At 72.2% G+C, this 111,159-nt stretch carries 112 protein-coding genes, 1 pseudogene and 1 riboswitch (2 of these 114 running past the window's edge); of the genes and pseudogenes, 52 read left to right on the forward strand and 61 right to left on the reverse strand.

What is annotated here, in order from left to right; all coding sequences use genetic code 11:
- The 3 genes from ODJ79_RS02485 to ODJ79_RS02495 form a co-directional block, all read left to right on the forward strand.
- Positions 1-87, forward strand: the end of a protein-coding gene (locus ODJ79_RS02485) for a 6-pyruvoyl-tetrahydropterin synthase-related protein (RefSeq protein WP_263021635.1). Its footprint begins 2,808 nt before the window's first position; only the last 87 of its 2,895 coding nucleotides appear in the window; its start codon lies off the left edge, out of view; its stop codon occupies positions 85-87.
- Positions 88-460: 373 nt separating this feature from the next.
- Positions 461-667, forward strand: a complete 207-nt coding sequence (locus ODJ79_RS02490) for a hypothetical protein (RefSeq protein WP_263021636.1) — start codon at positions 461-463, stop codon at positions 665-667.
- 10 nt (positions 668-677) lie between these two features.
- On the forward strand, positions 678-974 hold the full coding sequence (locus ODJ79_RS02495; protein WP_263021637.1) for a hypothetical protein: 297 nt from the start codon (positions 678-680) through the stop codon (positions 972-974).
- 195 nt (positions 975-1,169) lie between these two features.
- Here the strand turns inward: ODJ79_RS02495 and ODJ79_RS02500 are convergent, their stop codons facing one another.
- The 10 genes from ODJ79_RS02500 to ODJ79_RS02545 form a co-directional block, all read right to left on the reverse strand.
- Complete coding sequence (locus ODJ79_RS02500; RefSeq protein WP_020517072.1) at positions 1,170-1,508, reverse strand: RNA polymerase-binding protein RbpA; 339 nt, start codon at positions 1,506-1,508, stop codon at positions 1,170-1,172.
- A 318-nt stretch (positions 1,509-1,826) separates the two neighbouring features.
- Positions 1,827-2,357, reverse strand: coding sequence for an FxsA family protein (locus ODJ79_RS02505; protein ID WP_263021638.1), 531 nt, complete (start codon positions 2,355-2,357; stop codon positions 1,827-1,829).
- A gap of 52 nt (positions 2,358-2,409) precedes the next feature.
- On the reverse strand, positions 2,410-3,198 hold the full coding sequence (locus ODJ79_RS02510) for a polyprenol monophosphomannose synthase (RefSeq protein ID WP_263021639.1): 789 nt from the start codon (positions 3,196-3,198) through the stop codon (positions 2,410-2,412).
- Positions 3,195-4,877, reverse strand: coding sequence for an apolipoprotein N-acyltransferase (lnt, locus tag ODJ79_RS02515; protein WP_263021801.1), 1,683 nt, complete (start codon positions 4,875-4,877; stop codon positions 3,195-3,197). The genes ODJ79_RS02510 and lnt overlap by 4 nt, the downstream gene beginning before the upstream one ends.
- Positions 4,878-5,401: 524 nt before the next feature.
- A complete protein-coding gene (locus ODJ79_RS02520; protein WP_263021640.1) occupies positions 5,402-6,667 on the reverse strand; it encodes a glutamate mutase L in 1,266 nt (421 codons plus the stop codon).
- 85 nt (positions 6,668-6,752) lie between these two features.
- Complete coding sequence (locus tag ODJ79_RS02525; protein WP_263021641.1) at positions 6,753-7,118, reverse strand: hotdog domain-containing protein; 366 nt, start codon at positions 7,116-7,118, stop codon at positions 6,753-6,755.
- Positions 7,115-7,849, reverse strand: coding sequence for an OAM dimerization domain-containing protein (locus tag ODJ79_RS02530; protein ID WP_263021642.1), 735 nt, complete (start codon positions 7,847-7,849; stop codon positions 7,115-7,117). Before ODJ79_RS02530 ends, ODJ79_RS02525 begins: the two co-directional genes overlap by 4 nt.
- The gene (locus ODJ79_RS02535; RefSeq protein ID WP_263021643.1) at positions 7,846-9,402 is read right to left on the reverse strand and encodes a lysine 5,6-aminomutase subunit alpha; all 1,557 of its coding nucleotides are present in this window, start codon (positions 9,400-9,402) and stop codon (positions 7,846-7,848) included. Before ODJ79_RS02535 ends, ODJ79_RS02530 begins: the two co-directional genes overlap by 4 nt.
- 50 nt (positions 9,403-9,452) lie before the next feature.
- Positions 9,453-10,991, reverse strand: a complete 1,539-nt coding sequence (locus tag ODJ79_RS02540; protein WP_263021644.1) for an amidohydrolase — start codon at positions 10,989-10,991, stop codon at positions 9,453-9,455.
- 5 nt (positions 10,992-10,996) lie between these two features.
- The gene (locus ODJ79_RS02545; RefSeq protein WP_263021645.1) at positions 10,997-12,034 is read right to left on the reverse strand and encodes an L-erythro-3,5-diaminohexanoate dehydrogenase; all 1,038 of its coding nucleotides are present in this window, start codon (positions 12,032-12,034) and stop codon (positions 10,997-10,999) included.
- 132 nt (positions 12,035-12,166) lie between these two features.
- Between ODJ79_RS02545 and ODJ79_RS02550 the strand changes: the two genes are divergently transcribed.
- The gene (locus tag ODJ79_RS02550; protein WP_263021646.1) at positions 12,167-13,522 is read left to right on the forward strand and encodes a KamA family radical SAM protein; all 1,356 of its coding nucleotides are present in this window, start codon (positions 12,167-12,169) and stop codon (positions 13,520-13,522) included.
- Positions 13,523-13,593: 71 nt separating this feature from the next.
- Here the strand turns inward: ODJ79_RS02550 and ODJ79_RS02555 are convergent, their stop codons facing one another.
- Positions 13,594-13,785: a CsbD family protein gene (locus tag ODJ79_RS02555; protein WP_263021647.1), complete on the reverse strand. Its 192-nt coding sequence runs from the start codon at positions 13,783-13,785 to the stop codon at positions 13,594-13,596.
- Between the two features lie 79 nt (positions 13,786-13,864).
- Between ODJ79_RS02555 and ODJ79_RS02560 the strand changes: the two genes are divergently transcribed.
- Positions 13,865-14,590: a class I SAM-dependent methyltransferase gene (locus ODJ79_RS02560; protein ID WP_263021648.1), complete on the forward strand. Its 726-nt coding sequence runs from the start codon at positions 13,865-13,867 to the stop codon at positions 14,588-14,590.
- Here ODJ79_RS02560 and ODJ79_RS02565 read toward each other — a convergent pair.
- Both ODJ79_RS02565 and ODJ79_RS02570 read right to left on the reverse strand, forming a co-directional pair.
- A complete protein-coding gene (locus ODJ79_RS02565) occupies positions 14,587-15,315 on the reverse strand; it encodes an SAM-dependent methyltransferase (protein ID WP_263021649.1) in 729 nt (242 codons plus the stop codon). The two genes, ODJ79_RS02560 and ODJ79_RS02565, sit on opposite strands and share 4 nt — an antisense overlap.
- 198 nt (positions 15,316-15,513) lie before the next feature.
- Positions 15,514-15,993, reverse strand: coding sequence for an Lrp/AsnC family transcriptional regulator (locus tag ODJ79_RS02570; protein WP_263021650.1), 480 nt, complete (start codon positions 15,991-15,993; stop codon positions 15,514-15,516).
- 99 nt (positions 15,994-16,092) lie between these two features.
- Here ODJ79_RS02570 and ODJ79_RS02575 point away from each other — a divergent pair, with 99 nt between their 5' ends.
- Complete coding sequence (locus ODJ79_RS02575; RefSeq protein ID WP_263021651.1) at positions 16,093-16,638, forward strand: hypothetical protein; 546 nt, start codon at positions 16,093-16,095, stop codon at positions 16,636-16,638.
- Between the two features lie 78 nt (positions 16,639-16,716).
- Here the strand turns inward: ODJ79_RS02575 and ODJ79_RS02580 are convergent, their stop codons facing one another.
- Positions 16,717-17,262: a TetR/AcrR family transcriptional regulator gene (locus ODJ79_RS02580; protein WP_263021652.1), complete on the reverse strand. Its 546-nt coding sequence runs from the start codon at positions 17,260-17,262 to the stop codon at positions 16,717-16,719.
- Positions 17,263-17,317: 55 nt separating this feature from the next.
- Between ODJ79_RS02580 and ODJ79_RS02585 the strand changes: the two genes are divergently transcribed.
- Both ODJ79_RS02585 and glsA read left to right on the forward strand, forming a co-directional pair.
- On the forward strand, positions 17,318-17,797 hold the full coding sequence (locus ODJ79_RS02585) for a GNAT family N-acetyltransferase (protein ID WP_263021653.1): 480 nt from the start codon (positions 17,318-17,320) through the stop codon (positions 17,795-17,797).
- A 41-nt stretch (positions 17,798-17,838) separates the two neighbouring features.
- Positions 17,839-18,834, forward strand: a complete 996-nt coding sequence (glsA, locus tag ODJ79_RS02590) for a glutaminase A (RefSeq protein WP_263021802.1) — start codon at positions 17,839-17,841, stop codon at positions 18,832-18,834.
- On the opposite strand, the gene ODJ79_RS02595 is transcribed toward glsA, so the two are convergent.
- Entirely contained in the window at positions 18,831-19,784 is a 954-nt protein-coding gene (locus ODJ79_RS02595) for a 5'-3' exonuclease (protein WP_263021654.1), read from the reverse strand. The two genes, glsA and ODJ79_RS02595, sit on opposite strands and share 4 nt — an antisense overlap.
- Here ODJ79_RS02595 and ODJ79_RS02600 point away from each other — a divergent pair.
- From ODJ79_RS02600 to ODJ79_RS02610, 3 genes are all read left to right on the forward strand, one after another.
- Positions 19,783-20,763 (forward strand): zinc-binding alcohol dehydrogenase family protein, encoded by a 981-nt coding sequence (locus ODJ79_RS02600; RefSeq protein ID WP_263021655.1) that lies wholly within the window; start codon positions 19,783-19,785, stop codon positions 20,761-20,763. The genes ODJ79_RS02595 and ODJ79_RS02600 overlap by 2 nt on opposite strands.
- A 20-nt stretch (positions 20,764-20,783) precedes the next feature.
- The gene (locus ODJ79_RS02605) at positions 20,784-21,920 is read left to right on the forward strand and encodes an acyl-CoA dehydrogenase family protein (RefSeq protein WP_263021656.1); all 1,137 of its coding nucleotides are present in this window, start codon (positions 20,784-20,786) and stop codon (positions 21,918-21,920) included.
- Positions 21,921-22,075: 155 nt separating this feature from the next.
- Positions 22,076-23,218 carry an RDD family protein gene (locus tag ODJ79_RS02610; RefSeq protein WP_263021657.1) on the forward strand — a complete coding sequence of 381 codons (1,143 nt, stop codon included), beginning with the start codon at positions 22,076-22,078 and terminating at the stop codon, positions 23,216-23,218.
- 51 nt (positions 23,219-23,269) lie between these two features.
- Here the strand turns inward: ODJ79_RS02610 and ODJ79_RS47090 are convergent.
- Positions 23,270-23,572 (reverse strand): annotated as a pseudogene (locus ODJ79_RS47090) (hypothetical protein); the annotation flags it as partial.
- A riboswitch (cobalamin riboswitch) is annotated at positions 23,567-23,769 on the forward strand. (Overlaps the previous pseudogene by 6 nt.)
- Before the next feature lie 35 nt (positions 23,770-23,804).
- On the opposite strand from ODJ79_RS47090, the gene bluB reads away from it, so the two are divergent.
- Positions 23,805-24,452 (forward strand): 5,6-dimethylbenzimidazole synthase, encoded by a 648-nt coding sequence (bluB, locus tag ODJ79_RS02620; RefSeq protein WP_263021659.1) that lies wholly within the window; start codon positions 23,805-23,807, stop codon positions 24,450-24,452.
- A gap of 453 nt (positions 24,453-24,905) precedes the next feature.
- On the opposite strand, the gene ODJ79_RS02625 is transcribed toward bluB, so the two are convergent.
- Entirely contained in the window at positions 24,906-25,370 is a 465-nt protein-coding gene (locus ODJ79_RS02625) for an alkaline phosphatase family protein (protein WP_263021660.1), read from the reverse strand.
- A gap of 78 nt (positions 25,371-25,448) precedes the next feature.
- Positions 25,449-26,138 carry a YcnI family protein gene (locus ODJ79_RS02630; RefSeq protein WP_263021661.1) on the reverse strand — a complete coding sequence of 230 codons (690 nt, stop codon included), beginning with the start codon at positions 26,136-26,138 and terminating at the stop codon, positions 25,449-25,451.
- A gap of 170 nt (positions 26,139-26,308) precedes the next feature.
- Here ODJ79_RS02630 and ODJ79_RS02635 point away from each other — a divergent pair, with 170 nt between their 5' ends.
- The 3 genes from ODJ79_RS02635 to ODJ79_RS02645 all read left to right on the forward strand — a co-directional run bounded on the left by ODJ79_RS02635 (position 26,309) and on the right by ODJ79_RS02645 (position 30,794).
- Complete coding sequence (locus tag ODJ79_RS02635) at positions 26,309-29,335, forward strand: putative bifunctional diguanylate cyclase/phosphodiesterase (protein WP_263021662.1); 3,027 nt, start codon at positions 26,309-26,311, stop codon at positions 29,333-29,335.
- 33 nt (positions 29,336-29,368) lie between these two features.
- Positions 29,369-30,028: a GNAT family N-acetyltransferase gene (locus ODJ79_RS02640; protein ID WP_263021663.1), complete on the forward strand. Its 660-nt coding sequence runs from the start codon at positions 29,369-29,371 to the stop codon at positions 30,026-30,028.
- A 79-nt stretch (positions 30,029-30,107) separates the two neighbouring features.
- On the forward strand, positions 30,108-30,794 hold the full coding sequence (locus tag ODJ79_RS02645) for a hypothetical protein (RefSeq protein WP_263021664.1): 687 nt from the start codon (positions 30,108-30,110) through the stop codon (positions 30,792-30,794).
- 6 nt (positions 30,795-30,800) lie between these two features.
- Here ODJ79_RS02645 and ODJ79_RS02650 read toward each other — a convergent pair whose 3' ends face one another.
- The gene (locus ODJ79_RS02650) at positions 30,801-32,393 is read right to left on the reverse strand and encodes a purple acid phosphatase family protein (protein WP_263021665.1); all 1,593 of its coding nucleotides are present in this window, start codon (positions 32,391-32,393) and stop codon (positions 30,801-30,803) included.
- Positions 32,394-32,504: 111 nt separating this feature from the next.
- Here ODJ79_RS02650 and ODJ79_RS02655 point away from each other — a divergent pair, with 111 nt between their 5' ends.
- Positions 32,505-33,188, forward strand: coding sequence for a hypothetical protein (locus ODJ79_RS02655; protein ID WP_263021666.1), 684 nt, complete (start codon positions 32,505-32,507; stop codon positions 33,186-33,188).
- Positions 33,189-33,242: 54 nt separating this feature from the next.
- Positions 33,243-33,875 carry a maleylpyruvate isomerase N-terminal domain-containing protein gene (locus ODJ79_RS02660; RefSeq protein WP_263021667.1) on the forward strand — a complete coding sequence of 211 codons (633 nt, stop codon included), beginning with the start codon at positions 33,243-33,245 and terminating at the stop codon, positions 33,873-33,875.
- 116 nt (positions 33,876-33,991) lie between these two features.
- Here ODJ79_RS02660 and ODJ79_RS02665 read toward each other — a convergent pair whose 3' ends face one another.
- From ODJ79_RS02665 to ODJ79_RS02675, 3 genes are all read right to left on the reverse strand, one after another.
- A complete protein-coding gene (locus ODJ79_RS02665) occupies positions 33,992-34,978 on the reverse strand; it encodes a malate dehydrogenase (RefSeq protein ID WP_263021668.1) in 987 nt (328 codons plus the stop codon).
- Between the two features lie 119 nt (positions 34,979-35,097).
- Positions 35,098-35,655, reverse strand: coding sequence for a maleylpyruvate isomerase N-terminal domain-containing protein (locus ODJ79_RS02670; RefSeq protein ID WP_263021669.1), 558 nt, complete (start codon positions 35,653-35,655; stop codon positions 35,098-35,100).
- Positions 35,652-36,092, reverse strand: coding sequence for a nuclear transport factor 2 family protein (locus ODJ79_RS02675; RefSeq protein WP_263021670.1), 441 nt, complete (start codon positions 36,090-36,092; stop codon positions 35,652-35,654). The genes ODJ79_RS02670 and ODJ79_RS02675 overlap by 4 nt, the downstream gene beginning before the upstream one ends.
- A gap of 95 nt (positions 36,093-36,187) precedes the next feature.
- Between ODJ79_RS02675 and ODJ79_RS02680 the strand changes: the two genes are divergently transcribed.
- Complete coding sequence (locus ODJ79_RS02680; protein ID WP_263021671.1) at positions 36,188-37,102, forward strand: GNAT family N-acetyltransferase; 915 nt, start codon at positions 36,188-36,190, stop codon at positions 37,100-37,102.
- A gap of 52 nt (positions 37,103-37,154) precedes the next feature.
- Here the strand turns inward: ODJ79_RS02680 and ODJ79_RS02685 are convergent, their stop codons facing one another.
- Positions 37,155-38,261, reverse strand: a complete 1,107-nt coding sequence (locus ODJ79_RS02685; protein ID WP_263021672.1) for a hypothetical protein — start codon at positions 38,259-38,261, stop codon at positions 37,155-37,157.
- 37 nt (positions 38,262-38,298) lie between these two features.
- Between ODJ79_RS02685 and ODJ79_RS02690 the strand changes: the two genes are divergently transcribed.
- On the forward strand, positions 38,299-38,727 hold the full coding sequence (locus ODJ79_RS02690) for a GNAT family N-acetyltransferase (protein ID WP_411267252.1): 429 nt from the start codon (positions 38,299-38,301) through the stop codon (positions 38,725-38,727).
- Between the two features lie 9 nt (positions 38,728-38,736).
- Here ODJ79_RS02690 and glgX read toward each other — a convergent pair whose 3' ends face one another.
- Positions 38,737-40,845, reverse strand: coding sequence for a glycogen debranching protein GlgX (glgX, locus tag ODJ79_RS02695; RefSeq protein WP_263021803.1), 2,109 nt, complete (start codon positions 40,843-40,845; stop codon positions 38,737-38,739).
- 167 nt (positions 40,846-41,012) lie between these two features.
- On the opposite strand from glgX, the gene ODJ79_RS02700 reads away from it, so the two are divergent.
- The 4 genes from ODJ79_RS02700 (at position 41,013) to ODJ79_RS02715 (ending at position 45,057) form a co-directional block, all read left to right on the forward strand.
- A complete protein-coding gene (locus tag ODJ79_RS02700; protein ID WP_263021674.1) occupies positions 41,013-41,858 on the forward strand; it encodes a CHAP domain-containing protein in 846 nt (281 codons plus the stop codon).
- A 117-nt stretch (positions 41,859-41,975) separates the two neighbouring features.
- On the forward strand, positions 41,976-42,935 hold the full coding sequence (locus tag ODJ79_RS02705; RefSeq protein WP_263021675.1) for a L,D-transpeptidase: 960 nt from the start codon (positions 41,976-41,978) through the stop codon (positions 42,933-42,935).
- A gap of 16 nt (positions 42,936-42,951) precedes the next feature.
- Positions 42,952-43,671 carry a DUF6081 family protein gene (locus tag ODJ79_RS02710; RefSeq protein WP_263021676.1) on the forward strand — a complete coding sequence of 240 codons (720 nt, stop codon included), beginning with the start codon at positions 42,952-42,954 and terminating at the stop codon, positions 43,669-43,671.
- Between the two features lie 111 nt (positions 43,672-43,782).
- Positions 43,783-45,057 (forward strand): sensor histidine kinase, encoded by a 1,275-nt coding sequence (locus ODJ79_RS02715; RefSeq protein ID WP_263021677.1) that lies wholly within the window; start codon positions 43,783-43,785, stop codon positions 45,055-45,057.
- Here the strand turns inward: ODJ79_RS02715 and ODJ79_RS02720 are convergent.
- Positions 45,041-46,678 carry a methyl-accepting chemotaxis protein gene (locus ODJ79_RS02720; RefSeq protein ID WP_263021678.1) on the reverse strand — a complete coding sequence of 546 codons (1,638 nt, stop codon included), beginning with the start codon at positions 46,676-46,678 and terminating at the stop codon, positions 45,041-45,043. The two genes, ODJ79_RS02715 and ODJ79_RS02720, sit on opposite strands and share 17 nt — an antisense overlap.
- Before the next feature lie 108 nt (positions 46,679-46,786).
- On the opposite strand from ODJ79_RS02720, the gene ODJ79_RS02725 reads away from it, so the two are divergent.
- Positions 46,787-47,869, forward strand: a complete 1,083-nt coding sequence (locus ODJ79_RS02725; RefSeq protein ID WP_263021679.1) for a hypothetical protein — start codon at positions 46,787-46,789, stop codon at positions 47,867-47,869.
- Positions 47,853-48,302, forward strand: coding sequence for an AAA family ATPase (locus ODJ79_RS02730; RefSeq protein WP_263021680.1), 450 nt, complete (start codon positions 47,853-47,855; stop codon positions 48,300-48,302). Before ODJ79_RS02725 ends, ODJ79_RS02730 begins: the two co-directional genes overlap by 17 nt.
- On the opposite strand, the gene ODJ79_RS02735 is transcribed toward ODJ79_RS02730, so the two are convergent.
- Together ODJ79_RS02735 and ODJ79_RS02740 are read right to left on the reverse strand one after the other, a co-directional pair.
- On the reverse strand, positions 48,296-49,636 hold the full coding sequence (locus ODJ79_RS02735) for a S1 RNA-binding domain-containing protein (protein ID WP_317620627.1): 1,341 nt from the start codon (positions 49,634-49,636) through the stop codon (positions 48,296-48,298). The genes ODJ79_RS02730 and ODJ79_RS02735 overlap by 7 nt on opposite strands.
- 26 nt (positions 49,637-49,662) lie before the next feature.
- Complete coding sequence (locus ODJ79_RS02740) at positions 49,663-50,319, reverse strand: TetR/AcrR family transcriptional regulator (RefSeq protein WP_263021681.1); 657 nt, start codon at positions 50,317-50,319, stop codon at positions 49,663-49,665.
- A gap of 128 nt (positions 50,320-50,447) precedes the next feature.
- Between ODJ79_RS02740 and ODJ79_RS02745 the strand changes: the two genes are divergently transcribed.
- The 3 genes from ODJ79_RS02745 to ODJ79_RS02755 all read left to right on the forward strand — a co-directional run bounded on the left by ODJ79_RS02745 (position 50,448) and on the right by ODJ79_RS02755 (position 53,715).
- Positions 50,448-52,007: a CocE/NonD family hydrolase gene (locus ODJ79_RS02745; RefSeq protein WP_263021682.1), complete on the forward strand. Its 1,560-nt coding sequence runs from the start codon at positions 50,448-50,450 to the stop codon at positions 52,005-52,007.
- A 117-nt stretch (positions 52,008-52,124) separates the two neighbouring features.
- The gene (locus ODJ79_RS02750; protein WP_263021683.1) at positions 52,125-53,261 is read left to right on the forward strand and encodes a glycoside hydrolase family 5 protein; all 1,137 of its coding nucleotides are present in this window, start codon (positions 52,125-52,127) and stop codon (positions 53,259-53,261) included.
- A gap of 52 nt (positions 53,262-53,313) precedes the next feature.
- Entirely contained in the window at positions 53,314-53,715 is a 402-nt protein-coding gene (locus ODJ79_RS02755; protein WP_263021684.1) for an SRPBCC family protein, read from the forward strand.
- 11 nt (positions 53,716-53,726) lie between these two features.
- On the opposite strand, the gene ODJ79_RS02760 is transcribed toward ODJ79_RS02755, so the two are convergent.
- Both ODJ79_RS02760 and ODJ79_RS02765 read right to left on the reverse strand, forming a co-directional pair.
- Positions 53,727-54,611 carry a DUF1345 domain-containing protein gene (locus ODJ79_RS02760; protein ID WP_263021685.1) on the reverse strand — a complete coding sequence of 295 codons (885 nt, stop codon included), beginning with the start codon at positions 54,609-54,611 and terminating at the stop codon, positions 53,727-53,729.
- 34 nt (positions 54,612-54,645) lie between these two features.
- Positions 54,646-55,896, reverse strand: coding sequence for an erythromycin esterase family protein (locus ODJ79_RS02765; RefSeq protein WP_263021686.1), 1,251 nt, complete (start codon positions 55,894-55,896; stop codon positions 54,646-54,648).
- 103 nt (positions 55,897-55,999) lie between these two features.
- On the opposite strand from ODJ79_RS02765, the gene ODJ79_RS02770 reads away from it, so the two are divergent.
- Positions 56,000-56,491 carry an Arc family DNA-binding protein gene (locus ODJ79_RS02770; RefSeq protein WP_263021687.1) on the forward strand — a complete coding sequence of 164 codons (492 nt, stop codon included), beginning with the start codon at positions 56,000-56,002 and terminating at the stop codon, positions 56,489-56,491.
- Positions 56,492-56,531: 40 nt separating this feature from the next.
- Entirely contained in the window at positions 56,532-57,323 is a 792-nt protein-coding gene (locus tag ODJ79_RS02775; RefSeq protein WP_263021688.1) for a DUF4097 family beta strand repeat-containing protein, read from the forward strand.
- On the opposite strand, the gene ODJ79_RS02780 is transcribed toward ODJ79_RS02775, so the two are convergent.
- Positions 57,304-57,831, reverse strand: a complete 528-nt coding sequence (locus tag ODJ79_RS02780; protein WP_263021689.1) for an AAA family ATPase — start codon at positions 57,829-57,831, stop codon at positions 57,304-57,306. The genes ODJ79_RS02775 and ODJ79_RS02780 overlap by 20 nt on opposite strands.
- A gap of 56 nt (positions 57,832-57,887) precedes the next feature.
- Entirely contained in the window at positions 57,888-58,394 is a 507-nt protein-coding gene (locus ODJ79_RS02785) for a hypothetical protein (RefSeq protein ID WP_263021690.1), read from the reverse strand.
- Between the two features lie 219 nt (positions 58,395-58,613).
- Here ODJ79_RS02785 and ODJ79_RS02790 point away from each other — a divergent pair, with 219 nt between their 5' ends.
- The gene (locus tag ODJ79_RS02790) at positions 58,614-58,817 is read left to right on the forward strand and encodes a hypothetical protein (protein ID WP_263021691.1); all 204 of its coding nucleotides are present in this window, start codon (positions 58,614-58,616) and stop codon (positions 58,815-58,817) included.
- 22 nt (positions 58,818-58,839) lie between these two features.
- Here ODJ79_RS02790 and ODJ79_RS02795 read toward each other — a convergent pair whose 3' ends face one another.
- Both ODJ79_RS02795 and ODJ79_RS02800 read right to left on the reverse strand, forming a co-directional pair.
- On the reverse strand, positions 58,840-59,445 hold the full coding sequence (locus ODJ79_RS02795) for an MOSC domain-containing protein (RefSeq protein ID WP_263021692.1): 606 nt from the start codon (positions 59,443-59,445) through the stop codon (positions 58,840-58,842).
- Between the two features lie 72 nt (positions 59,446-59,517).
- Positions 59,518-60,072: a histidine phosphatase family protein gene (locus ODJ79_RS02800; RefSeq protein ID WP_263021693.1), complete on the reverse strand. Its 555-nt coding sequence runs from the start codon at positions 60,070-60,072 to the stop codon at positions 59,518-59,520.
- A gap of 99 nt (positions 60,073-60,171) precedes the next feature.
- Between ODJ79_RS02800 and ODJ79_RS02805 the strand changes: the two genes are divergently transcribed.
- From ODJ79_RS02805 to ODJ79_RS02815, 3 genes are all read left to right on the forward strand, one after another.
- Complete coding sequence (locus tag ODJ79_RS02805; RefSeq protein WP_263021694.1) at positions 60,172-61,074, forward strand: aminoglycoside phosphotransferase family protein; 903 nt, start codon at positions 60,172-60,174, stop codon at positions 61,072-61,074.
- A gap of 81 nt (positions 61,075-61,155) precedes the next feature.
- Complete coding sequence (locus ODJ79_RS02810) at positions 61,156-62,046, forward strand: NAD-dependent epimerase/dehydratase family protein (RefSeq protein ID WP_263021695.1); 891 nt, start codon at positions 61,156-61,158, stop codon at positions 62,044-62,046.
- Positions 62,047-62,132: 86 nt separating this feature from the next.
- Positions 62,133-62,420 (forward strand): hypothetical protein, encoded by a 288-nt coding sequence (locus tag ODJ79_RS02815; protein WP_263021696.1) that lies wholly within the window; start codon positions 62,133-62,135, stop codon positions 62,418-62,420.
- On the opposite strand, the gene ODJ79_RS47095 is transcribed toward ODJ79_RS02815, so the two are convergent.
- Genes ODJ79_RS47095 through ODJ79_RS02830 form a run of 3 tightly spaced genes read right to left on the reverse strand, consistent with a single transcriptional unit; the run spans position 62,403 to position 64,613 of the window.
- Positions 62,403-62,726, reverse strand: a complete 324-nt coding sequence (locus tag ODJ79_RS47095; protein ID WP_411267250.1) for a cold-shock protein — start codon at positions 62,724-62,726, stop codon at positions 62,403-62,405. The two genes, ODJ79_RS02815 and ODJ79_RS47095, sit on opposite strands and share 18 nt — an antisense overlap.
- Before the next feature lie 32 nt (positions 62,727-62,758).
- Positions 62,759-63,199: a MarR family winged helix-turn-helix transcriptional regulator gene (locus tag ODJ79_RS46970; protein ID WP_317620628.1), complete on the reverse strand. Its 441-nt coding sequence runs from the start codon at positions 63,197-63,199 to the stop codon at positions 62,759-62,761.
- A complete protein-coding gene (locus ODJ79_RS02830) occupies positions 63,171-64,613 on the reverse strand; it encodes an MFS transporter (protein ID WP_263021697.1) in 1,443 nt (480 codons plus the stop codon). The genes ODJ79_RS46970 and ODJ79_RS02830 overlap by 29 nt, the downstream gene beginning before the upstream one ends.
- Positions 64,614-64,783: 170 nt before the next feature.
- On the opposite strand from ODJ79_RS02830, the gene ODJ79_RS02835 reads away from it, so the two are divergent.
- From ODJ79_RS02835 to ODJ79_RS02845, 3 genes are read left to right on the forward strand one after another with little or no spacing between them, the layout of a single operon-like run.
- Positions 64,784-65,209, forward strand: coding sequence for an Rrf2 family transcriptional regulator (locus tag ODJ79_RS02835; protein ID WP_263021698.1), 426 nt, complete (start codon positions 64,784-64,786; stop codon positions 65,207-65,209).
- On the forward strand, positions 65,206-65,790 hold the full coding sequence (locus ODJ79_RS02840) for an NIPSNAP family protein (protein ID WP_263021699.1): 585 nt from the start codon (positions 65,206-65,208) through the stop codon (positions 65,788-65,790). The genes ODJ79_RS02835 and ODJ79_RS02840 overlap by 4 nt, the downstream gene beginning before the upstream one ends.
- Positions 65,787-66,437 carry a uridine kinase gene (locus ODJ79_RS02845; protein ID WP_263021700.1) on the forward strand — a complete coding sequence of 217 codons (651 nt, stop codon included), beginning with the start codon at positions 65,787-65,789 and terminating at the stop codon, positions 66,435-66,437. Before ODJ79_RS02840 ends, ODJ79_RS02845 begins: the two co-directional genes overlap by 4 nt.
- Before the next feature lie 4 nt (positions 66,438-66,441).
- Here ODJ79_RS02845 and ODJ79_RS02850 read toward each other — a convergent pair whose 3' ends face one another.
- Positions 66,442-67,329 (reverse strand): PP2C family protein-serine/threonine phosphatase, encoded by an 888-nt coding sequence (locus tag ODJ79_RS02850; RefSeq protein ID WP_263021701.1) that lies wholly within the window; start codon positions 67,327-67,329, stop codon positions 66,442-66,444.
- A gap of 148 nt (positions 67,330-67,477) precedes the next feature.
- The gene (locus ODJ79_RS02855) at positions 67,478-67,792 is read right to left on the reverse strand and encodes a type II toxin-antitoxin system PemK/MazF family toxin (RefSeq protein WP_263021702.1); all 315 of its coding nucleotides are present in this window, start codon (positions 67,790-67,792) and stop codon (positions 67,478-67,480) included.
- A gap of 175 nt (positions 67,793-67,967) precedes the next feature.
- On the opposite strand from ODJ79_RS02855, the gene gndA reads away from it, so the two are divergent.
- Positions 67,968-69,407 carry an NADP-dependent phosphogluconate dehydrogenase gene (gene gndA, locus ODJ79_RS02860; RefSeq protein WP_263021703.1) on the forward strand — a complete coding sequence of 480 codons (1,440 nt, stop codon included), beginning with the start codon at positions 67,968-67,970 and terminating at the stop codon, positions 69,405-69,407.
- Here the strand turns inward: gndA and ODJ79_RS02865 are convergent.
- Positions 69,404-71,698, reverse strand: coding sequence for a putative bifunctional diguanylate cyclase/phosphodiesterase (locus ODJ79_RS02865; RefSeq protein ID WP_263021704.1), 2,295 nt, complete (start codon positions 71,696-71,698; stop codon positions 69,404-69,406). The genes gndA and ODJ79_RS02865 overlap by 4 nt on opposite strands.
- 87 nt (positions 71,699-71,785) lie before the next feature.
- On the reverse strand, positions 71,786-73,429 hold the full coding sequence (gene pgm, locus ODJ79_RS02870; protein WP_263021705.1) for a phosphoglucomutase (alpha-D-glucose-1,6-bisphosphate-dependent): 1,644 nt from the start codon (positions 73,427-73,429) through the stop codon (positions 71,786-71,788).
- Between the two features lie 140 nt (positions 73,430-73,569).
- On the opposite strand from pgm, the gene ODJ79_RS02875 reads away from it, so the two are divergent.
- Complete coding sequence (locus ODJ79_RS02875) at positions 73,570-75,213, forward strand: copper resistance CopC/CopD family protein (protein WP_263021706.1); 1,644 nt, start codon at positions 73,570-73,572, stop codon at positions 75,211-75,213.
- 91 nt (positions 75,214-75,304) lie between these two features.
- Here ODJ79_RS02875 and ODJ79_RS02880 read toward each other — a convergent pair whose 3' ends face one another.
- A complete protein-coding gene (locus tag ODJ79_RS02880; RefSeq protein WP_263021707.1) occupies positions 75,305-75,940 on the reverse strand; it encodes a hypothetical protein in 636 nt (211 codons plus the stop codon).
- 120 nt (positions 75,941-76,060) lie between these two features.
- On the opposite strand from ODJ79_RS02880, the gene ODJ79_RS02885 reads away from it, so the two are divergent.
- On the forward strand, positions 76,061-76,810 hold the full coding sequence (locus tag ODJ79_RS02885; protein ID WP_263021708.1) for a multiprotein-bridging factor 1 family protein: 750 nt from the start codon (positions 76,061-76,063) through the stop codon (positions 76,808-76,810).
- A 13-nt stretch (positions 76,811-76,823) separates the two neighbouring features.
- Here ODJ79_RS02885 and ODJ79_RS02890 read toward each other — a convergent pair whose 3' ends face one another.
- Complete coding sequence (locus ODJ79_RS02890; protein WP_263021709.1) at positions 76,824-80,075, reverse strand: NACHT domain-containing protein; 3,252 nt, start codon at positions 80,073-80,075, stop codon at positions 76,824-76,826.
- 129 nt (positions 80,076-80,204) lie between these two features.
- Between ODJ79_RS02890 and yaaA the strand changes: the two genes are divergently transcribed.
- Positions 80,205-81,005: a peroxide stress protein YaaA gene (gene yaaA, locus ODJ79_RS02895; RefSeq protein WP_263021710.1), complete on the forward strand. Its 801-nt coding sequence runs from the start codon at positions 80,205-80,207 to the stop codon at positions 81,003-81,005.
- Here the strand turns inward: yaaA and ODJ79_RS02900 are convergent.
- Positions 81,000-81,590, reverse strand: a complete 591-nt coding sequence (locus tag ODJ79_RS02900) for an FKBP-type peptidyl-prolyl cis-trans isomerase (protein ID WP_263021711.1) — start codon at positions 81,588-81,590, stop codon at positions 81,000-81,002. The genes yaaA and ODJ79_RS02900 overlap by 6 nt on opposite strands.
- A 347-nt stretch (positions 81,591-81,937) precedes the next feature.
- Between ODJ79_RS02900 and ODJ79_RS02905 the strand changes: the two genes are divergently transcribed.
- Positions 81,938-82,786 (forward strand): hypothetical protein, encoded by an 849-nt coding sequence (locus tag ODJ79_RS02905; RefSeq protein WP_263021712.1) that lies wholly within the window; start codon positions 81,938-81,940, stop codon positions 82,784-82,786.
- A gap of 28 nt (positions 82,787-82,814) precedes the next feature.
- Positions 82,815-86,798 carry an MMPL family transporter gene (locus tag ODJ79_RS02910; RefSeq protein WP_263021713.1) on the forward strand — a complete coding sequence of 1,328 codons (3,984 nt, stop codon included), beginning with the start codon at positions 82,815-82,817 and terminating at the stop codon, positions 86,796-86,798.
- A 148-nt stretch (positions 86,799-86,946) separates the two neighbouring features.
- On the opposite strand, the gene ODJ79_RS02915 is transcribed toward ODJ79_RS02910, so the two are convergent.
- Positions 86,947-87,684 (reverse strand): SDR family NAD(P)-dependent oxidoreductase, encoded by a 738-nt coding sequence (locus ODJ79_RS02915; RefSeq protein WP_263021714.1) that lies wholly within the window; start codon positions 87,682-87,684, stop codon positions 86,947-86,949.
- A 111-nt stretch (positions 87,685-87,795) separates the two neighbouring features.
- Between ODJ79_RS02915 and ODJ79_RS02920 the strand changes: the two genes are divergently transcribed.
- Complete coding sequence (locus tag ODJ79_RS02920) at positions 87,796-88,389, forward strand: hypothetical protein (protein WP_263021715.1); 594 nt, start codon at positions 87,796-87,798, stop codon at positions 88,387-88,389.
- Complete coding sequence (locus ODJ79_RS02925) at positions 88,365-88,568, forward strand: hypothetical protein (protein ID WP_263021716.1); 204 nt, start codon at positions 88,365-88,367, stop codon at positions 88,566-88,568. The genes ODJ79_RS02920 and ODJ79_RS02925 overlap by 25 nt, the downstream gene beginning before the upstream one ends.
- 69 nt (positions 88,569-88,637) lie before the next feature.
- Here ODJ79_RS02925 and ODJ79_RS02930 read toward each other — a convergent pair whose 3' ends face one another.
- Positions 88,638-89,780, reverse strand: a complete 1,143-nt coding sequence (locus ODJ79_RS02930) for a DegT/DnrJ/EryC1/StrS family aminotransferase (RefSeq protein WP_263021717.1) — start codon at positions 89,778-89,780, stop codon at positions 88,638-88,640.
- A 159-nt stretch (positions 89,781-89,939) separates the two neighbouring features.
- On the opposite strand from ODJ79_RS02930, the gene ODJ79_RS02935 reads away from it, so the two are divergent.
- Both ODJ79_RS02935 and ODJ79_RS02940 read left to right on the forward strand, forming a co-directional pair.
- On the forward strand, positions 89,940-90,551 hold the full coding sequence (locus ODJ79_RS02935; RefSeq protein WP_263021718.1) for a class I SAM-dependent methyltransferase: 612 nt from the start codon (positions 89,940-89,942) through the stop codon (positions 90,549-90,551).
- A 254-nt stretch (positions 90,552-90,805) separates the two neighbouring features.
- A complete protein-coding gene (locus ODJ79_RS02940; protein ID WP_263021719.1) occupies positions 90,806-91,636 on the forward strand; it encodes a DUF1028 domain-containing protein in 831 nt (276 codons plus the stop codon).
- Positions 91,637-91,642: 6 nt separating this feature from the next.
- Here ODJ79_RS02940 and ODJ79_RS02945 read toward each other — a convergent pair whose 3' ends face one another.
- The 11 genes from ODJ79_RS02945 to ODJ79_RS02995 all read right to left on the reverse strand — a co-directional run bounded on the left by ODJ79_RS02945 (position 91,643) and on the right by ODJ79_RS02995 (position 102,685).
- A complete protein-coding gene (locus ODJ79_RS02945; protein ID WP_263021720.1) occupies positions 91,643-93,238 on the reverse strand; it encodes a methyl-accepting chemotaxis protein in 1,596 nt (531 codons plus the stop codon).
- A gap of 249 nt (positions 93,239-93,487) precedes the next feature.
- Positions 93,488-94,252 carry a hypothetical protein gene (locus tag ODJ79_RS02950; protein ID WP_263021721.1) on the reverse strand — a complete coding sequence of 255 codons (765 nt, stop codon included), beginning with the start codon at positions 94,250-94,252 and terminating at the stop codon, positions 93,488-93,490.
- Entirely contained in the window at positions 94,252-94,965 is a 714-nt protein-coding gene (locus ODJ79_RS02955; RefSeq protein WP_263021722.1) for a hypothetical protein, read from the reverse strand. The genes ODJ79_RS02950 and ODJ79_RS02955 overlap by 1 nt, the downstream gene beginning before the upstream one ends.
- 302 nt (positions 94,966-95,267) lie before the next feature.
- Positions 95,268-96,824 carry an AAA family ATPase gene (locus ODJ79_RS02960; protein ID WP_263021723.1) on the reverse strand — a complete coding sequence of 519 codons (1,557 nt, stop codon included), beginning with the start codon at positions 96,822-96,824 and terminating at the stop codon, positions 95,268-95,270.
- Positions 96,821-97,384 carry a hypothetical protein gene (locus tag ODJ79_RS02965; protein WP_263021724.1) on the reverse strand — a complete coding sequence of 188 codons (564 nt, stop codon included), beginning with the start codon at positions 97,382-97,384 and terminating at the stop codon, positions 96,821-96,823. Before ODJ79_RS02965 ends, ODJ79_RS02960 begins: the two co-directional genes overlap by 4 nt.
- Positions 97,385-97,386: 2 nt before the next feature.
- Entirely contained in the window at positions 97,387-97,557 is a 171-nt protein-coding gene (locus ODJ79_RS02970) for a hypothetical protein (protein WP_263021725.1), read from the reverse strand.
- Position 97,558: 1 nt separating this feature from the next.
- A complete protein-coding gene (locus tag ODJ79_RS02975; protein WP_263021726.1) occupies positions 97,559-99,331 on the reverse strand; it encodes a hypothetical protein in 1,773 nt (590 codons plus the stop codon).
- 17 nt (positions 99,332-99,348) lie between these two features.
- Positions 99,349-99,804, reverse strand: a complete 456-nt coding sequence (locus ODJ79_RS02980) for a hypothetical protein (protein WP_263021727.1) — start codon at positions 99,802-99,804, stop codon at positions 99,349-99,351.
- A gap of 679 nt (positions 99,805-100,483) precedes the next feature.
- Positions 100,484-101,158 carry a Crp/Fnr family transcriptional regulator gene (locus ODJ79_RS02985; protein WP_263021728.1) on the reverse strand — a complete coding sequence of 225 codons (675 nt, stop codon included), beginning with the start codon at positions 101,156-101,158 and terminating at the stop codon, positions 100,484-100,486.
- Positions 101,155-102,102 carry a hypothetical protein gene (locus tag ODJ79_RS02990; RefSeq protein ID WP_263021729.1) on the reverse strand — a complete coding sequence of 316 codons (948 nt, stop codon included), beginning with the start codon at positions 102,100-102,102 and terminating at the stop codon, positions 101,155-101,157. Before ODJ79_RS02990 ends, ODJ79_RS02985 begins: the two co-directional genes overlap by 4 nt.
- Positions 102,092-102,685, reverse strand: a complete 594-nt coding sequence (locus ODJ79_RS02995) for a hypothetical protein (RefSeq protein WP_263021730.1) — start codon at positions 102,683-102,685, stop codon at positions 102,092-102,094. Before ODJ79_RS02995 ends, ODJ79_RS02990 begins: the two co-directional genes overlap by 11 nt.
- Before the next feature lie 316 nt (positions 102,686-103,001).
- Here ODJ79_RS02995 and ODJ79_RS03000 point away from each other — a divergent pair, with 316 nt between their 5' ends.
- Positions 103,002-104,201, forward strand: a complete 1,200-nt coding sequence (locus ODJ79_RS03000) for a cytochrome P450 (RefSeq protein ID WP_263021731.1) — start codon at positions 103,002-103,004, stop codon at positions 104,199-104,201.
- A 17-nt stretch (positions 104,202-104,218) separates the two neighbouring features.
- Here the strand turns inward: ODJ79_RS03000 and ODJ79_RS03005 are convergent, their stop codons facing one another.
- Together ODJ79_RS03005 and ODJ79_RS03010 are read right to left on the reverse strand one after the other, a co-directional pair.
- Positions 104,219-104,644, reverse strand: a complete 426-nt coding sequence (locus tag ODJ79_RS03005; protein WP_263021732.1) for a hypothetical protein — start codon at positions 104,642-104,644, stop codon at positions 104,219-104,221.
- 131 nt (positions 104,645-104,775) lie between these two features.
- Positions 104,776-105,693, reverse strand: coding sequence for a LysR family transcriptional regulator (locus ODJ79_RS03010; RefSeq protein WP_263021733.1), 918 nt, complete (start codon positions 105,691-105,693; stop codon positions 104,776-104,778).
- A gap of 70 nt (positions 105,694-105,763) precedes the next feature.
- On the opposite strand from ODJ79_RS03010, the gene ODJ79_RS03015 reads away from it, so the two are divergent.
- Positions 105,764-106,648, forward strand: a complete 885-nt coding sequence (locus tag ODJ79_RS03015; protein WP_263021734.1) for a DMT family transporter — start codon at positions 105,764-105,766, stop codon at positions 106,646-106,648.
- Here ODJ79_RS03015 and ODJ79_RS03020 read toward each other — a convergent pair.
- The gene (locus tag ODJ79_RS03020; protein ID WP_263021735.1) at positions 106,645-107,007 is read right to left on the reverse strand and encodes a VOC family protein; all 363 of its coding nucleotides are present in this window, start codon (positions 107,005-107,007) and stop codon (positions 106,645-106,647) included. The two genes, ODJ79_RS03015 and ODJ79_RS03020, sit on opposite strands and share 4 nt — an antisense overlap.
- Before the next feature lie 58 nt (positions 107,008-107,065).
- On the opposite strand from ODJ79_RS03020, the gene ODJ79_RS03025 reads away from it, so the two are divergent.
- Positions 107,066-107,524, forward strand: coding sequence for a winged helix-turn-helix transcriptional regulator (locus tag ODJ79_RS03025; protein ID WP_263021736.1), 459 nt, complete (start codon positions 107,066-107,068; stop codon positions 107,522-107,524).
- A 6-nt stretch (positions 107,525-107,530) separates the two neighbouring features.
- Here ODJ79_RS03025 and ODJ79_RS03030 read toward each other — a convergent pair whose 3' ends face one another.
- Positions 107,531-107,764, reverse strand: coding sequence for a DivIVA domain-containing protein (locus tag ODJ79_RS03030; protein ID WP_263021737.1), 234 nt, complete (start codon positions 107,762-107,764; stop codon positions 107,531-107,533).
- 24 nt (positions 107,765-107,788) lie between these two features.
- Positions 107,789-109,582 carry a nucleoside-diphosphate sugar epimerase/dehydratase gene (locus ODJ79_RS03035; RefSeq protein ID WP_263021738.1) on the reverse strand — a complete coding sequence of 598 codons (1,794 nt, stop codon included), beginning with the start codon at positions 109,580-109,582 and terminating at the stop codon, positions 107,789-107,791.
- Positions 109,583-109,742: 160 nt separating this feature from the next.
- On the opposite strand from ODJ79_RS03035, the gene ODJ79_RS03040 reads away from it, so the two are divergent.
- Both ODJ79_RS03040 and ODJ79_RS03045 read left to right on the forward strand, forming a co-directional pair.
- Positions 109,743-111,152: a polysaccharide biosynthesis tyrosine autokinase gene (locus tag ODJ79_RS03040; RefSeq protein WP_263021739.1), complete on the forward strand. Its 1,410-nt coding sequence runs from the start codon at positions 109,743-109,745 to the stop codon at positions 111,150-111,152.
- Positions 111,153-111,156: 4 nt separating this feature from the next.
- On the forward strand, positions 111,157-111,159 hold the 5' portion of the coding sequence (locus ODJ79_RS03045) for a lipopolysaccharide biosynthesis protein (RefSeq protein ID WP_263021740.1). The gene runs 1,302 nt beyond the window's last position; the window shows 3 of its 1,305 coding nt (coding positions 1-3); the start codon lies at positions 111,157-111,159; its stop codon lies off the right edge, out of view.

Genomic DNA, 111,159 nt, shown 5'->3' on the forward strand with positions numbered 1-111,159 from the left:
ACGGTGGCACGCGTGCGGTCGACACGGCCGTTCCGGTCACGGTGGCGCTTCCGCCGGCTCCCACCCGGGACGCCACCGACCGGATGACCCCGCCGGTGACACCCGAGCAGGCCAGCAGCGAAACGCTCCGGGCCGCGGTCACTGCGCCGCCGCCAGGGTGCGGACGAGCCGACCGGCCACGGTCGTCGCGGCGCCGCCAGGGTGCGGACGAGCCGACCGGGCACGGTGACCAGGCGGGTGCGACCGCCGCGGGCGGCGACGACCTCGACCTCCGGCAGGGCCTCGCGGACCCCGGCCGCGGATGCGGCGGCGGTCGCCAGCGCCAGAAGATCCGGTCCGCGCGCGCTCGCGGTGAGGGCGGCGGGTACGAGCGCGCGGGCCGCCGCCCACACCTCGGCCGCGGCACCGGCGCGCAGCGCACCGGTGAGGAACTCCGGCGCAGCACGAGAACGCCGGCGTCGTGCAGAGCGACGAGCTGGTGGCCCACCAGAGCGCGCAGATCGGCGCCGGCCAGGTCGTCGCGCGCGGCGGTCATGACCGGCACGCTACCGGCAGGCACCGACAAATCCCCTTTGCCGCCGAGGTGGTCGGCCTCGGCATTCGGCCCACGGGCGGGCGGACTCGCTGCTACGGTGATTTCGTCGTCAACGTCCGTTTTGTCAGGTAGGGAGTAATTGGTGGCTGGGCTCGGAAATGCGCTGCGGCGCGCAACGGCACTGCTGGCAACGTTGACCGTCGTGGCGGCCGGCATGACGACGCCGGCGGCGGCGTGGGCCGGTGCGGGCAGTTCCCACTGCAGCGTCGTCGTGTACGACACCGGCGAGGACGGCTATCTCGCCGTGAACGCCCAGAACGGCCCGCTGGGTTGTCACGTCTACCGGGAGGACGCCGCGGCCGCGAGCACCCGGTGGGACCCCATCCGCAGCGGTGCCATCTATTGGAACCGGGCCGACGACGCAGACTCCAGCTGCTGACCCCGTCCGGGCCGGCCGGCGGCACCGGCTTCCCGGTCCGCTGAACCGGGGACCGGTGCCGACACGTACCTCCGGAGAAGCGGAACCATCACGCCCGGAGGGAGCAGGCACCGTGCGCGCTTCGCGGAACCGCCGTCCGGGCGCGCGAAAATGGCCGTCCCGGGGGCGGGACGGCCATTGCCTGCTGGAACGTGGTCAGCGGCCCCGGCGGGTGCGGACCTCCTGGAGCCGCTCGTTGAGGATGTCCTCCAGCTCCGAGATCGAACGGCGCTCGAGGAGCATGTCCCAGTGGGTGCGCGGCGGCTTCGCCTTCTTCTGCTCCGGCTCGCTGCCGTCGACCAGGCGGGCGACGCTGCCGTCGAACTTGCACTCCCAGGTGGTGGGCACCTCGGCGTCGACGGCGAACGGCACCTCGAACTGGTGGCCCTTGACGCACAGGTACTCTCGGGTCTGCCGGGGAGCCAGCTCGGTGTTGCGGTCGGACTCGTAGCTGACTGCGCCAAGACGGCTGCCGCGCAGCATGCGTTCGCCCATGATCGGCTTTCCCCTCGCTCGTGGTGCTGCTCTCGTTGGTGTAACGAAAGGCGCGGCCGTGGGATTCCACGGTCGCCAAAGGCTCCGGACCGCCGTTGTGACGGCAGTGTTAACGCTACGAGCGTAACCGGACCCCGCATGTTCCCGTCATCGCAGACCCTCGCGGAGATGGACCTTGGTCCACTTTACGCGATTATGGGTGTTCTGCGGGTGGTGCGATGTCGGTCACCCAGTCGGTTACCCGGCAATCGGCCGGAGGGTTTCCCCGGGCCGACGCAAGTTATTCGTCCGGCGGGCGCCGGACTTGAGGTGTCTCCCTCAGCGGAGCACCTCGCCCTCGATGACCTCGCCCTCGATCGCGGCGGCCCGCTCCGGCGCGCGGTCGGCCGGCTCCGGCTCGACCACGACCTCGACCGGGTCGCCACGGCGGACCTTGACCCGGCGCGGGCCGAACAGATCGCCGGCGACCATCGGGTCGATGCGGCGCGCCGCGAAGCTCTCGACGCCGCGGCGGGCGAACCCGCGCAGCGGCGGGACGAGCATCAGCAGGCCGGCGAGCGAGGTGAGGAAACCGGGGAAGGCCAGCAGCAGCGCGCCGCCCAGGCCGACCAGCGAGTTGGTCACCTCGGGACCCGGCGGGCGGCCCTGGTCGGCGGCGGCCCGGAACGCCCGCCAGCCGCGGGCGCCCTCGCGGCGCAGCAGCGCCATGCCGGCCACGGTGAACGCGGCGAGCAGCAGCAGCGCCCAGCCGCCACCGATCGCGTGCGCGACCGCCAGGAACACCGCGACCTCCGCCACGAACAGGGCGGCGAGCGCGAGCGGCAGCACGGCAAATCCTCGACGCTGCATGTGAGCCTCCGGTGTCACGCCTACCGAACCAGCATGACACGCCCCGGCCCGGTCACGGCCAGGTCGACCCCGGCCGGGGCTTGCGGCCGAGCGCCTTCAGCAGGCCGTCCCGGCGCGCCTGCACCCCCCACACGGTGACCCTGAGCAGCTGTTCCTTGAAGATGTTGCCGCTCATCTTGCTGACACCGTGTTCGCGCTCGGTGAACGTGATCGGCACCTCGGTCATCCGGAAGCCGTTCCGGAACGACCGCCAGGCGAGCTCGACCTGGAACGAGTACCCGGTGGAGGCGATCGTCTCCACGTTGATCGCGTCGAAGACCGGCATCCGGTACGCGCGGTAGCCGCCGGTCGCGTCGCGGAACGGCATGCCCAGCGCCATCCGGATGTAGATGTTGCCGCCGCGCGACAGCAGCAGCCGGTGCACCGGCCAGTTGTGCACGCTGCCGCCCGCGATGTAGCGGGTGCCCAGCACCGCGTCGTGGTCCTTGAGCGCGTCGAGCAGCAGCGGCAGTTCCTCGGGGGCGTGCGAGCCGTCCGCGTCCATCTCGACGACCGCGTCGTACCCCTTGTCCTTGGCCCAGGCGAAGCCGGCCTTGTACGCCGCGCCCAGGCCCTCCTTGCCGGCCCGGTGCAGCACGAAGATGTGGTCGTCGGCCAGGGCGAGCTCGTCGGCGATCCCGCCGGTGCCGTCCGGCGAGTTGTCGTCGGCGACGAGAACGTCGACGTCGGGCACCGCGGCCCGGACCCGCCCGGTGATCATCCGGATGTTGTCGGCCTCGTTGTAGGTCGGGATGACCACGAGCACCCGTCCAACTCCCGGGTAGCCCTCCGCCTCGCTCACCGTGCCTCCGCCTTCTCCGCACCGTCACCGGTGATCTCACGACGACCGCGCCGCAGGACGAACGCGGCAGCCAGCGCGGCCACCGCCAGGACAACGGCCGCGATCTCGGGCAACGCACCCAAGCGAGTGGCCAGCGTACGCGACGAGGTCAGATGCACGGCACGCACCTGCACCGCCGCCGTGTTGAACCCGGTCAGCTGGTGGACGCTGCCGTAGCGGTCGACGAACCCGGAAACCCCCACCGTCGAGACCATCATCGAGTCACGGCCGTGCTCGACCGCCCGCAGCCGCACCATCGCCATCTGCTGCCTTGCCTCGGCGGCGTTGAAGGTGGCGTTGTTGGTCTGCACCGCGAGCACCTGGCCGCCGCCGGTGACGGTGTCGCGGACGATGCCGTCATAGGCGACCTCGAAGCAGATCACATCGCCGAGGGTCAGCGGCCCGGTCCGCAGCACCCCCGGTGTGGCGCCGGGAACCATGTTGCGCACCAGGGCGACCTTGTCCGAGACCAGCTTAGCCACCGAGCGCAGCGGCATGTACTCGGCGAACGGAACCGGGTGGCGCTTCACGTACTGCTGGGTCGGGTCGGGGCCGGCGCCGGGCACCCAGAGCAGCCCGGCGTTCTTGATGTTGTTCGGGTTGTTGGTCCGCAGCACGGTGCCGACCAGGATCGGCGCCTTGATCGCATCGGCGGCCGCGGAGATCTCGCCGGCCGCGTCCTGGTTGCGCAGCGGGTCGATGTCGCTGGAGTTCTCCGGCCAGACCACCAGGTCGGGCTGCTTGCGCTTGCCGGCCGCGACGTCGGCGGCCAGCTGCAGGGTGGCCTTGACGTGGTTGTCGAGCACGGCGCGGCGCTGCTCGTTGAACTCCAGGCCGAGCCGGGGGACGTTGCCCTGGACGATCGCGATCGTCTTGACCGGGCCCTGGTCGCCGCCGAGCGGGACGGCGCGCGGCAGGACGACCAGCGCGAAGGCGATCACCGACAGGACGATGACCGGGTCACGCCACGGCCGGCGCCAGTCGAGCCGGGGCCGGGCGAGCCACGGCTTGCGCCGCGTTTCCGCCGGTAAGGCCCGCCAGGCCGGGAAAATCAGGTAATAGAGACCGACGAGGGCGCCCGCGGCGGCGGCCACCCCGAAGGTCACCGCGGGGGCACCGCCGAGCGCGGCGAGCCGCAGCACCGGCGCGTCGGCCTGGCTGAACGCCAGCCGCCCCCACGGGAAGCCGCCGAACGGGGCCCGGTCGCGCACCGCCTCCTGGGTGACCCAGAGCAGGCCGAGCAGCGGCGGCCAGAGCAGCCCCCGCCACCGGTCGAGCAGCGGCCGCAGCCACGCGGTGGCGAGCCCGGTCAGGCCGAAGAAGACCGCCTCGGCGGTGGACAGCAGCGCCCAGGGCAGCCAGCCGGCCGCGAAGCTCGTCCAGTGCAGCAGTGGGTAGAACAGCACCGCCCCGGCGAGCAGGCCGAGCCCGAACCCGGCGCGCAGCCGGCGCCGGTGGGTGGCGATGGCCAGCAGCGCCACCCCCACGATGGCGAGCGGCCAGAGGTCGAACGGCGGAAGCGCGAGCAGCAGGGCGGCACCGGCGGCCACCGCGAGGACCAGGGCCGTCCGGAGGCCGGTCGGCGCGGGGCCCTCGGCAGGCGGGCTGGCCTGCGGCGCGGCCGGGGGCTGCAGCGTCATTTCCACGCGCGGAAGGCTACCGGTCCCGGCTGGGAACGGAACAGGCGCTGCGGAGAACTGAAGAAGCCCGGCCCGGACAGGAAGAGGCGCCGCGGGGAACTGAAGAAGCCCGGCCGGGACGGGAAGAGGCGCGGCCGGGACAGCGGCCGCGCCTCTTGTACTCCTTTGCCTCCCGGGCACGGCCGGTGGGTCAGCGGGACGTCGCGGACGCCTTCGGACCGACGCGCCGCGGACTGGCTGCCCCCGTCGTGCCGTTGTCTACTGGCGCCGTCTCGCACCCCTGCCCCACCGACGGTCTGATCGGTCGACGGCCGCCCCGCCGGCCCCGGCCCACTGGACCTGGCTGAACGCGCGACCCCTGCGAGGACTGCGGCCAGTGGGATGGGGAACGAAGTAGACAACGATCGCTTGCCGTGCTCAGGACCTGAAGACGGTACGTCCGGCCCCCGCCCGCCTGTCAACCGCCACCCCCGCGCTTGGGCGTGTCGCGTTTTTCGGCGTGTCATGTCCCGTACCCGACCACGTCACAGCGTGTTCAACAGCCGGGCCGCGGCGGCACGATGATCGATGGCGAGCAGGCCGGCCGCGGCCAGAACGTACCGCTCGTCGACGACCGTCCGCGCGCCGGCCGGGGCCGCCCAGCCGCCGGCCGTGTCGGCCAGCACCGCTTCCAGCACATACGGCCCGCCGCCGTGCCGCAGCACCCCGCCCGAGCCGACCACGAGGCGGACCTCGCGCAGGTCACGGCCTCCGGTGCGTGGCCGGCCGGGACCCGGAGAGTGACCGCGGGCGTGCCGGCGAAGAGCCACGATCGCGGCCGCGGCGGCCAGATCACGATCACTCTCCGGCGTCGGGGGTTGTCCGGTTTCCGGAAGTGCCAACTTCTCCGCTGTGGCCGCCGCCACAGTGCCGGCCGCGCCGACCGCCACGCCGAGATCGCCCTCGACCGTCCGCGAGCGCCACAGCGTCCCGGCCACGTCGCGGCGGGGCCCGGCGGTCAGCTCGGCGTCCGGCACCAGGGCGGAGTAGACATCGGTGGTCGCGCCGCCGACGTCCACCACCAGCACCCCGGTGCCGGTGAGGTCGGCCAGCAACTCCACCCCGGCGAGCACGGCGTCGGGCGTGGCGGCCCGCACGAGCGAGGCGAACCGCCCGCCGCGGGAGAGCTTCTTGCCGCCGATCACATGCCGGAGGAACACCTCCCGGATGGCGGCGCGGGCCGGCCCCGGATCGAGCACCCCGATCTTCGGCAGCACGTTCGCCGTCGCGGTGACCGATATGCCACGGTTTTTCAGGAGAAGCGCCGCCTCGTCCCGGGCGTCCGCGTTGCCCGCCAGCACGACCGGCACTTTAAGGCGAGAAGTGCCGATTCGTTGGGCGTTATGGAGTAAAACGGACGCGTCCCCGCCATCCGTTCCGCCCACCAGCAGGATCACGTCGGGGCGGGACTCGCGCAGGGCGGCCACCTTGCCGCCGTCGAGGGGTCCCGCGGCCACGTGGACGACCTGGGCACCGGCCGACAGCCCGACCCGGTGCCCGGCCTCGGCGGTGACCAGCGACTCGTAGCCGACCACCGCCAGCCGCAGACCGCCACCGGCCGAGCTGCACACGTACCGCAAATCGCTCTTGGCACCGCGCAGAGCGGCCACCGCGGCATCCAGGCCCTCGAGCACGTCGCTCGCGGCCGTGGTCGGCACCTCGGCCCGCCCGGTCATCTCCCCGGTCGAAAGATCGATGCGACAGGCTTTCGTGTACGTGGACCCGACGTCGACGCAGACCGCGGCGGTCACGCTGAGCCCTTCTCTGGCATGCCCTTCTGGCCCTCGCCTGCGAGGCCGTCCGCCCGTGCAGCTGGGTGCCGCTCGGTGCAGGCGGTCATGCCTTCGGCGGCACGACAACCGTGCCGGTGGCGGTCACCGCGACGATCGGCTCGTCGAGAACGGCGGCCGCCGAGCCCCCGGTCCCCCGGCACACGACCCGCGACTCGAACGCCATCTTCCGGGAGCGGGTGCCCATCTTCACCACCGTCGCGGTGATCTCGAGGACGTCGCCGGCCTGCACCGGCGCCTTGAACTGGACGTCGTCGTACGAGGCGAACAGCCCCTCGTCGCCGTCCAGCCGGATGCAGACCTCGGTGGCGACGTCGCCGAACAGGCCGAGCGAGTACGCCCCGTCCACGAGGTTCCCGGCGTAGTGGGCATGCGAGTAGGGCACGTAGCGGCGGTGGGTCACGGTGATCATTTGGAGCTCCCGGTCAGGGTGTGGACAAGGTAGGAGGCGACCTCCCGCGGCGTGGTGCCCCGGCCGAAGATCCGGTCGACGCCGAGCTCGCCGGCCATCAGCTCGTCGAACCGCGGCCCGCCGACGATCAGCAGCGGGCGCTTGCCCTCGGGCAGCGCCTCCCGGAACGCGGCCGACATCGCCCGGGTGTTCTGAAGGTGTGCGTCCCGCTGGGTGACCACCTGCGACACCAGCACGGCGTCCGCCTTCTGCGCCCGCGCCGTCTCGACCAGGTCGGGCACCGACACCTGGGCGCCCATGTTGGTCACCGCGAGCTCCCGGTAGGACTCCAGGCCCTTCTCCCCCGCGATCCCCTTGAGGTTCAGGATCGCGTCGATCCCGACCGTGTGCGCGTCGGTCCCGATGCACGCACCGACCACGTTGAGCCGCCGCCGCAGCCGGCGCTTGATGACCGCGTTGACCTCCTTGGCGCTCAGCAGCGGGTAGTCCCGCTCGACCACCTGCACCTTCTCGGTGTCGACCAGGTGATGCACCTTCCCGTAGACCACGAAGAAGGTGTACGCGTCGCCCATCTGCTTGGCGTGCACGAGCATCGCCGGGTCCATGCCCATCTTGGCGGCGAGCTGCAGCGCGGCCCCTTCGGCCCGCTTGTCGTGCGGGATCGGCAGCGTGAACGAAAGCTGCACCATCCCGTCCCCGGTCGTGTCCCCATAGGGCCGAATGATGCTCATGACTCCAGGGCCTCCGTCACAGGGTTGTAGTAGTCCTCGTCGTGCTTCGCGACGCCGTCGAGGCCCTTGCCGCGGTTCGCGGGGCGTTTCATGATGCCGAAGGTGCCGTCGGCGATGGCTTCCAGCAGGGTGTCGTCGACGATCCGCTCGAGCAGGTCGACCGCCTCGGCCAGCACCTGGTGGGCCCGCTGCTGGATGAAGCCGCCCGGCGCGGGCACGAAGTCCTCGTGCAGGTTGCCGGCCCCGGTCAGGACGTACCGCACGTTCTGCAGAGCGATGTCGCGGTCGGACAGCCACGGCGTGACCACCGCCTCGGTCATCATGCCGACCAGCAGGATGCCCTGCCCGGTGAGCGCGCCGACCAGGTTGAAGAAGCCGTCGAGCAGGTTGCCGCGGAATACGTCGCCGGTCATGTGCTTGGTCGGCGGCATCCACTTGAGCGGCGCGTCCGGGAACAGCTCGCGGGCCAGCAGCGCGTGCGCGAGCTCCAGCCGGAACGACTCCGGCACCTCCGGGTTGATCTCGAAGGCGTGCCCCAGGCCCAGCTGCCAGTCGGCCAGACCGGCCTCGTGCGCGAAGTACTCGTTGAGCAGCTGGGAGACCGTGACCGTGTGCGCCGCCTCGACCGCGTCGGCCGTGGTCAGGTAGTTGTCCTCGCCGGTGTTGATGATGATGCCGGCGCGGGCGTGCACCTGCCGGGAGAAGCGCTGGTCGACGAAGGTGCGGATCGGGTTGATGTCGCGGAACAGGATGCCGTACATCGAGTCGTTCAGCATCATGTCCAGGCGTTCCAGGCCGGCCAAGGCGGCGATCTCCGGCATGCACAGGCCGGACGCGTAGTTGGTCAGCCGTACGTAGCGGCCAAGCTCCTTCGACGTCTCGTCGAGCGCCGCCCGCATCAGCCGGAAGTTCTCCTGGGTCGCGTACGTGCCGGCGAAGCCCTCCCGGGTCGCACCCTCCGGCACGTAGTCGAGCAGCGACTGGCCGGTCGAGCGGATCACCGCGATCACGTCGGCGCCGGCCCGGGCGGCCGCCTGCGCCTGCGGGATGTCCTCGTGGATGTCCCCGGTCGCCACGATCAGGTAGATCCACGGGCGCTGCGCCGGATCCCCGTACCGCTTGATCAGCCGGTCCCGCTCGGCGCGGCGGCGATCCACGACCTTGAGGCCGTCGTTGGTCGCCCTTCTCGCGGCCCTCCTGGCCGCGAGTGCTTCCGCTTTCTTGGCGGGTACGTCGAATCGCACCGCCCCGGCGGCCGCCTTCTGGGCGAGCACGGTGATGTCGTCGACGCCGCCGGCCCGCATCGCGTGGAAGACCGGAACCGCCACGCCGTGGCCCAGGCCGACGTCCGCGACGACGGCGTCCACCAGGCGGTTCACCCAGGGGATGCCGTCGGAGTCGGCGCCGCGCACGCCGGCCAGGCGCAGCACCGCCCGCTCGACCGACACGGTGGTGTGCGAGCGGGCCAGGTCGACGACCGGCCGGCCCGCCTTCGCGGCGAGCCGGCGGGCGGTGCGGACCACCCGCGGATCGAGGTTGAGCTTCCCGGCCACCGTGTTTCCTCCTGTTTCCTGCCCGGCCGGCGTCGTTGCCGGCCGGGATGTCACCCTTCGAAGATGGTCTCGCCGGCGAGGACCGTGCGGTGGCACACCGGGCGTTCCGGGGTCACGCCGTCCACGTCCGGCAGCAGCGTGGGCAGCCCGCCGGTGGTACCGGCCGGGGTCGCCCACACCGCGAAGGTCGCCTCCTTGCCGGGCGCGAGCACGCCGGCGTCGTCGACCCCGGCCGCCCGCCAGCCGCCCCGGCTGGACGCCGCGAACGCCGAGCGCACGCTCATCCGGTGCACCGGGTTGGTCGGCGCCGCCGCGGCCACCACCACCGACCACGGGTCGAGCGCGGTGACCGGCGAGTCCGAGCCGAACGCGAGCGGGACACCGGTGGCGTGCATGGTGCCGATCGGGTTGCTGGCCAGAGCCCGGGCCCGGCCGAGGCGCTGGGCGTACATCCGGCCGTCGCCGCCCCAGAGCGCGTCGAAGACCGGCTGCACCGAGGCGGTGACGCCGAACTCGACCATCCGGGCGATCATCGGCTTGTCGATCAGCTCGACGTGCTCGATCCGGTGCCCGGCCGCACGCACCTCGTCGACGCCCACGTGCTTGGCGGCCAGCGCGAACCCGTCGAGGACCGCCTCGATCGCGGCGTCGCCGATCGCGTGGAAGCCGCCCTGCACACCGACCGCCATGCACTCCAGGAGATGCTCGGCGGCCTGCTCGGCGGTCACGAACGCCTCGCCGACGCCGTGGTCGCCGTCGTGGTACGGGTGCCGCAGCGACGCGGTGCGCGAGCCGAGCGCGCCGTCCGCGTACAGGTCGCCGCCCGCGCCGACCGCGCCCAGCTCCCGGGCCCGCTCGGCGCCGCCCAGCTCGCCCCAGTAGCCGTACACCCGGGGAAGGCCCTGCCCGGAGAGCGCGAGCACCGACAGCAGGTCGGCCTCGCTGGAGGTGCCCGGGCCGCCGCACTCGTGCACGGCCGCGATGCCCAGCGACGCGGCCCGGGTCAGGGCGGCCCGCTGCGCCGCGGTCCGCTGCGCCGGGGTCAGCTCGTCCAGCGCCACCGCGCGTACGGCATGGTGGGCCTGCTCCCGCACCCAGCCGGAGGGATCGAACCCGGCGCTGCCCTCGGCGGCCGGCAGCAGCGCGGTCGACACCAGGGCGGAGTGCACCGAGGCCTGCGACAGGTAGACCCGCCGGCCGCCGGCCGCCGTCGCCAGCTCCGCCGCGGTGGGCGGGGTCTGGTCGGCCCAGGTCGACTCGTCCCAGCCGTGGCCGTGCACGACCGCGCCGGCCGGCCGGGTCGCGGCGAACTCCGCCACCCGGTCCAGAAGCGCAGCGGCCGACCGTACGCCGGACAGGTCGAGCCCACCGGAGGTGAGCCCGGTGTCGGTGGCGTGCACGTGCGCGTCGACGAACGCCGGGGTGACCAGCAGACCGCCCAGGTCCACCCGCCGGTCGGCGGAGGGAACGTCGGCGGTGTCGCCCAGCCAGACGATCCGGCCGTCGCGGACCAGCATGGCGGTGGCCCGCGGGTCGGCGGCGGAGTAGAAGCGGCCGTTGGTGAATGCAACCGAGGGGTGCTCTGTCATGCGCGTCAGTGTCCCGCGACGCGTGCCTCGAACAGCCGCCGGACCGCCGGTACGCGACGGAGCAGGTCCACCGCGAACTCGGCGTGACCGGGGAGGTACCCGTTGCCGATGAGCATCGTCACATCGGCGGCCAGGCCCTCGGCGCCCAGCGCGGCGGCCGGGAAGCTGGTCGCCATCGAGAAGAAGATCACCGTGCCGCCGGCCGCGGTGGCCAGGATCGCGCCGTGCTCGCAGCCGGGCACGTCCACGCAGACCACGGTCACCGTGGCGGGCGCGCCGAGCGCCTCGGTGACCGCCGCGGAGACGGCGACCGGGTCGCGGGCGTCGGCGATCGCCACCGCATCGGCCAGGCCGGCCTCGCGCAGCACGCCCGCCTCGGCCTCGCTGACCACCACGCCGCAGGTGCGGGCGCCGGCCAGCCGGGCCGCGGCCAGCGACAGCGAGCCGCTCTTGCCGGCGCCGCCGAGCACCGCGACGGTCACCTCGCCCCCGCCGTCGTAGTCGCGGACCACCCGGTCGGTCAGGGCGGGCGCGCCGCACACGTCGTAGACGGCCAGGGCCAGCTCGGGGGCGAGATCGTCGGGCAGGACCGCGGCCACCGAGCGGCCGAACAGGATGGCCGTGCCCTTGGCCGGCACCTGCTCGCCGAGGCCGTCCCAGCGGGCCAGGCCGTCGGTGATGTGCAGCGGGGTCAGCGTCAGCGAGACCAGGGTGGCCACCCGGTCGCCCACCTTGACGGGCAGCGTCGACTCGGAGCCGACCGCCTCGACCACGCCGATCAGCATGCCGCCGGAGCCGGTGACCGGATTGTGCATCTTGCCGCGCGTACGCACGATCTCCAGCACTTCGGCGCGGATCGCGTCGCCCCGGCCCTCGTGTTTCTCGGCCAACTGCCGATAGCTAGCGGCGTCGAGGTTCAACCGCTCGACCGCGATGCGCACCTCGTCGGCCGCGATCTCGGGGCTCGGATCGAGGCGCCAGGCGGCCTGCGGCAGCACACCGGCCGGGTCCAGGACCCTGGAAAGTCCCACAGAAGCAGACATCAACCCCATCCTCACCAAAAATCAAGAAGCTCTGGCAGCTGCTTCACCGTAAATCCTCCGGGCCAGAGGTTTCTAGACGAAAAATTATCCAGTACGTTGGTTCAGATCCTGCACCGACCCAGGGAGGCACCGATGACCGTTGCTGCCGGTCAGCCCTACGACTACCAGCGACGCCCCCTGGCCGAGCCGGATTGGACCCGATTCCCCGGCTGGCGTGATGTCACCGCGGCCCAGTGGGAGTCCGCGCAGTGGCAGCGGGTCAACTGCGTGAAGAACGTCAAGCAGCTGCGCGCCGTCATGGGCGACCTGCTCGACGAGCGGTTCTACGCCGACCTGGAGGCCGACCAGCAGCGCCTGGCCACCATGTCGATGCTGATCCCGCCGCAGATGATGAACACGATGGTGCCGGCCGCGACGCCGGACACCGAGTCGTTCTACGCCGACCCGATCCGCCGCTACATGATCCCGGTGGCCTCCGACCGCGACCCGGTCTGGCCGTCGCACCCGCACGCCACCCGCGACTCGCTGCACGAGCACGACATGTGGGTCGCCGAGGGCCTCACCCACCGCTACCCGACCAAGGTGCTCGCCGAGCTGCTGTCCACCTGCCCGCAGTACTGCGGGCACTGCACCCGGATGGACCTGGTCGGCAACAGCACGCCCACGGTCGACAAGCTGCGCCTCACGCTCAAGCCGGTCGACCGGTACGACGCCCACCTGGCCTACCTGAAGGCGCACCCCGGCGTCCGCGACGTGGTGGTGTCCGGCGGCGACGTGGCCAACGTCCCGTGGAAGCAGCTCGAGACGTACCTGATGGGAATCCTGTCGGTCCCGACCGTCCGCGACATCCGGCTCGCCACCAAGGCGCTGATGGGCCTCCCGCAGCACTGGCTGCAGCCCGACGTGGTCGAGGGCATGCAGCGGGTCGCGATCACCGCCTCCCGGCGCGGGGTCAACCTGGCCGTGCACACCCACGTCAACCACGTGAACTCGCTGACCCCGCTGGTCGCGAAGGCGGCCCAGACGCTGCTCGAGGTCGGCGTGCGCGACGTGCGCAACCAGGGCGTCCTGATGCGCGGCGTGAACGCGACCACCGAGGACCTGCTCGACCTGTGCTTCGGGCTGCAGGGCGAGGCCGGCATCCTGCCGTACTACTTCTACATGTGCGACATGATCCCCAACGCCGAGCACTGGCGGGTCCCGGTCTGGCACGCCCAGCAGCTGCAGCACGACATGATGGGCTACCTGCCCGGCTACGCGACCCCGCGGATCGTCTGCGACGTCCCGTTCGTCGGGAAGCGATGGGTGCACATGCTCACCGAGTACGACCGGGAGCACGGCATCTCGTACTGGACCAAGAACTACCGCACCTCGATCGAGCAGGACGACGCCGAGGTGCTCACCAAGCAGTACGCGTACTACGACCCGATCGACACGCTGCCGCAGTCCGGCCAGGACTGGTGGCGCAAGCAGGAGGCCAACTCCTAGGAGGGGGTGTGAGAGGGCCCCGGCACCACACTGTGCCGGGGCCCTCTCATCCCCTACCGCGGACCGTTGGTCTACCGGAAGGCGTCCTTGACGTCCTTGCCGGCGTCCTTCACGTGCTCGGCAGCCTTGCGGGCCTGCGCCTCGGTCTCCTGCGCCTCACCCTTGGCCACCAGGCTCTCGTTGTCGGTGGCCCGGCCAACGGCCTGCTTGGTCTTGCCGGACAGTTCCTCGGCCTCGTTGCGGACCTTATCGGTGAAGCTCATCGGGCAAACCTCCTTGGTTGTCGTCCAACAATCAGTTGCCCAGGGTCGAGCCGTCTGAAACCGGGTTAATCTCGCCGCCGTGGACGATCACTCTGCGCACGCGAACTCGTTCGGACCGGCCGCCGACATCTACGAGCGCGGCCGGCCCGGCTATCCCGCCGCCGCCCTCGACTGGCTGCTGCCGGCCGGCCGCCCCCGGGTCCTCGACCTGGGCGCCGGCACCGGGAAGCTGACCCGGCAGATCCGCGACCGCGGCCTGCAGGTCACCGCCGTCGACCCGTCCGAGCAGATGCTCGCCCAGCTCACCCGGGCCGTGCCCGGCGTACCGGCGCTGATCGGCACGGCCGAGCGGATCCCGGCACCGGCCGGCTCCGCCGACGCCGTCCTGGTCGCCCAGGCCTGGCACTGGGTCGACCCGGCCCGCGCGGTGCCGGAGATCGCCCGCGTCCTGACCCCCGGCGGCCGGCTCGGCCTGGTCTGGAACCTGCGCGACGAGTCGGAGCCGTGGGTCCGCCGCCTCGGCGAGATCATCGGCAACACGGAGAACGAGCGCGACACCACGGTCGGCGAGCCGTTCGGCCCGGTCGAGATCGCGCACTTCCGCTGGTCGATGACGCTCGGCCCGGACCGGCTGACCGACCTGGTCGCCTCCCGCAGCGCGGTCATCCTGCTCCCGGCCGCCGAGCGCGCCGCGGTGCTCGGCGAGGTGCGCCGGCTGGTCGCCACCCACCCCGACCTGGTCGGCCGCACCGAGTTCCGGATGCCCTACGTCACCGAGTGCGCCCGCGCCACCCTCCGCGCCTAGCGCAGGACATATCCCATGTACGAGTAGTCGCCACCGTGCTGCCGGCGGATCGCGATCTCCTCCCCCACCTGGTCGAGCAGGTCACCCGGCACGCCCTCGGCGCGCAGCTGCTCGATGCGGTCGCCGAGGGGGCCGTAGTACGCGTCCCAGTCCGCGTCGGGCAACAGGTAGGCGGCCTGCACCGTCCAGCCCGCGCGCTGGATGGCCGCCACGTTGCCGGCCGTGTCACGCATGGCCGGGTAGCCCTCGTCCCAGAAGGCCCGCGCGGCCGGCGCCGGCTCGGCGGAGAGCCACTGCGCCTCGGTGAGGACCAGCACGCCGCCGGGGGCGAGCAGCGGCCGCCAGGCGGCGAGGGCGTTGTCGAAGCCCATCAGGTACGCCGAGCCCTCCGCCCACAGCAGGTCGACCGACCCGGCCGCGACGGGCAGATCGTCCATCGAGGCGGCGAGGGTCTCGATCCGGTCGTCGACACCGGCGGCCCGGGCCCGGACGTGCACGGCTTCGAGGAACTGCTCCCGCAGGTCGACGGCGGTGACGTGCCCGCCGGTCAGCTGGGCGAGCAGCACCGAGGCCGGCCCGGTGCCGCAGCCGACGTCGAGAATCCGGGGCCGGTCGGGCAGGGCGCCGGCCAGCCGCAGCAGCAGCCGGGTGGTCTCCGCCGAGCCGGGGGCCTCCCGGGGCAGGCCGGTGTGCGCGAGCCAGAAGGCGTCGGTCAGCTCTGTCATAAGAGCGCAGCATGGCACGCGCCTCACCGGCGAGCACGCGAGTTTCCGATCACCGGCCGACAGCCCGTCGCCGTCGCCGTCGCCGTCGCTTGATCATGCCCGGACCTTGAAGGAGTGGCGTTCGGGGCGGACGGAAACTCAACGCTCTTCGGCGCTCGCTCGCCCTGCCGTGGTGGCCGGCACGTCCGCTACCGCATCCTAGGATGCTAGGTCAGTGGTCTCGGGGCGGGCGGGTACGGCCAGCCGTGGCGGGCGATTCTCGTAGGGCGTGGAGAGGACCACGGTGGTGCGGGTGGTGACGTTGGCGGCGGTCCGGATCTCCTGGAGCAGGCGTTCCAGGTCGGCGGGGCTCGCGACCCGGACCAGGAGCAGGTAGAAGTCCTCGCCCGCCACCGAGTAGCAGGAGTCGATCTCGGAGAGGTGGGCGAGGCGCTCGGGGGCGTCGTCGGGCTGGGACGGGTCGAACGGGCGGATCGCCACGAACGCGGTCAGCGGCAGTTCGAGGGCCTCGTAGGAGACCCGGGCCGTGTAGCCGGAGATGACACCGCGCTGCTCGAGCCGGCGGACCCGCTGGTGCACGGCGGAGACGCTCAGCCCCACCCGCTCGGCGAGGTCGGTGTATGACAGGCGCCCGTCGACGGTGAGGGCGCCCACGATCGCCCGATCGATCTCTTCCACGGCAGAGACACTACTTCCCCCGCCAAGACCATTTTCCCGGGATGAGTTGGCACTTTCGGACCATCGACGGGACCGCATGTCCGAGAGCATGGTGTGGCGATGTCCGCTAGTAGCCCGGAACCGTCCTGGCAACTGCCGCTCCCGCCGGACCCCGGCCCCGTGCAGCGGCGGGTCAAGCCGGTGCACCTGCTGCTCGGCAGCCTGCTCGCGCTGGCGCTGGTGTGCTGCGGCGGCGCGGCCGCCGTGGAGGTGTTCACCGGCGGCAAGGCCGGCAAGACCGGCGCGGCGGCCACGGTCTCGACCGATCCGACGACGCCCGGCGACGACCCGACCACGCCGGCAGCGACGGCGGCGGTGACGACCAGCCCGACGCCCGCTGACACCCCGAAGAAGACCCCGAGGCCGAAGCCGACCACGCCGAAGCCGACCACCGAACCCACGACCGGGCCGCCGACGAGGAGGCCGACCCCCACGCCGACGCCGACCGCGACCACGCCGACGCTGCCGATCGTGCGGGCCGGGGCGTTCTGTGCGCCGGTCGGGGCGTTCGGGATCACCGCCAAGGGCAAGCTGATGCGCTGCACCCGGCAGAGCGAGGACGAGCGGCCGCGCTGGCGGGCCGTCCAGTCGGCAGCCGACCTGTAGCCGGACCCCCGATCAGAGGGAGCCGACCTGTAGCCGCACCCCCGATCAGAGGGAGCCGACCTGTAGCCGCACCCCCGATCAGAGGGAGCCGACCTGTAGCCGCACCGCCGCCGTGGTGCGGGCCGTGTCGCCGGTGGCCAGCAGGTCCAGCAGGGCACCGCGCAGAACGGCCAGCGCCGCCGTCCGCCGGGCCACCGCGTCGGGCGTGTCGCGGGACGCGGCCGGCTGGGCGCCGGCCAGCACCGTGAGCCAGTCGGCCACCGTGCCGGCGGCGAACGCGGACCAGGGGCCGGCCGGGTCGACCAGGCTCCGCGCGTACGCCTCGAGCCACAGCCGCAACAGCGGACGGTGGGCCTCGTCGGAGAGCCACTCCCAGACCGCCGCGGTGGCGGACGGCAGCCCACCCTCCGAGGGCAGGCCGCGCAGCAGGGCGAGCTCGTCGGCCCGTGCCCGGTCGAGCAGCGCCCGCACCAGCCCGTCCTTGCTGCCGAACAGGAACAGCAGCACCCGCGGGCTGGACCCGATCGAGGCGGCGAGGGGCCGCAGCGACAGCTCGGTGATGCCGTGCGAGCGGACGTACGCGTACGCCAGCTCCAGCAACTCCTCTCGCCGCTCCCCCGCCATGGCCGCTATCATCGCACTGAAACGACTGTTTCAGTGGAAGGGCGGGAGGGGAAACGTGATTCGGGAACTGGGCCGGCCCGGGGACCTCGGCTGGGTGGTCAAGGCGCACGGCGAGATGTACGCGGCCGAGTACGGCTGGGACACCGACTTCGAGGCCCTGGTGGCGCGGATCGTGGCGGACTACGCGAACGACCACGACCCGGCCCGGGAGAACGCGTGGATCGCCGAGACGGACGGCAGGAGAATGGGCTGCGTGTTCTGTGTCGACGGCCGGGACGACGGTACGGCCGTGCTGCGCATCCTGCTGGTCGACCCGGCCGCGCGCGGGCACGGCATCGGCAGACAGCTGGTCGACACGTGCCTCGAGTTCGCGCGCAAGGCCGGCTACCACCGGATGCGCCTGTGGACCAACGACCCCCTCCAGGCGGCCCGGCACATCTACCTCTCGCGCGGCTTCCGGCTGACCGGGCAGGAGCCGCACCACAGCTTCGGCGCCGACCTGATCGGACAGACCTATGAGCTGGCCCTGCGGTGAGCGGCACCCGAGCCGGCCATCCGCATAGCGTGGAGACCGTGATGGACGACGACGCCGGCTACGTCTCGACCGGCAGGCTGCCCTCGGCGCGCCGGGTGACGAAAGCCCTGGACGAGGCGTACGAGAAATTCCGCCACGAGGACAGCGGCACGCCCTCCACGCTGTACCCGGCACTGGCTCGCGTCCCCCCGCACCTCTACGGACTGTGCGCCGCCGGGGTCGGCGGCGGCATCTACCCGGCCGGCGACGCGGGGCACGGGTTCGCGCTGATGAGCGTAGCCAAGCCATTCGTGTTCGCGCTGGTCTGCGAGGCGCTCGGCGCCGGGGAGATGCGCCGGCGGCTCGGCGCCAACGCGACCGGGCTGCCGTTCAACTCGGCCACGGCGGTCGAGCGGGCGCCGGACGGGCGCACCAACCCGATGGTCAACGCGGGTGCGATCGGCACGGTCAGCCTGGTCCCCGGCGCCGACGCCGAGGCGAAGTGGAAGTTCGTCCAGGAGGGCCTGTCCCGCTTCGCCGGTCGCGACCTGCCGCTCGACGAGGAGGTCTTCCCGTCGGCCTCGGCCACCAACCATCGCAACCGCGCGCTGGCCAACCTCCTGCAGACGTACGGGTTCCTGGGTTGCACGCCGGCCGAGGCGGTCGACCTGTACACCCGGCAGAGCTGCCTGCGCGTCACGGCCACCGACCTCGCCGTGATGGGCGCCGCCCTGGCGAACGGCGGGGTCAATCCGCGCACCGGCGAGCGCCTGGTCGGGCCGGCAGCCTGCCACCACACCCTGGCCGTGATGGCGACCGCCGGGCTCTACGAGACGTCCGGGGACTGGCTGTACGACGTGGGCGTGCCGGGCAAGAGCGGCATCGGCGGCGGCATCGTCGTGGTGTCCCCCGGCAAGGGCGCGCTCGCCGCGTTCTCCCCGCCGCTCGACGGCTACGGCAACAGCGTCCGGGGGCAGCTGGCCGCCGGCTTCCTCTCCCGGCGGCTGGGCCTGACCCTGTTCGCGTCCAAGCCGGCGCCCGCCGCTAAGCCGACCTAAGCGGGCAGGCCGCTGAGCGCGTCCACCAGCCGCCGCGCCGAGCCGGCCAGGTTCCACCGCTCGGCCAGCACCAGCAGGGCGTCCGGGTTTTTCGGCGCCCGCGGCAGGGCCGGGTCGAACTCCGGGAGCTTCGCGTCGAGGGCCACCTTGCACACCGGCAGCGCCTTGTCCAGGTAATCCCGGGCCGCCGCGAGTTTCACCCGCAACCCCGGCGCGAAGCCCGCGGCCGGATCGTCCAGCGCCGCGAGGATCTCCGGTACGCCGCCGTACCGGCTGACCAGGCGCGCCGCGGTCTTCTCGCCGACGCCCGGCACGCCCGGCAGGCCGTCGCTCGGATCGCCGCGCATCGCCGCGAAGTCCGCGTACCACCGGGCCGGCACCCCGTACTTGGCCTCGACCAGGGCCTCGTCGGCGTCCTCCAGCTTCGCCACGCCGCGGCCGCAGTACAGCAGCCTCGTCCCGCGCGCGTCGTCGACCAGCTGGAACAGATCCCGGTCGCCGGAGACCACCTCGACCGGGCCCGGCTGGGTGGCGGCGAGGGTGCCCAGCACGTCGTCCGCCTCGTACCCGTCGACGCCGAAGGCGGGAATCCCGACCGCGGCCAGGACCTCGAGCAGGATCGGGATCTGCTTCTCCAGGGCCGGCGGCACCTCCTCCACGTCGCCGTGCGCCACCCGGTGCTTCTTGTACGACGGGACCAGCGCCACCCGCCACTGTGGCCGCCAGCTCGCGTCCAGCGCGCACACCAGCCGGTTGGGGCGGCGGGTGCGGACCAGCTGAGCGATCATGTCGAGGAACCCGCGCACCGCGTTCACCGGCTCGCCGGCGGAGGTCTGCGCCGCCTTCTCCGGAATCCCGTGGAAGGCACGGAAGTAGAGGCTGGGCGCGTCGACGGCGAGCAGCGGCTGTGCGGTCACCAGGACACCATAGTCAATGGGGAGGAAAGCCATGCGCGCCGTCGTGCTCGACGCACCCGGACCGCCCGAGGCGCTGCGGATCCACGAGCGGCCCGTACCGCAGCCCGGGCCGGGCTGGGTGCTGATCGAGGTGCGGGCCAGCGGCCTCAACCGCTCCGAGCTGCACACCCGGCTCGGGCTGGCCGACGGCGTGGTCTTCCCGCGGGTGCTGGGCATCGAGGCGACCGGCGTGGTGGCCGCGGCGCCGGGCGGCGAGTTCGAGCCGGGCCAGCAGGTGATGACCATGATGGGCGGGATGGGCCGCACCTTCGACGGCGGCTACGCCGAGTACACCTGCGTGCCGGCCGGGCAGGTCATCCCGTTCCGCTCCGAGCTGCCGTGGGAGGTCCTCGGCGCGGTGCCGGAGATGCTGCAGACCGCGTACGGCAGCCTCACCGTCGGCCTGGACGCGCAGGCCGGCCAGTCCCTGCTGATCCGGGGCGGCACGTCCTCGGTCGGGATGGCCACCGCGGTGCTCGCCAAGCGGCGCGGCCTCACCGTGCTGGCCACCACCCGCGACCCGGCCAAGGCCGGCGCGCTCACCGAGATCGGCGCCGACCACGTGCTGATCGACGACGGTGACGTGGCCACCCAGGCCCGCGAGCTGTTCCCGGACGGCGTCGACCTCGCCCTCGAACTGGTCGGCACGCCGGCGCTGCCGGACACCCTGCGCGCGCTGCGGGTGCACGGCGTCTGCTGTTTCACCGGCATGCTCTCCAACCAGTGGCTGGTCCGCGACTTCTACCCGATCGGATACCTGCCCCGCGGGGTGCGGCTGGCGGCGTACGGCGGCGAGGCCGACGACCTCCCGGCGGCGGTCCTGCAGGAGTTCCTCGACGCCGTCGCGGCCGGCACCGCGACGATCCCGCTCGCCCGGGTCTACCCGCTCGACGAGATCGTCCGGGCGCACGCCGACCTGGAGGCGAACCGGGTCGCCGGCAAGTTGGTCGTGTCGATGACGACGCCTTCCTGAACGTTCGTTAAGATAACGGGGTGACGGTAGATCGAATCCTCCCCACCGACGAGGCGTACGACCTCCTGGACCTGACCCGTGAGCTCGCCGATCGTGAGCTCGCCGGAAAGGCCGACGAGCACGAGCAGCACGGGGTGTTCCCCCGCGAGACCCTCCGGACGCTGGGCCGGTCGGGGCTGCTCGGGCTCCCCTACCCCGAGGCCGACGGCGGGGCCGGCCAGCCGTACGAGGTCTATCTCCAGGTCCTGGAGGTTCTCGCCGGGCGCTGGCTGGCGATCGCCGAGGCGGTCAGCGTGCACACCCTGGCCTGCTATCCGGTCTACGCACACGGGACCGAGCGGCAGCGCAAGATGCTGCCGGACATGCTCGGCGGCGACCTGCTCGGCGCGTACGCGCTCTCCGAACCGCAGGGCGGCTCGGACGCCGCGGCCCTGCAGACCCGCGCGACCCACGACGGCGCGGGGTGGGTGGTGAACGGCACCAAGGCCTGGATCACGCACGCCGGGCACGCCGATTACTACAACATCTTCTGCCGTACGGGTGGGCCCGGCGCGACCGGCATCTCGTGCCTGCTGGTCGACGCCGGCACGCCCGGGCTGGTCCCGCAGAAGCCCGAGCGGACGATGGGCCTGCGCTCCTCCGCCCCGGCCCAGCTGGTCCTGGAGAACATGCACGTCGACGCCGACCGCCTGGTCGGCGTCGAGGGCGGCGGCTTCCGCATCGCGATGGAGGCCCTGGACGCCGGCCGGCTGGGGATCGCGTCGTGCGCGGTTGGGCTGGCCCAGGCGGCGGTCGACTACGCGGTGGCGTACGCGGCGGAGCGCGAGCAGTTCGGCCGGCCGATCGGGACGTTCCAGGGGGTCGGCTTCATGCTCGCCGACATGGCGACCCAGGTGTCGGCGGCTCGGGCGCTCACCCTCGCGGCGGCGCGCCTCAAGGACGCCGGCCGGCCGTTCTCGATCGAGGCGGCCAAGGCGAAGCTGTTCGCGACCGACGTGGCGATGCGGGTGACCACCGACGCGGTGCAGGTGCTCGGCGGGTACGGCTACGTCAGCGACCACCCGGTCGAGCGGTGGTTCCGCGAGGCCAAGGTTCTGCAGATCGTCGAGGGCACCAATCAGATCCAGCGAGTGGTGATCAGTCGCTCGCTGATCTAGCGGCGGTCTTCGCATCCGATACCCGCCCGAGAACACGATCGCGCAACATTGGACGGGACGATCCGATTATCGGAACCGCTTGCGGATGATCGCCGCGGAGGCGTGCGCGCCCGGGGGATCTCCGGGCTCTCGCCGGCGAATATCGTCGCTCGCCTATGAGCGAAGAGTTGATTCCGGAGCCCGCCTCCTTGCGGCGCCGGGCGATGGCCTGGGCGTTCGATTCCGCCGTGGTGGCAGTACCGGCGGCGATGCTGGTCGCCGCCGGGGTAGCGACCACGTGGCAGAGGTTTGAGGCCGACATGGTCGGTCGCACGGGGTTGACCGTCTTCGACTTATTACGAGGTCACGGCCTGAAGTTGGCCGGTGTCCACGATGATCGGTTTTGGGTCGTCCTGCCGCTGGCCGGTGCGCTGCTCGTGGTGCCGCTGATCCAGTTCCTCTACCAGTCGGTGCTGCTGTCCTGGCGGGGCCGCACCCTCGGCTCCGTCCTCGTCGACACCCGGGTCGGGACGGACACCGAGCCGATGAGCCTGCTCAGCCGCCGGGCCCGACGTCGGGCCTTCCTGACCGTCCTGGTCGAGTCGGGCCTGCTGTGTTTCGCCCTGGCCATCGTGGTCATCGGGGGAGCCGGCGCCGGCAGACTGCTCGTCGCGGCGGCCGTGGTCGTCTTCTGGCTCGACCGGCTGCCCCTCGTCGGCCCGCGCCGCCGCTCCCTGGTCGACTACCTGACCGGCACTGTTGTCGTGCGCACCTCCCACTACGCCGACATCGCCGCGAAAACGACCGTCCTCGCCCGGCGCCTGACCGGCAGCCCAGCGCCGCCCGTCGCCGGCGGATCCGAGGCGGAGGTCCGGCCCGCGCTCGCCGCACCCGACGCCCTGTCGTCCGACGTTGTCCTCGCCCCGCCCGATGGTCAGGCAGTTCCGGGTGTTGGGCAGCCGGTTGTCGGGCAACCGGCCCCCACCCAGTCGACCGCCGCGCAGGCCGCGGCCGCGGCGGCACGGCGCACCGCTGATGCCGCCGCCGTCGCCGGTCAGCTCGCCCGGGAGGGCGCCGACTCGATCGCCCGCAGCGCGGCGTTTCAGCAGGCGATCAACTCACGCGCCGCGCAACGGGCCCAGGACCTGGGCTCGCGTGCCTCCGGTTCGGCCCGCCGCCTCGGCGGCCGCGCCCAAGAGATCTGGGCCGAACGTCAGAGCCGCCGCGCCGACCAAGCCGGCGAGCACTCTCCCGGCGTGGATCGGCCCGACGTGGACCGGCCCGGGGCGGACCAGCCCGGCGAGGACCCACAGCGGTAACGCCAAGTGGGCCGCGGCCTGGTCGAATTCGCCGCGCTCCCCGGTCCAGGCGATGACGCCGTCCGGCCGGATCAGGACGGCGTCGAGTCCGAGCTTGTCGTGCGCCGGGCCGGCCGCATAACGGATCCGGCCCGCCCAGCCCTGTGCGGCGTGTTCCAGGTCGCCGCGGAAGTCGGGCAGAACACCGTGTCCGTCCTGAAGCAGGTGGCCCAGGCTGGTGCCGTCCTGAAGGCGGAAGTCCGGGGCGTTCCGGCCGGCAAGCGGGTGCTCGAACGCCGGCGGCAACGGTCGCGGGCGCAGCGGGCCTCGCTGTCGCGCTCGTACGTCGCGCTGGGGTAGCGTGCCGGGCGGCATGAACTGTTGCGAGGTGCCTCACCGGTGGGTGGGGAGAATCGGGAAGCCGGTGTGAGTCCGGCACGGGCCCGCCGCGGTAACCAGGGAGCTGCCGCCCACGCGCGTCCTGCGCGGCCACTGGCCTCACCGGCTGGGAAGGCGGGCGGACCAGTGCTGATCTGGGAGTCCGAAGACCGGCCTCGCGCTACCAGCCGCACCGCAGGTGCGGCGTGAGCGCAGCGGGAGCCTGCCCATGATCAGCGACATCTACGACGTGATCCACCGCCGCCGCGACGTCCGCGGCCAGTTCACCGGTGAACCCCTGCCCCCGGGCGCGCTGGACCGCGTCCTCGGGGCGGCTCACGCGGCTCCGAGCGTGGGGTTGTCTCAGCCGTGGGACTTCATCGTGATCCGCGACCGCGGGTTGCGGGAGTCGTTTCACCGGCACGTCGAGCACGAGCGGGACACGTTCGCGGCAACCCTGGACGCCGAGGCGGCCGACCGGTTCTCCCGCATCAAGATCGATGGTGTGCTGGAGTCGACCTTGTCGATCGTGGTGACCTATGACGCCGACCGGGGTAGCCCCGCGGTCCTGGGCCGACACTCCATCGCCGACGCCGGCCTGTACTCCGTGTGCCTGGCCATCCAGAACCTGTGGCTGGCGGCCACCGCCGAACACCTCGGCGTCGGCTGGGTGTCGTTCTACCGCGAAGCATTCCTGCAACACCTGCTCGGCATCCCGGCCGGTATCCGACCTGTCGCCTGGCTGTGTCTGGGCCCCGTCACCCACCTGCAAGGCGTACCCGACCTCGAAGGCCACGGCTGGCGCCGTCGCCGCCCGTTGCACGCCGCACTCCACGCCGACCGCTGGAATCCCGGCCCCACCACGACCCAGGACTGACCGGGGCGACTGCGGTGCCGGCCCGGGGCGAGGTGGTCGGCACCGCACACCTCCGGCTGTCGGCGTCAGTTCCCGAGGGCGGCGGGTGACTCGGCGTCCGGGATCAGTATCGACGGCTTGCCGGACCCGTCGGCGGCCACCGACCAGACGTCGGCCCGCTTCGGGCCGCGGCGGACGGCGTACATGACCGTGTCGTCGTCGAACCACGCGGCCTGATCGTCGATGCTGCGGGTCTCGGCCAGGTGGGTACGGGCCGTCGACCAGGCCGTAGACGGGCCGGCCCGAGGCCCAGCCCGATCACCAGGTACAGCGGGAGGATCGCGGTGACCATCTCGCTGGACACGTCGGTGACCAGGCTGACCGTGCCGAGGGCCAGCACGTTCGCGGCGACTTTAGCGGCTTTTGTCCGATCGACGACCGCGGGCCGCTCCACCGAGGCGAGGTACATCCGGATCAGCTCCAGACGTCGGTGATCGGCGAGACGCTCGCGGCACTGCCGAGCGCGGCCAGGCCGTACGCGGATTCGATGGTCCGCAGCACCGTGTAGTGGGTGATCTTCTCGGAGTACGTCCCGGCCGACACGCCGGCGCCCACGAACGTGGTGTGGATGTGGTTGAGCGACAGCGAGTTGTCCTCGTCGAAGGTGACGATGAGCAGGGCGATGTAGTTGGGCTGGCTGGGGTGGGTGATCGCGTAGGACTGCGAGAAGCTCGCGCCCTGCGCGGCGAGGGACTGGAAGTAGGGTGCGCTGGAGGCGGTGATCTGCGAGGACGCCTTGTTCTCGAATATCACCAGGACGATGTGGTCGAAACGGGGCACGCTGGTGGCGGCCTGGGCGGTGGTCGGGGCCGCGGCGGTGAGCCCGGCCCCGACGAGTGCGAGGGTCGCCGCAGCGACCGTTACACGCCGTACGGTCATGTAGGGGATCGTCGGCAGGGCCGGACACGCCGCGACGCACGGCACGTGGACGGCAGGTTAAGAATAGACGGCCGTCGATCAGGAGTCGCCGCGCGCCGGGCTCCTCCGGCGAACCACGAGGACGATGCCGCCGCCGATCAGGAGGACGGCGACGACCACCCAGACCCACCAGGCGCCGCCACTGCCGCCCTCGTCGCCGGGAAGGTCGGACACACTTGTCAGACTTGTCAGGTTTATCGGGCTTGTCGCGCTAAGGGTCGGCGACGGGCCGGCGGAGGACGGCGCGGACGACGGGCCCGGCTGCAGGGTGACCAGCGGCGCCGGGTGATCGGGCTCGGGCTGACCGGGCTCCTGGATCTCGATCCAGCGCACGACGGTGCCGTCCCCGTACGTCTCGAGGGTCTTGAAGCTCAGCCGGGTCTCGCCGTCGGGCAACTTCGCGACCTTGACCTTCCAGACCGCGTCGACGCCGATCTTCAGCGGGGCGCCCGCGACCGTGAAGCCGTCGGCCGCCCTGGTGAACGTCCAGCCCGCGGGCGCCTTGACCAAGGTCACACCGGCCGGGTCGAGGCCGGCCGGCAGCACCACCCGCTCCGACTTGATGCCGGCCTTGTCGTTCTCGGCCTCGCCGGTAAAGGTCAGCGTCACGTCCGACGCGCCCGCCGTGTGCTTGTCGGCGGACACCTCCACGTGCGCGAGCGCCGGGCCGGCCAGCCCCAGCACCGCGAGCCCGGCGACCGCCGCCACCGTCGCCATCCGCCTGGTCATCAATGCAGTTCTCCACGTCACGAGACCACAGTCGCGCTTCGGGACCCAAAAGTTCCGGTGAATCCTCCCGTCCCGCACCCGGGAAGGCTCAAGCGCTCGCCGGGTCGCCCGATCAAAGGCCTCGGACGGCAGACCACGCCGTGCATCCGCAGCCAGCAACGGAGAACGACATGACGACGCGAGCCGCACGCGCGTGCTTCGGCGCGTGGATTGCGGTGCTCACCGCCGTCTATTACGCCTTCCCCGGCAGCCACCTGTACACCTGGGCGCTGCTCGGGTACTCGAGCGCGGCGATGATCGTGCTCGGCGTACGCCTGAACCGGCCGTCCCGAAAGCTGCCCTGGTACCTGATCGCGGCGGCGCTGGTCTTCTTCAACAGCGGCGACAACCTGTACAACCTGGTCCTGACCACTGGGCACACCCCGGCCTTCCCGGGTCCCGCCGATGTGCTCTACCTGCTGGTCTACCCGCTGCTGACCGGCGGTTTCGTGCTGTTCGTCCGGTACCGCTCGGGCGGGGTCACCAACCGGGCGGCGCTGCTCGACGCGCTGGTGCCCACGGTCGGCCTCGGCCTGCTCCTGTGGATCTACTGGATCGCGCCGTTCACCCACGCGCACGACCTGACCCTGAAGGAGCGGGTGGTCTCGATCAGCTACCCGCTCGGCGACGTGCTGGTGCTGGCGATGACCCTGCGCATGATCGCCAGCCCGGGCCGGCGGTCGCGGGCGTTCACCGCGGTCGGCATCGCCATGGTCGGCCTGCTGGTCTCCGACATCCTGTACGGCCAGTCCCAGCTCAACAGCAACTGGTCGCTCGGCGGGCCGGTCGACCTCGGCTGGATCGTCTTCTACGCGGCGACGGGCTGGACGGCGCTGATGCCGTCGATGCGCCTGTTCTCCGAGCCGGCCGAGCGCTCCGGCGTCGACGGCCCGCAGCGGATCATCTGGATGGCCTCGGCCGCCCTAATCGCCCCGGCCGTGCTGTACTTCGAGTGGCTGCACGGCGGTGCCGTCGACGCGCCGATCATCGCGGGCGCCGCGGCCGTGATGTTCCTGCTGGTGCTCGGCCGGGTCAACGGGCTCGCGACGGCCCAGCGCCGGGCCCGGGCCCGGGAGCGGGCGCTGCGGAAGGCCGGCGAGGCGCTGTTCGCGGCGGCCACCGTCGAGGAGGCCCTCGTGGCGGCCCGCGAGGCCACCAAGCGGCTGATGCCCCCGGACAGGCCGCACGAGATGACGATGGTCGTGCAGGCGAACCCCACCCCGCAGCGGGCCGGGGTCCGCCGGGCCGCTGCCGGGGAGCTGCCGCCCGGCATGGCCCTGCCCGGGTACGACACGTTCCTGATCGCCAGGCTGCCGCTGGCCGGCAACCCGGCCCGGGAGGCGGTCGGCGTGCTGGGCGCGCCGGGCGAGGTGCTGGTCGAGCTGCTGGACACGTTCGAGGCGCTGTTCGCCCAGGTCGAGGTCGTGATCCAGCGGATACAGCTGACCGGCGAGGTCAACCGCCGGGACAGCGAGGCCTGGTTCCGGACGCTGATCCAGAACGCCTCGGACGTCATCCTGATCGTTACCGAGGACGACGAGATCCGCTACGCCAGCCCCTCGGCGGCGACCGTGCTCGGCCACGACGACCTGGCCGGCACGCCGCTGTCCGCGCTGGTCGTGGTCAGCCACCACCGGGCGATGCGGGACCTGCTGGCCGCCGTACGCCGGGGCCGCGGCACCGGCTCCGCGCCCGACCTGACCGTGCTGTGCGCCGACGGCCGGCTCGTGCAGGTCGAGGTGGACGCCCGCGACCTGCGGGACGACCCGACCGTCGGCGGGCTGGTGCTGACCATCGCGGACGTGACCGAGCGGCGGCGCCTCGAGGGCGAGCTGTCCCACCTGGCGTTCCACGACGGGCTCACCGGGCTGGCCAACCGGGTGCTGTTCCGAACCCGGCTCGAACAGGCCTACGCCGACTGCGCGCGGGACGGCCGTACGCTGTCCGTCCTGTTCGTCGATCTCGATGACTTCAAGGAGGTCAACGACACCCTCGGGCACGCGGTCGGCGACGAGCTGCTGGTGACCGTCGGGCAGCGGATCGCCGCGATCGTCGGCGACGGCAGCACGGCGGCCCGGATGGGCGGCGACGAGTTCGCCATCCTGATCGAGGACGGCCACCCGCACGGCAGCGCCGAGGACGTGGCGGCCGCGATCGTGACGGCCCTCTCGGTCGCGGTCGAGGTGAGCGACGGCCTCGGCGGCACGCACATCGTCAGCGGCGCGGCCAGCGTGGGCGTCGCCGCCAACACCGACGCGGCCGGCGCCACCGAGCTGCTGCGCCACGCCGACCTGGCGCTCTACCAGGCCAAGGGCGGCGACAAGGGCACCTGGCAGCGGTACCAGCCGGAGCTGCACACCGCGATGGTCGAGCGGCTGGCGGTACGCGCCGCGCTGCACGACGCGATCGAGGGCGACCAGTTCCGCCCGATGTACCAACCGATCGTCGACCTGCACACCGGCCTGATCACCGGCGTCGAGGCGCTGGTCCGCTGGAACCACCCGACCCGCGGCCTGCTCGGCCCGTTCCACTTCATCGAGGTGGCCGAGGAGAGCGGCGCGATCGTGGCGATCGGCATGTCGGTGCTGCGCGAGGCGCTCGTGCAGTTCGCCCGGTGGAAGGCGGACGACGCGCAGACAACGCTGAGGTACATCAGCGTCAACGTGTCGGCCCGGCAGTTCCGCACCCCGGGCTTCGTCGACCAGGTGCGCGAGGCCATCGCGGACGCCGGCGCGCGGCCCGAGTGGCTGCTGCTGGAGATCACCGAGAGCCTGGTGCTGCGCGACGCCGACCAGGTGTGGGCGGACCTGCAGGTGCTGCGTGCCATGGGCGTCCGGATCGCGATCGACGACTTCGGCACCGGGTACTCGTCGCTGAGCTACCTGCGCCAGATGCCGGTCGACGTGCTCAAGCTGGACAAGTCGTTCATCGACGACATCCTGAGCAGCGACCAGCAGCACACCATGGTCGACACGATCGTCACCCTGGCCCGCAACCTGGACCTCGCGGTCGTCGCCGAGGGCATCGAGGAGGCCGGCCAGCGCGACGCCCTGGCCGGGATGGGCTGCCCGTACGGGCAGGGCTACCTGTTCTCGAAGCCGGTCTGGCCCGCCGAGATCACCCCGCTCGTCCGAGGGGTTCTGACAGATATTCACTAGTGGCGGAAGCCGGCACACGGCAAGGTGTGAGCTGTGCTAGAGAACCCCGCGTGGGCCGCCCTCTCCGGGCCACAGGCCTGCTTCGCCGAGGCGTCCGGTGACGCCGCCTGCTACTCGTCCGACATCTCCCCCTTCGCCGCGATCGCCGACCCGGCCGACCCGTCCGGCTGGGACGACCTCGCCACGCTCACCGACCTGGCACTGCTCACCGGCCCGGCGGTCCGGCCCGGCCCCGGGTGGGAGATCGCGGTGTCGGTGCCCGGCGTGCAGATGATCGGTCAGAGCATGACCGGTGTGGAGGACAGCGAGGCGGTCGAGCTCACCGAGTCCGACGTGCCGGAGATCCTCGACCTGGTCGAGCGGGCCAAGCCGGGCCCGTTCCGCAAGCGGACCATCGTGCTCGGCCGCTACCTGGGCATCCGGGTCGGCGGACGGCTGGTGGCGATGGCCGGCGAGCGGTTCCGCCTCCCCGGCTGGACGGAGATCAGCGGCGTCGCCACCGACCCCGACTTCCAGGGGCACGGGCTCGGCGCGCGGCTCACCCTCGCGGTGGCGGCCGGCATCCTCGAGCGTGGCGAGTTGCCGTTCCTGCACGCGGCGGCCGACAACGCCCGGGCGATCCGGCTCTACGAGCGGCTCGGCTTCCAGCCCAGCCACGAGGTGGTCTTCGCGTCCTGCCGGCGCGTCCGCTGACCGTCCGGGCCCTCCCGTACCGTCCGGTTTGTCCGGGAGGGCCCCCACGGCCGCGGCGCGCGGGGAGACAATGGCACCTATGTGGAGCAGTCACCGCGGCGAGCCCGGCCGCGACCGGCCGACGCTCGAGGAGATCGCCCGCTGGCGCCGCCGGCACGGCGCGCCCGACAACGAGATCCCGGCCGGGGTCGGCGTGGCGGTGCTGCTCGGCCACACCGAGGAGGCGGCAGTCGGCATCACCCAGCTGGAGGCGTTCTCGGCCGGCTTCCGGTTCACCCTCGCCGTCCGGCTGCGCCGCCCGCGGGCCGGGCTCGCGCCGGGCGGGCTGTACATGCTGATCGGCGCGCACATCCGGCCCGACACCGAGATCCCGCCGGCCGACCGGCTGCTGCTCGGCCTCGAGTACGCCAACGGCGACCGCGCCTCCACCCTGACCGAGATGGACTTTCCCGGCTCGGCGACGGTGGACGACGGACAGCTCATCCTCACCTCGCAGTCCGGCGGCGGGGGCGATCTGACCGTCGACCAGAGCTACTGGGTGAGCCCGCTCCCGCCGGCGGGCCCGGTCACGTTCGTGCTGTCCTGGCCCGGTTTCGGCATGCCCGAGTCGCGTGCCGAGGTCGACGGCGCCCTCATCCGCGAGGCCGCCGCCCGCAGCGTCGAGCTCTGGCCGGAGGAGCCCCTGGCCGAGCCGCCCGAGCCCACGCCGCCGCCGCGACCGGACACCGGCTGGTTCTCCTACGGCCCCGAGCCCGACACACCGTGACCGCGCTCAGGCGCTCTGGTCGTTCAGCCTCGCCCGCGAGCCGCCGGCCGCCTTGCGGGCGATCACCACGCGGTCGATCTCGGCGCCGTCCTCGGTGACCGCCCGCAGCGTGAGCGTGCTGGTGTGGCCCTCGCGGGCGGGCTCGACGTCGACGGCCAGGAAGGAATAGCCGGTGTACCGGACGCGGGACCAGGTGACCCGCTCGGGGATCTGCTCCGGGACCTGCTCGGGGCTGCTGTCGGCCCAGACGTAGGACTCGATCTCGTCGACGGGGTGCCGGCGGCCGGCGTGGGAGTCGGGCGCGCCGAAGGAGTACAGGCTGCGCCCGCCGCCGCCGGCCGTGACGTAGATCGTGCCGTCCCGCCCCGGGTGGACGGTCTCGCCGATCTCGGCCTTCCTGGGTACGCCGAGGCGCAGGGCGTCGGTCCGCTCGTACACGTGGTTGTGGCCGTTGATGACCAGGTCGACCTCGTGCTTGTCGAACAGCGGCACCCAGTGGCGCCGGACCCCGCCGTCGGAGGCGTGCGCGGTGCTGGTCGAGTACGCACAGTGGTGGAAGAAAACCACGAGGAAGTCCACATCGGGCTGTTCGCGCAGGTGGCCGAGCCGCCGGTCGAGCCACGCGGTCTGCGCCCCGCCGGTGTAGCCGCGATTGCCGTCCAGCTCGTGGCAGACGTCGTTGGCGTCGAGCGCGATCACGCCGACGTTGCCGTAGAGGAACGAGTAGACGCCCGCCGCCAGGGCCGGCCCGTTGCCCGGGAAGTCCCAGCGGGCGCGCTGACCGTCGTAGCCGTCGGGCGAGTACAGCGCCTCCATGTCGTGGTTGCCCAGGCAGGCCATCCACGGCACGGCCGCCGCGACCGGCTCGTTCTGGGCGAGGAACTGATCCCACGACCGCGGGTCGTAGAAGTCGGTCATGCGGCCCTTGCCGCTGGTGTCGGCGTAGCAGAGGTCGCCGGCGTGCAGGTGGAAGGCGGGCCGCTGGGCGATCAGCATGCCGTCGTTCGCCAGGGCGTGCGAGCTGACCCCCTGGTCGCCGAACGCGGTGAAGGTGAACGGGCGGGCGACGCCGCGGCGGCTGGGCGCGGTGGTGAACGTGTCGACCCGGCCGTAGTCGGTCAGGTCGGTCGGGTCGTAGCCGGCGTGCCCGACCGCGTAGTAGTAGGTCGTGCCGGGCCGCAGGCCGCCGGCGGTGGCGTGCACGTAGTACTGCTCGGTCGCCGGCCGGATGCCGCCCAGGTCGGTGCGCAGCGGCCGGATCTCCGCGTCGATCCGCGGGCCGAGGGCGTCCGGCGACGCGCCGACCCGCAGGAACGGGCGCTTCACCCGGTGCGGGACCTGCCAGCCGACGCTGACCGTGGTACGCGGGTTGGCGCCCCAGGCCAGATGGCGGCCGAACGGGACGACCATGCGCCCGGGCAGCGTGTCGAGCTGGAGCCAGAACGCGGCGGCCGGGCCGCCGATCACCATCGACGCGGCGACCCGGGCCGCGCCGGTCAGCAGGGTACGGCGACTGACCAGCAGGGCGTGCTGCTCAGCAATGCTCAGCCGCGCGGCGAGTCGGTCCGGCACGCCCATGCGCGGGATGTCGGTCGGCACACTTTCGACCGTATCATCCTGTTTGTCCGGATCAGTAATTCCGCCGGAATAGGCTCCGCCCGGCCCGTTTCCGGCCGACAGTGGGGGTACACCTGAACTCTGGAGCCACCCATGTCCAACGGCGAGTTCTACGCCTTCGTCGGCCTGCTGGTCGCCTGCGGGCTGATGCTGGGTTTGCTCGCCGTCCTCGGCCTCGACCAGCGGCCGGCCACCCGGATCGCCGACGGGGTGGTCGCGGCCGGCTACCTCGGCGGCGCCACCTACCTGCTGGTCACGGAGACCGGCATTCCGATCTACTCGTTCGCGGTCGTGGTGCCGGCGTTGTTGCTCCTGATTCAGCTGTTGCGGGAGCGGGGCCGGGCGCGGCGCCGGCGACTCGCCGCCGGCCTGACCAGTATGTACGTGTCGCCGGCCGCCAGCACGCCGCTGACGCCGTTCCCGGCGCCGCCACCGCCGCTCGAGTCGTCGCGGCGGGACGAGCCCGCCCGGCCGGCCGCTCCCCGCACCTACCGGCCGATGCCGTCGGGTCTCCCGCCCCGGGGCGACGCCGCGCCACCGCCGCCGCCCTGGTCGTCTCCCTCGCCGCCGTCAGCGTCGCCTCCGGCGTCGCCGTCCCCGCCGCCTCCCGCGTCCCCGTCGCTTCCCGCGCATTCCGAACCGACCTGGCCGGGCACGTCTCCGGGGTTGTCGCCGTCTCCGGGGCCGGACAGGAGCGGCCTGCCGCGGCGTCCGGCGTACCCGGACGCGCCGGAAGGCCGGCACGGCGGCGGGCGGCACCAGTCGATGGAGGACTGAGCAGGCCCGCACCCGGGCAATCGTGACCGCCGCGGTCCGTGGCAGGGTGGCGGGATGGACTACCGCCGCAGTTACCGGTCCGCCGCCGTCGCCTACGCCGACCTCGTCGCCCGCCTGCCGACCGAGCGGTGGGACGAACCCGCCGCCCTCGGCGAGTGGACACTGCGCGACCTGGTCGGCCACACCGTCGGCTCGGCGCTGCGCCAGGTGCCCGAGGTTCTGGCCAAACCCGCGACCGAGCTCCAGGTCGCGACGCCGGAGGGCTATTTCGCGTATGGGCGGGGAGTCCCCGCCGACGTCCTGCGCATCGCGGTGGCCGCCTCCTCCGAGGACGCTCACGCCACCGGCGCGGCCCTGGGCGACGACCCGGCGACGATGGTCGGCGAGCTGGCCGGCCGGGCGACCCAGGCGCTGGCCGAGGCCGGCGACGACGACATCGTGACCACCCCGGTCGGCGGCATGCGGGTGCGCGACTGGCTGCCGACCCGCACCTTCGAGCTCGTCGTGCACGGTCTCGACGCGGCGGCCGCGGGCGGCGTACCGCATGGTCTTTCGCTCGAAGCCATCGCCGAGGCGACCACCATGGCCAGTCGCCTCGCGATCGCGCTCGGCGATGGCGAGGCGCTGCTGCGGGCGCTGACCGGCCGGGCCGAGCTGCCGCCGAAGTTCACCGTGCTGACCAGCTGAGCACCCGACCCGGCCGGGCGCTGACGCCGAGCGCGCGACCCTGCCCCGGGCGCTGATGCTGAGCACGCGAGCCGGCCGGGCGCTGACGCTGAGCGCCCGGCCGGTCCGCGCGCTGATCAGATGAGGCCGAGGCGGCGGACCGCGTCGCGCTCCTCGGTCAGCTCGGCCACCGAGGCGTCGATCCGGCTGCGGGAGAACTCGCTCACGTCCAGACCCTGGACGATCTCGAACCGGCCACCCTTCGCGGTGACCGGGAACGACGAGATCAATCCTTCCGGTACGCCGTAGGACCCGTCCGAGACGACCGCGGCCGAGGTCCAGTCGTCCGCCGCGGTGCCGTTCACCCAGTCGTACACGTGGTCGATCGCCGCCGAGGCCGCCGACGCGGCGGACGAGGCGCCCCGCACGTCGATGATCTCGGCGCCGCGCTTGGCGACCCGCGGGATGAACTCGTCGGCCAGCCAGGCCTGGTCGACCAGGTCGGCGATCGGGCGGCCGCCGGCCCGGCCGTGGAACACGTCCGGGTACTGGGTGGCCGAGTGGTTGCCCCAGATGGTGACCCGCTTGAGCTCGGACACCGGCACGCCGAGCTTGCCGGAGAGCTGGGCCAGCGCCCGGTTGTGGTCGAGGCGGGTCATCGCGGTGAACCGGTCGGCCGGGACGTCCGGCGCGTGCGAGCGGGCGATCAGCGCGTTGGTGTTGGCCGGGTTGCCGACCACCAGCACCTTGACGTCGTCGGCGGCGCCCCCGTTGATCGCCTCGCCCTGCGGTTTGAAGATGCCGCCGTTCGCCTCGAGGAGGTCGCCGCGCTCCATGCCCTTGGTGCGTGGGCGGGCGCCGACCAGCAGCGCGACGTTCACCCCGTCGAAGGCCGCCTTGGCGCTGTCGAAGACGTCGACGCCGGCGAGCAGCGGGAACGCACCGTCCTCCAGTTCGAGGGCGGTCCCCTCGGCGGCGCGGACCGCCGCCGGGATCTCCAGCAGCCGCAGCCGCACCGGCCGGTCGGCCCCGAGAAGCTGCCCGGACGCGATCCGGAACAGCAGGGCGTATCCGATCTGTCCCGCCGCGCCGGTTACGGTCACGGTGGCCGGTGCCTGTGTCATGCGTACTCCCTGAGGTCGTGGTCTGTTTCGACCCTATCGTCGCCGGCCCGGCGCCGACGGCGGACCGCCCGGCTTCACCTGGGTGGGGCCCCTGACCTGGGGCGGCGGCCCGCCCGGCTTCACTTGAGCGCGGCGGTCCATCGCCACGGGCCGGCGTCGCCGAGCCGGCCGGTCCGGCGCAGCAGAAGGTCGGCCGGATCGTGCCCCTCGACCGGAGCGTCCGGCATCAGCCGCGCCAGGACCGCGGCACTGAGATCCGCCGGCGGCCGCCAGCTCACCCGCAACCCCTGGCCGATGTCGTACGTGTGGACCAGTATTTCGGCCACACCGAGCGCCGCGAACCCGCCGGCGTCGGACGGCCCGAAGTGCCAGGCGCGCTCCCCGGGGCCGGCCGCCCGCAGCGCCAGGGCGAGCAGCCGGCCGCACGCCGTCGCGATCGTCAGCACCTCGGCCACGGTCCCGCTGTCGCGAACGGTCAGGTCCAGCGGGAGATACGCGTCCGCCGAGCGGCCGGCGAGCTGGGCCGCGTAGGCGAGCAGGTCGTGGGCGATGTGCGCGAGCGTCTCCCGGCACGTCCACTGCAGGGTGCCCGCCGGCACGGACCAGTCCGCGCGGTCCAGTGGTCCGAGGACGTCGCGCATCAGCCCGGCGGCGCGCTCCACGTCGTCCGCGTTCACGCGCCCGCCGTCCCGGAGGAGTCGCGCGCCGGCTCGTCACCGTCCGGTTCGGCGAAGTAGTCGCGCAGCCGGGCGATCCGACCGTCCCGGAGCCGGAAGATCTGCACCAGCGACATCGTCGTCCGCCGCCCGTCGGCCTGGTCGAACGCGACATCGATCTCCACGATGAAGACGTCGGGATCCGGCGTGTCGTGCAGGACGTAGGCGGATTCCTCCGGGTTCATCACGCCCGGCGGCGCCATGTGCTCGTGATAGGCGGCGGTGCCGGCTCGGATCTCGTCGTGGCCGACCAGGTGATGCAGCGGGTGGCCGTCGGGCACCAGCGGCGCTTCGTACACGCCGTCCTCGGTGAACAGAGCGGCGATCGCCGCCGGGTTCCGGGTGATCGCGCCGGCGTACACGTAGCGCTCGTAGATTTTCTTGTGCGTAAGTCCCACTCTCCAGCCTAACCCGCTACGGTGGGCCGGTACCGCGCGGTAGCGGGTCGTCCAGTGGTCTGCGCCTTTCCGGCGCCCTCGTGGAAGGTCCGCCCATGCTGATCCGTCCGTTCGCGCGTGGTGATCGCGAACAGGTCACCGCTCTGGTCAATGCCCACATCGCCGCGGTGGTGCCCGGCGTGTCGGTGTCCGTGCAGGTCCTGCTGAGTCAGCTGGAGCGGGACCCCGGCGAGTTCATCGTGGACCGCTGGGTACGCGACCGGGTCACGCTGGTGGCCGAGCAGCGCGGCCGGGTGGTGGCAGCCGCGCACCTGCTGCGCTACGGCGACGGCGAGGACACCGGGGAGAACTATCGCGGCGCCGGTGAGATCCGGTGGCTGGCCTGCTGGCCGGACGCCCCCTATTGGCCGGACGCGTCGGCGGCCGGGGACGCCCTCGCGGTCGCCTGCCATGCCCAGTTCCAGCGGTGGGGCGTCGGCCGCCGCCTCGCCGACGGGTCGCTGCCGGCTCCCGCGGTGTACGGCGTGCCGGAGCAGTGGCCGCACATCCGGGCCATCTACGAGCGGGTCGGTTTCCGGCACGACGGCACCACCGAGGTCGTTCATCTGGCGACGATCGAGACGCTGGCCCGCCCGGAAGCGCCGATGGCCGGGCTGACCACGCGCCGCACGGTCGGCATCAACGGAACCCGGCTCACCGCGGTCCTCGACGGCGCGGACACCGGCTACATCGAGGTGGACACCAACCTCGACGCCGGCCCGCGGGTGTCCCGCGCGGGCACCTGGGCGGACGTCGGCAACCTGTGGGTCGACCCGGCCCATCGCCGGCGCGGCCTCGGCCGGTGGCTGCTCGGGCAGGCGGCGACCTGGCTGGACCTGGGCGGCACCACCCGACTCCTGGATTACTCCGAGGCCGGCGAGCACGCCTACGCGGCGTTCCTGTCCGCGGCGGGTTTCACCGTGCTGACCCGAACCGCGCGCGGCTTCGTGGCAGCGCAACCCGACCGCTGATCGGCGCGCGCCGATCCGCCGACTCCGCGGCGCTGCACCGTCCGGCCGAGGATCAGACGTAGGTCAGCGGGCAGCCATGCCGGACCGAATGCTCGGCCGCCGACGCGAACAGCGCCACGTAGAAGGTGACCGCGTCCTCGATCGCGGTGGTCAACGCCATCGGGCCGCTCGGCAGGTCGGCGGCCAGGCCGACCTCGGCGGCAATCGGGGCGATCGCAGCGCGCAACCGCTGCGCGCTGAACACCTTCGTCACATCGTCGTACGCACTCTCCACCGGAAGCTCGATCAGGCCGCTGAAATCCACCGGCACGATCAGCGTGGCGTCGAGGAACTCGGCGGCGTCGTGCCGCGCGCAGATTTCGGCGAAGTCGTCCATCCGCAGGCTGAGCTTCTCCTCGAAGTCGGCGGCCCTGGCCGGCGGCCCCGGGTAGGGCGGCAGCCCGCGCGCGGCGAGCGCCTCGTCGAGCAGGGGCGCGCACTCGTCCTGCGCCCAGCTTGGTGCGCTGATGTCGACCAGATAGATGCCCACGCCGGGAACGCTACCGGCCAAGGTCATTCCTCGGCGCTCGAGGATCGGTGACGTCAAGATCGACGAGGAACCGCGGACCTCCCACCGCTGTGCGGGCAGCCGGTCGCGGCTCAGCCGGAAGTACTGCTCAGGACTGAGAAACTGGAGGGTGCCGGGCCCGGCCTGCGGATCAGGCGGCGTCCCGGCGCCGGACCAGTCGTCACGCAGGCGTTCGGGGCCGGCGTCGGGAACGTCCGTGAGGCGCACGTCCCCGGGCCGGCGCGTCCATCCGTCGAGACCTCGGTCGTACCGGTCGTGCACGACCCGGACCCGCCGGACCACACCCGTCGTGACCGGCAACGCCTCGATCAGTCCCAGACCGGCGTCGACGCCCGGACATCCGCCGACCGTGACAACACCGCCGCGATGGTCGCCCTCGCGGACCGCGCGCAGACCACCGGCCTCGACGACCTGCGCCCACGGCCGGCCGTCGGCGTCGAGCAACGGGTGAGCCCGCACAACGACGTCGCGCAGCACCAGATCGTCGGGCAGCTGCGGGTCGTCGAGCCACCTCAACCGGGTCGTGACCCGCTCGCCCACCGACCAGGTGGCATCGCGAGGATGAGTGTCGAGCGCGACCGGCCAGAGCATCACGCCATCGTTCCATCAACCTATCGACGACAGGAATGTGACCTTGACGAGTTTGAGGTTCGACAGCGAGGCGCTGGACGACTGGCGGCGCATCCACAACGAGATCATCCCGACCGCTCCGCTCTCCGCCGCGGAGGTCGAGGAGCGGGCGGGGCGCAATCACCTCGAGGTCGCCTACCTGGGCGCGTTGGCGGTCGGCTGCGCGACCGTGCGCGCGCCCGAGGACGACGCCTGCGTGGTGATCGCGCGGGTGTTGCCGGAACACCGGCGGCGCGGCTTCGGGGAGCTGATCTATCGGCGGGCGCTGGGCCGGGCCCGGGAGTCGGGCGCGCGGCATATCGACACGGTCGTGCTCGCGTCCAATGAGGACGGGCTGCGGTTTGCGCGGAAGCACGGATTTGTCGAGATCGACCGCTATCTCCTGCCGGGTGACGTGATCCCGTTCGTCGACCTGCGGCTGCGATAGCAGCAACGGCTAATACCGGCAGCGCAGCACCAGCAGGCTGTGGCCCGGTGCGTCGACCGTCCCGCCAGCGCGGGCCGTTCGGCGGCGGGTGGCGAGCAGCGGGTCGGCCGTGTTGACCACGACCTCCCACGTCCGGCCGAAGTCCTTCGGCGGGAGCGTGAACGCGACCTGATCGCCGAGCGGGTTGAACAGCAGCAGGAACGAGTCGTCGATGATCTTCTCGCCCAGCGCGTCGCGCTCGGGGAGGCCGTGCCCGTTGAGGAACACCGTCATGGTCATCCCGCTGTGTGCGGTCCAGTCGGCCTCGGTCATCGGCTCGCCGTCGCGGCGCAGCCAGGCGATGTCCGGCACCTTGGTGTCGCCGACCGGGTCGCCGGTGAAGAAGCGGCGCCGGCGGAAGATCGGGTGGTCGGCCCGCAGCCTGGTCAGTCGCCGGACGAAGCCGGTGAGCACGTCCTCGGTGCGGGCGGTTTCCCAGTCGACCCAGCTGATCGGGTTGTCCTGGCAGTAGACGTTGTTGTTGCCCTGCTGGGTGCGGCCGAGCTCGTCGCCGTGGGAGATCATCGGGACGCCCTGGGAGAGCAGCAACGTGGCGAGGAAGTTACGTTTCTGCCGTTCCCGCAGGGCCACGATGCCCGGATCGTCGGTCGGGCCCTCGACGCCGTAGTTCCAGGAGCGGTTGTAGCTCTCGCCGTCGTGATTCTGCTCGCCGTTTGCCTCGTTGTGCTTCTCGTTGTATGAGACCAGGTCCTCGAGGGTGAACCCGTCGTGCGCGGTGACGAAGTTGATCGACGCGACCGGGCGGCGGCCGTCGTGCTCGTAGAGGTCGGAGCTGCCGGTGAAGCGGGAGGCGAACTCGCCGAGGCCGGCCGGCTCGCCGTGCCAGAAGTCGCGTACCGCATCCCGGTACTTGCCGTTCCACTCGGTCCACAGCGGTGGGAAACCGCCGACCTGGTAGCCGCCGTCGCCGACGTCCCACGGCTCGGCGATCAGCTTGACCTGCGACACCACCGGGTCCTGGTTGACCAGGTCGAAGAAGGCGGCCAGCCGGTTCACCTCGTGGAACTCGCGGGCCAGCGCCGCCGCGAGGTCGAAGCGGAACCCGTCCACGTGCATCTCGGTCACCCAGTACCGCAGCGAGTCCATGATCAGCCGCAGCGACTCGTGGTGCCGCACGTTGAAGCTGTTCCCGGTGCCGGTGGTGTCGTAGTAGTACTGCCGGTCCGCGTCGACCAGCCGGTAGTACGCCGGGTTGTCGATGCCGCGGAACGACAGCGTCGGCCCGAGGTGGTTGCCCTCGGCCGTGTGGTTGTAGACCACGTCCAGGATGACCTCGATGCCGGCCTGGTGCAGGGCCTTCACCATGGTCTTGAACTCCTGCACCTGACCGCCGCGCCCGCCGAACGAGGCGTACTCGTTGTGCGGCGCGAAGAAGCCGATCGTGTTGTAGCCCCAGTAGTTGGACAGTCCCCGCTCCACCAGCACCGCGTCGTGCACGAACTGGTGCACCGGCATGAGCTCGACCGCGGTGATCCCGAGCGACCGGAAATGGTTGATCATCGTCGGGTGGGCCAGCCCGGAGTAGGTCCCCCGGACGTCCTCGGGCACCCCGGGATGACGCATGGTGAGGCCTTTCACATGCGTCTCGTAGATCACCGTCTGCCACATCGGTATCCGCAGCGGGCGGTCGTTGCCCCAGTCGAAGAACGGGTTGATCACCACCGACTTCTGCGCGAACGGGCCCGAGTCGTCGTCGTTGCGCGACAGTGGATCATCGAACCGGTACGCGAACAGCGCATCGTTCCAGTCGTTACGGCCGTCGATCGCCTTCGCGTACGGGTCGAGCAGCAGTTTCGCCGGGTTGCAGCGCAGCCCTTGGTGCGGGTCGTACGGGCCGTGCACCCGGTATCCGTACCGCTGACCGGGCACGACCCGCGGCAGGTAACCGTGCCAGACCAGCGCCTCCCGTTCCGGCAGATCGATCCGCGTCTCCGCGCCGGCGTCGTCGAACAGGCACAGCTCGACCCGTTCGGCGACCTCGGAGAAGACCGCGAAGTTCGTACCGCCGCCGTCGTACGTGGCGCCGAGCGGATAAGGGTTCCCCGGCCAGACCGTGATTCCCCGCATGGCCCCCGAGCCTAACCGGACATCGCGGCCCCCGCCCGGCTCGGCCGACGCAACCTGTTCGCACCCTGCGGGCACCGCTTCCCGCAATGCAGCGCGCCGAACCGCTGTGTAGGCCAAGCGGATCGCCCTTGATCCGGCCGATGACAGGAGAACGCTGCATGACGAACTCGCAGACCGCCACGACCGCTACCCCGTCCACCACCCGCCGCCGTCAGCTGACCCGGGTGCTCACCGTCGGAGCCCTCGCCGCGACTGCAGCCGTCAGCATGACCACCCCGGCCCAGGCCGCCGTCACCGGATATCGGGTGGCCGGCACGGCCGGCGCCGGCTCGGCCGTCCTCAGCGCCCCGGGCACCATCGGCGCCACCAAGGTCACCAAGCTCGCCGACGGCACCCGGGTCACCATCGACTGCGGCGTCCGCGGTCGCAGCGTCCACCACAACCCGGTGTGGCACCACATCACGTCGCCGGTCAACGGCTACATCGCGGACTACTACACCAACACCCCGAACTTCCAGGGGCTGCTGCGCGGCGAGCGGGCCTGCACCGTCACGCCGCCGGCGTCCAGCACGCCGAGCACGCCGCCCGCGTCCAGCACGCCGAGCACGCCGCCGGCGCCGCCCGCCGACGGCACCCCGGCCGCCACCCGCGGCGCCACCATCGACTACAACGAGGGCATCGGCGGCTCCTGCGTCTACTACGTGATGGACCGCTTCCACGAGAAGACCGGCGTGTACCCGAAGGCGTTCGGCGACGCCCGCCTCCTGGCCACCGGCGCGAAGGAGAGCGGCTGGACGGTCAGCAGCAAGCCGCGGGTCGACAGCATCGCGATCTTCCAGCCCGGGCAGAACGGCGCGGGCGCCCCGACCGGGCACGCCGCCTGGGTCGAGAAGGTCTCCGGCAACCAGATCACGGTCGCCGAGATGAACGCCCCGAACGCGTGGGAGATCACCCACCGGACGCTGACGCCCGCCTCCGGTGTGGAGTACATCTACGTCCCGTGATTCCCGGTCCACCACACCGCCGCCGGGCGTGCGCATCACGCGCACGCCCGGCGGCGTTTCGGCGTCGGCGGCCGAGACCCCTGGCAGGTGCGCGCGCGTCGTAGCATGGTCGCTGTCATGAAGAATTCTCGTTGGTTGCGGGTAGCGGCGCTCGGCATGGTTCTGGTCCTGCCGGCGGCCTGCGGAGGCGGCAGTGACGGCGGCAAGCCGGACGCGGCCTGGCATTCCGGGCAACCGTCCGCGGCGGGCCCGGCATCGGGATCGCCGGCCGCGGCCTCCCCCTCGGCGCCGGCCGGGAAGCCGGTGCACGTCCGGCTGTTCCAGGGCGACGGCTCGACCTGGGGCGTCGGCATGCCGATCATCGCGTACCTGTCGGCGAAGATCACCGACGGGAAGGACTTCGCGGCGGCGACGGCCGTCACGGTCAACGGCGAGCCGGCCCAGGGCGCCTGGTATTTCCAACGGTCCGCGATCTACAAGGGCTACCCGCTCGAGGCGCACTACCGCACCGAGAAGTACTGGCCCGCGCACGCCAAGATCCGCATGGACATGGCCGTGCAGGGCAAGCCGGCCGGCCCGGGCCTGGTCTTCGACAACAGCCTGACCCTCGACATGAGCACCGGCGCCGCGAACATCAGCCGCGTCGACGGCAAGGCCGAGCGCATGATCGTCACGTCGGACGGCAAGCAGGTCTTCAGCTTCCCGGTGTCGCTGGGCAAGGCGAGCACCCCGACGTTCAGCGGCACGAAGGTCGTCATGGAGAAGGACCGGGTGCAGCGCATGGTCGGCCCCGGCTACGACGTGAAGGTGCCCTGGTCGGTCCGGATCACCAACTCCGGCGAGTTCGTCCACTCGGCCAGCTGGAACGGCGGCAACATCGGCCAGCGCAGCACCTCGCACGGCTGCACCAACCTCCGGGACGCGGACGCCCAGAAGTTCTTCGGGTTCGCCCAGGTCGGCGACGTGACCGTCTACACGCGCACGGGCGGCCCGACGATGCCGAGCTGGGACGGCTACGGCGACTGGAACCTGTCGTGGAGCACCTGGCAGGCGGGCGGCGTGGTGCCCACCACCTGAGGAGGTGCGTGCGCCCATGGTCTACGACGAGTTCGGCGGCGGCGCCCTCGACGAGGCGCTGTGGCAGACGACGCCGCTGCCGCTGCCCGGCGGCGGCCGGCATCTCCCGCGCGACCCGCGCACGCAGGTCAGTGTCGGCGACGGGGAGGCCCGGATCACCATCCCGAGCTTCTCGCTCTCCTCCGGCCGGTTCCAGGCCGCGGACAGCGTCAAGTTCCTGGCGCTCTCCACCCGCGTCTTCGAGCTCGCCCCGGGCGGGGCCGCCACCTTCGCCGCCGACCTGGCCATCACCAGCCTCGGCGGTGACCCGGGCGACTACCGTACCGGGATCGCCTGCTTGCAGGTCGCCGACCTGACGGAGACCCACCGGGTCTTCTCGGTCTGCGGCACCTCCACCCGGGTGCTGGCGATGCACGAGCACCTGGCGCCGGACGACACCGGCGACCCGTTCATTCACGTGGCCGAATCGCCGTACCAGGATTTCGACGACGACTTCACCCGGTACCGGGCGTGCGAGGTGACCCTCGACCCGGGCGCCGGCCTGGTCGCCTGGCGGGTGGACGGGCGCACGATCTACCACGCCGGCGAGCCCCACCTGCCCCGGCGCGTGCGCCTCGGCCTGGGCATCTTCACCATGCTGCCGATCCGGGACGGGCACAGCCGGTCGCTGCACGGGCAGGGCATGAGCGTCCGCTACCGGCGGCCCCGCGTCCACGGGGTGCCGAAAGGGCATTGATGGTCAAGAATTGACTTCGGCGACGGCCGACCGGGCGGCACGCCACTAGAGTTGACGACCTGGCGTCGGCGCCGAGGATCCGGGCCGCCGCCGCGAAGGCGGGTGGTGGCCATGAGTTCTGAGGTGGACGGCCGGGCGACCCGGCGCTGGCCGGCCGTGCTCGGCTCGCTGCGGCGCCGGCTCGCCGGTGAGCAGCGGGCGAAACCCCCGGCCACGACGTGGGCGACCGTGGTGTCCGCCTCGGCCCGGCGGTCGCTCGGCCTGGTCGACCGGCTCATTCTTCGGCTCGACAAGCTCGAGTTCGGCGAGCCGGATCCGGCGCGGCTGGCCGATCTGTTCGAGCTCGACCATCTGATCACCCAGATCCGGCACCACGAGGAGAGCCTGCTGGTGCTGGCCGGCGCGCCGTCGGCCCGGGGGAGCCGGGGCGCGGAGAGCCTCACCGACGTGCTGCGGGCCGCCCAGTCGGAGATCGAGCAGTACACCCGGATCGACCTCGTGGTGACCGATCTCGACCTGTGCGTGGTCCCGGAGGCGGCCAACGATCTCGTGCACCTGGCCGCCGAGCTGCTCGACAACGCCACCAAGCACTCCACGCCGGACACCACCGTCGCGGTCGCGGCGGGCGGCGCGGACGGCGGCGGCGTGCTGATCCGGATCGACGACCGCGGCGACCCCCTCGGCGACGACGAGCTGGCCCGGCTCAACGACCGCCTCCGGCGCACGGGCGGCAGCGTCGGCGGCACGCTCGGCCTCGCCGTGGTCGCCCGCCTGGCCGCCCGGCACGGCATCACGGTCGAGCTGGGCCGGACCGGCGACGGCACGAGCACCGAGATCACCCTCCCGGCCGCGCTGGTCGTCACCGCCGACGACTCCCCCGAGCCGGTGCCGGCCACGCTCCCCCGCCGCCCGGTGCGCGAGCCGCACCCGCCGCTGGCCGACCGGGTGCGCACGGCCCTGGGCCCGCAGGCCGAGGAGACCGACGGCGACTTCCGGCTGCGCGAGGGTTCCGCGGAGATTCTGGTACGGGTGCGGGACAACCCGCCGATGGTCGACGTGCTGTCCCCGATCCGCTCCGGGATCCCGGCCGGCGAGCGGCTCTATGCGCAGTTGTCCGAGCTGACCGCGGGCATGCCGATCGGCCGGCTCTACTGGGCCGACGACACGGTCTGGTGCTCGGTCCCGGTGTTCGGCCACGAATTCCAGGCGTCCCACGTCAAGCTGGCCGTCCAGGTGATGACCGGCCTGGCGAAGGAGCTGGCCGACAAGGATCCCTGGCCGGCGAACACCGAAGCCGGCGACACCGACAAGCCGGAGAAAGCCGACAAGCCGGAGAAAGCCGAAAAGCCGGAGAAAGCTGAAAAGCCGCTTAAATCCGAAAAGTAGCTACGATCCCGCTCAGCTCGGTCGACATCCGGGCCAGCTCGGCGGTGGCCTGCTGCGTCTGGGCCACACCCTCGCTGGTCATCCGCGCCGCGTCGGCCACCCCGGTGATGTTCTGGGCGATCGCCCCGGACCCGGTGGCCGCCTCGGCCACGCTCCGGTTCATCTCCGCCGTCGTGGCGGTCTGCTCCTCGACCGCCGACGCGATCGTCGTCTGGAACTCGCTGATCCGCCCGATCACCGCGGAGATCTCCTCGATCGCCGCGACCGCACCGTTCGTGTCGGCCTGGATCGCCTCGACCCGCCGCGAGATGTCCTCGGTGGCCCGCGCCGTCTCCTGCGCCAGATCCTTGACCTCGGACGCCACCACCGCGAAGCCCTTCCCCGCGTCGCCCGCCCGGGCCGCCTCGATCGTCGCGTTCAGCGCCAGCAGGTTGGTCTGCTCGGCGATCGCCGTGATCGTCTTGATGACATTCCCGATCTCGGCCGACGAGTCGCCGAGCTTGCCCATGGTCGACGACGTGGCCGCCGTGACGCTCACCGCCTCGGCCGCGACCCGCGCCGCCTCGGCCGCGTTCTGCGAGATCTCCCGGATCGACGCGCCCATCTGCTCGCTGCCCGCCGACACCGTCTCCACGCTGCGGGAGACCTCCTCGGCCGCCGCGGAGACGGCCTGCGCCTGGACCGACGCCTGCTCGGCGGACGCGGCGATCTGGGTGGCCGTGCCGGTCATCTGCTCGGACGCGCCGGCCAGCGACGTCGCCGACCCCTCGATGGTGGCGATCGTGCGCCGCAGCCGCTCCATCGCCGCGTCGAGCGCGCGGCCCATCCGGCCGGGCTCGTCCCGGGTGTCCAGGCCGGTGCTGCGGGTGAGGTCGCCGTCGGCGAGACCGTCGCAGACGTACGTGACCTTGGTGAGCGACCGCACGATCCGCCGGCCGGTCCACACGCCGAGGGCCAGGGCCAGAGCGATCCCGAGAACCAGCGTGATGATCGCCGTGTTCCGGCTGGACTGGTAGCTGTCCTCGGCGGCCCGGGCGTTCTTGGCCGCGTCCGCGACCTCCAGGTCGTTCATGCTCTTCATCGTCGCGGTCAGTTGCCCGAGGAGCGGGATGACCTGCTGGTCGCGGGCCACCGACCACTGGTCGAGCTCGTTCTTCGCGCCGAGCGGGAGCAGCGTGTTGGTGCCCAGCTCGGTGTACTTGTCCCACTGGCCCTGCAGGGTGTCGATCATCGAGGCGGGCGCCGCCGGGCCGCTGGCCCGGTACGCCGCCATCGCCTTGTCGAAGTTCTCCAGGGCCTGCTTGTAGGCGGTCGTGAAGGTGGCGGTCGATGCGTCGGTGGTGGACAGCGCCTGGTTCGACAGGGCGACGTTGGCCTGCGCCACCACGTACCTGATGTCCCCGAGCGTCTTGATGCTGGCGACGTTGCTCGAATAGATCAGGTTCGCGGAGTCGGACGCCCGGCTCAGCGAGACCAGCCCCATGACGCCCACCACCAGCGCCACCAGCGCGGCCACCACCGCCGAGGCGAGGATCCAGACCCGGACGCTGAGGTCGGACACCGAACGCCCGCGTGTCCGTTCCGCCCCGCCGGACGGGACGCTCGGCGTCGTCGCGCTCATCAGCCCACTATGCGTTCTTTCGGGTCCGGTGGGTGCCGCATTCGCAAAGGTCAGATCGTGGGCGACCCGCGCCGCGACGGGCTCCTGGGAGGGCGGCAAAATGGCTCCGTGAAGTTCAAGCGCGTCGTTGCGGCCGCGGCGACCGTCGTGGTCCTTCTCCTCGGCGGGTACGCCGGGTTCCTGGGCCACCGATCGCGGCACGCGGTGTCGGTCGCGCCCGCCGGCCCGTACCCGGTCGGCCGCGGCGAGCAGGAGATCGTCGACCGGTCCCGGACCGACGAACTGGCGCCGCGCGGCGGCAACCCGCGGGTGCTGTCGGTCTGGTTGTGGTATCCGGCGGCGTCCACCGGGCGGCCGGCCGGCTACGCGCCCGGCGCCTGGGCGGGACTGCGAAAGTTCTGGTGGGGGCAGACCGCGCTCGACCGGGTGCGCACCGGCGCGTACGCGAACGTGCCCTTTGCCGCCGGGTCCTTCCCGCTGGTCGTGCTGATGCCGGGGCTGGGGTTCTCGGCACCGCAGTACCAGGCGATCGCGGCCGGGCTCGCCGGCCACGGCTACGTCGTCGCGGGCGTGACGCCGACCTACAGCGCCAACCTGTCGGTGCTCGGCGGCCACGCGGTGCCGGCGACCGCGGCCGGCGACCCGTCCGACCTGGCCGGTCCGCGCGGCAGCGGGCTCGCCGCGGTGTGGGCGGCCGACGCGCGGTTCGCGGCCTACCAGGTCGGGGTGCTGCTCGGGGCGCACGTCGACCGGCGGAAGGTGGCGTACGTCGGGCACTCGTTCGGCGGGGCGGCGGCGCTGGAGGCCTGCCGGCAGGACCCGGCCTGCACCGGCGCGGTGGATCTCGACGGGACGCCGTACGGTCCGGTGGTCACCGAGGGGCTGCGGCGGCCGCTGCTGATCCTGAGCTCGGGCCGGAACGGGGCCGACCGGGACGCGTCGACGCGGTCGCTGCTGGCGGCGAGCGGGACGGCGGCGTGGTCGTACACGATCGACGGTGCGGAGCATTTCGACTTCACCGACTACGCGGCGTACTGGCTGGCGGCGCCGGTGCGGGCGGTGCTGCCGCTGGGCAACCCGGACACGCTCGCCATCACCGGCTCGTTCCTGGCGGCGTTCCTGGCCGGCGGGGCGGCGTTCCGGGCGCCGGAGGTCGCCGGGGTACGGGCCAGCGATGCTGATCATCGTTAGCGGGGCGCCCGGGACCGGCAAGAGCACCCTCGCGCACGCCCTCCGCGGCGCCCTCGGCTGCCCGGTGGTCAGCCGGGACGAGATCCGCGAGGGTCTGGTGCTGGCCGGCACGCCCGACGACCGGTTCGCCCTGACCTATCGCCTGTTTCTCGACACGGTCACCGCCCTGACGGCGGCCGGCGTCACGCTGATCGCGGAAGCGGCGTTCCAGGACCACAACTGGCGGCCGCTGCTGGGCCTGGGCCCGACCCGGATCCTGCGCTGCGTGAGCACCCGGCAGCGGGTGGTACGCCGGGCCGCCCACCCCGGCAAGCCGATCAGCATCGCCGATTGGGTGCCGATCGACTCACCCGCGCCCACCCTGATCGTGGACACGACCGAGGGCTACTCCCCCGGCCTCGACCGGATCACCGCGTTCGCCGGCGGTCACTGACCGGCGGACCGGCTGGCCAGGACCTGCCTGCCGTGCGCCTCCCACCGGTCGTGCGCCTCGGCGTACTCCCGTTCCCAGGTCTCCCGCTGCGCCTCGAAGCCCTCCAGCCACTCGCCGGTCTCCGGGTCGAAGCCCTCCGGGTAGATGTAGTTGCCCTCGGCGTCGTAGGTGGCGCTCATCCCGTACAGCGTGGGGTCGAAGTGCTCCTCGCCCTCGACGAAGATCTCGTTGGCCTGCTTGAGGGACAGCGAGATGCGCCGCCGCTCGAGGTCGATGTCGGTGAGCTTGGCCAGCACCTCGTCGCCGACGCCGACGATCTGCTCGGGCCGCTCGACGTGCCCCTCGGCCAGCTCGCTGATGTGCACGAGCCCCTCGATGCCGTCGGCGACCCGGACGAACGCGCCGAACGGGACCAGCTTGGTGACGACGCCGGGGACGATCTGGTTGATCACGTGGGTGCGGGCGAACTGCCGCCACGGGTCCTCCTGCGTCGCCTTCAGCGACAGCGAGACCCGCTTCTTGGCGATGTCGACGTCGAGCACCTCGACCTCGACCTCCTGCCCGACCTGCACCACGTCGGACGGGTGGTCGATGTGCCGCCAGGACAGCTCGGAGACGTGCACCAGGCCGTCCACGCCGCCGAGGTCGACGAACGCGCCGAAGTTCACCACGCTGGAGACGATGCCCTTGCGGACCTGCCCCTTCTGCAGCCGGGCGAGCAGGTCGCCGCGGATCGCGGTGCGGTTCTGCTCGAGGTACGCGCGGCGGGACAACACCACGTTGTTGCGGTTCTTGTCCAGCTCGATGATTTTCGCCTCGAGCTCGCGGCCCACGTACGGCGCGAGGTCGCGCACCCGGCGCATCTCGACCAGCGAGGCGGGCAGGAAGCCGCGCACGCCGATGTCGAGGATCAGGCCGCCCTTGACGACCTCGGTGACCGGGCCCTTGACGAACCCGTCCTCCTGCTTGATCGCCTCGATCCGCTGCCACGCCTCCTCGCGCCGCGCCTGCGCAGGATCGACCGCCGGTGCGGCGTCGACCACCGGTGCGGCGTCGACCACCGGCTCGGCGTCGGCCGGCTCGGGCACGCCGTCGACCACCGGCTCGGCGTCGGCCGGCTCGGGCACGCCGCCGACCACCGGCTCGGCGTCGACCACCGGCTCGGGCGCGGCATCGACCAGCGGCTCCGCGACGGCCGGCTCGGCCACGACCTCGGCCACCGGCTCCTCGGTCGGAGCCGGATCGGGCGGCGCGGGAACGGCCGGGGCCGGATCAGGCGGTGCGGGAACAACGGTGGGCTCAGAGGAGGGGACAGCGGCTTCGGGCGAGCTCATCGACATTCCACCTTATTCTGCGAACATCAGAGCTTACCAATCGGCAGGCCCGCCTCGGAAGAAGCCGAAACCGGTCGGAAAACGCCGCCCAGGGCCAGATCGATTGACCGGCCGGCCGCGACGACCGCCTGGTCCGCGTCGGCGGCGCTCTCCACCACCCCCTCGACCATGCCGAACAGCAGCATGAGATCACCCGGAACCAGGTCGGCGCGCACCCACCCGGCCTCCTGCGCGAACCGCAGCGGGTCGGCCAGCAGCGCGGTCACCCGGCGCCGGAAGCGCCGGCGGGTCGCCGCGTCGAACCGCCGGGCCAGTTGCACCAGCGGGCGCATCGTCACCTGGATCCGCAGGATCTCGTGCAACGCCGTGCCGAAGGTGGCCGGCTGCTCCCGCCCGGCCGCCACGCACCGCTCGAGCTGGTCGATCAGATACCCCATCACGCCGGCGGCGAGCGCCGACCGGTCCGGGAAGTGCCGGTACAGCGTGGCCTGCCCGATCCCGGCCCGCCGGGCGATCTCCGGCATGCCCACCACCGGACGCTGACTGGTCATCACCTCGCACGCGGCCCGCAGGATCGCCGTGCGATTGCGCAGCGCATCCCGGCGGCGGGCCGGTTGGGCACCGTAGAGCACCGCGGCCTCCTCGAAGTGACCTACATTACTGGCCAGTAACGATAATGTCATGAAGTTCAATTTCTCGGAACCGGTTCGTAAGGTTCTGGCACCGGAGCGCTCCGGCCCTGCTCACCCCCAGCGCGAGGCGACGCCCGCCACCCAGGCGCCGCCTCGCGCTTCGGCATTCAGGAGTGCGCATGGCCCCACGACGCTCGACCGTGCTCGCCGGCCTGGTGTCCACCCTCGCCGCAACGGTTCTCCTCGGCGGCGGCCCGGCCGCGGCCGCCTCACCCACGGTCCGCTTCGTCGATCTCCCCGGCGACGGCGTGACGCTCAAGGCCAATGTCGTGGCCCCGGCCACCGGCGGCAGCCACCCCGCCGTGATCTTCCCGGCCAGCTGGGGGCTCAACGATCTGGAGTACCTCGCGCAGGCCGAGAGCCTGGCCGCCGACGGGTACGTGGTCGTCTCGTACACGCCGAGGGGTTGGTGGTCCTCCGGCGGCGAGATCGACACGGCCGGCCCCAAGGACATGGCCGACCTGTCGAAGGTCATCGACTGGACCATCGCGAACACCGCCACCGACCCCACCCGGATCGGCGCCGGCGGCGTCTCCTACGGCGCCGGCCTCAGCCTGCTCGGCTCGGCCTTCGACAGGCGGATCCGCGCGGTCGCCGTGCTCAGCGGCTGGACCGACCTGGTCTACTCGCTCTACGGCGACCAGACCCGGCACCTGCAGTCGTCCGGCCTGCTCGGCCTGGCCGCGCAGCTGGTCGGCAACCCCGGCCCCGATCTGAACGGCAAGCTGGCCGACTTCACCGCGAACCGCAACATCGCCGAGGTGATGGCCTGGGCCCGGGTACGATCCGCCGCGACCTACCTCGACCGGATCAACGCGAACGACCCGGCCGTGCTGATCGCCAACGCGTGGGGCGACTCGTTCTTCCCGCCCAACCAGCTGGCCGACTTCTACGCGCGGCTGACCACCCCGAAACGCCTCGAACTGCGCCCCGGTGACCATGCGATCGCCGAGCTCACCGGCCTGGCCGGGCTGCCCAACGCGGTGTGGAGCAGCGTGCACGGCTGGTTCGACCGCTACCTGCGCGGTGACGCCGGCGGCACCCCGCCCGGCCAGGTCCAGCTGACCACCAACAACCGGATCGAGACGTACGGGTCATGGGCCGCCCAGAACAGCAGCGTCCGCCGATACGGCCTCGGCGGGATCCGCTGGCTCGACCAGACCGGGCTGCTGGGCGGCGCCCCGGCCACCGGCTGGTCCCGGGCGGTGCCCACCGACCTCGACACGGTCGCGGACGGCGGGGTGGTGCTGCTGACCAACGGCGTGGCCGCCTTCACCGGCCTGCGGCCCACGATCTGGTTGCCCGCGGTCGACCGCTTCCGGGCCGGCGTGTGGGCCTCGACGAGACCGTCCTCGCCGGTGCAGATCCGCGGCATTCCCCGGCTGCATCTGAGCCTCACCGGCACGGCCGCCACCGGCTCGCTCGTGGCGTACCTCTACGACCTGGACAACCTCGGCGGCGCCACCCTGATCACGCACGCGCCCACCACCTGGATCTCCGGCGCCGCGGGCAGCCGGACGGTCGACCTCGACCTGACCGCGACGGCCTACGACGTCCCGGCCGGCCATTCCCTGACCCTGGTCGTGGACACGGTCGATCCCCTCTACTACGACGCCAACGCCCCCGGCCGGACCATCACCATCGCCGGCGGCTCCTACCTGGACGTGCCGCTCAGGTAGGAGACCGCGACTCCTGACAACCTCCGAACACATCCCGAACCGGGCCTGGACCATGGCTCGCCAGGGTGGCCGTCGGGGCAACACCTGCCCCGACGGCCGACCGGGGAGGGCGAGTCGATGCGACGCAGATGGACCGTGCTGGTGGCGGTGGCGGCGATGGTGACGACCGCCGGGTGCGGGCCGCTCGCCCGGCACCCGGTCGCCGCGGCCGGGTCGGCCGGTCCGACGGGCTCCACCGGATCGACGGGTTCCACCGGCCCCACCGCCTCCACCGGCCCCACGGGCTCGACCGGATCGGCGCCCCCGCCGACCGGTGCGCCGGGGCGGCTGTCGGTGTCCGGGTCGAGGATCCTTCAGCCCGGCGGGCAACCGATCGTGCTGCGCGGCTACAACTGGGGGCAGTGGGGCACGGCGCAGCCGCAGGACGCCGCCGACAACGCCGCCCAGGGCGCCAACTCCGTCCGCCTGCCGCTGCGCTGGTGGGGCGACTGGAAGAACAATGTGGACAGCCGGGACGACGCGGCACCCGGGCACATCGACCCGGCCCACCTCGCGCAGCTGGACAGGACCGTCGGCTGGGCCACCGGTCGTCACCTGTGGGTGATCCTCTTCGTGGATTCCAACAACGGCCAGGGCGCCGGCGACGCCCAGGACAACTTCTGGACCGACCCGGCGATGCGGCAGAAGTTCGTCGAGGTGTGGCAGTTCCTGGTCGCGCGGTACGCGCACACCCCGTACATCGGCGCCTTCGAGATCCTGCCGGAACCGCAAGCGCCCGGCGTCAGCGACGCGCAGGTCCGCCAGTTCTACGACGCGATCATCCCGGTGCTGCGCCGGATCGACCCGCGCACGCCGTTCGTCGTCGGGCCGAACCACAGCTACGACCTGAGGCGGCTGACCGCGGCGCACACCACGGTCGACCGGAACGTCATCTACACCGGCGACTACTTCATCTTCGACCAGCCGCTGGCCCGGCTCCCCGACATCACCCGCTTCGAGCAGCAGTTCGACGCGCCGGTCTACATCAACCAGGTGGGCATCCCCAGCGGCAAACCGGACAGCGAGGCGAAGGCCCGGACCGTGCTGGCCGCCCTGAACTCCGCCGGGGTCGGCTGGTCGTGGTGGACCTATCGGATCGACGGCAGCAACCCCGGCGAACACGGCATCTACTACACCGACCCGCACGACCGGAACGCCTGGATCGTCAAGCCGGAGTGGCTCGCCCTGGTCGGCAGCTACCTGAAGCCCTCCTAGGCCGATAGGCTGCCCGCCGACCTACCGCCGCTCGAAGAGGGATGTGTCACCGATGGCCACAGTCAGCGTCGAGGCGTTCATCGAGGCTCCGGCGCGCCAGGTGTGGGACGCGGTCGCCGACGTCGGTGCGGTACACCGGCGGCTGTTGCCGGGACGGGTGGCCGCCGCCCGGGTCGAGGGGGACGTCCGCATCCTGACCATGCCGGACGGCACCCAGGTACGCGAACTCATTCTGGCCGTCGACCACGACATCCGCCGGATGGCGTACACGGTGACCGACGGGCAACGACTGCCGCTGACCTATCACCACGCGGCGTTTCAGGTGTTCGAGGACGGCGATCGCAGTCGCCTCGTCTGGCTGACCGACGTTCTCCCGCACGCCATGGCCGATGTGGTGCGGGGCCGCGTCGAGCGGGGGATCCAAGAGATCAAGGAGATCCTGGAGCGGAAATGAGCACCCTGCACCTAGGCCAGGATGTTCACCGCGCGGGCGATCACCAGCGCCACCGTCGCGAGCGACACGCACGACTGGGTCAGCATGAGCAGCTTGGCCCAGCGGGTCATCGGCACCGTGTCGGTCGGGCTGAACGCGGTGGCGTTGGTGAACGACAGGTACAGGTAGTCGACGAAGGTCGGCTCCCAGTCCAGGTGAATGTCGTCGGACATGGCCATCTGGGTGAACTGGAAGTCCGGGTAGCGCTTGGTGGCGTTGGCCCGGGCGGCGGGACCGCCGCGGTCGAACTCCCAGTACCACAGCGCGAAGACGATCACGTTGGTCAGCCACACCGCGCCCCCGATGACCAGCAGCGGGCCGGCGCGCTCGCCCTCCTTGCCGTGCACCAGATTGAGGACCAGGCGCGCCGCGGAGTAGACGTTGGCCAGCGTGGCCAGGCCGACCAGGATCAGACTGAGCGGGCGCACCCACCGGTGCCTGGTGGAGATCCGCCGCGGGTTGGCCACGATGAGCAGGGCCAGGATCGCGGCCTCCAGCACCGGCAGCAGCCACTGTGGCTTGATCGCCAGCCGGCTGGGCACGCTGAGCTGCAGCCCGATGGCCACCATCACCGCGATCGCGACCGGCCAGCGGGGCTCACCGGCGGTGGGCCGCAGCCATGCGGGCGTGCAGACGTCCACCGCGTGGTCGAAGCGGCGGTGCCCGGTGGAGACGGCCTCCCGCAGGTGGCCGGCCATCCGGTGCTCGACCTCGTTGAGGTGCTCGGCGAGGTGATGGTGCAGCAGGTGCTCCATCGCCTGGACGAGATGACGGTGCTGGGCGTCGACCGGCGTTCCGTCGTCCGGCGGGGGCGGCGGAGCCGTCTGTTTAGTGAGGACGGGCTCCTTGTCGTTCACCGATCCATTGTCCCGCTGCCGCGCCACCGAGAAATCAGACGCCGCTCGGATAGGTCTCCGGCTCCCGGGTGTCGATGTGCATCGGATGCAGCGGCCTCAGGGCCCGCGTCCGGTCCACCCACAGGAACGCGTCGTAGCGGTCGCCCAGCGCCGACGGCACGTAGTTCGCCCAGTGGTCGCGCTCCGGCCGATAGACCACCCCGATGGCCCGGTGCGGCACCGCGTCGACCAGCAGGTCGGGCCGGTCGCCCAGCGGCGGGAACACGAACATCGCCGCCGGCGGCGCGACCGCGTGCAGCACGTCCTCGATCGAGCCGGGCCGCCCGGCCGGCACACCCATGACCTCCATCGGCGCGCCCCAGGAGCGGCCGGCGACCACCGTGCCCCGATGCGATCCCAGGCCGACGAGTACGACGTTGTCCGCGCCGAACCGCTCGCGGGCCAGCTCCCCCAGCGTCACCTCGCCGTGCAGGGACTGTTCGGTGGCCCGCCCGTCGCCCACGTGCGTGTTGTGCGCCCACACGACGGCCCGCGCGCCCGGCCCGTAGTGGTCGAACAGCCGGCCGAGTGTCGCGTCCATGTGCCGGTCGCGGACGTTCCAGGAGCGGGCGCCGCCCTGCATCATCGCCCGGTAGTAGTGCTCGGCGCCGGCCACCACCTCGGCGTTCTGCCACACCTCGAAGTCGGCGCCGCGGAGCTCGACGAGCATGCGTACCACCTGGTCCTCGCAGCTGTGCGGGACGAACCTGGTCGCGTACGCGTAGGCGCTGGGGTCTTCGTGGTAGGGCTCGAGGCAGTGGTACGCCCGCAGCGCCACCGGCACCAGCTCCGGATCGTGCGCACGCAGCCAGACCAGGATCTCCCGCAGCGACTCCCACAGCGAGTACACGTCGAGCCCGTGGAAGCCGACGGCCGCCCGGTGCCGGGCATTGTGGCCGCGCAGCCACTCGGCGAAGTCGACCAGTTCCTCGTTGGCCCACATCCAGGTCGGCCAGCGGTCGTACGCGAGCAGCGCCTCCCGCGGCGCCGGCCCGCCGCGCACCGCCGCGTCGACCCGCGCGCAGTCCGGCCAGTCGCCCTCGACCGCGACGAACGAGAAGGCGCGCTCCTCGATCAGCCGGGCGGTCAGCTCGGCCCGCCACGCGTAGAACTCGTGCGTGCCGTGGCTGGCCTCGCCGATCAGCACCACCCGCGCGTCGCCCACCCGGTCGATCAGCACGTTCAGGTCGCCCGGGTCCCGCAGCGGACGCGCGACCGCCGCCACCTCGTCCCCGTACCGGTGCATGACCTGCGAATACCCCGCCGTCCCCCGGGCATACGTCCGACCTCGTATCGCGCTGAGCCAGGGCGACTTGCTGTTGGCATCATATTGGTGCCATAGTGGTGCCATGGACCTGACGTCGTACGTGAACAACCTCGGCCGCGAGTTCGCCACCCTCGCCGAGGCGGGCGGTCCGGAGGCGCGTGCGCTGGTCGAGCGCCTGACCGGGTCCCTCGAATCGGCGATCCGGATGACGTTGCTGGATGCGTTGTCGGCGGCGGCCGACGAGATCACGCAGGATCTGGCGCCGGGGTCGGTGGCGGTGCGGCTGCGCGGGCGGGACCCGGATTTCGTGGTCAGCCTGCCGGCCGCGGAGGCACCGGAGCCCGCCGCCGAGGGTGAGCTGCAGGTCGCCGAGGACGGGCCGGCGGCGCGGATCAACGTACGCATGCCGGAGCATCTGAAGGCCGCGATCGAGGAGGCCGCCGCCCGGGAGGGCCGGTCGGTCAACGCCTGGCTGGTCCGGGCGGCCGCGGCCGGACTGCGGCAGCCGGCCGCGAGCACCGAGCCGCGCGGCGGCCGGCGGGCGCGGCAGGGCTTCACCGGCTGGGTCCGCTGAGCAGCGGAACGACCCGACGAGTCACTACGAGGGGATCATCGTGCCTACTTTCGACACGCCGGAATCCGTCACCGTCACGCTCGAGGTCGGAGTCGCGGAAGTGCGGATAACCGCGGGCGAGCGCGCCGACACCGTCGTCGACGTCCGGCCCGGCGACGACACCGACGAGTCCGATGTGCAGGCCGCCCGGCAGGTGCGGGTCGAGCTCGCGCACGGCGAACTGCGGATCATCGGGCCGAGGCGGACGTTCGACTTCTCCCGCAAGACCCGGGCGGTCGACGTGACCATCGAGCTGCCGGCCGGCTCAATGGTGAGCGCCGACATCGCCGCCGGGGACATCCGGGCCACCGGCCGGCTCGGGCAGTGCCGGCTCAGGACCGGCGCCGGGCACATCACCGCCGACGAGATCGACGGCAACGCGGACGTGTCGACCGGCAGCGGCCGGATCGAGCTCGGCGGCGTCGCCGGCACCGTGGCGATCAAGAACTCCAACGGCGCCACCACGGTCTCGTCGGCCGGCGGTGACCTGCGGGTCCGCAACGCCAACGGTGACATCACCGTCGGGCGGGCCGGCGCCGGAGTCGACGCGAAGACCTCCAACGGCACCATCCGGATCGGTGCGGTGGTCCGCGGCTCGGTCGTGCTGGTGACCCCCGCGGGCGATCTGGACGTCGGCATCGCCGAGGGCACCGCCGCGTGGCTGGAGGTGAAGACGGGCTTCGGACACGTACGCAATCTGCTCGAAAATGCCACCGGACCGGAGGAGGCGGCCGAGACCGTCGAGGTCCGCGCCCGCACGTCCTACGGCGACATCACGATCCGCCGCGCGTGACGATCGGTCGCGTCAGCGCCCGGCGGACGGTCGCGGCCAGGGCGGCCGTGTCGACCGTCCGCGCGGTGTCGACCTCCACCAGCGGTCCCACCCCGAGCGGCGGGACGTCGCTCCCCCAGAGCTCCTCCTCGGTGCGCAGGTCGTCCAGGTGCCGCCCGTCCCGGACCCGGCGCCGATAGCGCTCGCGGGCGACCGCCACGTCGACCTTGCACCGGACCTCGACGAAGGGACCGCCAAGGGCCTGCACCAACGGCAGGGCGTACGGATACCAGGTGCTGTCGACGACGGCGGCCGGACATCCTTTCGCGACCCGCAGAACGGCGTGCACCGCCGCCGCACCCAGGCGACGTGACTGTTCGACGGTCGCGGGGGCGCCCAGGGAGTCCATCAGCGCCTCCTTGACCTCGTCCTTGGCGAGGTACGGGAGCCGGAGGCCGGACGCCAGGGCACGAGCGATCGTGGTCTTTCCGGACGCGGGCCAACCGCCCACGAGCACGTATCCGGTCATGGCACGGTGGTGCCCGATCGCGGCCGGCCCGACACCGGGCGGCGCGTGGCGACCGGTCAGGCCAGGGCCGCGCAAACATCGGTGGAGTTGCCGTCCCGGTGGTAGCTCGTGGTCACTCCGGACGGGGTGAGGGTGAACTGCACGTGGCCGGTGGTGTACGCCAGCTGCGGAACGCCGGAGTAGCTGTTCGCCACCGTGGTGAACAGCAGGAACGGGCCGGTGTAGTCCGCGCTGACCGAGTTGTCCGGGTAGACCGTGGTCGTCCCGGGCCCGCTGATGTTGTAGTGAAGGGTCTTGCCCGAGCTCACGTTGGTCACCGTCGCGGTCGCGTTTCCGGTGAAGTGGAACAGGGTGGAGCCATCGGGCCCGGCGGTCTTGGTCGTCTTTTCGTGGCTGACATAGTCGAGGCGGACGTCGAACGGGCAGTAGCCGCCGGTACCCGCGGTTCCGGTACCGGTGAGCGGGATGGTCCCGCTGTCGTACGGCGGCGGGGCGGCCCCGGCCGGTCCGGCCACGCCGACCAGCCCCACGACGACAAGAACGAACGACAAGATCCGTTTCACGGCCAACTCCTCGGACGGCGACAAACCCGCCTGCGAGGATACGGTCCATTTCGGGCATTTCCGCCGTCGCCGGGTCGGCGCGTCCGGGTCGGTATCCTCGCAGTCGTGACGTCCGGGCAGAGCCCGGCGCCCGCACGACCCCGCGACGAAAGGGCGACCTGGGGCCGCGCCGGCGCCGCTGTCCGACTCACCCTGAGGTATCGAGAGGGGGTGAGCCGCATGACCGGAACCCTCCTGAAGCCGGGCGACGAGATCGACGTCGTCGTCACCTCGGCCAAGCCGTTCGGGCTCTTCGTCGAGTCCGATGCCGGTGTGCCAGGCCTCGTCCGCGGCGGCAGTGCCGCGGTCGGCGCGACGCTGCGCGTACGCGTCGTCGAGTTCGACGCCGCCGCTGCGCGATTCAGCGCCACGCTGATCGGCTGACAGCGGGGCCCGGCCGGCGCTGTCAGAGGCCGGCCGGGCCCTCCGGCGTCCCGGCGGGGAGCAGCCGCACGGTGTCGCCCGTTCCGATCGTCGCGCCGACGATCACCCGGGCGTTGAGGCCGCGCAGTCGCAGTCGTTTCCCCTCCTCGGTCCAGACGGCCTGGTGGGCATCGCGGCCGAACCGGGCGGCGAACTTGGCACAGCCGGTGTGCGGCTGGTCGGTCACCTCGATGACAGCCCGGTCGCCGATCGCCAGCCGGGATCCGGCCGGCAGGGCGTCGACGCTCAGGTCGAGATCGATGTAGAGCTGGTCCCCGGCGAGCGCCCAGGCATCATGATCGGAACCGGCGATCAGTTCGATGAAACGGGCGTTGATCACGTTCAGCTGCATGTCGGGGTGCGGTGACCGGTCGGCCGTTCGCGAGCTGGGCCGTCGGCTCCAGCTGTCGCCGATCAGCCCCGCGTCGGCGTCCAGCTCGGCCCGGGACAGCACCTCACGGGCATCGACGGCCGGCCGGCGTACGGCCAGTGCCAGGGTGCCGACGCCCCGGGGAGATCGCCGCACGAGGTGCAGCCCTTCCGCGATCTCAGCCGCAGACCGATGACGTACGGTGATCGAGTCGTCCATGGCCCGACTGTCCCCGACGCCCACGCACGCGTCCAAGCGGTTTCTCGCACCACGAGACGGGCGCAGGACCGGCTACAGGTGTCCCGTGTCGTTGAAGCTGATCAGCGCCGGGGGTCGGCCGGTTTCCCACTGCACGGTGCTGATCGCGCAGTTGTCCAGGTCGAGGCCGATCCACCGCCAGTGCGGGGCGTCCAGCACGTGGCGGACGAACCAGCCGATGACGAAGTTGTGCGTGATCAGCAGTTCGTTCCGGTCGTCGTCGCCGACAACGCCGAAGTGCGCGACGGCCGCCCGCAACGCGGTCGCGTCCTCGTCGCGTTCGGCGGCCGGCACGTCGTCCAGCCAGCGAAGCCACCGATCCGGGTACGCGTCGCGGTGGTCCGGAGAGGGCACCGGCGTTCGGTCCGCGACGAAGTCGCAGTCGTGTCGCGGCACCCGGGGCAGATGGCCGGCGACGATCTCGGCGGTCTGGGCGGCCCTGGTCAGCGGGCTGTGATGAATCGTCGAGACGGGCACCGTCCGCAGTCGCCGGCCCAGCCGATCGGCCTGCTCACGGCCGAGTGGCGAGAGCCACCCGTCGGCCTCCTGTTCGCCGTGGCGGACGAGGTACAGCCGGGTGCGAGCCATCGTGGCCACCTTCCGTGTCGTTGCCCGGCAGGATAGATCGCCGACGCACCGGGCAAATCCGGTGGCGCGGCCCGCCGGACCCGCATTACGGTGCCGATCGTGCCGCTGCATGAGGACGAGGTCCGGGTCACCGTCGAGCAGGTGCGCGACCTGCTGGCGGAGCAGTGCCCGCAATGGTCCGAGCTCCCCGTCACCGCCCTGCCGGCGGAGCTGGAAGGCACCGACCACGCCCTTTTCCGGGTCGGTGACGCCCTGGTCGCCCGCATGCCCAAGATCGCCTGGGCGGTGGACCGAGCCGGCTCCGACGCGCGGTGGCTCCCCGTGCTCGCGTCGCACCTTCCGGCGCGAGTCCCCGTTCCGCTCCACGTCGGCGAGCCGGGCGCGGGCTACCCGTGGCGGTGGACTGTGGTGCCCTGGTTCGCGGGCCACACGCCCGCGCGGCTGGGCTGCGATGACGTACCGCTGTCTCACCAGCTGGCCGCCTTCGTCCGCGCGCTGCACCGCATCGATCCGGGCGGCGGCCCGTCGAAGCCGCCGGGCGCCCGCGGCGCCGCCCTGATCCACGCCGACGAGGGCGTACGACAGGTGTTGCCGCGCCTCGCCCAGCATGACGACGGGTTCGATGTCGCGGCCGCCGAGGCCGCCTGGAACACCTGCCTGGCCGCCCCCGACTGGGACCGGGACCCGGTATGGATCCACGGCGACCTGCAGCCCGGCAATCTGATCACCAACGGGAACGGCCTGGCCGCGGTCATCGACTTCGGCGCGCCCGGCGTCGGCGATCCCGCCCCGGACGTCGCTCCCGCGCTGTGGACCTTCACCGGCGCGGCTCGCGACGCCTACCGCGACGCCGTCGGCTACGACGACGCGACCTGGCGCCGCGCCTGCGGCTGGGCGCTGGCCCCTTCGCTGACCGGCATCGACTACTACCGGCACACCTTCCCGCGGATGGCCGAGCACGGCCGCCGCATGGTCCGCGCGGTGATCGCCGAGTTGGCCTGAGTGCCGCCACCGGTGCGATCGCCCTGCTCACGAACCTGCGGGCTGCCGGGGTTCCACCGCCGCCTGTGGAAAGGATGACTCGTGCACGAGAGCGTGGTCGCGGAGCCACCGGCCCGGATCGTCGCGGTCACGGGCAGCTCGGGCCGGGTCGGCGACGCCGTCGCGGGAGCACTCGAGGCCGCCGGTTGGCAGGTTCGCGGCGTCGACCGTGCACCGGGCCGGCGGACCGGCATCGTCGGTGACCTCCGGGACGCGTACGTGCGCCGCGCCCTGCTCCGGACGGCCGACGTCGTGGTCCACGCGGCGGCCCTGCATGCTCCCCACGTCGGGATCGTCGACGACGCGGAGTTCCGGGCGGTCAACGTCGACGCCACCGCGGCCCTCCTCGACGATGCGGAAGCGGCCGGCGTGCGGCGTTTCGTCTACATCAGCAGCACCAGCGTGTACGGGAGTGCTCTGGTACCGACCGATCGCGCGGTCTGGGTCGACGAGGAACTGCCGCCGCAGCCACGTGACATCTACGACGAGACGAAACTGGCCGCCGAGCGGCTCGTCGCGTCCAGCCCGATCACCTCCGCCGCGCTGCGCATCGCCCGGTGCTTCCCCGAGCCCTTGCCCGTGCTGGCCACTCGGCTGCTGCACCGGGCCGTCCGCCTCGCCGACGTCGCGACCGCAACGGCGACCGTGGTGGCGCACGACGCCGTGGCCGGCACCTTCAACATCGCCGGGCGGTATCCGTTCCGCAAAGCCGACTGCGTCGCCCTGCACCATGGCGCGGCAAGCGTGATCGCCGAACGTGCTCCCGAGGTCGCGGCGGCATTCCGCGCCCGGGGCTGGGCACTGCCGGAGCGGATCGACCGGGTCTACGACTCCGGCGCCGCCACGAACGCTTTCGGCTACCACCCCACATCCGGCGTTCTCCGGCTGCTGCGCACCCGCCAGGACGGTAAGCCTTCCCATCCGGCGCAATAGCGAGGCGGCCCGCATGGACGGGCTGACGAGCGAGGCAAGCACCGGCCTCTCGACGGCGTGCACTCGAGGATGCCATGCTTCGCCGCGTGTTGATCAACGACGAGCAGCTACGGGCGAGCCGCTCACACCCTTCCTACCGCGCCGGTGTGTGGGCCCTTCGCGCGATGGTCGTGATCCTTGTCCTCTACATCGTCTGCGAGCTTGCGCATGTCCCGGGGGACGGTTGGCTCCTGCTGGCGTACTTCGTGGCGATGACCGCCGGATTCGTGCTGCTTGACCGTGCCGGGGTTCGGATCTCCGGGTTCTCGGCGGGAGTCTGGAGCCGCCGCAAGATGGTCTACCGCGACGTGTTCGCGCTAGGCCGGCGCGTCTGACGACGGGGGCGGATCGACCGTGAGAGTCAGCCGGCTGTGGTATCCGCCGGAGCGGTCGTCGTGGGTCGGTGGAGGATCCGGCGGCTCGGCGTTGCCCGACCAGACCTGCACCGCCCGATAGGCGTATCCGTCCTGGTCCGCCGCTTCGGCGCGGAAGCGGACCGGCTGCCCCGGCCGGAGCTCTCGAAATCCCGCCGTGGCGATGGCCGAGAAGTGCACCCAACAGCCGCCCGGCACGTCCGGGCCGTCGATGACTCCCCAGCCTTCGTCGGCGTCGAAGGCACGCACCGAACCAACGCTCGTCATCCGCTCAGTGTCCATGACACCCCCGCCGACGGTCAGGCCGCGGTGAGCCGGGCCAGGATTGCGCCGAGCTGGGTCAGCTCGGCTCGGGTCAGCTCGGCCAGGGCGGCCGGCGGCGTCTGGATGATCTGCGTCGCGGTCACGGCCGCGGCGTGGCCCTTCGGGGTGAGCGCGATCAGCTTGCGCCGGCGGTCGGCGGGATCGGTGGTCCGCTCGGCCAGGCCGTCGGTCTCCAACTGGTCGATGATCGCGGTCGCATAGGGACGGTCGATCCCGTGCGCCTCGGCGATCTCCCCGGCGGTCAGCGGGCCGGCCGCCAGCTGCACCAGCACCATGATCTTCTTTCGGCCCTTGCCCAGCCCCTCGCCGAGCTGGGCGCGTAGCTGGTGCCGGGGCGAGTGACGATCGACGAACTCCCGCATCTGTGCCCAGACCTCGGCGGGGGTCTCAGGCGGCCGCGACGCGACGCTCGGCATCGTGCACCTCCGCCTCCAGCAGATGGCCGGTGCGGGCCGCGGTGCGCTCCGCCGCTCGTCCCGTGGAGAGCAGGCCCAGCAGTGCGATCACCACGCCGCAGCCGACGATCAGCGCCCAGACCGCGTGGCTGTCGGCGGTGAACTGCGCGCCGGACGCGCCGGCGACCAGGGAACCGCCGACCGCCACGCCCAGCGAGATGCCGACCTGGCGGCTGGTGGACGCGGTGGCCGAGGCCACCCCGGCGCGGGCCCGCGGCATGCCGGAGGTTGCCGTATTCGTGATCGGTGCATTGACCAGGCCGAAACCCATGCCGATGAGGGTATACGCGACCAACAGCTGGGCGTGGGAGGTGGTCGGCGCGAGCCGGATGAGCAGCGCCGCACCGGCCGCGGTGAAGGTCCCGGCGAGGACCAGTGGCAGCCGAGCGCCCCGGGCCGCGACCAGCCGGCCCGATACCGGGGCGAACACGGCCGCCATCACGGCCATCGGCAACGTGAGCAGCCCGGCCATGACCGGCGAATAGCCCAGCACATTCTGCAGGTAGAGGGTGTTGACGAAGAGGAACGAGCCGAGCGTGGCGAACGCGGCCACCGCGGTCAGCGTCGCGGCGGTGAACGGCACCGAGCTGAAGAACCTGAAGTCGATCAGGGGCTCGCGGCGGCGCGGTTCGGCGACCGCGAGCCCGGCCGCGGCGGCCGCCGCGGCGCCGAACAGCACCAGCGTGCCGGGCGCGAGCCAGCCGGTCCGCGGCGCGTCGATGATGGCGTAGGTCAGCGTCCCGAGCAGGAGCAGGACCAGGACCTGCCCGATCGGGTCGACGGCGCGGGCGACCGCGGCCCGCGACTCCGGGACGAACAGCCGGGTCAGGACGAGCGCGGCCACGCCGATCGGCACGTTGACCCAGAAGATCGAGCGCCAGCCGACCCGGTCGACCAGCGTCCCGCCGAGGATCGGGCCGAGGGCCATGCTCACCCCGACGACGCCGCCCCAGATCCCGATCGCGCGAGCGCGCTGTCTCGGGTCGCTGAAGGTGTTGACGACGATCGCCATGGCGACCGGGTTGAGCATCGAGCCGCCGGCGGCCTGCAGGACCCGGAACGCGATCAGCCAGCCGAGGGTCGGCGCCAGGCCGCAGAGCAGCGAGCCGAGCGTGAACAGCGCCAGCCCGGCCTGGAAGATCCGCCGGCGACCGAGCCGGTCGCCGAGCGAGCCGGACAGCATCAGCAGCGAGGCCAGCACCAGCGTGTAGCTGTCGATCGTCCACTGCAGGCCGCTGAACGACGCGCCCAGGCTGGACCGGATCGCGGGCAGCGCGATGTTGACGATCGTGACGTCGAGGCTGACCAGCAGGATGCTCAGGCAGCAGATGACCAGGATCAGTCCGGGTCTGCTCCCGCGATTAGTTATGTTCACCCAACTATTGTAACCACATAACTAATGACCGGCGGCGTCGTGCACGAGCAGTGCCACCTGCACCCGGTTGGTCAGCTGCACGGCGGCGCGAGGCGAGGTCCTTGAACCAGGGAGCCATGATGTAACAGGTCTTGTTGCTTTTAAGGGAGAGGTGGTGAAGACTGTCGGGCGTGGCGGCCAACAGCAGAGTGACGATCGCCGCTCACGCCTTGGCGTGGCTCGAGCTGGCGCGGCGGCAGGGGCGGGCGGTGCTCGGCTCCGACGAGGTGGCGGCCAGCGTCAACACGAACCCGGTCGTCGTCCGGCGCAGCCTCGGCGACCTGCAGCGGGCCGGCCTGGTGACCGCTCGCCGCGGGCGCGGCGCGGGCTTCTCCCTCGGGCGGCCGGCGACCGAGATCACGCTGCTGGACGTCTGGCTCGCCGTCTCGCCGGAGCCGCTGCTGGCGCTGCACCACTCCGAGCCGAACCTGCAGTGCCCGGTCGGGCGGGGGATCCGTCCCGTCCTGACCGATCTGTACGAGGATGCCACCGAGGCGTTCCGGGCGGCGCTGGCGCGGCGGAGCATCCACGACGTACTGGAAAGGATTCTGGCGTGATCGTCGAGCTACGCCGCTACACCCTGCGCGAGGGGCGACGCGATGAGCTGATCGACCTGTTCGACCGCGAGTTCGTCGAGACGCAGGAGGAGCTGGGGATGGCGGTGCTGGGCCAGTTTCGCGATCTCGACCGGCCCGGCCAGTTCGTGTGGCTGCGCGGCTTCCCCGACATGCCGGCGCGCCGGGCCGGCCTGACCGCCTTCTACGGCGGCCCGGTGTGGGCGCAGCACGGGCCGGCGGCGAACGCGACGATGGTCGACTCGGACAATGTGCTGCTGCTCCGCGAGATCGTCACGGTTCCGGTGTACGAGCGCGGCAGCGCCGATCCGGCATCGATGCTGTACGCGACGATCTGGTACGGGGCCGGCCCGTTCCCCGATCCCGCCGGATGCCCACCGGACACCGTGGCCGTGCTGGGCACCGAGTACGCACCGAACGACTTCCCCCGGCTCCCGGTCCGCGAGGGTGAGCACGCGCTCGTGTGGCTCACCCGGTCGCCCCTGCACGCCGACCTCCCCGAGCAGGTCACCAGGGCCGAACAGCTCCGCCTCTCCCCCACGCGCCGCTCGAGCCTGCATTGACCCGACACGAGGTCCTGAGCTACGTCGCGCGCCGGATTCCCGCGTCCCGGGACGGCGACTGTCTCCGGGTGGCGGTCGACGGACCGGACGGCTCCGGCAAGACCGTCTTCGCTCAGGAGCTGGCCGCGGCGGTCCGGCATCTCGGGCGTCCGGTCGTCCGGGTGTCGCTCGACGACTTCCACCACGTCCGGGCCGTGCGGTACCGGCTGGGCCGCGACTCCCCGGAGGGCTTCTGGCGGGATTCGTACGACTACGAGCGGTTCCGCAGCGACGTTCTGGACCCGTTCGCCGCGGGTGGCTCGCGCCGCTACCGGCCCACCGCGCACGACGTCGCCACCGACGAGGTTCTGCGCCCGCGGCCGCGAACCGCCGCGCCGGGGACAGTTCTCATCGTCGATGGGCTCTTCCTGCAACGGGACGAGATCGGCGCGGGGTGGGACCTGTCGGTGTTCCTGGACGTCCCGTTCGCCGTCACCGCGAGTCGGATGGCACGCCGGGACGGCACGAACCCGGATCCGGAGCATCCGAGCATGCGGCGGTACGTCGAGGCGCAGCGCATCTACTTCGCCGCCTGCTCGCCGCAGCAGCGGGCCGGGGTGCTGATCGACAACCGGGACTTCGACGCCCCCCGGATCGTCCGGGGCTGACGGTTCAGACCGGCCGGCGCAGGTGATGGCGCAGGTCGTGGGTCCAGCCGGTGACCGGGCGGGCGGCCAGGATGCAGGTGTCGTCGTCCGGGTTGGCCTGCCGCAGGCGGGACACGAGCTGGGCGAGGGGCTGCTGCGGGCACGCCCGGACCGCCTCGTCGACCGTGCGGATCGCGTGGGCCAGGCCGTCGTCGGGGCCACGACGCCGGTGCTCGACCAGGCCGTCGGTGTAGAGCAGCAGCAGGTCGCCGATCCGGAACGGCAGCCGGGCGGTGGGGTAGACGGCGTCCTCGAGGACGCCGAGCATCGGGCCGGGCGGGCGGTCCAGCGGCGCCGTGCGGCCGCCGCGGGACAGCAGCGGCGGCGGGTGGCCGGCCTGGGCCCAGACGATCTCCTGGCGGGCCGGGTCGAACCGGGCGACCACCGCGGTGGCCGCCAGCTCCGGAGTCTCCCGTTCCAGCTCGCAGGTGAGCCGGTTGAGCTGTCCGAGCAGGACCCCGGGGTCGTGGGTGGTGACGGCGAGGGCCCGCAACGCGTGCCGCAGCTGGGCCATCGTGGTCGCGGCCGGGATTCCGTGGCCGGCCACGTCGCCGATCGCCAGCAGCACCGAGCCGTCGCGCAGCCGGGTCGCTTGGTACCAGTCGCCGCCGACCAGGCCCTCGGTGCCGGCCGGCAGGTAGCGAACGGCGACCTTGATGCCCGGGAACTCGATCGGGCCGTCCGGCAGCGGCAGGATGATCCGCTGCAGCCGGTCGGCCAGCTCGTGCTCGTCGGCGAGCCGGCGCTCCACCTCGGCCAGCCGGCGGAGGTGACTCTCCCGGTCGGTGACGTCTCGGAGGAAGTCGGGCACGGGACGCAGGCCGCCGGCCACTTCCGCGTATGCCCGAGCCACCGCGCCCTCCCCGTACCCAAAAAAGAATGCGGCCTCCTGCTTACGGCAGTCGCCGCATGAACGTCATCGGCCGTTCATCCGGGCCGGCGCCGACCTGCGGCCCGGGTCGGGTCAGATCACCTCGAACTGTGCACCCGATTTGCCGGAGTCAGAGCTCGAACAGGGAGCGGACCGCCTCGTCCAGCCGGACCATGCTCGACCCGGTGACCATGCCGATCCGCTCGGCGCCGATCGACGCGGGCAGGCGGCGCATCCGGTTGACCACGACGACGCCGGTGATCGGGTCCTGTTCGGTGAGGGCGACCGCGTACGGCGGCAGTTCGGTCGCGCCGCGCTGCCGGACGATCGGCGCGCAGAACGGCGCCGCGTTCTTCCGGTCGTTGTAGCTGTCGCCGGACAGCACGAGGACGCGATAGCGAAGATCCGTGCGGCTGCCGATGGTCCAGATCTCGCCACGCCTCATGTCAGGACGTCCCGCTCGGCATGGACAGCAGCCTACCGCCGGACGATCTTACGCGTCGCGCAGGTCACGGCGCGCCTTTTACTGCCCTTCGGGACGACTCCCATCGAACCAAGATCTGGCCGATCCCGTAGGTAAGAATGAGGGCGTTGCTAGTAGCAAGGGAAGGACGTCAATGATGTCGGAGAAGGCACAGATCGGGGTCACCGGTCTGGCGGTGATGGGGCGCAACCTGGCGCGCAACTTCGCCCGGCACGGCCACACCGTGGCCTTGCACAACCGCTCGTACGGCCGCACCAAGGAGCTGGTCGAGCAGTTCGGGCACGAAGGAAAGTTCATCCCGTCCGAGTCCGCCGAGGATTTCGTCGCGAGCCTGGAGCGCCCCCGCCGGGTCGTGATCATGGTGAAGGCCGGTGGGCCGACCGACGCGGTGATCGACGAGTTCGCGCCGCTGCTCGAGCCCGGCGACATGCTGATCGACGCGGGCAACGCGCACTACCTGGACACCCGGCGCCGCGAGGCCGCGCTGAAGGAGATCGGCATCCACTTCGTGGGCGCGGGCGTCTCCGGCGGCGAGGAGGGCGCGCTGCACGGCCCGAGCATCATGCCGGGCGGCCCGAAGGAGTCGTACGTCGCGCTCGGCCCGCTGCTCGAGGACATCGCCGCGAAGGTGGACGGGGAGCCGTGCTGCGTGCACGTCGGCCCGGACGGCGCCGGCCACTTCGTGAAGATGGTGCACAACGGCATCGAGTACGCCGACATGCAGCTCATCGCCGAGGCGTACGACCTGCTCCGTCAGGTGGGCGGCCACTCGCCGGCGGAGATCGCCGAGATCTTCAAGGGCTGGAACGACGGCCGGCTCGGCTCGTACCTGATCGAGATCACCGCCGAGGTGCTCAAGCAGGTCGACGCCGCGACCGGCAAGCCGTTCGTGGACGTCGTGCTGGACCAGGCCGAGCAGAAGGGCACCGGCCGGTGGACCGTGCAGGCGGCGCTCGACCTCGCCGTGCCGGTCAGCGGCATCGCCGAGTCGGTGTTCGCCCGGGCGCTCTCCGGTGGGGCCGACACCCGCAAGGCGGCGGCCGAGGCGGGCCTGCCCGGTCCGACCGCCACCGCGGCCGAGCACGCCGGTGACCTGCAGGCCGACGTCGAGCAGGCGCTGTTCGCCTCGAAGATCGTCGCGTACGCGCAGGGCTTCCAGCAGATCCAGGCGGCCAGCAAGGAGTACGGCTGGGAGATCGACCCGGGCGCGATGGCCAAGATCTGGCGGGCCGGCTGCATCATCCGGGCCAAGTTCCTGGACTTCATCAAGCAGGCGTACGACAAGCAGCCGGAGCTCGCGACGCTGCTGGTCGACGACTATTTCCTGGACGCGGTCAGCGGCGCACAGGACGCCTGGCGGCGGGTCGTGGCCACCGCGGCGGCGCAGGGCATCCCGGCGCCGGGCTTCGCGTCCGCGCTCGCCTACTACGACGGGCTGCGGGCCAAGCGGCTGCCGGCCGCGCTGATCCAGGGCCAGCGCGACTTCTTCGGCGCACACACGTACCACCGCATCGACAAGCCCGGCTCGTTCCACACCCTCTGGGCGACCGACGACCGTAAAGAGGTCGAGGCCTAGGAGATCGCGGGGACGGGGTCGGCAACCATCAGCCTGCCGGCCTCGTCCGCGGGCAGCGGCTTGGCCAGATAGAAACCCTGACCGAGCCGGTAGCCCATCTCACGCAGGCGCTCCAGCTGGGCCTGGCTCTCGATGCCCTCGGCCACCGCCGACAGCTGCAAGTACTCGGCCAGCTGGCCGACCGCCGCGGCGACCGCCAGGCGGCCGCGGTCGTCGCCGTCGGCGATGCCGTCGACAAACGACTTGTCCAGTTTCAGGACGTCGACCGGGAAGGCCCGCAGCAGCGACAGCGACGACTGGCCGGTGCCGAAGTCGTCGAGCGCCAGCCGGACACCCATCTCGTGCAGCGCGTTCAGCGTCTCGCGCACCTGCCGGCCGTCGGCCACCGACGACTCGGTGATCTCCACGACCAGGTTCTGCGGCAGCAGCCCGGTCTCGCTGAGCACCGCCGCGACCTCGTCGACGAAGCCCGGCTCGCGCAGCTGGCGGACCGCCACGTTCACGTTGATCGTCTTGATCGCGCCGTCGCCGTACTCGGCGTGCCAGCGGGCCAGCTGCTCGCAGGCCTCGCGCAGCACCCACGAGCCGAGCGGCACGATCAGCCCGGACCGCTCGGCGACCGGGATGAACTCGCCGGGCGAGACGAACCCGCGCACCGGGTGGTTCCAGCGGACCAGGGCCTCGGCGCCGTGCAGCCAGCCGGTGACGATGTCGAAGACGGGCTGGTACAGCAGGTACAGCTCGTGCCGGACGAGCGCGTTGTGCAGCTCGCTGGCGAGCCGGGCGTGGTTGACCACGTCGTGGCGCATCCGCGGCTCGAAGCGCACCCAGGCCGCCTTGCCGCCGGCCTTCGCTTCGTACATGGCGATGTCGGCGTTGCGCAGCACCTCGTCGGCGCCGTCGCCCTGCCCGGCGATCGCCACGCCGACGCTGGCGTTCGCGAGCAGCTGGTGCTCGCCGACCCGGAACGGCTCGGCCAGGGCGTGCAGGGTCCGCGCCGCGGCGTCCTCGGCGACCCCGATGTCATCGGCGTCGAGCAGCACGGCGAACTCGTCGCCGCCGAGCCGGGCCGGCAGGTCGCGGGCGGCGCCGCTCTGCCGCAGCCGCTGGGCGACCTGGTAGAGCAGCTGGTCGCCGAAGGCCGGGCCCATCGAGTCGTTGATCATCTTGAAGTCGTCGATGTCGATCAGCAGCACGGTGGCCGGCCGGTGCCCGGCGAGGCGCTCGGCGAGCGCGGTGCCGAACCGGGTGCGGTTGGCGAGCCCGGTCAGCGGGTCGGTCATCGCGAGCCGCTCGAGCTCGGTCTGCTGGGTGCGGATGCCCTGCACGAGGCGGTTGTTCTCGCGCAGGCCGAGCAGCTGGCGGGCCACCGTGCAGACCACGATCAGCACGCCGCCGATGATGACGGCGCGCTCGCGGCCGTCCATCTGCCGAGCGGAGACCACGACGACCAGGCCGGCCGTGGTGGTGACGGCGAGCAGCGGGAGCAGGTCCCACATCGAGCGGCGCTGCTTGACCGCCGCGGTCTCCGGGCGGGCCAGGACCATCCGCTGGCGGTACGCGGCCGCGCAGAACGCGACGGCGACCAGCGGGCCGGCCAGCAGCCTGATCGTCAGGCGGGGGCCGGACGCCGCGGTCAGCAGCATGACGACCACGGCCAACTCGGTGATCGGGGCGATCGCCAGCATCCGCAGCGCGCGCGAGTCGACCGGGCCGCCGCGCGCGGTCACCGCCTTCCCGAGGATCACCAGGGCGAGCAGGCCGGCCACGCCGACCGCGCCGGCCGCGATCCGGGTGGTGTGGTCCGTGCCCGGCGGCGTGAAGCTGAGCACCACATACCAGAAGAACAGGGTCCCGGCCACGACGACGACGGCGCTGTCCAGCAGGATGCGCACCCAGCCGACCGCGGACTTCTCGCCCAGCGGGAGCCGGACGAGCGCGGCCATCCCCCAGAAGATGCCGAGGATGTCCATCCCGGCGGGCAGCAGCGAGATGCCGGACTCGTCGTTGGCCAGCGCGAACGCGACGACGCCGGCCAGGAACAGGATGACCGAGGCATGCGCCATCTGCCGCCAGAACGCGCGGACCGGCCGCGCCACCATGACCGCCGAGCCGATCTGCCCGCAGGTGTAGGCGGCTGCGGCCAGCGCTATCGGCGAGCCGGCCAACCCGATCATCAGACTGCTGTGGCCGCGGAACGGCAGCCAGCAGAGCTCCGCCAGCACCACGGCGACCGCGACGAGCAGCGGCCAGAGCGCCCCGCGCGGTTGAGCCGGGGGCCGAACGGGCACGACGCGATCAGGCATGCGCTCCCCCGGCTCCCGAATAGGTCTGTCGTTGCGACTTACCTGTCGGCCGGGAGCCTGGGGAGCTGAGGCTCAGCCTTTCAGCGCGGCCGAGACCACAGCGCGGGCCTCCTCCTGGATGCGGGCGAGCGCCGCCGGGCCGTGGAAGGACTCCGCGTAGATCTTGTAGACGTCCTCGGTGCCGGACGGCCGGGCGGCGAACCAGCCGGACGCGGTGGCGACCTTGAGACCGCCGATCGCGGCGCCGTTGCCGGGCGCCGTGGTCAGCACCGCGGTGATCGGCTCGCCGTCCAGCTCCTCGGCGCTGACCTGGGCCGGCGACAGCGCGGCGAGCACCGCCTTCTCCTCGCGGGTGGCGGGTGCGTCGATCCGGGCGTACGCGGGCTCGCCGAACTTGGCGGTCAGGTCGCGGTAGTGCTCGCTCGGCGTCCGCCCGGTCACCGCGATGATCTCGGAGGCGAGCAGGTCGAGGATGATGCCGTCCTTGTCGGTGCTCCACGCCGAGCCGTCCCGGCGCAGGAACGAGCCGCCCGCGCTCTCCTCGCCGCCGAAGCCGATCGAGCCGTCGAGCAGGCCGGGCACGAACCACTTGAAGCCCACCGGCACCTCGTCGAGGCGACGGCCCAGGTCACCGGCAACCCGGTCGATCATCGAGGAGGACACCAGGGTCTTGCCGATCGCGGCGCCGGCCGGCCAGTCGCCGCGCTGCCGGAACAGGTAGGAGATGGCCACGGCCAGGTAGTGGTTCGGGTTCATCAGGCCCGCGTCGGGCGTGACGATGCCGTGCCGGTCGGCGTCGGCGTCGTTCCCGGTGGCGATCTGGAACCGGTCCTTCTGGTGGATCAACGACGCCATCGCGTACGGCGAGGAGCAATCCATCCTGATCTTGCCGTCCCAGTCCAGGGTCATGAAGCCGAACGCCGGGTCGACCCCCGGGTTGACCACGGTCAGGTCCAGCCCGTACCGCTCGCCGATCGCTCCCCAGTAGGCGACGCTGGCCCCGCCGAGCGGGTCGGCGCCGATCCGCACGCCGGCGTTGCGGATCGCCTCCAGGTCGATCACCGAGGACAGGTCGGCCACGTACGTGTCGAGGAAGTCGAAACCGCGGACGTGCTCGGACCGCCGGGCCCGGGCGGCGGGCACCCGGCGCACCTCCTTGAGACCGGCCGCGATCAGCGCGTTCGCCCGGTCCTGGATCCATTTGGTGGCGTCGGAGTCGGCCGGGCCGCCGTGGGGCGGGTTGTACTTGAAGCCGCCGTCGTCCGGCGGGTTGTGCGAGGGCGTCACCACCACGCCGTCGGCGAGCCCGGCGGTCCGCCCGCGGTTGTAGGCGAGGATCGCCCGGGAGACCGCGGGCGTGGGCGTGTAGCCGTCCCGGCTGTCGATCAGGGTGAGCACGTCGTTGGCGGCGAACACCTCGAGCGCGGTGACCATCGCGGGCTCGCTCAGCGCGTGCGTGTCGCGGCCCAGGTAGAGCGGCCCGTCGGTGCCCTGCGCCCGCCGGTACTCGACGATCGCCTGGCTGGTCGCGGCGATGTGGTCCTCGTTGAAGGCGGTCCGCAGCGACGAGCCGCGGTGCCCGGAGGTGCCGAACGCGACCCGCTCACCGATCTCGGCCGGGTCGGGGTGCTCGGTGTAGTACCGCGAGACCACCCTCGGCACGTCGATGAGATCGCGGGGCTCGGCGGGCGTCCCGGCGCGGGGGTCAACGGACATCGGGGGCCTCCTAGAGACACAGGTAACCTGCCTGGCAGCCTATCGATACCTGACCCCGCGGACATCTCGGGAGGTAACCCTCTGTCCGCGGGTTGAACCTTTCCGTTCCCCTATCCGAACTACGGGATGTGACGAGGCCGGTGCGCTTACTACTTGTGCTGTTCGTAGCGTTCGGCGCGCTCCTCGCCCCCGCCGGCCCGGCCAGCGCGCACGCCGCGCTGATCGGCTCCACACCCGCGCCCGGCAGCATCATCGGCAGCTCGCCGACCGAGATCGTGGTGACCTTCAGCGAGGCGATCACCCCGGTCGCCGGCCGCGTGCAGGTGCTCGACCCGGCCGGCAAGCGGATCTCCGGCACCCCCACGGTCGCCGGCGCCACCCTGCGCATCCCGGTCCGGCGCGCCGCCCAGCCGCTCGGCACCTACCTGGTCAGCTACCGGGTGATCTCGGCGGACACGCACCCGGTCGGCGGCGCCATCACGTTCTCGGTCGGTGCGCCGTCGGCCGCGCCGGCCGCCGACGACGACATCAGGACCCATCGTTCGGTTGCGGTGGCGACGCCGGTCGCGCACTTCCTTTCGTACGCCGGGCTCACCCTCGCCGCCGGCCCGGCGCTGTTCCTCGCCCTGCTCTGGCCCCGGCGGCGGACCCGGACGGGCGCGACCCGCGTCGCGTACACCGGACTGGTTTTGATCTTTGCGGCGACGCTGGCGGCGCTGTGGACGCAGGCGCCCGCCAGCAGCGGCTCGGCCCTGTGGGACGTGTCCCCCGGCGAGCTCGGCGCGGTGCTGACCAGCCCCTACGGCCTCGCGCTGAGCGCACGCCTCGCGGTGCTCGCGATCCTGGCCGGCCTGCTGCCCCCGGTGCTGCGCGGCGGCGGCTCACGGGCGCGCGGCCTGCTCGTGCTCGGGCTCGGCGTGGCCGGCCTGGTGACCTGGCCGCTGACCGGGCACGCGGCCGCGTCGCCGCTCTCCCCCGCGATCGTCGCCTCGGACGTCGTACACCTCGGCGCGATGTCGGTCTGGCTCGGCGGCCTGCTCACGCTGAGCGTGTTCCTGCTGCGCGGGACCGACCCGCGGGTGCTCGGCGTGCTGCTGCCCGCCTGGTCACGCTGGGCGGCCCTCGCGGTGGTCTGGCTGGTGGCCGCCGGCGCGGTGCAGGCGGTCGTGCAGGTCGGCTCGGTGCCGGCGCTGTGGCGCACCGACTACGGGCGGCTGCTGCTCGCCAAGCTCGCGGTGCTGGCGGTGACGCTGAGCGTGGCCTACGTCGCCCGGCGCCTGGTGAACCGGCGGCAGGTGGTGAGCTCGGGCCCGCGCGCGATCCGGCGCACGGTCGGCATCGAGGTCCTCGCCACGACGGTGATCCTCGGGCTGAGCGCCGTGCTGGTGCAGGTCAACCCCGGCCGCAGCGCCTCGGTGGACCAGGGCGCCGTCCGCGACGACGGGGTGTCCCAGACGCTGACCTGCCCGCTCTACACGCTGCAGTTCAACATCTACCCCGCAAAGCTGGGCGACAACAACACGATCCACGCGTTCGTCTACACCCCGGCCGGCGCACCGCTGCCGGCCGACCAGTGGACCGTGACCTCCCGGCTGCTCGGCCGCGACCTCGAGCCGGTGAGCCAGCCGCTGCTGCCGCTGCAGCCCCGCCACCACGCGGCCGGCGCGATCACGTTCCCCTACCCGGGCAACTACGAGATCAAGTTCACCGTACGGATCGGCGAGCTCGACGAGGCGACGGTCCAGACCACGATCTCGATCGGCTCCGACCCCGCGGCCAGGTGATCTCGCCGGGCGACACCCGGGCGAGTGGCCAAGCGGTGCGGACGATGCGGGGTCCCCGGCCCGCGCGTCGGGCGGACCGGGGACCCGTCTGTCACGACAGCTTGACGCGCTCGATGTAACCCCAGCGCTTGGCGTTCGGAACGTAGACGTACACCCAAGCGCCGTTCGATCGACTCTTGGCCGTCAGGTCGACATGCCAGCCGGACGGCACGTTGCCCACGACGAAGTTCGCCGGATCGCGCAGCATCGCGTTGTGCTTCACCAGCTGGTGCCTGGCCGTGACAGGTGCCGGCGGCATGCTGAAGCGTACGGTCCGCCAGCTCGCCCTTCCGGTTTCCTTTGCACCCTGCTGGCTGCGGCCCTGCAGGATGAGCTCGGGCTCGTCCTTGATGCAACGGCGCTGAGTGAAGCCCCACCACGGGTACGTCTTGTGCTTGGCGCGCACCGGATCGGAGACGACCGCCCAGTCCTTGTTGACGTTGTAGCGCCAGATGATCCGCTTCCGTCCGGCCGGCACCGCGAAAGTCTTCCCGCTGCCGATGACGCCCTTCTTCGGATAGTTCGGGTAAACGGTGCATTCGCTGGAGGTGTCGTACTTTACGAGAAGCTTCACGGTGTGCGACGCCGCGGTCGACTCACCCGCGTCCGCCGAGGTGACGGACACGAATGCAGCAATTAGTCCACCGACAATCACTGTCGCGATCACAGGTACGCGAAATCGTTTCATGGTTTCCTCTCGCATCTCGGCCAAATGCCGCGAGTCGGCATTTGCAGCAATCCAAACCGGTCGAGTAATATCCCGCCAGCATCGGCGGGGCAGTCGGGAAAGACGGGATATCCCATGCCCATGACCAGGGAAAACCACTCGTTGCGCGCTGAGCGGCGCGGGAAAAGGGAAATAGTGGGACGCCCCCGGAAGGCAATATCTCGACCACAGCCTGTCCACGAGTTCGCGGAGGCATTGGAAGCGGCACGGGAATCGCTGGACATGAGCCAGGCCGACCTCGCGAAGGTGCTGCATTTCTCGACGTCGACGGTGTCCCGATGGCTCACCGGCGCGACGGTTCCGGCAGCCGATCAGATCAAGCCGTTGGCAAATCGCCTCGAGCCCGGTGAGTTCGCGGAACTGGAGCGCTTGCGCGTCATAGCGGCGGTCATCGCCGTGCGGCCTGCGGTGGCGGAGACCACGGTGGAGCATTCCGCCGAGGCGCAGGTCGTGATGCTGCCGCCGGTCGGGCGGCGCCCGCGGTGGTGGATCGGCGCTGCTGCGGCTGCCGCGATCGCCGGCTCGGCAGCCGTCGTCGTCCCGATCGTCGGCGGTGGCTCGGAGGACGCCGACAGCAGCGACACCGGACGGACCACCGTCGTGCCGGTGGCCGGGAACCCGGTCTACTGGCAGTGCACCGACCGGAAACGCTCGATCCTCTCGGCGCCGGGCAAGAGCCGGGGCGGCGATCCGGTCGGCGCCCTGGATCGGGGCGCCGCCTTCGTGGTCATCGCCAAGACTGATTACTGGCGAAACGGTTATGTCCGGGACGACCCTCGCCACACCCGCGGGTGGGTCATGAACGACTATCTGTTCCCACACCCGTGCTGACCGCACACCACGATCAGGCCGTTGCCAGAACGAGCGCCTCCATGGGGTAGCCGTTCCTGGTGCGGCGGCGCATCAGACAGGTAGCTGCGGCCAGGCGGCGCAGCATGGCTGCGAGCGCTTCATCGTGGGCGTACATCGCCTCAGCGGCCAGGACCAGCGCAGGTACCCGGATCGCCAGGGCGGCATCGGCGGTCATCGGTTGCTGCCTGGCGAGGATCGGCGCGGCGCTGCTGTGCAACCGTCGAAGCACGGTCCTGGCCCATATCGGCGACGAGCCACCGAGCAGCACCGAATCGGGAAGTGGGCGAATCATCTCGGCGAGGCGGCCAAGATCGACCGGGATGGGCTCCGGCGTCGCAGCGGCTGAGAAGTGCAGCAGAGCCGCGGCGAGCCTGGTGACGGAATCGTGAGTCCTCTCCGTCGCCCGCGGCTCCAGCAGAGCAGTGACAGCCATGCTGAGACTGATGCCGAGCGTGTTTCGAGGCGGACTCCCGGAACCGTCGCCCTTGTCTCCGGCGAAACCGACCGGGTCCACGTCCATACCGAGGCGGTGCTCGAGCAGGGACGGCGGCACGGCCGGCCCGGAGCGGACCTCCCAGAGTTCGCGTAACCGGCGCCGGGCCCGGTCGATGTGGCCGCGGATGGCGCGGGCTTGTGGCAGCACACTGTCGACGCCCATGTCACGGTTCCACTCCTGCGCGATGGCGACATCGCGCCCCAGCGATGCCGCCTTCTCCAGGCTTTCGACAGTGCGCGCGATCGTATGGCGGGAGAGGATCCGGTCTATCTCCACGGCGACTCCCGACTCGATGCCGGGAACATCGCGCAGCGCGCGGTCCAGGGCCGTGGCAGCCTCGTGGGCGAAACCCAGCTCGCGCCGCAGATCGTCCAGTGCCGATGAGTTCTCCAGCCCGCCGGCATCACTGCCCGACCGGATGGCAACCGTGCTCTGCGCCAACTCGTCCGCGGCCGATTGAAGCGGCACGCTGCTCGACTGGAGACGCCGAACTGCCTCGGTCGCGGTCGCGCTGAGTAGCCGGATCAGCACTCGGGACTGGCGCAGATCGGCCACCGCACCGGACAGCAGCTCGCCGGCTGAAACGACGTTTGTCGATGGTTCGCCCGGCGGCGCCCAAACGGCAGGTGTGCTCGACGCATTCGCGCGGGCCCACACCCGCCGGCCACGAGACCGCAGCACCTGCGCGGACGGGCCCGTGGCGTGTGCCAACGCGTCCAGCTCATCCGGCGTGGGGAGCCGGTAGAGAACCCCGGTCCCTCGGTTTGCGGCACTGCCGACCGCGGCGCCGACGGCATTGATCCAGGTGACAAATGCTGCCGCGTCCGTGCTCCACAGGCCCCGGACCGGCGAGTGCTGCCCGCCCTCCGGGCGGCCGTCCGGTGGCGGCGTCCGAGTATCCATTCGGAAAAGCCAGTAGAGGTCGGACTCGACGGGATCCGGACAGATGTGCGTACCGGACGGAGTAGCAACCAGCTTCCGCAGGTATCGGTTTGCCAGTACGCCGGCGACCAAGCGGCGGCTCTCCGCGCTGGCGCCGGGCGCGAAAGCATCCTTCAAGACTTCGGCGAGTCGCTCCCTGAGCTCCGGCGCAAGTTCGGCGCCGATCTCGGCGCACTCGAACGCCAGGGACAACGCAGCGGGCGTTGCCGACCGCAATGCCGATTCAACGATCGCGTCGGCGTCGGCGCCGGCCAGGTAGAGCAACGTGGTCTCGCGCCACCACGGGTTGTCCACGGCGTCGATCAATACTCGTTCGAGGCCTTGATCTTGGATGTATCGGGCCGCGAGGTACTCCTGAAAGGTCAGATGGGCGAACGCGTAGAGGTCGCGTCCCCGTTCCACCAGCAGGCCGTTGGATCCGACATCGTGGACGAAGTCCTCCGCGGCCACCTCGGTGGAGATTCGCCGCAGTCGCGGCGAGATGCCGTCGAACAGTTTCCGCCGGCTGATGTCGCGGGTGCCGGACTTCATCATCTCGAAGGCCAGCCAGGCGAGCAGGCGCTCTTTGCCGATCCCGGGCAGGTTCAGGTCAATCCGTTTGGCCTCCTGGCGACGCCAGAGCATGACCTGGCACACCTCGCCGTAAAGGTCGGCTCGGCTGTTCGGCAGCGATCGGCGGTAACGGTGCACGTTCGCAATCATGGTGAGCAACAACGGGTTGATCGTCAGTTCGTACAGCGCCGGGGTCGCGGCCAAACGGTCGAGCAGGTCATCGGCCGCTTCTCGGGCCAGCATCTCCACCTCGCGCCCGGTGGTACCGGTGGCCCGGCGCTCGACTGCCAGGTACCACCCATGGAGGAAGCGATGGACCTGATCGGGGGTGAACGACAGGACCTGAAGGGTGGTCGCGGACTCGACGTATTCGTCCCGATAGCCGTGCGGGCGGGACGTCACGACGAAGTCGTTGCGCGGGAATATGGCCACCTGCTGATTGACCCAGGCCACGACGGCGCGTCGCTTGTCGGCGCTGGCCACCTCGTCCAAACCGTCGAGCAGGACGACACATTTACCGCGCGTCAGCCGGCTCTCCCACCACCCACCAGGTTCCGGAACCGGCAACGACGGGAGCCCCAGCCGGATGAGCTTGGACAGCGGCATGGTGGGTTCGCCGGCCACCGCATCGGCGTGGTCCCGCAGCTGCAGCAGGACGGGAATCGGTCGGCGGCGCTCCGCAGGCGTGCGGGCGGTGTGCCGGGCCACGTAGTTGAGCAGGGTGGTCTTGCCACTTCCCGGGGCACCCAGCACGGCCAGCACCACCGGCTCCGCCTGATCGAGGAAGTCCCAGATGGACTGCCGACCAGCGTCCTCGGCGGCGGCCGGGCCGAGCAGCCCTGGTGAAACCTGGCTCGGTGCACGCGCGGTGAGACGCACGTCCACGAACACCTCGTCCAGCTCCGGGCTGAAGGTACCCACGGTCGCCAGACCCTTGGCGTCCAGGAACCGGCGGGAAGCCATCACCCACTGGCTGTACTCCCGGCCGTACCGGGACAGACGCCGGTCCAGTATCCGGTCGAACGCTGTGCTCAACTCGCGGAGCCGGCGATTGATCGGCTCGGCCGCGACGCGCCAGAACAGCCAGGCGACCGTGACAATGGCAAGCCATGCCATGGCAAAGAGCAGCGCCAGCCAAGGATGCTTCTTGACCTGCCCGCCAACGACGATCACAAGCGGGGCTGCGTAGACCGCCAACAGTGCGAGCAAGGGACGCCACGCCCGTTCTATCGGGTTGGACGTCTCCGACTTCATCGGATCACCTCGCAAGATGGGCGATGTGATGACATCCATCAGTATCCGGGGCGACACGCGCTCCGGACAGCGGGCGCTGTGCGGCACCCGCGTGCGGTGGGCGGGCCGGGCGGTGTCTAGTCTCGCGGCGTGCTCATCCTGCTTCCGCCCTCCGAAGGCAAGACCACCCCGGGCTCCGGCACGCCGGTCGATCACGCGGGGCTGTGGCTGCCGCGGCTGGCGCCGGCCCGGCGGCGGGTGGCGGCCAAGCTGGTGAGCCTGAGCAAGCGGACCAGTGCCCGCGCCGTCCAGGAGACGCTGCAGGTGCTCGGGCTCAGCGACGGTCAGCGGGACGAGCTGGGCCGCAACGCCGTGCTGCAGGAGGCGCCCGCGGCGCCGGCGGCCGATGTCTATACCGGCGTGCTCTACGCGGCGCTCGACGCGAACTCGCTGGCCGGGGACGCGCGGGCGTGGCTCGACGAGAGCGCGGTCGTGTTCTCGGGGCTCTGGGGCGTGGTGCGGCCTGCCGACCGGATTCCGGCGTACCGGTGCTCGGTCGGGGTCACGTTGCCCGCACCGATCGGCGGGCTCACCGCGTACTGGAAGAAGGTCTTGAAACCCGCCCTCGACCCGGCGGCCGCCGGCGGCCCGGTGCTGGATCTGCGGTCCGGCGCCTACGCGGCGATGTGGACGCCGCCGGCCGGCAACTCGGCGACGGTGCGCGTGCTGCACGAGCGGGTGGTCGGCGGCGTCGCGAAGCGGTCGATCGTGAGCCACTTCAACAAGGCGACCAAGGGCCGGATGGTGCGCGCGCTGGCCGAGGCGACGGCGGCGCCCGCCTCGATCGACGAGGTGGTCGCCGCCCTGCGCGATCTCAAGTACCAGATCGAGGAGCAGCCGGCCGGGGCCGGCAAGCCCCGGCAGCTGGATGTGATCGTCCCCGAGCTATGACGCGGCCAGGATGTCCACGACGAAGCGCAGGTCGCCCTGCTGCTCGCCGTACGCGAGAGCGGCCGGCACGTCGATCTGGAGGCGGCTGCCGACGCGCTGGCCGGGGATGGCCTGGTCCCAGCCCTTGATGACCTGGCCGACGCCGATCGGGGTCCGGAACGGCTCGCCGCGCTGCCAGGACGAGTCGACGACGTCGCCGGTCCGGTAGGAGACCAGTTTGTAGTTGGCCGTGATCGTCTGCCCCTTTTTCACCTTGGGTCCGGTGCCCTTGACGATCGGGGTGACGACCAGCGCGGTGAGCGGCTTCTTGCCGCCGGCGAGGACGGCCGGCTCCTTGGCGAGCGCCGCGGGCGTATGCACGGCCGCCGGGGCCGACCGGGGCGCCGCCGAGGTGGCCTCCGGCGAAGCGGAAGCGACCGCCACCGGAGCCGCCGCCGTCGGCTTGTCCGACCCGTGCGGCCTCAACAGCAGGAAGACGGCCACCAGCACGACGATGATCGCCGCGCCGGCCGCGACGCCGAACCGGGCCTGCAGGCGCCGCTTGGCGGTGTCTCCGGTGCCGCTCGGCGCGGTCTGAGTGCTCATATGTCGTCGACTCTCCAATATCGGGCTCGGCGAAAACCTCCGACACGGTACCCGCACCGCTGCGTAACCGAGCCAACACCTCCCCCGAACCGACGAGGGCGGTGATCGGCCGTACGGATCGTCACGCAAATAGCTCTACACCGTCACTGCGCGAAATGAGATCGTTTACCGGCTCACAACGCGAGACACCATGAAAAACATTCACGGCCGGGCGGGGTCGTGCGTACGACCAGGGGAGGGTCGGTTTGCCGTCGACCAACAATGGTCGCCTACCCGCGCGTGGCCGGGGTCCGGACCGGCGCGCCACCGCACACATCGGACTTCGCCGCGCCGGCGGCTCCCCCTCCATGGAGCCGGACGATCGGCGCGGGTGGAACGAGATCGCCTCGGCGGCCGCGGTCATCCTGGCCGGCGTGATCGTCGTGGTGTCGTTCGGCTTCATCGCCAGCCGCGCCATTCGCTCGAACAACCACAACCCGCTGCCCGACCCGCCGCCGACCGTCGCGCTCGGCGGCGCCACGCTGCCCAACGCCAGCCCGGGGCTGATCCCGCTGGGCAGTCCGTCACCGTCGCCCACCACGTCCGCGCCGCCGCCCTCCTCCGCCGTGCCGTCGGCGACCAGCAAGAAGGCGACCACGCCGCCGAACAACGGCGCGATCGCGATCGCCACCGGCGGGGTACCGTCGACCGTGGACCTGACCGCCGAGGGCACCCGCGACTGGGTGCACTGGGGCGAGGAGGGCACCTTCTCCCTCGAGCGCGACCGGAACGGCGGCTTCGCGATCCTGGAGGGCACGCCGAGCGCGCCGCGGTTCCGGCACGCGTTCAGCCCGTCGCTGTTCCGGTGGACCGGGGGCGACCCGGTCGGCCACAGCGACGGCACCACGACCGGCATCCGCACCTGCGGGACCGGCAACGGCTTCACCATCTCGGCGCCGGCCGCGACGTCCGACCGGACGCTGCGGCTCTACATCGGGGTGCTCGCGGCGAGGGGCACGCTGTCGGCGCGCCTGTCCGCGGGCTCGGCCACCGCCTCGGCCACGCTCGAGCAGCGGGACGGGACGTTCCGGCCGGCGGTCTTCACGCTCACCTACCGGGCACCGAAGGCCGCGAAGATCAACCTGAGCTGGACGACGACGCAGGCGTTCGGGAACGGCTGCGGCGGGGTGGCCCTGGAAGCCGCCACCCTGCACTGATTCCACTGGAACAGACGAAAAAGGGGAAATGGTGTTCGCGGGCTGGGGATCGTGGGTCGCCCGTTTCCGATGGCCGGTGCTGATCGTCGCGCTCGTCGCGGTGATGTCCTCCGGCATCTGGGGGCTGGGCGTGTTCGGGCAGCTGACCGAGGGCGGCTACAACGACCCGAACAGCGAGTCCACCCATGCCGCCCGGCTCGTCACCGACACGTTCGGCGCGCAGGGCGGCGACCTGGTCGTCATCTACACCCCGGCCAAGGGCAAGATCGACGACCCGCAGCTGGCCAAGCGGGTTCAGGACTCGCTCGGCAAGCTGCCCAAGTCCGCGGTGACCGGCACCGTCTCGTACTGGTCGGCGAAGTCCGCGCAGTACGCCGCCAAGGACAAGTCCAGCGCCGTCGCCGTGATCACGCTGGCCGGGGAGGGCGACGCGGCCAAGCTCGACTCGTACCGGGCGATCGACGACAAGTTCGCCGTCGACGGCGCGAAGGTGCAGCTCTCCGGTGCCGTGACGCTGGCCGACGCCTCCTCCGCCCGCTCCACCAAGGACCTGGGCCGGGCCGAGGCGATCAGCCTGCCGATCACCCTGGTGCTGCTCGTGCTGATCTTCGGCTCACTGGTCGCGGCGTCGCTGCCGGTGCTGGTCGGCGGCGCCGCCGTGCTCGGCTCGCTGGGCATCCTGCACGCCATCTCGGCCGGCACCGACGTCAACTCGTTCGCGGTCAACGTCGCGAGCCTGCTCGGCCTGGGCATGGCGATCGACTACGGCCTGTTCATCGTGGGCCGGTTCCGCGAAGAGCTCGCGGACGGACGAACACCATCAGAAGCGGTTTCCCGTACGGTCGGGACCGCCGGGCGTACCGTGGTCTTCTCCGCCACCCTGCTGATGATCGCCCTGGCCGGCCTGCTGCTGTTCCCGCAGGGCTTCCTGAACTCGCTCGCCTACGGCGGCCTGGCCGCGGTGTTCCTGGCCGCGCTGCTCTCGCTCACCCTGCTGCCGGCCGTGCTCGCGGCCCTCGGCCCGCGCGTCGACAAGCTCCCGGTGCGCCTCCCGCGCCGGGCCGGCGCCGGCGAGCCGGGCAGCGGCTGGGCCAAGCTGGCCGGCGTGGTGCTGCGCCACCCGGTGGTCGTCGCCGTGCCGATCCTGCTGATCCTGGTGCTGTTCGCCTCGCCGATCCACGGCGTGCGCTTCGGCGAGAACGACGAGCGCATCCTGCCGGCCGGCGACCCGTCCCGGCAGGCGATCGAGACGCTGAAGGCCGACTACCCGCAGTTCACCGGCGACAGCGTGCAGGTCGTGCTGCGCGGCGCCCAGGACACCGCCGGCTTCGCCGTCCAGCTGCGGCAGATCCCGGGCATCTCGCAGATCGGCGCGGCGCGCAAGGACAAGGGCGTCACGCTGTTCACCGCGACGCTCGAGGCCAAGGACGCGTACGGGAGCGGGGCCCGCGACGTGGTCGACGCGATCCGCGCCCTGCCCGTGCCGGCCGGCGCGCAGCTGCTGGTCGGCGGGACCACCGCGCGCAACGTGGACAGCCTGGAGGCCACCGCCGACCGGCTGCCGTGGATGGTCGCGATGCTGGTCGGGGCGACGCTGCTGCTGATGTTCCTGGCGTTCGGCTCGGTGCTGCTGCCGATCAAGGCGGTGCTGATGAGCGCGCTCAGCCTCGGCGCCACCTTCGGCCTGCTCGTCTGGATCTTCCAGCAGGGGCACGGCGCGAGCCTGCTCGACATCACCCCGGCGCCGCTCGAGGTGGGCGTCGTCGTGCTGATGGCCGCCGTGGTCTTCGGTCTTTCCACCGACTACGAGGTCTTCCTGCTGTCCCGGATGGTCGAGGCCCGCACCCGCGGCGCGTCCACGAACGAGGCGGTCACCACCGGCCTGGCCCGCACCGGCCGGGTGATCAGCGCCGCCGCACTGCTGCTGATCGTGGTCACCGGCGCGTTCGCGCTCTCCTCGGTCACCAGCATGCGCTTCGTCGGCGTCGGCATGATCATCGCCCTGCTCCTGGACGCCACGGTCGTGCGCATGCTGCTGGTCCCGGCCGTGCTCCGCCTGCTCGGCGACGCGGCCTGGTGGGCACCCGGGCCGCTGCGGCGGCTGCAGGAGCGAGCCGGGCTTGCCGAGTACGAGACGCCGCTCTCCGAGTACGAGACGCCGCTTTCCGAGTACGAGACGCCCGCCGATCCGCCGGGCGGCCGGCACGCCGCGCCCGACGACACGGAGGTCATCCGGTACGCCCCGTACGGCGCCGACCGCCCGGCCCTGCCGGTCGGCGCGCGGCACGCGTTCCACTCTCCCGATGATCGGCACGCGTTGCCGTCGGGGGCGGCCGCCCTCGCGCTGCCGGCGGGCTCGCTGTCGGCCGACGACGCGACCCAGGTCTTCGCCCGCTTCGAGGACAAGGCGGTCCTCACCATGGCCGGGTCGCCGCCGCTGGAGGAGGTCGAGGCCGAGACGGTCGACGACTCCCCGGCGCCCCGCCCGGCCGAGGACGACTCGATCGTCGACGCGGAGATCCTGGACGACGAGCCGGACACGCCGGCGTTCGCGAAGGCGGCGTCGGCCCGGTCGTGGGAGCTGCCCGCGGGGGCCGCGCCGGCGTCGCCGCGAACGGACTGGACGGTCGCGGACGGCGACGGGTTCTTCTTCGGAGGGCCCGCCGAGCCGAGCCCGTCCGACACGGCGTGGATCCCGACGCCGAGTCAGGTGTCGGCCGACATGGCGGCGATGTTCGCGGATCCGGGTGCGCCCGGCGCCGCCGGCACCGCGGCTGAACTGGCTGCCGAGCCCGAATTCGAGGCGGCGGAGGTCGTCGCCGAGCCTGACACCGCCGCTCACGAGCCCGCCGACGACGAGGCAGTCGCGGTGGACGAGCCGATCGCCGTCGACGAGCCGGTCACTGTGGACGAGCCGGTTGACGTGGACGAGCCGGTCACTGTGGACGAGCCGGTTGACGTGGACGAGCCGGTCACTGTGGACGAGCCGGTTGACGTGGACGAGCCGGCCACCGTGGACGAGCTGGTTGACGTGGAGAGGGCTGGGCCGTTCGAGCCGCTGGCCACGGTGGACCTGCGCGACCGGGTCCGGCGGCCCACCTCGCTGGCCGACCAGATGCCCGCGCGGCGGTCGGCGAACACGGTGGGTAGTCCGGCCGAGCTCGAAGAACGAGACTTCGGCCAGGTCGCGGAAACTGAGGACCGCGACGTGCAGACATCGACGCCACGCCCCGCTACAGTCGGCGATCAAGCGCTGCCCCGGCGCCCCATCCCCTCGCTCTCGGAGTCGCAGCCGATGACCGAGCCAGAGCCGCTTGCCCCCGCCGCGCCGGCCACCTCCGCCCCGGCCGGCATGTTCACACCCGCCCCGGAGGTGCCGGCGCCGTACGTGGTGCACGAGCCGCCGCCGCTCCGAGCGATCCCGGACGTCGTCCCCCCGGCGCAGCCCGCGGCCACCCCGGTTCACGCCCCGCCCACGCCAGCCCAGCCCGCACCGGCCCAGCCCACGCCAGCTCAGCCCACACCGGCCCAGCCCGCACCGGCCCGGCCGACGCCGATCGCATCCGCGCCCCCATCGGCTCCGCCCGCGCCCATCGCACCCGCGCCCGCGGCGACCCCGGTTCAGCCCGAGCCGATGTGGACCACAGCGGCGCCGAACGCCATCCCGGCGCCGCCCCGGCCCACTCCCGCGGTGGCGCCACCGAACCCGATTCCCGCGCACCCGGTGTCCGGCGCCGGGACCAACGCGATGCCCGCGGCGGCGCGACGGCCCGCCGACCTCGCGGACCACCTGCGGGAGTCACGGCCGGCCGATCTCGCGGATCACCTGCGGGAGTCGCGCCCGGCCGACCTGGACGACTACACCACCGGCCGGACCCCGCGCCGGCGGCGGCCCGGCGAGGAGACGCTCCGGACGGCCCGGCGCCCGGCGACGCTCGCCGACCACCTGTCCAGCCGCAAACCGGCCGACGAATCCACGGCCGACCTGCGGGATCACGCCACCCAGGAATAGCGATGGCGGATCACCGGGCCGCCGGGCGGGCGCAACCATGCAGCTCTGCCCGGCGGTGGCGCAACGGCTCGGACCGGACGCCCAGGTCGCCTTGTGTGCCAGGGGACCTTTCCGGGCCCGTACGGTCAAAGCGGCGTAAGCGAAGCAGCTAGCGGAAGATGAGCCCGCCGCCGACCTCGATCACCTGGCCGGTCAGGGCGCCGGCGCCGTCGGAGATCAGCAGGCGGATGGTGGCGACGAGGTCCTCGGGGACCAGCGGGCGCGGGATCGCCTGCGTGGCGACCAGCGGGGCGTGGGTCTCGGCGTCGCGGCCGGCCGCCAGCTCCGCCTCGCCCTCGGTGCGGATCGCGCCCGGTGAGAGGGCGTTGACCGTGATGCCGGACGGGCCCAGCGACCGCGCGAGGGACCGGGTGAGGCCGATCAGCGCGGCCTTGCTGGCGACGTATGCCGGGCCGGAGGGGCCGCCCATCCGGACGGTGGGCGAGACGACGTTGACGATGCGGCCCCAGCCGCGTGCCGCCATGCCGGCGCTCAGCGACTGCGCGAGCAGCATGGGGGCGGTGACGTTGACGGCGAACGTCGACTGCCATTCGTCGAGCGGGAGGACGCCGAAGTCGACGTTCGACGCCCGCGCGGCGTTGTTGACCAGGACGTCGACCGGGCCGGACCGGTCGGCCAGGGCGTGCACGGCGGCCGGGTCGGCGAGGTCGGCCTCCAGCAGCTCGGCCGTGGCACCCAGGTCGCGGCAGAGGCGGGCGACGGTCTCGGCCTCGGCGGCGGCCGCCAGGTGGTGCAGCAGCAGGGTGTGGCCGGGCCGGGCGAGGCCGACCGCGAGAGCAGCGCCGATGCCCCGCCGGGCGCCGGTGATCAGGATGCGGTGACCCATGCCGTTCACCTTAGGACGACATCGGTCGTTCGCCGGGGAGCCCGGGCCACTTCATTCGTAGATTTCGATCCCTTGGCCGCGGAGTCACCCACCGCCCGGAACGTGACCGGCATGACGATGCTGCATCGACGCACGTTCATCCTCGGCGGGCTGGCCGCCGCCGGTTCCCTCGCCCTGCCGGCCCGGGCGGCCCGCCGCCACGCCCTTCCCGTTCCAGCTCGGCGTCGCCTCGGGCGAGCCGGCCGCGGACAGCGTGGTGCTGTGGCCGGGACCGCCCGGCACGCCGACGTGCAGGTCGCGGCCGGCGGCGCGGCGCCCTCGATCGGGATCGACGACCGGGCGAACGTGGCGGCCGGCTCGACGGTCGGCGGCCTCGACGGGTGGGCGCAGGGGCTCGAGCCGGACGGGACGCTCACCGGGCGGCTGCCGGCGCAGACGCTCACCCAGACCACCACCGGCCGGCAGGACCAGTTGCCGCCGGCCGAGTCGGCGTGGGGCGAGCTGGCCGTGGCGTACACCGACGACAGCGACGGAAACGGGTTCACCCAGGTGCTGCTCGGCTGGGCGCGACGAACGACGACGGGAGCTGGTAGCCGTTCTCTTCCGCCGTCAGGCCAGGCGGGGGTGCAGCCGGCAGTTCGTGTGCAGGTACCGCGCCCGCCGGGCGGCGGCTGCGCAAGATGGGCCAGTTCTTCGGCTGGCTGAGCGATCAGATGACCGGCACCGACGACCCGCTGACCGTGCTCGCCGCGCTGATGTACGCGGCTCGGCCGCTGACCGCCGGCGAGCTGGCGACCGCGCTCGGCTGGCCCCGCGAGCGGGTCGCCGCCTGCCTCGACCTCGACCGCCTCACCCCGGCGCAGCGCGCGGCCCTCCGGCCGTAGGCTCAGCCACTCGCCGGCGGCGGCCCTCCAGCCATGCCACCTCGCCGGCGGTATGTCACCGGTGGCATGTCACCGGTGACCGTCGAGGAACTCCGTGACGTCGTCGAGAACCCGGCGGACCTGGTTGTCCCGGAGGGAGGAGCCGCTGGGCAGGATGAGGCCGTGCCCGAACAGGTGCTCCGCGGCGCCGGTCAGGGCGGTCCGGGCGCCCGCGAAGACCGGCTGCAGGTGCATCGGCTTGAAGACCGGTCGCGTCTCCACGTTCCTCTCCGCCAGGTGGGCGGCCAGCTCACGGGCCTGCCAGCCGGTTCGCTCCGGATCGACGATGATGCTGGTGAGCCAGCAGTTCGCCATCGGGTCCTCGCCGCCCAGCAGGCGCACGCCGTCGATGTCGGCGAAGACCTTGGCATAGCCTTCGTGCACGGCCCGCCGGCGTTCGATCATCTCGTCCAGGCGGCGCAGCTGGGCCCGGCCCAGCGCGGCCAGCAGATTGCTCAGCCGGTAGTTGTAGCCGATCTCGGCGTGCTCGTAGTGCTCCGCCGGCAGCCGCGCCTGGCTGGCCAGGTGACGCGCCCGGTGTGCCAGGTCGGCGTCGGCGGTGAGCAGCATGCCGCCGCCGGACGTTGTCATGATCTTGTTGCCGTTGAAGGACAACGCCGCCGCCTGGCCGAAGGAGCCGGCCGCCCGGCCCCGGTGCAGGGCGCCGAGCGCCTCGGTGGCGTCCTCGATGAGCGGAACGCCGTACTGCTCGCACAACGGGACGATCTGCTTGTAGTCGGCACAACTCCCGAACAGGTCGACGGTCATCACCCCACCCACGGACGCGCCCTCGGCGCTCAACTCGGCGAGCAGGCCGGCCAGCACGAAGGGGTCGAGGTTGCCGGTCGTCACGTCACAGTCCGCGAAGATCGGCGTAGCACCGGTGTAGACGACGGCGTTCGCGGTGGCGGCGAAGGTGAGCGTCGGCACGACGACGACATCGCCGCGGCGGGCGCCGATGCCCAGCAGGGCCAGATGCAGCGCGGCGGTGCCCGAGCTGACCCCGACCGCGTGCGGGACGCCCACCCGTTCGGCCATCTCCCGCTCGAACAGGTCGAGGTCCGGGCCGACCGGGGCCACCCAGCCCGACCGCATGGCCGCCAGGACGTACTCCTGCTCCAGGTCTCCGACGTCGGGCGCGGACAGCGGAACGGTGTGACTGTTGGTGATCATCCCCCACCACCCAAAGCTGCGAGTTGCCACGCCCGGACCGGGACAGCGGGGGGAAGGAGAACGGCGAGACCGGCCGGCGGCTCGGCGCACTCTCCCGCCATGCTAATCGCCGGACCGTCGCGGAGGGCCGGAATTGCCGCCCCTCGGTAGCGTCGGGCCATGGCCACCGATCGGCAGAAGCGGGTGTGGGACGAAGCCGCGCCCCGGTACGACAGGCAGATCGCGTTCCTCGAGCGGCACTGGTTCGTCGGCGCCCGGGAGTGGGTGTGCGCACGGGCGCAGGGCCGGGTGCTCGAGGTCGCCATCGGCACCGGCCGCAACCTGCCCTTCTACCGCCCCGGCACCACGATCACCGGGATCGAGCTGAGCACCGAGATGCTGGCCGTCGCCCGCACCCGGGCCGCCGAGCTCGGCCGGGCCGCCGACCTGCGCGAGGGCGACGCGCACCGGCTGCCGTTCGAGGACGGCTCGTTCGACACGGTGGTGTGCGTGCTGTCGCTGTGCACGATCACCGACCCGGCCCGGGCGATCGGCGAGATGAAGCGGGTGCTGGTGCCGGGCGGCACGCTGCTGCTGGCCGACCACATCCGGAGCAGCTTCGGCCCGCTGCGGGTCGCCCAGCGGCTGGCCGAGCAGGTCACCATCCGGACCGCCGGGGAGCACTTCACCCGGCGGCAGCTGCCACTCGTACAGGCGCAAGGTTTTGAGATCGTCGAGACCGAGCGGCTCAAGGCCGGCACGGTCGAGCGCATCCGCGCCCGGAAACCATAGCGATGGTCCGGCGGCGGCCCGGTGGTGTGGTGCTGCGGGCGGACCGGTCGCGGCAACAACAGGACGCGCCCGCAGCACTTCGGACCGGGCGCCAGGGGCGTACAGTCCAGCGTCGGCCCGCCGAGGGCGGCGGCGGGCGCGACCGGAATCACGTCTCCAGAGCCGGAGCATATGCCCGGCCACCGCCGGTACACATAGGCCGGACGGGCCTCAGTCTGCTCCCCGCATGTTCCCCCGGTGTTACAGAATGCGCCATGACCTTCTCCATCGTCGCCCGCTCCGCCGACGGCCTCGCCCACGGTGTCGCGGTGGCCAGTAAGTTCCTCGGGGCCGGCGCCGCCGTGCCGGCCGCACAGGCCGGGGTCGGCGCGGTAGCCACTCAGTCGTACGCGAATCTCGCCTATCGCCCGCAGGCCCTTACGCTGCTGCGCACCGGGGTGAGCGCCGCCGGCACCGTGCGGGCGCTGACCGCCGGGGACGCCGGCCCGGTCGCCCAGCGCCAGGTCGGCGTGGTCGGTTCGGACGGCGCGGGCGCCACGTTCACCGGCGGCGAGTGCCACCCGTGGGCGGGCGGCACGGCCGGCGACGGCTACGCGGTGCAGGGCAACATGCTGGCCGGTCCGCAGGTGGTGGACGCGATGCAGGTGGCGTGGCAGGCGTCGGCGGCCGAGGCACGCCTGGCGTACCGGCTGCTCGCGGCGCTGCGCGCCGGCGATCTCGCCGGCGGCGACCGCCGGGGACGGCAGAGCGCGGCGCTGCTGGTGGTGGCCGAGGGCATGGGGTACGGCGGAACCAGCGACGTCTGGGTCGACCTGCGGGTCGACGACCACCTGGACCCGGTCGCCGAACTGACCCGCCTGCTGGACCTGCACACGCTGTACTTCGAACGACCGGACCCGGCGACGCTGCTGCCGCTCACCGGACCGCTCGCCGACGAGGTCCGGACGCTGCTCGCCGAGGCCGGCCACACCCGGCCGGACCTGGACGCGGCCCTCGCCGACTGGGCCGGCGTCGAGAACCTGGAGGAACGCCTGGTGGCCGGCGCGATCGACCCTCTGGTGCTGGCTCAGCTGCGCGGCCGGTAGCGGTACCTACATCCGGTACCCGCCGACCAGGCCGCGCAGGTCGGCGGCGAGCTGGGCCAGATCGGCGGCGGCTCGATAGGTCTCCTTGGAGCCGGTGCTGGTGAGCTCGCTCGACTGCGCGACGCGGGTGACCCGACCGGAGATCTCGGTCGAGCTGGTGGCGGCCTCGTTGACGCTGCGGCGGATCTCCTCCGACGTGGTGGTCTGCTGCTCGACGGCGGCGGCGACGGCGTTCTGGTTCTCACTGATCTGGCCGATGACCGTGGTGATCTTGCCGATGCTGGTCATGGCGTCGGCCATGCCGTCCTGGATGGTGTTGATGAGCGTGGTGATGTCGTCGGTGGCCTTCGCCGTCTCCTGGGCGAGCTCCTTCACCTCGCCGGCCACGACGGCGAAGCCCTTGCCGGCTTCTCCGGCGCGAGCGGCCTCGATGGTCGCATTGAGCGCGAGCAGGTTCGTCTGCTCGGCGATCGAGTTGATCAGCTTGACGACCTCGCCGATCTGAGCCGAGGACTCGCCGAGCCTGGTGACCGTCCGGTGGGTCTGGCCGGCCACCTCGACGGCGGTGGAGGCGATCTGGGCCCCTTCGCCGGCCGCCCGGGCGATCTCGTTGATCGAGGAGCCCATCTGCGCGCTGCCGGTGGCGGCCGTCGAGACGTTGGACGAGACCTGCTCGGCGGCCGCGGAGACGGCCAAGGCCTGCTCGGAGGTGTCGAGGGCGCCCTGGCTCATCTGCTCGCTCACGGTCAGCAGTTGGCTGGACGCGGACGCCACCGCATCGGCCTTGGCGCTGATGCTGGAGACGCTGTCGCGCAGGCTCGTCAGGAAGTGGTCGACCGCGGCGCCCATCCGGCCCATCTCGTCGTCCCCGCGCACGGTGATCTCCGGGGTCAGATCGCCGGTGGCCGCGGCCTCCAGGACGGTCAGGATCTTCGTGCCCTTCCGCAGGGTCCGGCGCACGACGTACCGGACGAACAGGCCGGCCGCGGGGACGCAGATCACCCCGACCACCAGGAGGAACAACAGCTGCCGCTGGGCCCGCGAGGTGTTCTTGCCGGCCTGGTTCATCACCGTGTCGGCGAAGCCGCTGACCGCCTCGGTGACCTCGTCGAAGCGCGGGTCATAGGCGTCCTGCGCGTCGGCGACCGCGGAGATCTTCTCGGCCACGGCGTCCGGGGAGCCACCGCTGGTGATCAGGTCGGCCACCGCCTTGGCGGCCTGCAGGTACGCGTCCAGCGGGGCGGCGACCGCCTCGAAGGCCTGCTCCACCTGGGCGCCGGCGCCCGCATCGGCCAGCAGCTCCCGGTTTTCCGCGGTGAGCGTACGCATCTGATCCTCGCGCTCGGACAGGTCGTCCAGCAGCTCCTGACGGTCGTCCGCCGCTGCCGTGCTCGCCGCCTGCAGGTCGTACTGGATCGCGTAGTTGGCACCGTCGATCTCGCCCTGGTTGGCCAGGACCGTACGGACGAGCCCCATGTGGTTGAGACGGCCGTGCAGGTCCTTCATCGAAGACCAGCCGACCAGGCCGACGACACCCGTGATCAGTAGACTGAAGATCGTCAATGCAACGATCCTCGCGCTGATCGAGTTGAGCCGTCGCATATGCGTCTCCCTTGACCGTCACCTATGCATCGGCCACCAATCGGACAGCAGGACCCCGACATGAGAGTTCGTGTCCACCCGAACACAGTCGCTGCGCACCAGCTCGCTACGCAAAGACACTCTTCACCGTTCGCCCGCCATGTCGCGATCATGAAGGAGGGGCGTTCGGAGCGAACGGAAGCTCCACGGGCTTCGTCCGCCGCGCCTCGAGCATGGCAAGTTCGCGTGTCATCGACAGCGTCCGGCCGGTCAGATTCGGCCGAGGAGGATCGCGGCGGCGGTGGCGAGCAGGGCGGTTGCCAGGAGCAGGCTGACGAGCTGTGCGGGCGGGACCGCGGGGCGTCCGGTCAGGCGGCGTACCACCGGGCCGTCGAGGGCGGCAAGAACCTCGATCGCGCGTACGGCGTTGCCGCGGCCCGGTGTGAGCCGTACGAGGTCGCCGGAGGTGAGGGCGCCCGCCGGAAGAGAGCCGTGCAGCCGGTAGGGCCGGGTGGTCGCGTCGTTCGCGCGCAGCGTGAAGTGGTGGACGGTCGCGGCGGCGCGCCGATCCCACCGGTCGAGAAGGACTGCGGCGGCCAGGAAGGCGAGCGGCATCGCCACGCCGGCCAGGAGCACGACGGGGTGCGCGCGGTCGCTGAGCAGGTGGCCGATCGTGCCGGCCAGGGTGAGCACGGCCGTGACGGCGACCGCGACCAGGCCGGGCTCGGCGCGGCCCGGAAGCGGCTCCCGAGCGGACCGGACCGGGCCGGCGATCAGGCCAACGCGGTTGTCCGGGGCCGCGCCGGCCGGCGAGCGGGCGCCCGGCGGGGTCGGTCCGGCCGGCGGCGGGGTTGGTCCGGCCGGCGGCAGGGCTCCGGCCGGCGGCGGGGCTCCGGCCTGCGGCGGAGCTCCGGCCGGTGGCGGGCGGCGGCCGGTCTCGGCCGCGGGGTTCGGGTGGGCGAGCCGGCGGCGTGGGGTCACCGGCTCGCCGGTGGGTCTGGGCAGCGCCCAGGGTGGCGTCTCCTCGGCCGGCATCAGGGTTCCAGTCGGCGGACCGCGCACTGGTCGGCCAGCTCGTCGGCGGTCAGGTCGCCGAACTGGGCGTTGCACCAGTCCACAACGGACTGCGCAGAGGGGAAGTCGCCGAGCGCGAACGTCACCCAGAGGAAATGGCCGTCCTTGATCTGGTGCTTGCCGTAGTCGGTGCTCTTCAGCAGCACCACGGGGTGGTCGGTGCTGCCGTGGGAGTCGCGCAGCCGCTCGAACTCGGCCAGGATGTCGGCCGCCTGGAACGTGTGCGAGCCCGAGTCGGTGGTCTGCAGCGAGTCGGTGATGCCCGGATACTTCGAGGCGATCTGGGCGGCGTATTGGCCGTCGAACGAGACCGACGACCGATCCTGGGCGTAGTAGGTTTCCAGCTGCGCGATCGGGTCGACGGTCGACTCGCCGGTGGGATCGGTGGTCGGCTCATCGGCGGGATCGGTGGTCGACTCGTCGACCGGGTCGGTGGCCGGCTCGTCGGCGGGGTCGGTGGCCGGATCGGTGGTCGTGACCGCGACCGGGTCGGCCGACGACGCGCCCGTCCCCGGCGACTTCCCGTTCGCGACCACGGCCACGACGACGCCGACGATCAGCAGCAGCACGACGGCGGCGACCGCGATCAGCCCGCCCCCGGACAGCGAGCGGCCGGGCGCCGGCCGGGCGATCTGCCAGGACAGCGGCGCGCCGCTCGACGTCACCCGCGTCACCGTTGCTTCCGGTGGCGTCGGCCCAGCAGGCGCAGCCACGGCCGGTGCCGGGGACACGGCCGGCGGCGGCGAAACGCCCGGCGGCGAGGACGCGGCCGGCGGCGGGGACGCGGCCGGCGGCGGCGAAACGCCCGGCGGCGGGGACGCGGCCGGCGGCGGCGAAACGCCCGGCGGCGGGGACGCGGCCGGCGGCGGCGAAACGCCCGGCGGCGGGGACGCGCCCGACGGCGGGGCCGGCGCTGCGGAGGTGAGGGAGCCGAGATTCCACAATCCGGCGGGTGGCTCGCGGTCGGTCATCGGGCTCAATCCCCGAACACCACGACACGACGGCTGCGGCTCGCGCCGCCGGGGGCCGACGCGGCCACCGGCTTGCCGGCCGGCACCGCCCGGTCCCGGCCCCACGCCCGGATCTCCTCGATCTGCTCGGGGTTGGTGCGGCTGAGCGGAAACGTGTTGGCGAACGTGTCGAGCACGAACTCCGGCCGCAACGAGTCCGGGCCGTGCAGGAAGAGCTGCTCCCCCACCTCGTGCAGCGCCGACTCGATGTCCGAACCGGCGAACCCCTCGGACAGGCCGACCAGCTTGTCGACCAGCTCCGGCGGCGGTTGCCGGCGCACGTAACGCCGGTAGTACATGTCGATGATCTCCTGACGGTCCCCGGCCTCGGGCAGGTCGACGAAGAACAGCTCGTCGAACCGACCCTTGCGCAGCAGCTCGGGCGGCAGCGCCCGCACGTCGTTGCTGGTCGCCACGACGAACACCCGGTGCCGCGACTCCTGCAGCCAGAACAGGAACTGCCCGACCAGTCGCCGGCTCACCCCGGTGCTGTCGTTCTGCCCGGCCAGTCCTTTCTCGATCTCGTCGATCCAGAGCACGCACGGCGCCACCCGGTCGGCCGTGTCGAGGGCCTCGCGCAGCCGGTTCTCCGACTGGCCGACGTATTGCCCCATGATCGCGCCCAGGTCGAGGCGATAGAGCGGGAGCCGCCACTCGGCCGAGATGGCCTTGGCCGACAGCGACTTGCCGCAGCCGGGCACGCCGACCAGCAGCACCCCGCGGGGCGGGCGCAGTTCGGTGCCGCGCAGGTCGGACACCATGATCGCGCGCTTGCGCTGCAGCCACGCGCGCAGGCTGGTGAGGCCGCCGACGGTGGTGTCGGACGCCTGGAGCTTGACCCGTTCGAGGCCGGAGAGCGACCCGAAGTGCTTGTCCTTGAACTCGGCCAGCCGTTCGACGTCCGCCTTCTCGACCGAGCCGCGGGCGACGAGCGTGGCCAGCACGTTGATCGCCGTACCCTCCGGAACGCCGACCAGGAACTCGGCCGCGCGGCGGGCATCGGAGTCCTGCCACGCGATCGGGACGACGCCGTGGTGGTCGCGGAGGAAGTCGACGATCACCTCGTACATCTCGTCGGCGTCCGGGAGGTCGAGCGTGACGCTCATGCCGAGCCGTTCCAGGCCGCTCCACAGTGGTGTGTCGGTGACGAGGATCAGGCTGCCCGAGTTGGCGTCGGCCAGCCGGGCCAGTTCGGCGACGTGCCGGCTGGCCGTGTTGTCGTCGCTCAGGTCCTCCGGGTCGACCAGGACGACCGTGGCCTGGGCCCGGCTGGTGAACTGTTGCGCGGCGAAGTCCATCGCGCCGGTGAGCGACCGGTCGTCCTGGGCCGGCGCGTTGGTGCGCAGGTCGCGCAGCCCGGTGGCCCGGGTGTAGATCCAGAACGGGAGGCCGGCCCGGCCGGAGGCGGCCTCCTTCACCAGCCGCAGCGCCCGGATCTGCTCGATGCTGCGCACCCCGATCACCGGCACCCGGGCCGAGATGTAGCTGTCCAGGTCCCGGAGGGATTCGGCGTAGTTGGTCATGTCGTGGTCTCCGGTCGTTCGAGGAGCACGCGGCGGCGCGGGCGGTCGACCGGACCGGCGTCCCAGCCGGCTCCGGTGGTGTGCGGTCCGGCGGTGACCGCGGTGAGCGGGTTGTCGCGGATGGTGCGCAACCGGGCCTCGATCGCGCCGCGCGGCACGCCATCGCGGCGCAGCCGCTGTACCGACTCGTCGAGCTGCCGCTGCGCCGCCGTGATCTGGTTGTCGACCAGGCCGATCAGCCGCTCTCGGAGGTCGTCCGGCAGCGCCGGCGCCCCGGCCAGTGCGCGGATCGGCGGCAGCCCCCAGCGCGCGTGGTTGAGGGCGCGGGCGGCCGCGAACTCGTCGCGGGCGCCGCCCAGCTCCCGGGTCAGCGTCTCGCCCCAGGCGACCAGCCGCCGGTCGAGCGCGCCGGTGATCCGGTCGGTCAGCCGGGCCCAGCTGTCACCGGCGAAGTCGGCCGGCGTCAGCGGGGGCAGCGTCGCCGGGTCGGCGGCCTCACCGGCCGCCCAGCGCTCGAGGAAACCGGCCCATTCCCGGTACGCCCCTCCGGAACCCCACATGGTCAGTCCCGCGCGTGCCGGCGTACGAAAACCTCACCCGGCGGCAGCGGGTCCCAGGCCGGCAGGTCCGGCACCGGCCGGCGGTTGCGGGCGGTGGCCGGCTCGGCGGCCTTGCGCCGGGCCCACGGGACATCGTCGTCCGCCATGGGCGCGTTCGGAACCGGTCCGGTCATCTCAGGCTCCCCTCTGCGCGCCGCCGCCGACGACGCGTCGCTCGTACGGCGTGGCATTGCTCCCCGCGGTCGCGAGGTCGGCGATCAGCGCCCGCACCGCGGATTCCTGCCGATCGGCCTGCTGGAAGGCGGTGGTCCAGTCGATCACCTCGGCGCCGGCCGCCCGGAGCTGCTGGATCGAGTCCTGCTTGGCCTTCTCCAGGAAGGTGCGCGCCTCCTGCTGGACCTGGGCCGCTTTCTGGGACTGGGCGTAGAGCACGCCGCCCCAGATGCCGGCCGCGATCAGCGCGAAGATGATGAGGACGGGCGACGTGTTGGCGCCGCAGATCGTGCCGACCACGGCGACCGCGATCGGGCCGATCAGGTTGGCACCCCATTTGTAGGCGAGTCCGTCGATGAACGGCTGCGCGGCCCGGTTCCAGTGCTGGTTGAGGTCCGCCTCGAGGTGCTCCATCGGGCGGGTGAACGAACCGGCCCACCGGGGCAGCTGGAACACCCGGCCGGCCGCGTTGTGGCTGCCCTCGAAGACCGCCTCGACGTTCTGCGGCAGCGCGGCGCGATACTCCGCGCTGTACGCCGCGTGGGCCCGGGAGAACCAGTCGTGGCAGGACGAGACGGCGGTGCGCTGGGTGGCCCGGCTGACCCCGAGCTTGCCGGGGTTGAGCGCGGCCTCGGACTGGATGGTCAGGTAGTCGAGGGTCTTGTCGAGGGCCAGCAGGTCCGTCTCGAGCGCCCGCTGCGCCGCGGCCCGGTCGCCGTTGTGCTCCACGATGGCCGCGAACTCGGCGTGCTGGCGGCGCAGCGGCAGCTCCTCGTCGTCGTAGCCGCGGACCAGGCTGTCGAGGATGTCGTCGACCAGATCCTCCAGCCGGTCCGGCGCGGTGATCTCCTCGTTCGCCATGGCGGAGTACGTGGCGATCAGCCGGTCGTGCGCGGCGGCCCGGCCGAGCCCGGCGTCCATCAGTGGCCACTGCGGCGACACCTCGGCCAGCCGGGGGAAGCGGGCCGCCGACGACGGGCCGACATAGCGCTCCAGCTCCTGCCGCCAGCGGGCGACCTGGGCCGCCTGGGCGCTCTCGTCGTTGAGCAGGTGCTCCCGCCAGATGTCCAGCCGCTCGGCGATCATGTGGACGCCGGCCGGGCCGAACGCCCCTTGCGACACGCACTCCAGCACCATCGCGAACTCGCGGCCGAGCGACGCCGGGTCGAGCGCGGCCAGGTAGTGCCGCAGCCAGCGCAGCGAGCTGTCGCCCCGGCCCTGACGGCGCAGCAGCAGCGCCAGGAACAGGGCGGTGTGCCGGGGCGAGCGCCTGGTCGCGTCGGCGATCGCCCGCTCGCAGGTCGCCGGGTCGTCGGACCACCAGGCGCGCATGGCGACCAGCACCGGCGCGAGCCAGTAGCCGGGGGTCTCCATCACCAGTTGCTCGCTGACCCCGCGCACCTGGCTGTCCGAGATGAGCCCCCGGTCGAACCCCTCGAGGATGCCGAGCGCCACCCGGCGTACGACGTTGTAGTGGCCGTACTGGTTCTGCAGCTTCTGCTCGACCCCGACGATCTCGGTGGTGGCCCGCTGCACGTTGCCGGCCCGCTCGTTCTCCAGCCGGAACGCGGCGATCTCGCGGGCCAGGTCGGCCAGCTGGGTCATCGTCTCCTCGGTGCGCTGGCCGACGTGTGCGACCTGGGCACTGACCTGCCGGACACCCACGTCCAGCGTGTCGACCTTGGTGAGGACCCGGTCGACCTTGTTGTTCAATGCGCTGTCGTAATCAGCCATCTGCTTCTGCTGACCTTTCAGGCGACGACGGAGCCGTCCTTGAGGACCGGCCTGAGTTCTCCGCTGGCATAGACCTCGACGAAGTCGTACGCACCGGTGCGCACGAGCATCCGGGCCTGGTTGAACGGCTCCGGCACGGGATCGGCCGGGGTGTAGTGCTCGACGATGGACTGCCAGAGGTCGAGCCGGTGGTCGACGTAGGGCGGCCCGAGGTGGCAGAGCGCGACCATGCCCAGCGGGATCTGGCCGAACTCGCTCTCGTACTGCCCGCGGATCCACTCGGCGAGCTCGGCCCGGGTGGCCGGGTCGAGGGACGCGTCGAGCCGGTGCACGGCCTCGAAGATCCCGCTGTGCCGCCGCTTGCGCAGTTGACGCTGGGCCGCACCCGGGACCGACCGGGACCGGCCGGTGGACGCGCTCCGGGAATCGAGTCCAAGCTCGACCCGGCGCCGCCGCCGGAACTCGTTCTCCATAGCCGCCGGCTCCCCATCTGATCATTAATGGCTGGCCGGAAGCGTAACCCCGGAATCGCGAGCGGCACCAGTGCAGAATTGGCCTCGATCATTCAGCTAAACGGATCGACGACAACCGTTGACCTACCAGTCCTCGGCCGATGCGACGCGTCCCTTTCGGACGATCGACGAGGCATGTCGGCCGAACGTACTAATCATTCCGGACCAGCTCACGGCCGTCCTGGCGGCAAACTTGCAGCTCAATGGGCGCATTCCGCGAGGGCGCCGGAATTCGCGGAATCGCCCGTTCCGCCGATCGGGCAGAAATTGCGGAACAAACGCGATTCTTGTCCAGCAGCAAAGCTTCGTGCGACGCTGTCGATCACCCTTATCCGGCCACCTCCGACGACAAAGCGGGGAAGAAGTCCGCATGAATCAGACGTACGCGCTGGTGGTCGGCATCGACCGCTACGCCGCCGTGCCGGACCTGCACGGCTGGCCGGGTGGGAGCTCGACCGGGCGGCGCGGCTGGTGCTGGTACCCACCGGGCCATTGTCGGCGGCGCCCTGGCACGCCGCCCGGGACGACGCCGGACACTTCGCGATCGAGGACGTCGTGGGCGGCCTTCGTCCATCGAGGTAGCTGACGGCCCCGTCAGCGGCCCTGGCCCAGCATCCCAGGACGATCGGGTCGGCGATCGTCACGCCTCCCATCGGGTCAGCGCCGCCACGTCGTTGATCACGATCCGGCGGTATCCGGTGGTCACGATCCCCTGCCTCCGCAACTCCTGAAGTCCCTTCTGGACGGTGGGCGCCTGCGCGCCGATCAGACCGGCCAGCTCGCCCTGGCTCAACGGCACCACCAGCCGTACGCCGTCCGCCTCCGGCACCCCGCACACCCCGGCCAGCTCGGCCAGCAGCCGGGCCAGGCGCGCCTCGGCGGGATAGGCGCCGTTGTCGGTCCGCCGCCGGTTGGCCCACGCCAGCCGGTCCCCCACCATGCGGGTGACCTGCTCGGCGACGTCGGCGTGGGTGCGCAGGAAATGCTGGAACGGCGCGTGCGGCACGGCGGCCAGCTCGACCGGCCCGGACGCGGTCACGGTGGCCGAGCGCGCCTGCCCGCTGAACTCGGCCAGCTCGCCGACCAGGTCACCGGGCCCGCGGATGGCCAGCAGCGCCTGATAGCCGCCGGGGGTGGTGACCGAGACCTTGCAGAAGCCGCGCAGGATGATCTCGACGTGCCCGCCCGGCTCCCCCTCGCTGAGCACCTTCTCGCCAGACTTGGCCGAATGCCGGCGGGCCACCTTGAGCAGATCCTGGACGGTCGTCTCGGTCAGGCCGCCGAGCAGGCTGCCGGGCACCCAGCGGGAGGTCACGGGCGCAGCTCCGCCACCAGCCCGCGGGCCTCGGCGACGTAGTGGCTGTCGGGCGGGAACGTCGCCCGGCGCACGTGCAGGGCCGCGCACGCGGTGTCGTAGCCGTCCGCGCCCCGCTCGGCGCGCGCCTGCACGAGCAACGGCCGGGCCGGGTCGAAGACCGGAAGATCGGAATGCAGCGCGTACGCCAGCCGGGCGACCCGGCGGGCCTCGGCGCATCGGCCGGCCTGCCGGAGGCCCTCGGCGAGCAGTACCTGGGCCGGGGGCAACTGGTCGTCGACGTCGTCCTCGCCGGCACCCCGGAGCAGCTCCTCGGCGATCGCCAGCGCCCGTCCGGCCGCCGCACCCGCCGGCCGCGTCTCCGCCACGGCGGACTGCGCCAGCAGGACCTCGGCCTCGATCCGGCGCGCCGTCCGGGCCGCCACCGGATCGGGCTGGTCGCGCACCTCGGCGGCGATGAGCGCACCCTCTCCGGGCGCTTCCCGATGCGCGTCCGGTCCCCGGAACCGGGCGAACCACGCCCGATCGCGAAGAGCCCAGGCCAGCGCGGCCCGCGCACCGCCGGGCCGTCGTCGCTGCTCCACGCGGTAGGCGTCGACCAGCGCGTCGAGATCCTCCGGGCGGCCGCGGGCCCGCCGGCTGCGCAGCTGCCCGTCCCGGATCGCGATCGTGACCGCCGCGTCGGGGCCGGCCGACGCCTCGGCCCGGGCGAGCAGATCGGTCCACATCGGCACCGAGGCCGACGGCGCCCGGTCCCGGTCGCGGCGGGACTCCAGGGCATATTCGATCTCGAGCGCCACCGGGTGGTCGGCCGGGAGCCGGCGCATGGCGTCGTCGTGCAGCGTGAAAAGTCCGGCCAGGTCGCGCCCGGCGCCGAGCAGGGTCTGCAGCCGGCCGCCGAGCCGCCCGGCAGTCTCCGGTTCCCGGTCTTCGTCAGGCCGCATCGGCCACCCATTCCGGGACCCCGCGGAGCTCGAGCTGATCGATCGCATCCTGCATGATCTCGACGGCCTGCCGGCGTACGTCGTCGGTGGCCCGGCCGTCCCGGGTCAGCTCGCCGATGGCCCGGGCCAACCCGCAGTTACCGGCCGCCACCGGCAACTGCGGGCGTATGTGGGGACGCAGGCGATGCAGGACGCCGGCCACGCCGTACCCGCCGAGCTGCCGCAACCGGATCGCCTCGCGCAGGAGTCCGTCGGCCTCGGCCGCCGAGACCCGACCGTCCAGGATCACCACGAGATCCTCGATCGCGCACGCGGGCGGCGCATGATCGAGCGCCGCGGCGACGGCGAAGAACGTCGTGCGCGAGCCGCGCGGCCGCACCTCGGCGACGACGTCCTGCCAGGACAGACCCGCGCCCCGGTCCAGCAGCGACTCGACGGCCCGGTAGTAGCTGACCTTGGTGGCCCAGTGCCGGCCGGGCGACGCGCCGGACCCGATCAGCTCGCGACGCCACCGTACGGCCGTGGTGTCATGCAGCTCGAAGAGGACGACAGACAAGATCACCTCGCATCGGACAGTGCTCACGTCCCAAGACGATGCCGACACCTTGGCACGCCAGAGCACCTCCGATCGCATAAAAATATGGCGTCCGGCGGACTTTCCCCCGTCATCGGTCGCCCGTTCGTGTCCGTTCCGCCGTCCCGTTCCGGCTCCTCAGCGGAGCCGCCACAGCCGCAACCGCGGGCCGAGGTCGCGCCGCAACCACATCGCGCCCCGGTCCGCCGACGGTCTCACGTTGTTGAGCGGATCGTCCTAACCTGGGCGTGGGCCCGGCGAACGGTGCAATGAGGACGGTCATGCCGTCGAGGTACCGCGGCCCCTCCTGCGGAACGGAGCACCCATGGAACTGTCCCCGTACCCGTTTCCCCAGCCCAGTGCGCTGGAACCGCCCCCGGAGTGGGCCGAGCTGCGCGGTCGGTGCCCGGTCGCGCCCGTCCGGCTCGCCAGCGGCGACCAGGCTCTGCTGCTGACCCGCTACGCCGACGTCAAGCAGGTGCTCTCCGACCCGCGGTTCACCCGGCAGCTCGACGCCGGCGACGCCGCCCGGGTCACCGAGAACGAGTCCGGCGGGGTGTTCGGCGCCGCGCAAACCTCCGCCCGGAACTCCGGCGAGGGCCATCTCCGCTGGCGGCGGCTGGTCGGCGGCTACTTCACCGCCAAGCGGATGGCCGCGATGCGACCACGGATCGCCGCCATGGCAGAGCAGTTGCTCGACGCGATGCAAGCCCAGGGCGCACCCGCCGACCTCGTGTCGTCGTTCGCCTTCCCGCTGCCGGTGTGGGTCATCTGCGACCTGCTCGGCATCCCGGACGGCGACCGCGACCGGTTCGGCTACTGGTCGGACACCATGCTGAGCATGACCCGCTACACCCAGGCCGAGATCGACGCCGCCCAGCGGGAATTCGGCCAGTACATCTGGGCGCACATCGAGCGCAAGCGCGCCCAGCCCGGCCAGGACCTGATCAGCGATCTGATCGGCGTCACCGACGGCGAGGACGCCCGGCTCACCCAGGTCGAGCTGATCGGCACCGCCCAGGGCCTGCTCGTCGCCGGGCACGAGACCACCGCCAACATGATCGGCAAGATGGTCGCGATGCTGCTGGCCGACCGCACCCGGTGGGAACGTCTGCTCGCCGACCCCGCACTCGTACGCCCCGCGGTGGAGGAGGTCCTGCGGTTCGACGCCAACCCCGGCTTCGGCATGCCCCGCTACCTGTCCGAGGCGGTCACGGTCGGCGGCGAGGAACTACCCGCCGGAACCACGGTCATCAACAGCCTGGCGGCGGCCAACCGGGACGAGTCCGCGTTCGCCGGCGCCGACGGGATGGACCTCACCCGTACGCCGAACCCGCACCTCGCCTTCGGCGCCGGCCCGCACTCGTGCCTGGGTCAGGCACTGGCCCGCACCGAGCTGCAGACCGCCCTGACCGTCCTGCTGACCAGGATCCCGACTCTCGACCTGGCGGTGCGGCCGCAGGACCTGCCCCGCCGCGAAGGGCTGATCGTCGGCGGCATCGAGCGCGTCCTGGTCCGGTGGTGAGCGACGGCGGCGGCGGATCAGGCGGCCCGCCACCGGGCCCGGTCCTCACCGGCCTTGAGGGTGCAGCGCATCCTGGTGCCCTTGCTGGTGTAGCCGATCGCTCCTTCCGGCGAACAGAACGCGCCGGGGTGCACGCCCATCTGCCCGGACGGCGGTTTCGTCGTCGGCTTGGGGCTCGGCTTCGGGCTCGGCTTGTGGGTGGTCGGCTTCGGGCTCGGCTTGTGGGTGGTCGGCGTCGCTTTCGGTATTGCGGCCGCGGTCTTGGCGGGCGCTCCGGTCGACTCGGTCGCCGGCGTGGCCTCGGTGGTGGCGTCGGCCGCCGGCGTGGTGGTCACGGAGTCGACGACGGGTCGCGTGGGCTGGTCGGTGGGGCCGCAGCCGGCGAGCAGGAGGGACAGGACGGCGAGGCCGAGGACGGCTGCCTTCGGGCGGACGAACGTCATCGGCACACCATCGGCGTTCGGCTATCCGGACGGGATCGGCTGTTCGCGTGGTTGACGGCGCCCGGCGGGCAGCAATACGGATCGGCTGTTCGCGTGGTTGACGGCGCCCGGCGGGCAGCAATACGGATCGGCTACCCGGTCGGCAGCGGCAGACCCGCCACCGTCTCGTGCAGCGCCGTCGACAACGCCGCCGCAAGCGGCCGGGTGCGGCGCGCGGCGGTGACGATGCCGACGAAGCGGGACGGGCAGGGTGGCGCCAGCGGCACGGTGGCCAGCCCGCCCTGGTCGGCGGTCAGCGCCACCTGCGGGATCATGCTGACCCCGACCCCGGCCCGCACCAGCGACTGCGCGAAGACGTAGTCGGTGCCCCGGCACGCCGTCCGCACCTCGAACCCGGCCATCGCCGAGTAGTGGTCGAGCAGGTCGACGATCGCCAGGCAGCCGTGCACCCAGCGCTCACCGGCCAGGTCGGCCAGGACCACCGACTCGCGGCCGGCCAGCCGGTGCCCGGCCGGCAGCACGATCCACATCGGATCGTCGAGCAGCGGCGTCCAGGTCAGCCCGGAACGGTCACCGCGGCGGATCGGCGGCGGACCGTCGAAGTGGTACGCCAGGGCCAGGTCCGCCGCGCCCGAGCGCACCAGCGGCAGGCTGTCCTCCGGCTCGACCTCCAGCACGGTCAGCTCGACGCCCGGGTGCTCGCCGGTGAACCGCAGCAGCGCCGCCGGCAACAGCCGCTGCCCGCCGCTGGTGAAGGTGGCCACGGTCAGCCGCTCGGTCCGGCCGGTGGCGAGCCGGGCGATCTCCTCCTCGGCGTTGGCCAGCTCGGCGGTGATCGCGTCGCTCGCCTCGGCCAGCACCCGTCCCGCGCCGGTCAGCTCGACGCCGCGCGTGCTGCGCCGCACCACCGCCACACCGAGCCCGCGCTCGAGCGCACTGATCTGCTGCGAGACGGCCGAGGGCGTCAGGCGCAGGGCCGCGGCCGCCCGATTGAAGCTGCCGTGCCGCGCGACCTCCCGCAAGACCGCAAGCCGGCGTACGTCGATCATCAGCGCTCCTTAACACGGCATAACGAAGTCACCACTACCGCTTACCACCGTAGAGCGCGATCGTCGACCTGTGAACCGACGCGCCTGGCTGCTGTTCCTGCTCGTCTCGGTCCTGTGGGGGATCCCGTACTTCCTCATCAAGATCGCGATCGACGACCTCTCCCCCGTCTTCGTCGTGGCCGGCCGCGGCCTGATCGCCGCCCTGGTGCTGCTGCCGGTGGCCGCCGCCCGCGGCAGCCTGGGCGCCCTCCGCGCGCGGTTCGGGACGGTCGCGATCCTCGCGGCGGTGCACATCATCGGCCCGTTCCTGCTCATCACGTACGGCGAGGTGCACATCACGTCCTCGCTGACCGGCCTGCTGATCGCGGTCGAGCCCGTCGTGATCGCCCTGCTGATGTCCCGGGCCGAGCCGCTGACCCGGGGCCGCGTCGCGGGCCTGGTCCTCGGCTTCGCCGGCGTCGCGGTGCTGGTCGGCCTGGACGTCTCCGGCGACCGCCTGGGCCTGCTGGGCGCCGGCATGGTCCTGCTGGCCGCGGTCAGCTACGGCGTCGCCACGATCTTCGTCCAGCGCCGGGCGGCCGACATCCCGCCGGAGACCCTGGCCGGCGGCACCACCGTGATCACCGCGCTCGTGCTGACCCCGTTCGCGATCCACACCTGGCCGGCCGGGCCGGTCCCCGCGGACGCCTGGCTGGCCCTGGCCGCGCTGGGCGTCTTCTGCACCGCGGTGGCGCTGCTGGCCTTCTACCGCCTGGTCGCCCTGGCCGGCTCCAACCGCGCCGGGCTGGTCACCTACGTGAACCCGGTGGTCGCCGTGCTGCTCGGCGTCCTCCTGCTGAACGAGCCGCTGAGCTGGAGCACGGTCGCCGGCTTCGCCCTGGTCGTGGCGGGCTGCTGGCTCTCCACCCGCCCCGCTCCCGCCCGGCAGGAGGCCGCCGAGCCCCTCCCGGTCTAGGCGGCGGGGTGGAACTGGATGATCTGCAGGTAGTTGCCGTCCGGATCGGCGAAGGTCGCGAACCAGCCGGACGCGCGCTCCTCGGCCGGCGCGATCCACTCCACCCCGGCCGCCCGCAGCCGGGCCTCGACCGCGGCGAAGTCGTCCACGTGGAAGTTGAGGATCACCCGGCCGGGCTGGTCGTTCTTCGGGGCGATGTCGTCGCGCGGCTGGATCACCAGCAGAAACCCGCCCAGGTCGATCGGCCCGTCGCCGGCCTGGCCGGGCGCGAGCACCCGCCGATACCACTCGCTCAGCTCGGCGGGCCGGTTGGTGCCGAGCAGGAGGCTGCCCAGTCGGGGCGTAGTAGCTTGCGTCATGCAAGTCACGGTAGAGGAGGCACTTTCATGACGCAAGCCCCGAGCTAGGCTGAGACGCATGTTGGGGAAGACCTATGACTCCCAGGTGTGCTCGATCGCCCGCGCGCTCGAACTGGTCGGCGAACGCTGGAGCCTGCTGATCCTGCGCGACGCGGTGTTCGGCGGCTCGACCCGCTACAACGAGTTCCAGCGCAGCCTCGGTATCGCCACCAACATCCTGAAGTCGCGCCTCGACGGCTTCGTCGCGGCGGGCCTGATGGAGCCGCACCGCTACGGCGAACAGCCCGCGCTGTACGAATACCGGCTCACCCGGAAAGGACAGGCGCTGGCGCCCACCCTGGTCGCCCTCACCGAGTGGGGCGACGAGTGGGCCACCGACGGCGAGCCGCCGATCGTCTACCGGCACGCCACCTGCGGCTCCGGGATCAGCCAGCAGACCGTCTGCGAGCACTGCGGAAGCGTGGACGACCCCACCGAGATCCGGGCGACGATCGGCCCCGGAATGCCGGTCGAGTGAGCCGGCCTAAGCCTGGTCCGCCGGCTCCCGAAGGGCGGTCGCCAGCACCGCCACGGCCTGCTGCACCTGCTGGCGGTCGTAGCCGCGGAGCACGACCGTGAAGTCCTTCCCCAGCTCGGCGAGCGACGCCGCCCGCCGGCTCTCCGAGCCGCTGGTCAGGGCCGCCTCGGCGCGGCCGAGCGCCCGGTCCACCTCGGTCCGGTCGTAGCCGCGCAGCACCACCGTGAAGTCCCGATTCATGGTGCTCACTGTAAAGGGAGATCGCTAGGCGGCCGGGCGCTGCTCCTCCGCGGGCTGGTAGCAGATCTGGGCGAGCTCGGCGGTCAGCACCGGCGCCTCCGCGAGCACGTCGATGCCGGTCACCGTCGACGGTTCGAGCGGCGGGACCGCGACGTGCGAGATGAGCGGGTGGATCGGGCGGTCGTCCACCTCGCCGGCGCCGAACAGCGCCTCGTCGAGCTTCTCCCCCGGCCGCAGGCCGGTGTAGCAGATCTCCACCGGCTCCGGCGCGAGCGCCACCATCTGCCGGGCCACCTCGGCGATCCGCACCGGCTCGCCCATCTCCAGCACCAGGGCCTCGCCGTCGCGGCCGATCGCGGCGGCCTGGATCACCAGGTGCACCGCCTCCTGGATGGTCATGAAGTACCGGGTGACGTCGGGGTGGGTGACGGTGACCGGGCCGCCGTCGGCGATCTGCGCGCTGAACGTGGTGAAGACCGAGCCGCGGCTGCCCAGGACGTTGCCGAACCGCACGGACAGGAACGTGCCGGGGTACTGGCGGGCCGCGTACGCGGTCAACCGCTCGGTGATCCGCTTGCAGTAACCCAACACGCTGACCGGATCGGCGGCCTTGTCGGTCGAGATGTTGACGAAGCTCTCCACCTCCGCGGCCGCGGCGAGCAGGTTGAGCGTGCCCCAGATGTTGGTCTTAACCGCCTCGCCGGGGTTGTTCTCCAGCAGCGGCAGGTGCTTGAGCGCACCGGCGTGGAACACCACCTGCGGCTGCCGGGTCCGGAAGATCTCGCGTAGCCGGTCGGCGTCGCGCAGCGAGGCGAGCAGCAGCGTCGGGTCGGTGAGCGAGGCCTGCGGATCGAGCGACAGCTGTACCGCCTGCAGCGCGGACTCGTCCCGGTCGAGCATCATCAGCTCGGCCGGCGCGAACTGGTGGATCTGCCGGCACAGCTCGGAGCCGATCGAGCCGCCCGCGCCGGTGACCAGCACGCGCTTCCCGGTGAGGTAACCGGCGATGGACTCGAGGTCGGTCTCGATCTGGTGCCGGCCGAGCAGGTCGGTGATCTCCGGTTCACGCAGGTCCCGCACGTTGAGCTCGTGGTCCATCAGCTCCGCCACCGACGGCACCACGAGGAAGTCGGCGCCGGCCTGCGTCGCCCGGTCGCGGATCTCGCGGACCAGCTCGGCCTCGGCGTTCGCCACCGCGAAGACCACGGTGGTGGCGCCGGTACGGGGCACCTGCGCCACGATCTCGTCGCGGTTTCCCAGCACGGACACGCCGTAGAAGCGCATCCCGCGTTTCTGCGGATCGTCGTCGAACACCCCGACCGGCACGTACTTGCCGTACGGGTCGTTGAGCATCGACTTGATCAGGTGGCGTCCCGCGCTGCCCGCGCCGAACAGCAGCACCCGGGCGGCGTGCCGCTCGTCCGGGCGGGACCGGGCGTCCATGCTCAGCCGCCAGAGCAGCCGGACGGCGAGCATCCCGACCAGCGCGAGCAGGCCGCCGACCAGGGGCGCGCCGGTCGGCACCCGGTCGCCGGGCAGCAGCAGGTCGACGACGAGCAGCACGGCCGCGGTGGCGAGCACGGTGCGCCACAGCGCGACGACGTCGTCGAGGCTGCCGTACCGGAACCGGGCGCGGTACAGATTGGTGACGAAGCCGAACGCGGCCTGCAGTCCGACCGCGAAGACGATCAACGGGACGAGCCCCGACTCCATGCGGAGGCTCAGGCCGAATTCGTATCGGGCGAGCAGCGCGAGCTGCAGCCCGGCGGCCCAGGCGAGCGCGTCGGCCAGCAGCGGGAGAAAGCGCCTGGCGATCACGAACGCACCTCCCGTCTCATTCGCCCCATCCGGTCCGGCCGCCTGCCGTATTCGCAGCCTAATTGCCCGCCTGAGAAACAGCGGAAGTTATCGGATATCACCACAGGCCCCGATCGGGGCGCTTAGGTTGATCGGGGACGCGGTAGCCGGGAGGGGAAATGTGGAGCTACGCGACTACCTTCGCGTGCTGAGGCGGCAATGGTGGGTCCTCGCTGTCGCGGTGCTGTTCGCGCTCGGATTGACCCAGCTCATCAACCGGCGGACGCCGCCCGAGTATCAGGCGACGGCCACGTTCTTCCTGTCCAGCAACGGCGGGCAAAGCGTCTCGATCCTCGATGGCGCAAAGTTCGTAGCGGCGCGGCTCGCTACGTACACGGAATTGATAACCAGCGATCGAATGGCCGAAGAGATCGCCGATTCGGTGAATACCGGAACGACACCGGCGGCCGTCAAGAACAGCATCGGGGTGATCACCTCGGTCGACAGCGCATTGCTGACGATCACCGTCACCGACCGTTCGCCGCAACGCGCTCAGATGGTCGCACAGGCGCTGATCAAGCTGTTCCCGGAGACGGTCAAAACCTTGGAGGCACGTCCCGCCCCGCTGGAGCCCGCCGCGGTCGCCGTTCCGATCGATCCGGTCGCCCGCGTCGGCACCACCCCGGTCTCGCCGCGGCCGCTGCACAACGACGCGCTCGCCGTCGCGGTGGGCCTGCTGCTCGGCGCGGCGGCCGCGGTGGTCCGCGAGGTTTTCGACAACTCGATCCGGGATGCCGTCAAGCTGCCCGATCTGACCGGCGCGCCGGTGCTCGCGCTGATCCCGACCGACCCGAAGGCCCGCAAGAAGAACGGTCCGTTCATCTCGGAGAGCCGCTCGCCGCGCGCCGAGGCGTTGCGGCAACTGCGCACGAACATCCAGTACGCCGGCCGCTCCGCGAAGATCCTGGCGGTGTCCAGCGCGATGCCCGGCGAGGGCCGGTCCTCGACCGCGTGCGGCCTGGCCATCCTGTTCGCCGAGGCCGGCCAGCGGGTGCTGATCGTCGATGCCTCGCTGCGCCGGCCCCGGCTCGCCGCGTTCCTCGGCCGGGACGGCACGCCCGGGCTGACCACGGTGCTGGTCGGCGCGGCCACCCTCGACCAGGTGCTGCAGCCGTGGGGCACCGGGCTGTGGCTGCTGGCCGCCGGGCACCAGCCGGCCAACCCGAGCGAGCTGCTGGACTCGCCGAGGATGGCCGAGCTGATCGACGAGCTGCGCGGCCGGTTCGACAAGATCATCCTCGACTCGCCGCCGCTCCTGCCGGTCACCGACGGTGCGGTGGTCGCGGCGCGCGCGGACGGCACCATTCTTCTCGTACGCGCGCGCAAGACCACCGCCGCGCAGGTGACTGCGGCCATGCGCGCGCTCGCCGCGGTCGACGCGAAGATGCTCGGCACGGTGTTCACCATGGTGGCCGCGCCACGCCGCCGCTCCGGCCTGCCGGCCGGCGCCGGCCCGCCCGGCCCGGCGTCGCCGCCCGCAGGCACCGCGGCGGGCGGGTGGAACGCGGTCACGTTGCGCAGCGCGGCGTGATGCCGTG

The organism is Actinoplanes sp. KI2 (assembly GCF_025630775.1).
Taxonomy (GTDB): Bacteria; Actinomycetota; Actinomycetes; order Mycobacteriales; family Micromonosporaceae; genus Actinoplanes.

Coding starts and splice junctions, on each gene's coding strand:
- ODJ79_RS02595 (WP_263021654.1), bottom strand. CDS start 19,784: ATGGCTTTCCTCCCCATTGACTATGGTGTCCTGGTGACCGCACAGCCG.
- bluB (WP_263021659.1), top strand. CDS start 23,805: ATGATCAGCGACATCTACGACGTGATCCACCGCCGCCGCGACGTCCGC.
- ODJ79_RS02545 (WP_263021645.1), bottom strand. CDS start 12,034: ATGTCTGCTTCTGTGGGACTTTCCAGGGTCCTGGACCCGGCCGGTGTG.
- ODJ79_RS02525 (WP_263021641.1), bottom strand. CDS start 7,118: ATGATCACCGTGACCCACCGCCGCTACGTGCCCTACTCGCATGCCCAC.
- ODJ79_RS47095 (WP_411267250.1), bottom strand. CDS start 62,726: ATGACGAGCGTTGGTTCGGTGCGTGCCTTCGACGCCGACGAAGGCTGG.
- ODJ79_RS02945 (WP_263021720.1), bottom strand. CDS start 93,238: ATGCGACGGCTCAACTCGATCAGCGCGAGGATCGTTGCATTGACGATC.
- ODJ79_RS02715 (WP_263021677.1), top strand. CDS start 43,783: ATGAGTTCTGAGGTGGACGGCCGGGCGACCCGGCGCTGGCCGGCCGTG.
- ODJ79_RS02735 (WP_317620627.1), bottom strand. CDS start 49,636: ATGAGCTCGCCCGAAGCCGCTGTCCCCTCCTCTGAGCCCACCGTTGTT.
- ODJ79_RS02610 (WP_263021657.1), top strand. CDS start 22,076: ATGAGCGAAGAGTTGATTCCGGAGCCCGCCTCCTTGCGGCGCCGGGCG.
- pgm (WP_263021705.1), bottom strand. CDS start 73,429: ATGTCCGTTGACCCCCGCGCCGGGACGCCCGCCGAGCCCCGCGATCTC.
- ODJ79_RS02700 (WP_263021674.1), top strand. CDS start 41,013: ATGACGAACTCGCAGACCGCCACGACCGCTACCCCGTCCACCACCCGC.
- ODJ79_RS46970 (WP_317620628.1), bottom strand. CDS start 63,199: ATGCCGAGCGTCGCGTCGCGGCCGCCTGAGACCCCCGCCGAGGTCTGG.
- ODJ79_RS02890 (WP_263021709.1), bottom strand. CDS start 80,075: ATGAAGTCGGAGACGTCCAACCCGATAGAACGGGCGTGGCGTCCCTTG.
- ODJ79_RS02600 (WP_263021655.1), top strand. CDS start 19,783: ATGCGCGCCGTCGTGCTCGACGCACCCGGACCGCCCGAGGCGCTGCGG.
- ODJ79_RS02550 (WP_263021646.1), top strand. CDS start 12,167: ATGACCGTTGCTGCCGGTCAGCCCTACGACTACCAGCGACGCCCCCTG.
- ODJ79_RS03030 (WP_263021737.1), bottom strand. CDS start 107,764: ATGAATCGGGACTTCACGGTGGTGCTGCGCGGCTACGACCGGACCGAG.
- ODJ79_RS02685 (WP_263021672.1), bottom strand. CDS start 38,261: ATGCTCTGGCCGGTCGCGCTCGACACTCATCCTCGCGATGCCACCTGG.
- ODJ79_RS02575 (WP_263021651.1), top strand. CDS start 16,093: ATGTCCGCTAGTAGCCCGGAACCGTCCTGGCAACTGCCGCTCCCGCCG.
- ODJ79_RS02885 (WP_263021708.1), top strand. CDS start 76,061: ATGACCAGGGAAAACCACTCGTTGCGCGCTGAGCGGCGCGGGAAAAGG.
- ODJ79_RS02565 (WP_263021649.1), bottom strand. CDS start 15,315: ATGACAGAGCTGACCGACGCCTTCTGGCTCGCGCACACCGGCCTGCCC.
- lnt (WP_263021801.1), bottom strand. CDS start 4,877: ATGACGCTGCAGCCCCCGGCCGCGCCGCAGGCCAGCCCGCCTGCCGAG.
- ODJ79_RS02755 (WP_263021684.1), top strand. CDS start 53,314: ATGGCCACAGTCAGCGTCGAGGCGTTCATCGAGGCTCCGGCGCGCCAG.
- ODJ79_RS02980 (WP_263021727.1), bottom strand. CDS start 99,804: ATGGAGAACGAGTTCCGGCGGCGGCGCCGGGTCGAGCTTGGACTCGAT.
- ODJ79_RS02730 (WP_263021680.1), top strand. CDS start 47,853: ATGCTGATCATCGTTAGCGGGGCGCCCGGGACCGGCAAGAGCACCCTC.
- ODJ79_RS02635 (WP_263021662.1), top strand. CDS start 26,309: ATGACGACGCGAGCCGCACGCGCGTGCTTCGGCGCGTGGATTGCGGTG.
- ODJ79_RS02930 (WP_263021717.1), bottom strand. CDS start 89,780: ATGATCACCAACAGTCACACCGTTCCGCTGTCCGCGCCCGACGTCGGA.
- ODJ79_RS02630 (WP_263021661.1), bottom strand. CDS start 26,138: ATGACCAGGCGGATGGCGACGGTGGCGGCGGTCGCCGGGCTCGCGGTG.
- ODJ79_RS02780 (WP_263021689.1), bottom strand. CDS start 57,831: ATGACCGGATACGTGCTCGTGGGCGGTTGGCCCGCGTCCGGAAAGACC.
- ODJ79_RS02965 (WP_263021724.1), bottom strand. CDS start 97,384: ATGTGGGGTTCCGGAGGGGCGTACCGGGAATGGGCCGGTTTCCTCGAG.
- ODJ79_RS02795 (WP_263021692.1), bottom strand. CDS start 59,445: ATGGACGACTCGATCACCGTACGTCATCGGTCTGCGGCTGAGATCGCG.
- ODJ79_RS02625 (WP_263021660.1), bottom strand. CDS start 25,370: ATGACCGTACGGCGTGTAACGGTCGCTGCGGCGACCCTCGCACTCGTC.
- ODJ79_RS02500 (WP_020517072.1), bottom strand. CDS start 1,508: ATGGGCGAACGCATGCTGCGCGGCAGCCGTCTTGGCGCAGTCAGCTAC.
- ODJ79_RS02745 (WP_263021682.1), top strand. CDS start 50,448: ATGGCCCCACGACGCTCGACCGTGCTCGCCGGCCTGGTGTCCACCCTC.
- ODJ79_RS02950 (WP_263021721.1), bottom strand. CDS start 94,252: ATGCCGGCCGAGGAGACGCCACCCTGGGCGCTGCCCAGACCCACCGGC.
- ODJ79_RS03010 (WP_263021733.1), bottom strand. CDS start 105,693: ATGATCGACGTACGCCGGCTTGCGGTCTTGCGGGAGGTCGCGCGGCAC.
- ODJ79_RS02530 (WP_263021642.1), bottom strand. CDS start 7,849: ATGAGCATCATTCGGCCCTATGGGGACACGACCGGGGACGGGATGGTG.
- ODJ79_RS03000 (WP_263021731.1), top strand. CDS start 103,002: ATGGAACTGTCCCCGTACCCGTTTCCCCAGCCCAGTGCGCTGGAACCG.
- ODJ79_RS03025 (WP_263021736.1), top strand. CDS start 107,066: ATGTTGGGGAAGACCTATGACTCCCAGGTGTGCTCGATCGCCCGCGCG.
- ODJ79_RS02940 (WP_263021719.1), top strand. CDS start 90,806: ATGACCTTCTCCATCGTCGCCCGCTCCGCCGACGGCCTCGCCCACGGT.
- ODJ79_RS02905 (WP_263021712.1), top strand. CDS start 81,938: ATGGAGCCGGACGATCGGCGCGGGTGGAACGAGATCGCCTCGGCGGCC.
- ODJ79_RS02660 (WP_263021667.1), top strand. CDS start 33,243: ATGGACTACCGCCGCAGTTACCGGTCCGCCGCCGTCGCCTACGCCGAC.
- ODJ79_RS02935 (WP_263021718.1), top strand. CDS start 89,940: ATGGCCACCGATCGGCAGAAGCGGGTGTGGGACGAAGCCGCGCCCCGG.
- ODJ79_RS02910 (WP_263021713.1), top strand. CDS start 82,815: ATGGTGTTCGCGGGCTGGGGATCGTGGGTCGCCCGTTTCCGATGGCCG.
- ODJ79_RS02900 (WP_263021711.1), bottom strand. CDS start 81,590: ATGAGCACTCAGACCGCGCCGAGCGGCACCGGAGACACCGCCAAGCGG.
- ODJ79_RS02655 (WP_263021666.1), top strand. CDS start 32,505: ATGTCCAACGGCGAGTTCTACGCCTTCGTCGGCCTGCTGGTCGCCTGC.
- glsA (WP_263021802.1), top strand. CDS start 17,839: ATGGACGACGACGCCGGCTACGTCTCGACCGGCAGGCTGCCCTCGGCG.
- ODJ79_RS02665 (WP_263021668.1), bottom strand. CDS start 34,978: ATGACACAGGCACCGGCCACCGTGACCGTAACCGGCGCGGCGGGACAG.
- ODJ79_RS02855 (WP_263021702.1), bottom strand. CDS start 67,792: ATGAGGCGTGGCGAGATCTGGACCATCGGCAGCCGCACGGATCTTCGC.
- ODJ79_RS02765 (WP_263021686.1), bottom strand. CDS start 55,896: ATGCACCGGTACGGGGACGAGGTGGCGGCGGTCGCGCGTCCGCTGCGG.
- ODJ79_RS02800 (WP_263021693.1), bottom strand. CDS start 60,072: ATGGCTCGCACCCGGCTGTACCTCGTCCGCCACGGCGAACAGGAGGCC.
- ODJ79_RS02680 (WP_263021671.1), top strand. CDS start 36,188: ATGCTGATCCGTCCGTTCGCGCGTGGTGATCGCGAACAGGTCACCGCT.
- ODJ79_RS02540 (WP_263021644.1), bottom strand. CDS start 10,991: ATGACAGAGCACCCCTCGGTTGCATTCACCAACGGCCGCTTCTACTCC.
- ODJ79_RS02740 (WP_263021681.1), bottom strand. CDS start 50,319: ATGACATTATCGTTACTGGCCAGTAATGTAGGTCACTTCGAGGAGGCC.
- ODJ79_RS03005 (WP_263021732.1), bottom strand. CDS start 104,644: ATGACGTTCGTCCGCCCGAAGGCAGCCGTCCTCGGCCTCGCCGTCCTG.
- ODJ79_RS02505 (WP_263021638.1), bottom strand. CDS start 2,357: ATGCAGCGTCGAGGATTTGCCGTGCTGCCGCTCGCGCTCGCCGCCCTG.
- ODJ79_RS02710 (WP_263021676.1), top strand. CDS start 42,952: ATGGTCTACGACGAGTTCGGCGGCGGCGCCCTCGACGAGGCGCTGTGG.
- ODJ79_RS02770 (WP_263021687.1), top strand. CDS start 56,000: ATGGACCTGACGTCGTACGTGAACAACCTCGGCCGCGAGTTCGCCACC.
- ODJ79_RS02920 (WP_263021715.1), top strand. CDS start 87,796: ATGACGATGCTGCATCGACGCACGTTCATCCTCGGCGGGCTGGCCGCC.
- ODJ79_RS02960 (WP_263021723.1), bottom strand. CDS start 96,824: ATGACCAACTACGCCGAATCCCTCCGGGACCTGGACAGCTACATCTCG.
- ODJ79_RS02705 (WP_263021675.1), top strand. CDS start 41,976: ATGAAGAATTCTCGTTGGTTGCGGGTAGCGGCGCTCGGCATGGTTCTG.
- ODJ79_RS02750 (WP_263021683.1), top strand. CDS start 52,125: ATGCGACGCAGATGGACCGTGCTGGTGGCGGTGGCGGCGATGGTGACG.
- ODJ79_RS02555 (WP_263021647.1), bottom strand. CDS start 13,785: ATGAGCTTCACCGATAAGGTCCGCAACGAGGCCGAGGAACTGTCCGGC.
- ODJ79_RS02880 (WP_263021707.1), bottom strand. CDS start 75,940: ATGAAACGATTTCGCGTACCTGTGATCGCGACAGTGATTGTCGGTGGA.
- ODJ79_RS02790 (WP_263021691.1), top strand. CDS start 58,614: ATGACCGGAACCCTCCTGAAGCCGGGCGACGAGATCGACGTCGTCGTC.
- ODJ79_RS02580 (WP_263021652.1), bottom strand. CDS start 17,262: ATGGCGGGGGAGCGGCGAGAGGAGTTGCTGGAGCTGGCGTACGCGTAC.
- ODJ79_RS02975 (WP_263021726.1), bottom strand. CDS start 99,331: ATGGCTGATTACGACAGCGCATTGAACAACAAGGTCGACCGGGTCCTC.
- ODJ79_RS02990 (WP_263021729.1), bottom strand. CDS start 102,102: ATGCGGCCTGACGAAGACCGGGAACCGGAGACTGCCGGGCGGCTCGGC.
- ODJ79_RS02915 (WP_263021714.1), bottom strand. CDS start 87,684: ATGGGTCACCGCATCCTGATCACCGGCGCCCGGCGGGGCATCGGCGCT.
- ODJ79_RS02645 (WP_263021664.1), top strand. CDS start 30,108: ATGTGGAGCAGTCACCGCGGCGAGCCCGGCCGCGACCGGCCGACGCTC.
- ODJ79_RS02970 (WP_263021725.1), bottom strand. CDS start 97,557: ATGACCGGACCGGTTCCGAACGCGCCCATGGCGGACGACGATGTCCCG.
- ODJ79_RS02925 (WP_263021716.1), top strand. CDS start 88,365: ATGGGCCAGTTCTTCGGCTGGCTGAGCGATCAGATGACCGGCACCGAC.
- ODJ79_RS03020 (WP_263021735.1), bottom strand. CDS start 107,007: ATGACGCAAGCTACTACGCCCCGACTGGGCAGCCTCCTGCTCGGCACC.
- ODJ79_RS02720 (WP_263021678.1), bottom strand. CDS start 46,678: ATGAGCGCGACGACGCCGAGCGTCCCGTCCGGCGGGGCGGAACGGACA.
- gndA (WP_263021703.1), top strand. CDS start 67,968: ATGTCGGAGAAGGCACAGATCGGGGTCACCGGTCTGGCGGTGATGGGG.